The organism is Natronosalvus amylolyticus (assembly GCF_024298845.1).
In the GTDB taxonomy this organism is placed as follows: domain Archaea; phylum Halobacteriota; class Halobacteria; order Halobacteriales; family Natrialbaceae; genus Natronosalvus; species Natronosalvus amylolyticus.
This window is the reverse complement of the sequence record NZ_CP101160.1, coordinates 227998-343340: the sequence shown is the minus strand read 5'-3', so window position 1 is coordinate 343340 and position 115343 is coordinate 227998. Positions and strand designations below refer to the sequence as shown.

Annotated in this window: 83 protein-coding genes (1 of these 83 running past the window's edge); 42 read left to right on the top strand and 41 right to left on the bottom strand. The window is 57.8% G+C overall.

Translation table 11 applies throughout. The features are described from left to right. Nucleotides 1-50: 50 nt before the first annotated feature. Nucleotides 51-1097, top strand: a complete 1047-nt coding sequence (locus NLK60_RS19180; protein WP_254810889.1) for an NAD-dependent epimerase/dehydratase family protein — start codon at nt 51-53, stop codon at nt 1095-1097. 313 nt (nt 1098-1410) lie between these two features. Here the strand turns inward: NLK60_RS19180 and NLK60_RS19175 are convergent, their stop codons facing one another. Both NLK60_RS19175 and NLK60_RS19170 read right to left on the bottom strand, forming a co-directional pair. Beyond that, on the bottom strand, nt 1411-3105 hold the full coding sequence (locus NLK60_RS19175) for an amidohydrolase family protein (protein ID WP_254810888.1): 1695 nt from the start codon (nt 3103-3105) through the stop codon (nt 1411-1413). Between the two features lie 150 nt (nt 3106-3255). Next, nucleotides 3256-4728, bottom strand: a complete 1473-nt coding sequence (locus tag NLK60_RS19170; RefSeq protein ID WP_254810887.1) for an arylsulfatase — start codon at nt 4726-4728, stop codon at nt 3256-3258. A gap of 302 nt (nt 4729-5030) precedes the next feature. On the opposite strand from NLK60_RS19170, the gene NLK60_RS19165 reads away from it, so the two are divergent. Continuing rightward, nucleotides 5031-6488, top strand: a complete 1458-nt coding sequence (locus tag NLK60_RS19165; protein ID WP_254810886.1) for a right-handed parallel beta-helix repeat-containing protein — start codon at nt 5031-5033, stop codon at nt 6486-6488. 223 nt (nt 6489-6711) lie between these two features. Here NLK60_RS19165 and NLK60_RS19160 read toward each other — a convergent pair whose 3' ends face one another. The 5 genes from NLK60_RS19160 to NLK60_RS19140 all read right to left on the bottom strand — a co-directional run bounded on the left by NLK60_RS19160 (nt 6712) and on the right by NLK60_RS19140 (nt 10318). Next, the gene (locus tag NLK60_RS19160) at nt 6712-7533 is read right to left on the bottom strand and encodes an AAC(3) family N-acetyltransferase (RefSeq protein ID WP_254810885.1); all 822 of its coding nucleotides are present in this window, start codon (nt 7531-7533) and stop codon (nt 6712-6714) included. A gap of 15 nt (nt 7534-7548) precedes the next feature. Beyond that, nucleotides 7549-8004 (bottom strand): universal stress protein, encoded by a 456-nt coding sequence (locus NLK60_RS19155; protein ID WP_254810884.1) that lies wholly within the window; start codon nt 8002-8004, stop codon nt 7549-7551. A 118-nt stretch (nt 8005-8122) separates the two neighbouring features. Then, nucleotides 8123-8887, bottom strand: a complete 765-nt coding sequence (locus NLK60_RS19150) for a glutamine amidotransferase (RefSeq protein ID WP_254810883.1) — start codon at nt 8885-8887, stop codon at nt 8123-8125. 1 nt (nt 8888) lies between these two features. Beyond that, nucleotides 8889-9947: a zinc-dependent alcohol dehydrogenase gene (locus tag NLK60_RS19145; RefSeq protein ID WP_254810882.1), complete on the bottom strand. Its 1059-nt coding sequence runs from the start codon at nt 9945-9947 to the stop codon at nt 8889-8891. Next, a complete protein-coding gene (locus NLK60_RS19140) occupies nt 9944-10318 on the bottom strand; it encodes a RidA family protein (protein ID WP_254810881.1) in 375 nt (124 codons plus the stop codon). The genes NLK60_RS19145 and NLK60_RS19140 overlap by 4 nt, the downstream gene beginning before the upstream one ends. A 242-nt stretch (nt 10319-10560) precedes the next feature. Between NLK60_RS19140 and NLK60_RS19135 the strand changes: the two genes are divergently transcribed. From NLK60_RS19135 to NLK60_RS19115, 5 genes are all read left to right on the top strand, one after another. Further along, nucleotides 10561-11259 carry a PIG-L deacetylase family protein gene (locus NLK60_RS19135; protein WP_254810880.1) on the top strand — a complete coding sequence of 233 codons (699 nt, stop codon included), beginning with the start codon at nt 10561-10563 and terminating at the stop codon, nt 11257-11259. A 154-nt stretch (nt 11260-11413) separates the two neighbouring features. Beyond that, the gene (locus tag NLK60_RS19130; RefSeq protein ID WP_254810879.1) at nt 11414-12229 is read left to right on the top strand and encodes a hypothetical protein; all 816 of its coding nucleotides are present in this window, start codon (nt 11414-11416) and stop codon (nt 12227-12229) included. Nucleotides 12230-12378: 149 nt separating this feature from the next. After that, on the top strand, nt 12379-13902 hold the full coding sequence (locus tag NLK60_RS19125; protein ID WP_254810878.1) for a flippase: 1524 nt from the start codon (nt 12379-12381) through the stop codon (nt 13900-13902). 167 nt (nt 13903-14069) lie between these two features. Further along, nucleotides 14070-15047: a Gfo/Idh/MocA family protein gene (locus NLK60_RS19120; protein ID WP_254810877.1), complete on the top strand. Its 978-nt coding sequence runs from the start codon at nt 14070-14072 to the stop codon at nt 15045-15047. Continuing rightward, nucleotides 15044-16072: a Gfo/Idh/MocA family protein gene (locus tag NLK60_RS19115; protein WP_254810876.1), complete on the top strand. Its 1029-nt coding sequence runs from the start codon at nt 15044-15046 to the stop codon at nt 16070-16072. The genes NLK60_RS19120 and NLK60_RS19115 overlap by 4 nt, the downstream gene beginning before the upstream one ends. A 156-nt stretch (nt 16073-16228) precedes the next feature. On the opposite strand, the gene NLK60_RS19110 is transcribed toward NLK60_RS19115, so the two are convergent. After that, nucleotides 16229-17233, bottom strand: coding sequence for a zinc-binding dehydrogenase (locus NLK60_RS19110; protein WP_254810875.1), 1005 nt, complete (start codon nt 17231-17233; stop codon nt 16229-16231). An 84-nt stretch (nt 17234-17317) separates the two neighbouring features. Further along, nucleotides 17318-18571, bottom strand: coding sequence for a threonine ammonia-lyase (gene ilvA, locus NLK60_RS19105; protein WP_254810874.1), 1254 nt, complete (start codon nt 18569-18571; stop codon nt 17318-17320). A 206-nt stretch (nt 18572-18777) separates the two neighbouring features. Between ilvA and NLK60_RS19100 the strand changes: the two genes are divergently transcribed. After that, nucleotides 18778-19566: a sugar phosphate isomerase/epimerase family protein gene (locus tag NLK60_RS19100; protein ID WP_254810873.1), complete on the top strand. Its 789-nt coding sequence runs from the start codon at nt 18778-18780 to the stop codon at nt 19564-19566. Between the two features lie 65 nt (nt 19567-19631). Here the strand turns inward: NLK60_RS19100 and NLK60_RS19095 are convergent, their stop codons facing one another. After that, complete coding sequence (locus NLK60_RS19095) at nt 19632-20978, bottom strand: neutral/alkaline non-lysosomal ceramidase N-terminal domain-containing protein (RefSeq protein WP_254810872.1); 1347 nt, start codon at nt 20976-20978, stop codon at nt 19632-19634. 643 nt (nt 20979-21621) lie between these two features. On the opposite strand from NLK60_RS19095, the gene NLK60_RS19090 reads away from it, so the two are divergent. Beyond that, nucleotides 21622-23040 carry an amidohydrolase gene (locus tag NLK60_RS19090; protein WP_254810871.1) on the top strand — a complete coding sequence of 473 codons (1419 nt, stop codon included), beginning with the start codon at nt 21622-21624 and terminating at the stop codon, nt 23038-23040. A gap of 9 nt (nt 23041-23049) precedes the next feature. Here NLK60_RS19090 and NLK60_RS19085 read toward each other — a convergent pair whose 3' ends face one another. Together NLK60_RS19085 and NLK60_RS19080 are read right to left on the bottom strand one after the other, a co-directional pair. Next, entirely contained in the window at nt 23050-23268 is a 219-nt protein-coding gene (locus tag NLK60_RS19085) for a DUF8074 family membrane protein (RefSeq protein ID WP_254810870.1), read from the bottom strand. A 117-nt stretch (nt 23269-23385) separates the two neighbouring features. Next, on the bottom strand, nt 23386-24081 hold the full coding sequence (locus tag NLK60_RS19080) for an HpcH/HpaI aldolase family protein (RefSeq protein WP_254810869.1): 696 nt from the start codon (nt 24079-24081) through the stop codon (nt 23386-23388). A 188-nt stretch (nt 24082-24269) separates the two neighbouring features. On the opposite strand from NLK60_RS19080, the gene NLK60_RS19075 reads away from it, so the two are divergent. Then, nucleotides 24270-25394 carry a dipeptidase gene (locus tag NLK60_RS19075; protein ID WP_254810868.1) on the top strand — a complete coding sequence of 375 codons (1125 nt, stop codon included), beginning with the start codon at nt 24270-24272 and terminating at the stop codon, nt 25392-25394. Nucleotides 25395-25607: 213 nt separating this feature from the next. Here NLK60_RS19075 and NLK60_RS19070 read toward each other — a convergent pair whose 3' ends face one another. Next, on the bottom strand, nt 25608-27815 hold the full coding sequence (locus NLK60_RS19070) for an ABC transporter ATP-binding protein (protein ID WP_254810867.1): 2208 nt from the start codon (nt 27813-27815) through the stop codon (nt 25608-25610). A gap of 372 nt (nt 27816-28187) precedes the next feature. On the opposite strand from NLK60_RS19070, the gene NLK60_RS19065 reads away from it, so the two are divergent. The 3 genes from NLK60_RS19065 to NLK60_RS19055 all read left to right on the top strand — a co-directional run bounded on the left by NLK60_RS19065 (nt 28188) and on the right by NLK60_RS19055 (nt 31690). Next, entirely contained in the window at nt 28188-28331 is a 144-nt protein-coding gene (locus NLK60_RS19065) for a hypothetical protein (protein WP_254810866.1), read from the top strand. Nucleotides 28332-28410: 79 nt separating this feature from the next. Beyond that, the gene (locus NLK60_RS19060; RefSeq protein ID WP_254810865.1) at nt 28411-29460 is read left to right on the top strand and encodes a HEAT repeat domain-containing protein; all 1050 of its coding nucleotides are present in this window, start codon (nt 28411-28413) and stop codon (nt 29458-29460) included. A 292-nt stretch (nt 29461-29752) separates the two neighbouring features. After that, nucleotides 29753-31690: an ABC transporter substrate-binding protein gene (locus NLK60_RS19055; RefSeq protein WP_254810864.1), complete on the top strand. Its 1938-nt coding sequence runs from the start codon at nt 29753-29755 to the stop codon at nt 31688-31690. A gap of 467 nt (nt 31691-32157) precedes the next feature. Here NLK60_RS19055 and NLK60_RS19050 read toward each other — a convergent pair whose 3' ends face one another. Then, a complete protein-coding gene (locus NLK60_RS19050; protein ID WP_254810863.1) occupies nt 32158-32565 on the bottom strand; it encodes a cupredoxin domain-containing protein in 408 nt (135 codons plus the stop codon). A 314-nt stretch (nt 32566-32879) separates the two neighbouring features. Here NLK60_RS19050 and NLK60_RS19045 point away from each other — a divergent pair, with 314 nt between their 5' ends. Both NLK60_RS19045 and NLK60_RS19040 read left to right on the top strand, forming a co-directional pair. After that, nucleotides 32880-33788 carry an ABC transporter permease gene (locus tag NLK60_RS19045; RefSeq protein WP_311136953.1) on the top strand — a complete coding sequence of 303 codons (909 nt, stop codon included), beginning with the start codon at nt 32880-32882 and terminating at the stop codon, nt 33786-33788. 12 nt (nt 33789-33800) lie between these two features. Then, a complete protein-coding gene (locus tag NLK60_RS19040) occupies nt 33801-34814 on the top strand; it encodes an ABC transporter permease (RefSeq protein ID WP_254810861.1) in 1014 nt (337 codons plus the stop codon). A 610-nt stretch (nt 34815-35424) separates the two neighbouring features. Here the strand turns inward: NLK60_RS19040 and NLK60_RS19035 are convergent. The 5 genes from NLK60_RS19035 to NLK60_RS19015 form a co-directional block, all read right to left on the bottom strand. Continuing rightward, entirely contained in the window at nt 35425-35724 is a 300-nt protein-coding gene (locus NLK60_RS19035) for a hypothetical protein (RefSeq protein WP_254810860.1), read from the bottom strand. A 448-nt stretch (nt 35725-36172) separates the two neighbouring features. Then, nucleotides 36173-36820, bottom strand: coding sequence for a YIP1 family protein (locus NLK60_RS19030; protein WP_254810859.1), 648 nt, complete (start codon nt 36818-36820; stop codon nt 36173-36175). Between the two features lie 122 nt (nt 36821-36942). After that, nucleotides 36943-37479 (bottom strand): flavin reductase family protein, encoded by a 537-nt coding sequence (locus NLK60_RS19025; protein WP_254810858.1) that lies wholly within the window; start codon nt 37477-37479, stop codon nt 36943-36945. 153 nt (nt 37480-37632) lie between these two features. After that, entirely contained in the window at nt 37633-38844 is a 1212-nt protein-coding gene (locus NLK60_RS19020) for an aminotransferase class V-fold PLP-dependent enzyme (RefSeq protein WP_254810857.1), read from the bottom strand. Nucleotides 38845-39088: 244 nt separating this feature from the next. After that, nucleotides 39089-39859, bottom strand: a complete 771-nt coding sequence (locus NLK60_RS19015; RefSeq protein ID WP_254810856.1) for a sugar phosphate isomerase/epimerase family protein — start codon at nt 39857-39859, stop codon at nt 39089-39091. Nucleotides 39860-40214: 355 nt separating this feature from the next. On the opposite strand from NLK60_RS19015, the gene NLK60_RS19010 reads away from it, so the two are divergent. From NLK60_RS19010 to NLK60_RS18995, 4 genes are all read left to right on the top strand, one after another. Continuing rightward, nucleotides 40215-41201, top strand: a complete 987-nt coding sequence (locus tag NLK60_RS19010) for an LLM class flavin-dependent oxidoreductase (protein WP_254810855.1) — start codon at nt 40215-40217, stop codon at nt 41199-41201. Further along, on the top strand, nt 41198-42292 hold the full coding sequence (locus NLK60_RS19005) for a Gfo/Idh/MocA family protein (protein WP_254810854.1): 1095 nt from the start codon (nt 41198-41200) through the stop codon (nt 42290-42292). Before NLK60_RS19010 ends, NLK60_RS19005 begins: the two co-directional genes overlap by 4 nt. Next, the gene (locus NLK60_RS19000; RefSeq protein ID WP_254810853.1) at nt 42289-43842 is read left to right on the top strand and encodes a sulfatase; all 1554 of its coding nucleotides are present in this window, start codon (nt 42289-42291) and stop codon (nt 43840-43842) included. The genes NLK60_RS19005 and NLK60_RS19000 overlap by 4 nt, the downstream gene beginning before the upstream one ends. A gap of 233 nt (nt 43843-44075) precedes the next feature. After that, a complete protein-coding gene (locus NLK60_RS18995; protein ID WP_254810852.1) occupies nt 44076-44858 on the top strand; it encodes an IclR family transcriptional regulator in 783 nt (260 codons plus the stop codon). Nucleotides 44859-45118: 260 nt separating this feature from the next. Here NLK60_RS18995 and NLK60_RS18990 read toward each other — a convergent pair whose 3' ends face one another. Continuing rightward, nucleotides 45119-46138 (bottom strand): amidohydrolase family protein, encoded by a 1020-nt coding sequence (locus NLK60_RS18990; RefSeq protein WP_254810851.1) that lies wholly within the window; start codon nt 46136-46138, stop codon nt 45119-45121. Between the two features lie 249 nt (nt 46139-46387). Between NLK60_RS18990 and NLK60_RS18985 the strand changes: the two genes are divergently transcribed. The 4 genes from NLK60_RS18985 (at nt 46388) to NLK60_RS18970 (ending at nt 51377) form a co-directional block, all read left to right on the top strand. Then, nucleotides 46388-48112 (top strand): N,N-dimethylformamidase beta subunit family domain-containing protein, encoded by a 1725-nt coding sequence (locus NLK60_RS18985; protein ID WP_254810850.1) that lies wholly within the window; start codon nt 46388-46390, stop codon nt 48110-48112. Nucleotides 48113-48595: 483 nt separating this feature from the next. Next, nucleotides 48596-49333 carry a fumarylacetoacetate hydrolase family protein gene (locus NLK60_RS18980; protein WP_254810849.1) on the top strand — a complete coding sequence of 246 codons (738 nt, stop codon included), beginning with the start codon at nt 48596-48598 and terminating at the stop codon, nt 49331-49333. Nucleotides 49334-49451: 118 nt separating this feature from the next. Then, on the top strand, nt 49452-50114 hold the full coding sequence (locus NLK60_RS18975; protein ID WP_254810848.1) for a YdcF family protein: 663 nt from the start codon (nt 49452-49454) through the stop codon (nt 50112-50114). A 144-nt stretch (nt 50115-50258) separates the two neighbouring features. Continuing rightward, nucleotides 50259-51377 (top strand): aryl-sulfate sulfotransferase, encoded by a 1119-nt coding sequence (locus tag NLK60_RS18970; protein WP_254810847.1) that lies wholly within the window; start codon nt 50259-50261, stop codon nt 51375-51377. A gap of 257 nt (nt 51378-51634) precedes the next feature. Here NLK60_RS18970 and NLK60_RS18965 read toward each other — a convergent pair whose 3' ends face one another. Then, nucleotides 51635-52642 (bottom strand): amidohydrolase family protein, encoded by a 1008-nt coding sequence (locus NLK60_RS18965; RefSeq protein ID WP_254810846.1) that lies wholly within the window; start codon nt 52640-52642, stop codon nt 51635-51637. 304 nt (nt 52643-52946) lie between these two features. On the opposite strand from NLK60_RS18965, the gene NLK60_RS18960 reads away from it, so the two are divergent. Continuing rightward, entirely contained in the window at nt 52947-53975 is a 1029-nt protein-coding gene (locus NLK60_RS18960) for a zinc-dependent alcohol dehydrogenase (protein WP_254810845.1), read from the top strand. A 574-nt stretch (nt 53976-54549) separates the two neighbouring features. Next, the gene (locus tag NLK60_RS18955; RefSeq protein WP_254810844.1) at nt 54550-54846 is read left to right on the top strand and encodes an amphi-Trp domain-containing protein; all 297 of its coding nucleotides are present in this window, start codon (nt 54550-54552) and stop codon (nt 54844-54846) included. 1637 nt (nt 54847-56483) lie between these two features. On the opposite strand, the gene NLK60_RS18950 is transcribed toward NLK60_RS18955, so the two are convergent. After that, a complete protein-coding gene (locus NLK60_RS18950; protein WP_254810843.1) occupies nt 56484-58850 on the bottom strand; it encodes a methyl-accepting chemotaxis protein in 2367 nt (788 codons plus the stop codon). Nucleotides 58851-59115: 265 nt separating this feature from the next. Here NLK60_RS18950 and NLK60_RS18945 point away from each other — a divergent pair, with 265 nt between their 5' ends. Then, nucleotides 59116-60429: a DUF7405 family protein gene (locus NLK60_RS18945; protein WP_254810842.1), complete on the top strand. Its 1314-nt coding sequence runs from the start codon at nt 59116-59118 to the stop codon at nt 60427-60429. A 103-nt stretch (nt 60430-60532) separates the two neighbouring features. Here the strand turns inward: NLK60_RS18945 and NLK60_RS18940 are convergent, their stop codons facing one another. Both NLK60_RS18940 and NLK60_RS18935 read right to left on the bottom strand, forming a co-directional pair. Beyond that, nucleotides 60533-62209 (bottom strand): CRTAC1 family protein, encoded by a 1677-nt coding sequence (locus NLK60_RS18940; RefSeq protein WP_254810841.1) that lies wholly within the window; start codon nt 62207-62209, stop codon nt 60533-60535. Between the two features lie 125 nt (nt 62210-62334). Further along, nucleotides 62335-64725 (bottom strand): glycosyl hydrolase, encoded by a 2391-nt coding sequence (locus NLK60_RS18935; RefSeq protein ID WP_254810840.1) that lies wholly within the window; start codon nt 64723-64725, stop codon nt 62335-62337. Nucleotides 64726-64882: 157 nt separating this feature from the next. Between NLK60_RS18935 and NLK60_RS18930 the strand changes: the two genes are divergently transcribed. Further along, nucleotides 64883-65824 carry a HEAT repeat domain-containing protein gene (locus tag NLK60_RS18930; protein ID WP_254810839.1) on the top strand — a complete coding sequence of 314 codons (942 nt, stop codon included), beginning with the start codon at nt 64883-64885 and terminating at the stop codon, nt 65822-65824. A gap of 170 nt (nt 65825-65994) precedes the next feature. On the opposite strand, the gene NLK60_RS18925 is transcribed toward NLK60_RS18930, so the two are convergent. The 6 genes from NLK60_RS18925 to NLK60_RS18900 all read right to left on the bottom strand — a co-directional run bounded on the left by NLK60_RS18925 (nt 65995) and on the right by NLK60_RS18900 (nt 73308). Then, nucleotides 65995-67089, bottom strand: coding sequence for an ABC transporter ATP-binding protein (locus tag NLK60_RS18925; RefSeq protein WP_254810838.1), 1095 nt, complete (start codon nt 67087-67089; stop codon nt 65995-65997). Further along, complete coding sequence (locus tag NLK60_RS18920) at nt 67086-68162, bottom strand: ABC transporter ATP-binding protein (protein ID WP_254810837.1); 1077 nt, start codon at nt 68160-68162, stop codon at nt 67086-67088. The genes NLK60_RS18925 and NLK60_RS18920 overlap by 4 nt, the downstream gene beginning before the upstream one ends. Next, nucleotides 68159-69199, bottom strand: a complete 1041-nt coding sequence (locus NLK60_RS18915; protein ID WP_254810836.1) for an ABC transporter permease — start codon at nt 69197-69199, stop codon at nt 68159-68161. The genes NLK60_RS18920 and NLK60_RS18915 overlap by 4 nt, the downstream gene beginning before the upstream one ends. A gap of 88 nt (nt 69200-69287) precedes the next feature. Continuing rightward, nucleotides 69288-70319: an ABC transporter permease gene (locus tag NLK60_RS18910; RefSeq protein ID WP_254810835.1), complete on the bottom strand. Its 1032-nt coding sequence runs from the start codon at nt 70317-70319 to the stop codon at nt 69288-69290. 7 nt (nt 70320-70326) lie between these two features. Next, nucleotides 70327-72114, bottom strand: coding sequence for an ABC transporter substrate-binding protein (locus NLK60_RS18905; RefSeq protein WP_254810834.1), 1788 nt, complete (start codon nt 72112-72114; stop codon nt 70327-70329). Nucleotides 72115-72336: 222 nt separating this feature from the next. Beyond that, complete coding sequence (locus NLK60_RS18900; RefSeq protein ID WP_254810833.1) at nt 72337-73308, bottom strand: aldo/keto reductase; 972 nt, start codon at nt 73306-73308, stop codon at nt 72337-72339. 496 nt (nt 73309-73804) lie between these two features. Here NLK60_RS18900 and NLK60_RS18895 point away from each other — a divergent pair, with 496 nt between their 5' ends. Together NLK60_RS18895 and NLK60_RS18890 are read left to right on the top strand one after the other, a co-directional pair. Beyond that, the gene (locus tag NLK60_RS18895; RefSeq protein ID WP_254810832.1) at nt 73805-76732 is read left to right on the top strand and encodes a glycosyl hydrolase; all 2928 of its coding nucleotides are present in this window, start codon (nt 73805-73807) and stop codon (nt 76730-76732) included. A gap of 304 nt (nt 76733-77036) precedes the next feature. Next, complete coding sequence (locus tag NLK60_RS18890) at nt 77037-78116, top strand: TrmB family transcriptional regulator (RefSeq protein WP_254810831.1); 1080 nt, start codon at nt 77037-77039, stop codon at nt 78114-78116. Nucleotides 78117-78292: 176 nt separating this feature from the next. Here NLK60_RS18890 and NLK60_RS18885 read toward each other — a convergent pair whose 3' ends face one another. Both NLK60_RS18885 and NLK60_RS18880 read right to left on the bottom strand, forming a co-directional pair. Beyond that, nucleotides 78293-80494 (bottom strand): glycoside hydrolase family 3 N-terminal domain-containing protein, encoded by a 2202-nt coding sequence (locus NLK60_RS18885; protein ID WP_254810830.1) that lies wholly within the window; start codon nt 80492-80494, stop codon nt 78293-78295. Between the two features lie 2057 nt (nt 80495-82551). Next, nucleotides 82552-82842 (bottom strand): MarR family transcriptional regulator, encoded by a 291-nt coding sequence (locus tag NLK60_RS18880; protein ID WP_254810829.1) that lies wholly within the window; start codon nt 82840-82842, stop codon nt 82552-82554. Between the two features lie 135 nt (nt 82843-82977). Here NLK60_RS18880 and NLK60_RS18875 point away from each other — a divergent pair, with 135 nt between their 5' ends. Beyond that, the gene (locus NLK60_RS18875) at nt 82978-84330 is read left to right on the top strand and encodes a class-III pyridoxal-phosphate-dependent aminotransferase (RefSeq protein ID WP_254810828.1); all 1353 of its coding nucleotides are present in this window, start codon (nt 82978-82980) and stop codon (nt 84328-84330) included. A 284-nt stretch (nt 84331-84614) separates the two neighbouring features. On the opposite strand, the gene gdhB is transcribed toward NLK60_RS18875, so the two are convergent. The 3 genes from gdhB to NLK60_RS18860 form a co-directional block, all read right to left on the bottom strand. Continuing rightward, nucleotides 84615-85910 carry a glutamate dehydrogenase GdhB gene (gdhB, locus tag NLK60_RS18870; RefSeq protein WP_254810827.1) on the bottom strand — a complete coding sequence of 432 codons (1296 nt, stop codon included), beginning with the start codon at nt 85908-85910 and terminating at the stop codon, nt 84615-84617. 475 nt (nt 85911-86385) lie between these two features. Next, on the bottom strand, nt 86386-88809 hold the full coding sequence (locus NLK60_RS18865; RefSeq protein ID WP_254810826.1) for a methyl-accepting chemotaxis protein: 2424 nt from the start codon (nt 88807-88809) through the stop codon (nt 86386-86388). Between the two features lie 199 nt (nt 88810-89008). Beyond that, complete coding sequence (locus NLK60_RS18860; protein WP_254810825.1) at nt 89009-90028, bottom strand: agmatinase family protein; 1020 nt, start codon at nt 90026-90028, stop codon at nt 89009-89011. A gap of 198 nt (nt 90029-90226) precedes the next feature. Here NLK60_RS18860 and NLK60_RS18855 point away from each other — a divergent pair, with 198 nt between their 5' ends. The 3 genes from NLK60_RS18855 to NLK60_RS18845 all read left to right on the top strand — a co-directional run bounded on the left by NLK60_RS18855 (nt 90227) and on the right by NLK60_RS18845 (nt 95119). After that, entirely contained in the window at nt 90227-91573 is a 1347-nt protein-coding gene (locus NLK60_RS18855; protein WP_254810824.1) for a cyanophycinase, read from the top strand. Between the two features lie 28 nt (nt 91574-91601). Beyond that, nucleotides 91602-93125 (top strand): CARDB domain-containing protein, encoded by a 1524-nt coding sequence (locus NLK60_RS18850; RefSeq protein ID WP_254810823.1) that lies wholly within the window; start codon nt 91602-91604, stop codon nt 93123-93125. Nucleotides 93126-93445: 320 nt separating this feature from the next. Continuing rightward, a complete protein-coding gene (locus NLK60_RS18845; RefSeq protein WP_254810822.1) occupies nt 93446-95119 on the top strand; it encodes a cyanophycinase in 1674 nt (557 codons plus the stop codon). 66 nt (nt 95120-95185) lie between these two features. On the opposite strand, the gene NLK60_RS18840 is transcribed toward NLK60_RS18845, so the two are convergent. Next, on the bottom strand, nt 95186-96529 hold the full coding sequence (locus NLK60_RS18840) for a M28 family peptidase (RefSeq protein WP_254810821.1): 1344 nt from the start codon (nt 96527-96529) through the stop codon (nt 95186-95188). 145 nt (nt 96530-96674) lie between these two features. Between NLK60_RS18840 and NLK60_RS18835 the strand changes: the two genes are divergently transcribed. The 7 genes from NLK60_RS18835 (at nt 96675) to NLK60_RS18805 (ending at nt 106175) form a co-directional block, all read left to right on the top strand. Beyond that, nucleotides 96675-98417 carry an ABC transporter substrate-binding protein gene (locus NLK60_RS18835; RefSeq protein WP_254810820.1) on the top strand — a complete coding sequence of 581 codons (1743 nt, stop codon included), beginning with the start codon at nt 96675-96677 and terminating at the stop codon, nt 98415-98417. 121 nt (nt 98418-98538) lie between these two features. Beyond that, nucleotides 98539-99510: an ABC transporter permease gene (locus tag NLK60_RS18830; protein ID WP_254810819.1), complete on the top strand. Its 972-nt coding sequence runs from the start codon at nt 98539-98541 to the stop codon at nt 99508-99510. 35 nt (nt 99511-99545) lie between these two features. After that, complete coding sequence (locus tag NLK60_RS18825) at nt 99546-100457, top strand: ABC transporter permease (RefSeq protein ID WP_254810818.1); 912 nt, start codon at nt 99546-99548, stop codon at nt 100455-100457. After that, entirely contained in the window at nt 100454-101557 is a 1104-nt protein-coding gene (locus NLK60_RS18820; protein WP_254810817.1) for an ABC transporter ATP-binding protein, read from the top strand. Before NLK60_RS18825 ends, NLK60_RS18820 begins: the two co-directional genes overlap by 4 nt. Beyond that, complete coding sequence (locus NLK60_RS18815; RefSeq protein ID WP_254810816.1) at nt 101554-102927, top strand: ABC transporter ATP-binding protein; 1374 nt, start codon at nt 101554-101556, stop codon at nt 102925-102927. Before NLK60_RS18820 ends, NLK60_RS18815 begins: the two co-directional genes overlap by 4 nt. Continuing rightward, a complete protein-coding gene (locus NLK60_RS18810) occupies nt 102920-104065 on the top strand; it encodes a hypothetical protein (protein WP_254810815.1) in 1146 nt (381 codons plus the stop codon). The genes NLK60_RS18815 and NLK60_RS18810 overlap by 8 nt, the downstream gene beginning before the upstream one ends. Nucleotides 104066-104957: 892 nt before the next feature. Then, nucleotides 104958-106175, top strand: a complete 1218-nt coding sequence (locus tag NLK60_RS18805) for a CBS domain-containing protein (protein ID WP_254810814.1) — start codon at nt 104958-104960, stop codon at nt 106173-106175. A gap of 171 nt (nt 106176-106346) precedes the next feature. Here the strand turns inward: NLK60_RS18805 and NLK60_RS18800 are convergent, their stop codons facing one another. From NLK60_RS18800 to NLK60_RS18785, 4 genes are all read right to left on the bottom strand, one after another. After that, nucleotides 106347-107411, bottom strand: coding sequence for an outer membrane protein assembly factor BamB family protein (locus tag NLK60_RS18800; protein ID WP_254810813.1), 1065 nt, complete (start codon nt 107409-107411; stop codon nt 106347-106349). A 160-nt stretch (nt 107412-107571) separates the two neighbouring features. Continuing rightward, nucleotides 107572-109716 carry a catalase/peroxidase HPI gene (katG, locus tag NLK60_RS18795; protein WP_254810812.1) on the bottom strand — a complete coding sequence of 715 codons (2145 nt, stop codon included), beginning with the start codon at nt 109714-109716 and terminating at the stop codon, nt 107572-107574. A 92-nt stretch (nt 109717-109808) separates the two neighbouring features. Further along, a complete protein-coding gene (locus NLK60_RS18790; RefSeq protein WP_254810811.1) occupies nt 109809-111293 on the bottom strand; it encodes an AMP phosphorylase in 1485 nt (494 codons plus the stop codon). A 214-nt stretch (nt 111294-111507) separates the two neighbouring features. Beyond that, the gene (locus tag NLK60_RS18785; protein WP_254810810.1) at nt 111508-112131 is read right to left on the bottom strand and encodes a SagB/ThcOx family dehydrogenase; all 624 of its coding nucleotides are present in this window, start codon (nt 112129-112131) and stop codon (nt 111508-111510) included. Nucleotides 112132-112454: 323 nt separating this feature from the next. Here NLK60_RS18785 and NLK60_RS18780 point away from each other — a divergent pair, with 323 nt between their 5' ends. Together NLK60_RS18780 and NLK60_RS18775 are read left to right on the top strand one after the other, a co-directional pair. Continuing rightward, nucleotides 112455-113201: a universal stress protein gene (locus NLK60_RS18780; protein WP_254810809.1), complete on the top strand. Its 747-nt coding sequence runs from the start codon at nt 112455-112457 to the stop codon at nt 113199-113201. A gap of 138 nt (nt 113202-113339) precedes the next feature. Further along, nucleotides 113340-114752, top strand: coding sequence for a TIGR00341 family protein (locus NLK60_RS18775; RefSeq protein ID WP_254810808.1), 1413 nt, complete (start codon nt 113340-113342; stop codon nt 114750-114752). Between the two features lie 80 nt (nt 114753-114832). Here the strand turns inward: NLK60_RS18775 and NLK60_RS18770 are convergent, their stop codons facing one another. Next, a protein-coding gene (locus NLK60_RS18770; protein WP_254810807.1) for a type B DNA-directed DNA polymerase crosses the window boundary here: on the bottom strand, nt 114833-115343 show its 3' end. Its footprint extends 1655 nt past the window's final position; only the last 511 of its 2166 coding nucleotides appear in the window; the start codon falls outside the window, past its right edge — the gene reads right to left on this strand; its stop codon occupies nt 114833-114835.

The following is a 115343-nucleotide window of genomic DNA, read 5'->3' as shown; positions in this document are numbered from 1 at the left end:
TATTTTATCTGCGTAACTCTCGAGAAGAGTCGAATACTCACGAGTAAGCTATGAAAACGCAAAATGCGGTACCTGAAACGGTCTCGAGCGAAGAGCAACTGGAAGCCCTCCTGTCGGAGCCGTATCCCGAAGACGTCGAATTCGCGCGGCAACTCGAGGGTGACGTCATCGTTCTCGGCGCGGGCGGAAAGATGGGGCCTACCCTTATCAGACGAATGCTTCGAGCAACTGAGGAGGCAAACGCCGACACGGACGTGTACGCAGTATCTCGCTACAGCGAGGACGGCCTCGAGGAGAAACTCCAGTCATGGGGTGCAAAGACGATCAAGGCGGATCTCCTGGAGGAGGGCGCACTCGATTCTCTCCCGGACTGTGAGAACGTCATCTACCTGGTCGGGATGAAGTTCGGGTCGTCGGGCCAGGAACCGTTGACCTGGGCCATCAACGCCTACCTTCCGGGACGGGTAGCCAGCCGATACAGTGACTCGCGAATCTCCGCGTTGTCGACCGGGAACGTCTATCCCCCCGTCTCCCCGGAGACCGGTGGCTGCACGGAAACTGACGACGTTGGGCCGGTCGGCGAGTACGCCCAGTCGTGTCTCGGCCGCGAGCGGGTGTTCCAGCACTTTTCGAAGGCCAACGAGACGTCGACGTGCCTGCTCCGCTTGAACTATGCTGTCGAGGCGCGCTACGGAGTCCTGCTCGATCTTGCGAAGCGAGTCTATGCTGAAGAGCCGGTTCCACTGGATATGGGCTACGTCAACGTGATCTGGCAAGGGGATGCGAACTCAATTTGTTTCCGATCACTCGAGTTGGCCGACTCGCCGGCAGATATCCTGAACCTCACGGGGCCGAAAATCCTCTCCGTTCGTGACCTGGCCGAGCGGTTCGCCGAGGAGTTCGGCTGCGAGGTGACATTCCAGGGCGAAGAAAAGGAGACGGCGCTACTCAACGACGCGAGCCGATGTACCGAACGCTTTGGGGAGCCGAAAGTTCCGATTGACGAAATCGTCGAACTCGTCGCCTCGTGGGTCGAACAAGACGGAACCACCTGGGGGAAACCCACGAAATTCCACGTTCGAGACGGCGAGTTCTGACCAGATTGACGGAGCGATCGAACACGATGGTGAACCGCACACCGAGACCACCCGTCGACCGAAACGGAGTTACCCGCCTCGATCCCCCTCCAACTGTCGATCGGGTGTGCAATGACTCGCCGTGGCTACTAAAGAGCCCGACCCTCACCGACCTCGAGAACGTCTTCGGACAGGTACCGATACGATAGGCTGCATCCGAGGCGAGCCTCGAGTTCCGTCAGTTAGCGTTCGAGTCGGTCTGCGGAAGTTGGTAGGACGAGAGAACATTCAATCTCGAAGACGAGCTATCAATCGATCGAGACGGTTCCGGCGCTTACTCGAGCAACGAAAGAATGGTTCCGCTGGCAACCCGCTCGCGTTCCTCGTCTTCCACGGGGAGGTTCTCGGTGTATTTGTAGTGAGCGTCGAAGACCAGCAGTGGCATCTTCGGTCCGGTCACGAGGCGGTCGACGCCAATGGTTTCGACGATGTTTTCGCCCTGGTACGCAAAGTGCATGAATAGGTCATCGAGAACGAATACCGTCTCGCCCGAGCGGACCTGATTGTTCATCCGAACGCCGTTCGGGTAGGACTCGGTTGTCTCGCGCTTGACCCGCTCGGCGATTGCCCACCCATTGGCGATGATGACATCCGTCTCGGGGCTCTTCCTGAGCTGGGACACGATAGCGTCGCCGTGGCTTTCTCCCCAGTGTTTCGCATTTCCTTCGAAATCGCGGAGGTTCACACGCGGATGGCGGCCGCGTTGGTCCTCGAGTGTCGCGATGAACATTACGGGGACGTCAAGGTCGACGCACTTGTCCATGAGGGCTGTGACAGCTGGATCGTGGATATCATAATCGTGATATAAAGGTAACAACCGGACACCCTGCATCCCGAACTCCTCGACGCACTCCTCGAGATCGGCTTCCCAGCCGGGGTATGTCGGGTTGATCGTCGCGAACGGAATCAGTCGGTCACGGTGACCGGATTCCTCGAGCGCCTCGTGGAGTCTTCGATTCCCGGCGTGGACGTTGCGGTACATCGCGCTCTCGAGCGAGGAGACGACCGCCTTGTCCACTCCCTTGCGGTCCATCATCGAGACAAGGTCATCGGGCGTTGCGTCGACGTCACGGAATGCCCAGTTGCCGACGTAAGCGTTCGCGTCGACGATTGTTTCTTCCCGCGGTTTCGCCCGTTCCCGGAAATGTTCAACAGACCGCTCGATTCCATCTTCGAGTTCGGCTTCCGAGAGCTTGTTCGGCGTCGAGGTGGGAATCAAGCGTTCCATATTGTAGGCGATTTCTGCCTTCTCCTCGGGGTTTAATTCCGCTCCCTCCAACTTGCCGACGCCCGGGAGGAGCCACGTGTCCGTGCCGTAGACGAGTCGGTCGACGCCGAGTCGTTCGGCCGCCATCTCGAGCACGTCGGTTTCTGTATTGCTCCCGCTGGTGTCGAGGTAGACGTTGTCGTAGCTCTCGATGGTCTTGATTCGCTTTTCCCAGAACCCGCCGGCGCCGATGTGGCCCGAAATGAGGGTTAGTTCAGGGTATCGTTCGGCGAGCGCGGCGACGTCCTCGCTGTAGGCTTCAGTTTCGTCCCATCGGTGTTTGTCGTCGGAATGCCGTTCCATTACGTGGGCGATGATCGGGACGTCCATTTCGATGGCCGCCTCCACCAGCGGGAAGAATTCCGGATCCGCGATGTTGACCGGCGTTCCTATGAAGTGGTGTTTGAGGCCAATCAGGCCGTCTTCTTGCACGGCCCGCTTAAATTCCTCGACGGCTTCCTCACCGAGTCGCGGGTCGACCCGCGCCCAGCCATAGAAGATGTCCGGATGTTCCGCCTGGAATTTTGCGACGGTGCGATTCGCCTCGTAACACGCCTCGATAGTCTGCCCAACCTCTCCGATCAGACAGATACGGTCGACGCCCTGTTTAGCCATCTCTCCTCGAACCTGGTCTGCTCTATCGGCCCGCTTGTCAGGGGTGGTCGTGTCTTCGGTCCACAGGTGAAAGTGACTGTCTATCATCCCTACTCTCGGAAAGCAGCAGTCACGTAAAGGTATTCCGCACTTCTTCGTTTCTTCCGCCTTAATCATCGTATGCGGTCGGCTTCACCTGCGACACTCACTCGAGCGCCCCCTCATCGGTGAAGCGGTGACTGACTGTCGAATCCCGTCCTAACTGCTCGATTGACAGTCATCCGGGTCTCCGAGATCGTCCGGTCCGGTGCCGGTCGGGGATAGCTCGCCGTTTTCGACGAATCCCTCCGGTCGCCCCGAAAGGCGCTCGACCATCGTCTCTCGACCGCGCTCGAGGTCCGCTTCGTAGGCGCCGTCGTTCGTCAGGTCGCGTTCTTCTCCGGGGTCCTCCTCGAGGTCGAACAGGAGTTCGCTGCCAGTAACGGGATTCCAGACGTACTTGAACCGCCCGTCGATTAGATACTGCGTGCCATTCTCCGGATCGTAGCTCCCGGCGGCGTGCTCACCGTGATACCATTCGCGCCAGTCTTCGCGGCCGGGGTCGTCAACCAACTCGAGCAGGTTTCCTCCCTCGACGGTCTCCGGAACGTCGACACCGGCGACGTCGAGTAACGTCGGCATCACGTCTTCGAGGCCTACCGGTCGGCCGATGAGCTGTTTTCGCGGCAGTTCCATCGAATCGGGGAAGCGCATCAGGAGGGGTACACGGGCGGACCCTTCGTACGCGTAGGTCTTGCGCCACATGTGGTGGTCACCGAGCATCTCGCCGTGGTCTGAGAGGAAGATGATGAAGGTGTTATCGAGTTCGCCCATCATCATCAATTTATCCAATACCCGTTTTATTTGGTGGTCTATGTGGGTGATGAGGCCGTAGTAGGCTGCCCTCGCACGATGGACGATGGTCGGTGGGAGATCGGCGACCCAGGCATCGATTGCGGGATAGTCCGGTATTTTGTCGCCGTGTTCGTCGTCGACCCAGTCGCCCATGTACGGGTCAGGCGTTTCACGGTCGACGTACATATCCCAGTACACCTGTGGCGGGTCGAACGGCGTGTGCGGACGAACGTACGAGAGGTTGAGGAAGAACGGCCGCGTGTCGTCCCGTTGATCGAGGAACTCGAGGGCCCGCCAGGTGGTCCAGTTCGTGGGGTGGTGGTGTTCCTCGAGGTGCCACGGGCGTGGATCCCAGGCGTTTCGTCCGAGACCGTGGGACAGTTCATCGTACAGGCCGTCGCTCTCTTGCTCGAGCCAGCGCGTGTAATCGTCGTCAGGATGGGAAAACAGCGCCTCGTGTTGTTCCATGTCCTCGAAGCCGACGTGGTTGCGGATCGGAATCGAGTGAATCTTTCCGGTGAGTTTCGTCTGATAGCCCGCGTCTCGTAGCTCCTGGGGAAGCACGTGTTCGAACTCCCACGGCGTGGTAACCCAACCGGGGGCACCGTTGGTGAACGGTGTCTGTCCGGTGAGCAGTGACCGACGCGCAGGAATACACGAGGGGGAGGGGGTATATGCCCGAGTGAACATGGCCCCGTTCTGGATCAGGTTGTCGATATTGGGTGTGTGGACCAGCGGCCGGCCGTCCGAATCGCGCGGTGAATCGGGGTCTGCACCGATACAATCGCCGCGGTGCTGGTCGGTCATGATAAACAGGATGTTCGGTCGATTCGCCATACCTATGCCACTAACCCGGAGCATATAATTCTACGTACCGGCGGAGTGCCAGCGGTGAGTCGCGATGGAGCCTACGGAGGTTGCCGTCAATCAGTCGCGTGTGGCGAGTATATTGTCTGCAACACGTTGTGTGACGGTTGCGCTACCATCGGTCAGTGACGATAGCAGACTCTATTAGCAGTTGTCTCGATGACAAATACCTGGTTGGATATTTAAAAACTGCACATATGAAGCTATTTGTTGTCAACATAATTCAAATAGAGTTATTTACCGAATCTTCTATGTGGTAGGTGCTGACAGGCATGCCAGTAGACAACACTTCACGAAGCACGGTCTCGAGTGGTACAGACGGACAGATATCCCATGATGCGAGCCAGTCTATCGATCGTCGAACCTGCCTTCGATTGGCAGGTGCCGGACTCATAGCGGGTCTCGCAACCGGAGTTTCGGGCGTTAGTGCTACCGAAGACGAATACGACGTCGTGCTCGACGTCGTCGAAGACCTCGGTGCGGACAACACCGGGACGGAACCGATTAACGATATCCTGACAATCGTTGACGAACACGATTCGCTACGACTACTGTTCCCCGAAGGAGAGTATCTCCTCGAGAACGGACCAGGTGGTGATGGGTTCGCTCGTTGGGATTTCGGCGATGGTGACGAAGTCGGACGGGTCGGAAAACTGGCCCTCGAGGGACGAGGAGACGTTACCCTTACCCCGCCTGATGGCGGACGACACAATATTCTCACAATCTGGGGCCGAGAGGTATCCATCGAGAACTTCCGCATCGACCAGACGGCTCACGACACTTCGACTGGAATCACGGCGGTTGCTGAAGAAAACCTGTCACTGCGAAACCTCCACTTCGATGGCAAGGTGACGGGCGATTACGTCGAAATTGCACACCCCAGTGACCCAGCATACGATCCTGGTGCTGTTTTACCCGACCCATTTTGTGTCATCCCTGGTGTTCTCAACGAGGATGGAACAGGTGTCGTCGAGAACGTTCGGGCACCCGACGGGGTCGAATCACACAGTAGAAAGGGGGCTGCGTGGGTCAATCTCCTCCACGCGGGGGACCTGCTGTTCGATAACTGTGAGTTCTCGAACTTTTCGGACAACGCCATCTACGCCTCGGCGCCTGGGACGGGTGGAGCAATCCACGGCGACGGCCGCGTCCGCGTCGAAAACTGCCATTTCGAAAACAATAACGTCACCGCAATTCGGCTTGGAACCCCAGGTAGCTACGCGAAAAACTGCACCGTCATCACTGAGGCTGGCGAAATACCAGCAACGCCGTGGGGCGCGATCACGAGTCGAGCAGGCTGGGTCTGGTACGGCTTCGACGGCACCTACGAAAACATCGACGTCGTCCACGACCACCCCAACGGAGAGGGTATCCTCGAGCATCCGAGCAATGACGGCTCGCTCGAGGTCGTCAACAGCAGATTCGAACTCAATCGTGACGGTCGACACGCCGTCCGATACCTCCAGGGTGGCGACACACTCAGGCTCAACAACGTCCGTGTCTCCGGCGAGGCAGGGGTCGGCTCTGCACTGAACCTCGGAAACTGTGACGTCACTATAAACAACTTTTGTCTCACCCAGTCGGGTGCTGATCGAAACGGGATTAGCCTCCAGAACGCCAGCGGCAAAGTGAACAACCCGTCCATCGACGTCTCCGGCGAAGCGATCGTCATGGACGAAGAGAGCACCGTGACGGTACGAAACCTCTCCAAACGGAGGCGCTGTCGATAGAATACCAGTGGATCTCTGACTGACAAACTCGCTTATCGTGATTGTGTCCCCGAGCAGCTGTCCAATGTGTTCGAGGAGGGGCGCAATAACGGTCGAAACGGCAACTCGAGTCGAGCGCTGTACCGGGAAACCCGTCCTCGAAACTCGAGCCACGATCGTCAGAAGTGATCGAAAGCCATTGGACATCCTCCCGACAGATGAGTCGCGATAGGTGGTGGAATGTTTAATTGCTACTATCGACCGCGGAGAGCGCCTCGCGGGCTTCTGGGCACCACCAGCATCCTGGCTCGTCACACAGCAAGAAGCCAGGATCGGAGTCGAGAACGTCCAGTGCAACTTCGAGAAGCGCTGCACCCTCCCCTACCTGTGCCGGTGCCTGGCCGACACGACCACGGGTGAGAATGCCCGCCTCGTCCGCGACTGCCTCGAGCACCGGGAACCCCTTTCCACAACCGACCTTCGACGCGTGAACGGTTCCGATGTCTCCGCTCTCTTTTCGAACAAGTACTTCGTTCGTCCCGGTCTTGTACGGCAATTCTGCGAGCGCCTCCGCGACGTGGAGGGTCGAATTCCGTTCGTGACCGATACCGAGCAGGAGTACCTTTCCACCCCGCTGAGCGAGTCGATGGAGCGGACTGTCTCGACCCAGCGATTGATCGAGTTCGTGACCAGCCGTGAGCGCTTCGGCTGCCGGACCGAGAGCGGCAACCGAGTGCGTGGGGTGGTCGCTCCGGATAGAATTCGGTCGAGTCCGAAGCGTTTCGGTAACGGCACCGGTTTGGGATGGGGTTCCCTCGCGGTCGAAGGGCTCCTCGCGAACGACGAACGGAGTGAATGTCGGCACGACGACAGTACCTTCGACGCCAACCACCGTTTTCAAAGCGTCGACGACGGTGTCGGCACCGCCATCGACCCAACCGAGACTCGAGAGCGAACTGTGGACGACGAGTTCGTCGCCAGACTGGAGACCCAGGGCTCGCAGGTCCGCCACGAGGTCATCACCGGTGACTGTCGACTCCGCTGGTATAGTCTCGTCGTCGGTCATTTCACTCTCTCGTGGTTACGTCAGTTCCACGGTGACGCGACCGTCGAAGTTGAGCAACACGTCCTGTGTCGTATCCCCGAAAACCACCTTTCCGGTTGGTGACCGCTTACGTCCACTGATGAACACGTGGTCACAGTCGTACTCGGAGGCCGTTTCGAGTATCGCCTCCGCACGGTCCTCGTCGGAGACGGTCACCACCGATCGGTGGGAGACCTCCAGATCGTCGAAAACCTCTTCCACGAGCGAATCAGCTGCCCTGGCGGCCGATTTTCGAACGGTATCTTCGCTGTACTCTGTGTGTTCGACGTTGGCAATTGCCTCGAGCGTTTCCAGGTCGGATTCGACGTCTTCGGTCGATAACAGTGCCAACAATAGTAGTTCGGCATCGACGCCTGCAGCTAACTCGCCCGCCTCGCGCAGCAGGGCGCTTTCGGAATCTCCATCGTCAAGGACGATCAGTGCTCGTTCCATACCGATCCGTTTCGGGTCGTATCTTATAAACGTTCAGTTACTCGTTGTGCAGCGATCTCTAAAGTGAATTTCTGCGTGGCAGTTTCGGGAAATTTTGGCGATCCTTCCAGGCTGTGGATTACGCAACAACCTGTTCGATGATCGCTTCCCAGACGTCGGGCAAGCGCACCCACTCGAGGAACTCGAGCGGTGCCCAGTGTGGGGCACAGTCGGTTGCAAAGGCGAACGCCTGGCCGTTGCCGTGTTCGCCGACGACGAGGAGCGGGTCGTTTCCGACGGCGGCCCAGACATCGGCTTCCGACTTCGCTTCGAGTCGGTTGTACCCGAGTATCGAAGGCCATTCATCTGGAATGGACGTCGGGCCACCCGTTCGCAACGGTGCAATCCCTCCTGGGACCTCGATTCGATCGTCGTGGGAAGAAATGTGGACGGGAAGAACGTCCGCCAGCGCGGTATGGGCGTAGCGTGCCTGTCCGCCCACCCCAGCGAAGCTCATGTAGCCGCCGATCATACCGACTGCGCCCCCGTCGTGAACGTACGACTCGAGCAGCCGACACCGGTCCACATCGGTTTCGCCAGCAGCGACGCGTGGGGTGATCTGGAGCGTGTCTGCCCCGATGTCACTGAGTATAACGAGGTCGTACACGTCGAGGGCCTCTCGAGAGCGGGGAAATTCCGTTTCGGCGACGTGACACGGTTGAAAATCGACAGTGGCTCCTGCAGCCTCGAGTGCGGCGATCAGATGGTCGCCTGCTTCCTCGTAGGTCGAATCGGTGAGGACGTTCCGACCTTTGATCTCGAACGAAAGTGTCTGCCAGGACTCCCCAGCGAGCAACACCCGCGGACCGTCACCGTCGTCCGTTTCACGGTTCTCTGAAGCCATACTACGGACGCAGTACCGCTTTCACGACCCCGTCGCGACGTTCGCGAACGGTGTCCAGTGCTTCCTCATAGTCCTCGAGGGGGAACTCGTGGGTGACGACGCCCTCGGTCGTCAGGTCGCCGCGTCGGAAGAGTTCTATCACCTCTTCGACAGCGTGAGACGACGTCACGCCGCCGACTATCTCGAGTTCCTTCGCGACGATGTGGTCGGGGTCGATCTCTTTGTTCTCGCCGAACACGCCTGTTAGCACGATTTTCCCCTGCTTGGCCGCGCTCTGGAGACACGTTTCCAGCACGTCGCCCGCACCCGCGGCTTCGACGCAGACGTCGACGCCACGACCGTCGGTAAAGTCCATAATCGCTTCGACGGGATCTTCCTCGTAGACGTTGACCGTTCGTGTCGCGCCGAGTGCTTCACCAGCCTCGAGACGTTCGTCTCGCGTCCCAGTCAGGATGATGTCTTTGACACCCTGGGCGCGGAGCAGTTGGACGCCGTAGAGCCCGAGCGACCCGGGTCCGAGAACCGCTGCTGTATCGGTAAATGACGTTTGAATGCGCTGCATTGCGTGCAGCGTACAGCCAGCCGAATCGATCTGACTGGCCTGTACGTCGGAGACGTCGTCAGGGAGTGGTGTGAGCGTGTACGCAGGCCAGGCGGCGTACTTTCGGTAGCCGCCGTCGACGGTAAACCCGATCTCCTGTAAGTCGTCACACTGGTAGTATCGGCCGTCTCGACAGGCGCCACAGGTCCCACAATAAATGAAGCCGTGGAGTGCGACGCGTTGGCCGACCTCGAGGTCTTCGACGCCTTCACCGAGTTCGACGACTTCGCCGGCTACCTCGTGACCGAGAACGACCGGAAGGTCCATCCACGGCGGCCCCTCGCCGCCGATGAGACCGATATCGCTGCCACAGATGCCTATCGCCGTCACCCGGACCAGTGCTTCACCGGGTGCCGGTTCCGGGATTTCTTGTTCTTCGGTCCATACCGAGCCCGTGCCGTCCGTGATGATCGCTTGCTGGGGGCCCTCATCGCGGTCGGCTGTAACGTCGGTACTCATCGCGTCGCGATCACCTCTATCTCGACGCCGATGTCGATAGGGAGCGCCGCCACTTCGACCGCGCTACGGGCCGGAAACGGCTCGCTCATGTACTCCGCGTACACCTCGTTGATAGCAGCGTAGTTCGCCATGTCGGTCACGAACACGGTTGTTTTGACGATATCTTCGAGTGAACTATCGGCGGCCTCGAGGACGGCTTCGACGTTCTCGATCGTTCTGGCCGTCTGTTCTTTGATGTCTTGGCTAACGATGTCACCGGTTTGAGGGTCTACGGGACCCTGCCCGGAGACGAATATTCGGTCGCCGTCGATCATTCCCTGCGAGTACGGTCCGATCGCTGCTGGGGCATTGTCGGTGTGAATCTCTTCCATGGTGTTGTGTACGAAGTGTGTTTGACGTCCCTACGCATATGCTTTACCGTCGGTCCGTCACTGGAAGTGTTCGTCGGAGTGAACCCTATAGTAGCCAGTGAAAGTCATTGCACACCCTCTCGCAAGCTGGCGTCGCGGTCGGTGTGTAAATCGTTTCACTGGCTACTATAGAAATTACCTCGAGCGTTAGCTGGCCGAGTCGAGGGAGAAACGTTATGTTCCGGTCGGACGCACCATGGTGTATGCACGTCCTTGCCGTCGTTGCCCACCCCGACGATGCCGAAATTTTCTGTGGCGGAACGCTTGCCAAACACGCTGCACGCGGAGACGACGTTACTATCGCGTACATGACTCGAGGCGAGTTCGGCGGTTTCGACACGACACAAGACGAACTCGCGGCGACACGCGAGGAGGAAGCCCGCAATGCAGCAGCAGTGCTCGGTGCCGAGGTCACGTTCCTCGATTTCGAGGACGGACGTGTCGTCTACACCCTCGAGAACCGTCTCAAACTCGTCGATTGTATCCGCGAACAGGCACCCGACATCATCCTCACCCACTTCGCCGACGACATGCACCCGGACCATCGTGCAACCTCGCGACTGGTGACTGATGCGTACTATATGGTTTCGCTGCCGCTGCTCGAGCGCGAGCACCCACCGTGTGACCCGACGAACGTGTACTACTTCGGCAAACCGACATCGTCGTTCGAACCGACGGTCATCGTCGACGTCACCGATCACGAAGAAACGAAAGAACAGGCCGCCCTGGAACACGAATCGCAGGTCGCCTGGCTCGAGGAACACGGGGGTATCGACGCCGAGTTTACGGATTTCGTCGAGAGCATGCGAGCAACCGCACACGCCGTCGGCAGACAGGCCGGTGCCACGTACGCTGAAGGGTTTACCAGCCTGCACGATTCCTCGGTCGAGTATCTCGAGTGACGCCGCCCGAGAGAAACTCACCGCGGTTTTCAAGACCTGTTCCGCGGTGGGCCGGAAACCCTTCGAGATCGATTGCAGGTTTCCGTACCACTGTAATGGTCATTCACCCGAACGTTTATCATTACTGAGAGAATCTAGCGGCTCACCAGGACATATGACACGCCGTATACGAATCTGCGTTGTACTTGTCGCCGTCGTCCTTTTGAGTGGCTGTGGCGGACTTGTCGGGTCGGGAGACGACACTGACAGGGATCCCTACGGTGTCGATGGTCCAACGCCGGTAGAGACTGAAAACGGTTTACAGGGGATAACTGAGGAGACGGTAACGGACCGGTACGAGGTTCGGCAGGCGTACGTTGACTTCCTCGCAAATTACTCGTACACGCTCGAGCACACGCGAACGGAAATGCATCCGAACGGAACTACCGACAGAGAGCATTCGTTTACCGCGACCGTTGACGGAGACGGTACCGCGCACGCACACACCGACGGAATGGATGTGTGGGCAAACGAGACCACAATATATACTCGGATTGGTGGACCGGCTGACGAGAACTCGACGTATGAGCCCCAGTACTACAGTCAGCAACGGACGAAATACCATTTTACGGAACATCGAGTGCTGGAGCAGGGACTCACGGAGATGGAAAACATCACCGTCACGGCCACAACCGATGATGGCGTAACCCGGTACGTCCTCGAGTCAAACGAAACGCCACAGTACGGGTACGAAAACGGCTCGCTACGGATGGTCATTACCGAGCACGGCTACCTGGAATCCTATCGGTTCGAATACGAAACGGTAGACGGAACGACGGTCACCAGCGAATTATCGGTCGTTCTCGTTGACGACCCAGGGCTCCCGGATGACCCGCCAGCGTGGGTCGAGTCGGCGAGGGAATCGCTCGAGCATCGGACGACGATGTCACGCATCGGCTTCGATGCCAACCCGTTGTCCGCTCCTCGATAGACGGCCGCGAGTATCCCTCCTGAACGGTTCCGTGCTGATCGAATCCGTCGTGCTGATCGAATCCGTTCGTGCACGTCGATGCGGCGCCTTTCTCACAGATGGAAGTACGAATCTATATGTGTCTCCCACGGAATCGGGAACATACTTCGATGGAAACGGAAAAAGCGGATAGTACAACCGACGTGACAGTCGGTTCGCTACAGTCGATCTCGAGAGGTGCCTCGCTCTTTATTATCGGGAAAATCGTCCTCGACATGCTCGAATTACTGCTCAATTTTATTCTGACTCGAGCGCTCGGGACGAGTCTGTACGGTGTGTATGCCTACGCACAGACGCTCGTCGTCATCGCGCTCGTCTTTACGAACCTGGGTTCGACGGCGGCGTTGCTCAAGTTCGTCCCGCAGTACGAAAACGACAAGCCGAAACAGCGGTTCATGGTTGGGCTGGCGTACCTGACCTCGTTCGTCGCGAGCGTCACGATTGCAGCGCTGTTGTTTCTCTTTGCCCCGGTCGTCACCCGATATACACTGGGCGATCCGTTGCTTACTGATGTACTCAGACTGTTCGCCATTTTGCTCGTGTTCGACACGATGGCGGCCGTCGTCACCGGGACGTTTCGCAGCCTCGAGCGTCTGGAGTACTCGGTCTTCGTCAACCAGTTCGTGAAACCAGTGGTACGGCTTCTCGCCGTGGGGTTCGCGCTGGCGCTCGGACTTTCGTTTTACGGCCTGATGGCATCGCTCGTATTTGCGAGCGTCATCGTGGTTGCCGTCGCCGTCTACTTTTTTCTCACTCGATTCGCTCTCACACCGTCGGTGCGCCGTTCGAAAACCGACACGGGTGACGTCTTCGAGTATTACAATCTCTCGGTGCCGCTCGTTTTGAAAGACGCCGGTGGCATCCTTCGAAGTCGTGTAGACGTGTTGATGGTCGGTTTTTTCCTCTCTTCGACGGCCGTGGGCATCTACAACGTGACGCTCTTGCTTGCAGCGCTGTTGGCCCTCCCACTCGCCGGCGTGAATCAGTTATTTCCGCCCGTTGCCTCGCGTCTTTACTCGAAGGGTGACCGCGAGAATCTGAACACCATCTTTAGCGTGGTCACCCGCTGGGCGTTTACCGTATCGCTGTATCTCGCGCTGGTCGCGGTCCTCTACAGCAGGGAGATGTTGGGTCTTTTCGGTGAAGAGTTCACTGCAGGGGCGGCGGTGTTGGCCTTCTTCGTCGTCAGCCAGATACTCAACAATGCAGTTGGTCCCAGTGGCTACCTGTTGATGATCTCAGACCACCAGTACGTTCTGCTGGTGAACCAGTGGGTATTCGGCGTGTTGAACGTCGCGCTCAACTACTACTTTATCCTCGAGTTCGGCCTGGTTGGTGCCGCGTTTGCCACAGCGACAGTTAGTGCACTCAATAACATCGCCCGTCTGGTGGAAATCTGGTACCTCGAGGGGTTGTTCCCGTACACTCGAGCGTATCTCAAACCAATCTTTGCCGGCATTGGAACGGCCGCGGCGATGTACGGGGTTGGCTTCTATCTCTCCGGGACCGCGGTCGTTCTCCTGGGCGGCGTGATCGGCTTGGCAACCTACGTCGCGTTGCTCTACGTCCTCGGTGTGGAGCAGGAAGACCGGGCGTTTTTGGCGGCTTCGACACCATTAGTATCGGCTAAATAGTAATTAACTATTACTATACTACCAATTTCGGCGACGCGGTGGCCGACACGTTCGACTCGTGGCTTGCCGTTGCCAGCGCAATCTCTCAACGCTGGGCGTTGAACGTGGGCCACCGGACGAACCGCGCGGTCGGCACAGTTTTTACCCCGTCGGTCGATGTGTGACGTATGGTCAACATTGGCATCGTGGGTAGTGGTTTCATGGCCGAGACCCACGCCAACGCGTACCACAGCATCGACGGGGCGAACATCGTCGCGGTTGCCTCTCCGAGCACCGCAGACGAGTTTATCGAGCAACACCAACTCGAGGCCGACTCCTTTTCGACGGTCGACGATCTGATCGAAGAGGTCACGGTCGACGTGATCGACGTCTGTTCACCAACACCCACCCATCGACCCGTGGTAGAAACGGCTGCTGGGGCTGGTATTGACGTGTTTTGTGAAAAGCCGGTCGCTGGGACGCTCGAGGACGCACGGGCTATCGCCGACGCGGCTTCGGATGCGGACATAGCAGTGATGGTGGGACACGTGCTTCGATTCTTCCCGCAGTACGCACAGGCCCGCGGCGTCGTCGAAGACGGCGGTATCGGGGACCTTGGCGTCGCACGAGCCCGTCGACTCTCGGCGTTCCCCGATTGGGGCCATGGTAACTGGTACGCCGACCGGGACCGCAGCGGTGGGGTCTTGCTCGACCTCGCGATTCACGACCTCGATTTTCTCCGCTGGGTCGGTGGCGAGGTTGAACACGTGTTCGCCCGCCGTACGCGCTGGGACGAGGGCGAGCACGGGCACGTCACCCTTCGATTCGCCGACGGAGGTGTCGGATACGTCGAGGCCTCCTGGGGACTGCCAGCAGGACAGGAACTCACCCACTCGTTCGAACTCGCCGGCGACGACGGCTTGCTGGAGTTCGACGGTGAGCAACCGACAACGATGACGTTGACAGAGCAGGAAACGACCAGTTCAAGCCCACTCTCGGCCGGCGGATATCAGCGTGAACTCGAGGCCTTCGTCGAAAGCATCGAGGCAGGAACGGAACCACCAGTCACCGTCGAAGACGGAATCGAGACGCTTCGACTCTCGGTGGCGGCAAACCGCTCGGCTGAAGAGGGACGTCCAGTCGCGCTCGAGGAGGTGAAAGCATGACCGCAAAAGAGAGTGGGAACGTAGCGAACGCAGGATCAGATACCGTACGAATCGGTCTGCTGTCCACCGCCCACCTCCACGCCGGTGCGTATGCTGGTCAGTTAGCTGCTCTCGAGGGTGCCACGCTGGTTGGCGTCACAGACGAGGACGACACACGTGGCCGCGAGTTCGCTGCGAACCACGACGTTGACTTCCTCGACGCCGATTCGTTGCTCGAGCGGGCCGACGGCGTCATCATCTGCTCGACGAACGTCGACCACCACGGGTGGGCAACACGAGCCGCCGAAGCCGGCGTGCACGTCCTCTCGGAGAAACCACTCGCTTCCGACCCGGATGTGGCTCGAGAGATCGTCGATACCTGTACGGAAGCCGGGATACACCTTGGCGTCGCCATGCCACTGCGATTCAGCCTTCCGGTACTCGAAGCGAAAGACGCCCTCGAGAACGGAACCGTCGGTAACTTGCAGATGATCAGTGGGACGAACCGTGGGAAGATGCCGGGTAGCTGGTTCGTCGACCCCGATGCTTCCGGCGGCGGTGCAGTGATGGACCACACGGTTCATATCGTCGACCTGGTCCACTGGCTCACGGGCGAGCGCGTCTCCGAAGTCTACGCCGAAGTCGGGACGCGTTTTCACGACATTCCAGTTGACGACGTCAATCTCCTCTCGATGACGCTTACCGATGGCACCCAGTTTTCGCTGGATGGCTCCTGGAGCCGTCCGGACAGTTGGGACTTCTGGGGCGATGCGACCGTCAGCCTCGTTGGCACGGATGCAACCATCGACGTCGACTGCTTCGCTCAAAAGACCAAATTCACCGAGGGCGGTGAAGACGGTTCCGGCGTTCAGTCACTGTACTGGGGGGACGACCCCAACGGTGGACTTGTCGCGGATTTCGTCGAGGCCGTTCGGAACGACCGACAGCCGAAAATCACCGGCTCAGAGGGAGTGGATGCGGTCGCCGTCGTCGAGGCTGCCTACGAGTCAGCCGAACGCGGAGAACCCGTTACAGTCTCGTACTGAATTCGAACCACTCGGTGCGGTTTTCGTCGGTATCACGGTCTGCGTCCGATTCCTTCAACAGAGTGGTATAGTAGCCAGTGTACGTCATTGCACACCCTCTCGCAAGCGGGCGTCGCGGTCGGTGTGTAAACCGTTTCACTGTCTAGAATAGGGTGTCTACCACTCGAGGACGACGCCCATCGCTTTCGAACGGTCCTCGAGCAGTTCGTCGTACAGCCGTGGTGCTTCCTCGTAGGGTTCGGTGTGACTGACGAGCGATTCGACCTCGAGCGTGCCGTCGTTCACGAGGTCGAAGTAAATCTCCGCGTGTCGGTGCTGGGTCCAGGGAGTATCTGGCGTTGCGACGGACGGGTGTGAAGAGTTGTGTGCGCCGATGATGGTGTAACTCGGCAGGTTACAGTAATCGTGGAAGTCCATCGGCGTTTCGCCGCGTGGGCTGCTCAGGACGACGAAACGCCCCTGATCCCGCAGCACGTCGAACTCATTGATGATGACGTCCGGATTGCCCGTGAGTTCGAAAACGACGTCTGCCAGGCTGCCGCCGTTTGCGTTTCGAACGATTTCTTCGGCGTCCTCCTCGAGCGGGTTGACGCCGACGATACCGGGTTCATCGGGCAGGTACTCGAGTCTCGAATCGGCGACGTCGACGCCGATAACGGGGCGCGCACCGGCTGCATGACAGAGTCGCACGGCTAGCTGGCCGAGCAACCCGAGTCCGTACACGACGGCCGACTCGCCCCACGTGAGCTCACTTCGACGGATACCGTTGCTCACGATTTCGGCGATCGTAAAGAAGACTGCCTCGTCGTCGGTTACGCCATCGGGAATCGGTCGGCAGGCACTCGCGCCGGTACAGACGTAGCGTGCGTGGGAACCATACGTCGCAACGCGTTGTCCTTCCGTGACGGTTTCGACGTCATCGCCGACTTCGACGACGGTTCCGATATTGTTGTATCCGGGTGTGAACGGATACTCGATGTGCTGATCCCAGTCCGATCCAGGCGGCACGTCTCCAGAGAGAATCGTCAGTTCGGTTCCGGTACTCACGAGCGTCCGGTCCGAACGGATGAGTACCTGTTCGGGACCCGGGTCGGGAACGGGTCGGTCTTCGATCGTTGACGTCTCGACGTCGGTGAATACGGCAGTTGGATTGCTTGTCATGATGTCTGATAGTGGTTTGTGGGGGATTGGTTGGATGGTTTCGTTGTTCCAGATCCACATGGGCCTGGAACTACTCGAGTCGGATTAGTTCACGCGCTGTACTTCGTAGCCGGTTTCGGCGATAGCGTCGCGGATATGCATCTCGTGGCCGCGGCCACTCGTCTCGACGAGAAACTCGAGAAACGCTTCGCCAACGTCGAGTCGGTCGTCGGACCGAACGTGATCGACGGTTCGAATGTTGGCACTTTGGGCGGCGATGACGTTTGCCAGTTCTCCCATGACGCCGGGTTCGTCCTGGATACGGACCTCGAGACGGATGTGTTGGCTGCGAGACGTGAGTTCGTACGTCATCAGGGTGTCGAGCATCGTCATGTCGAGGTTCCCACCTGAGAGGAGGGCCACGACGGTTTCATCGTCGACGTCGACGTGGCCACCCAGAATCGCTGCGACCGGGGCAGCACCTGCTCCCTCAACGAGTTGTTTCGCTCGCTCGAGTAAGACGAGGATGCCGTGTGCCAGTTCTTCGTCGGTAACAGTGACGACCTCGTCGACGTGCGCCTCGATCAGGTCGAATGTAAGATTCGAGATACCGCCCGTAGCAATTCCATCGGCGATGGTCGACCCGTCGGTCGACTGTGGACGCCCCTTCTGGAGACTATCAGGGACGGTTGCCATGGATTCGGCTTGCACGCCAACCAGCCGAACGTCGGGGTTAGATTCGGCGACTGCGGCCCCGATGCCACCGATCAATCCGCCACCGCCAATCGGGGCGATGATGGTATCAACGTCGGGAACGTCCTCGAGGATTTCGAACCCGAGGGTTCCCTGCCCAGCGACGATGTCGGGGTCGTCGAAGGCGTGTACGAACTCAGACCCCGCTCGTTCCGAAAGCTCGCGTGCGTGAGCCACTGCTGCTGGAAAGTCGATACCTTCGAGGACTACTTCCGCCCCGTACCCTCGAGTAGCATCGACTTTCGCCTGTGGTGCGTTCTTTGGCATCACGATAGTTGCCGGCAGCCCGGTCTTCTGGGCGGCCAGTGCGACGCCCTGGGCGTGATTGCCCGCACTTGCAGCCACGACGCGTTCGACCTCGTCACGATCACGCAGTCGCTGTAGCTTGTTGTACGCGCCGCGGGTTTTGAACGAACCGGTCCGCTGTAAATGCTCCATCTTGAGTCGGACATCGCCGCCAACGAGACGGCTTATCGACCGACTGTTATCGATCGGCGTCCGCTGCACGATAGACCTGTCGTCGAGCCGTTTTCTGGCCTTCCGAACGTCCGTTGCGGTCACCAGTGGACCCTCATCGTCCCGTCCGGATGATGGTGACTCCGTCATGTAATCACCGATGCGTGAGGTTGGTTTCGGGTGGTTCGGTTGATGCGACGCGCATGTTTGTTCTCCACATGCACATGGTAAAACTGTTTTGTTCCCACCGATGTAAAACTCCAAATACCCCTGCCCGAACAACGCAGATGGAAGTTCATTGACGTTCGGGCGTAATGACTATATGCTATGTGACCGTTTGGTCACCGAGCAAGAGTATGGTACGAACCGCAATTCAGTTACAGACGCTGGAATCTCTCCCGGAGGGTCTCCAGGACACGATCGCTCGAGTCGGCGAGACTGCACTCGACGGTGTCGAATTTGCCGGAATAGAAGGCGCCACACCGGTCGAAATCGCCGACGCGCTCGATGACGCCGACCTCGAGCCGATCGGCGCGCACGTCCAACTCGACGCCCTCGAGCAGAAGTACGACGATATCATTGCGGCCTACGAGACCATCGGTTGTCGACGTCTGATCGAATCTGGGCGGCACGTCGAGTCGTTTACATCGGTCGAAGCGGTCGAAGCGTTTGTCGATCGGCTCGAAACAGTTGCCAATCGGTTGCAATCGGACGGGTTCGAACTCCTGTATCACAACGATATGATCGAATTCGATACGCTCGAAAACGAGGTCGCATTCAACGTGTTCACTGCCTCGCTGGATCAGTCGATTTCGCTCGAAATCGATACCGGCCTCGCGCAGTATGCTGGCGTCGATCCGCTTTCACTCCTCTCACAGCACGCTGGTCGAGTACCGCTCGTCCACCTCACCGATTCGGTTCCCGGTGGTGCCGCGACGCTCAACGTCGAACTTGGAGCTGGTGAGCTCGACGTGAACGGATGTGTAGAAACGGCCAGAAACTCGGACGTCGAATGGATCGTGTACGAACACAGCATGACGAGTGACCCGATTGACTCGCTCACTCACGCTGAAACGAGGCTGTCGTACCTCTGTCACGGTGCCGATGGAACTGGGCTGGCGCAGTCGGTGTCGACCACAGATTAGCTGTGAACGGTTGTCTAGGAGGATATGTGGCTCCCACAGCTCCAGGGTAAACCGACCCGGAACTGCTATCGCTCCGGTGCAACGAGACCCAGTGCTTTCTCCCGGAACTCGACGATCGCTTCCGGTGCGAGTTTCATCGTTCGAACCTCGTAGCCGATATTTTCGAGATCGGCGAGCGTCGGCAGGTAGCCGACGTAATCGTTGACGTATCCGGCCGGTATCAACGTCGTTACGTCAGCACGATCTTGTAACTCGAGGCCGTGGCGGACGAGCACCTCCCCAGGCATTCCAAGGATTCCGAGGTCACCGATCGTGACGTAGGGAAGCCGATTCGGGAGACAGGTGGCGTCCCATTCTGCGATAGCCAGCAACTCCTCGGCGTAGCGTTTGTCCCAGTTGACCTTCGCGTAGCCTGTTTCATCACCGTCGGCTTCGAGACGCTGGAGGGTTGATTCGAGGGATTCGATTCGCTTCTGGAGCACATCGACAGGAGGTGTTGCTTTGACCGGGAACGTAACGGTTGCCGAATCGATTCGAATCGGTGACCGCTCTATCTGCTGAGTGGGTCCTGATTCGGCATCCGCAAGTGCGCGAAGCGCAGCGTCACCAACCTGTGACCCAACGTGCTCCATGTACTCGTATACTTCAGCACCAGACCGAGATGTGCCCGCGTCTCGAGGATTGATATCGCCCGCTGCACCGTTGAGGTAGAGTACCTCGAGATCGGGATGCTCGTCTTCGATTCGCTTCCGTGCGTACCCGGGCCAGTCTGCTGATAGCAGTGTTTCTTCCCCGGTTGTACAGACCGGGTGACACGCAAATGAGTAGACGAGGGTTCGATCTCCGGGTCCGGTTTCGACGAGCAGTGCTGTCACATCGGGATCGATTGGTCCATCCGGCACACGGACGTTTCCACCGACGCCGCCCTCCGCACGCCTGTTCACCTGGACGTTCTCTTCGTGTGCGTGACCGATCCGCACGCTCGCCGTTTCGAGCTCCTCGTAGGCCTCGGTGATGGCGTCGACGAGCGACGCCTGTAGCTCCGTGAGATACGCAGAAACGTCGATTTCAGTACGTAACACTGGTGATGCATCGAGCGCCCGCGACGGGACGTACGGTCCCGCGTGAGTGTGTGTTGCCGCGAGGAGCAGTTCGTCGAGATGGAGACCGTTTCCTTCGAGCGACCGCCGTACGGCTCGAGTCAGTTCTCTCGAGACGTTGAGGACGTCGATAGAAACGATTGCGATAGTACTCGCTCCATCGTCCAGCACGAGCGCGGTGGCCGAGAGGGGATCATTTACACCCGTTGAAAGCCCGCTTCGTGCGCCGTAGCCGCTCATGGGGACTGGGCTCGACGGCGTGATATCCGTTGTGACACTGCAAGCCGAGATACGCGCTTCGTGTGGAGGCATTTACAGGGTCACCTCGGTGGAAGTGGCTTCCACCGGTTCGCCCGTGCCAGTGTGGCATTGGACGAGGCTCGAACGTGATCGCTCGCAAAATTGACGGTTGGGGACGGTTTTTGGATGGGATTGGTACAGAGAATTACATTGCTCGGGGCAAACTGCCGACGAAACTTCGAAAGCCCAGTTTCGAAACACGATCATAGTCGTACCTGGACTGTAATTGGCATAACTGTTTGTGCCGAGTGTCTCACCAACCGGTCGGTGTCCCTGGGGAAGCCGAACGATTACTGCAAGTCGGCTGTTTTCCCATAGTAAACTAAATTGGTGGATAAGTACGGTAAAAGATGGTGTAGGATACTCGGCGAGAAACCCATGAGTGAGACTGTGTTGCAGATGATTCTACTTACCATTACAAACCTATATTTGTAACAGAGTCCTCGGGGAGCGGAACGGAAAAAAGCAGTACGGTATGTGTTTTCCCCAGCTAAACAGCAATTTGTTACATGCTATCATGACACTATATCCGTTTTCTCTTAGTGAACCGTATCGTCCAGTGAGAGTTAGTCAGTGGTAGTCTACCAGAAATCCGTTCGAAACCGATGGTAATCCGTCTCAAACGTTTATACATCTCGCCGCTAAACACCCGGTCGTGACGTTTCACGAGGTTTTCGATGCGATAGAACGAGACCGACCGATACTCGAGCGAATGGCTCGAGAGATATGGGAATCACCGGAACTGGGGCTGCACGAAGAACGCTCTGCCGCACTATTACGAGAAGCGTTAGCCGACGAAGGATTCGACCTCGAGGTCGGCATCGGCGGTATGCCGACGGCGTTTATCGCGACGTACGGTGAGGGCGACGCGACCGTCGGTATCCTGGGGGAGTACGATGCACTCCCCGGCCTTTCACAACGCGTCTGTGCGGAGCGCGACCCGGTCGAGGAAGGCGAACCGGGACATGGCTGTGGTCACAATCTCTTCGGTGTGGCCGGTGTTGGCGCAGCCCTCGGTGTAAAACGGAAAATCGAGGATGGAGATCTGGAAGGGACGATCAAATTCTTCGGCTGTCCGGCCGAAGAAACACTCGTCGGCAAGGTGTTTATGGCTCGAGCGGGTGCCTTCGACGACCTCGATGCGGCGCTCACCTGGCATCCCGGAGACGTGAGTACACCACGGTTCGGTCGAACGCTCGCGATGGACTCTATACAGTTTTGCTACGATGGAATTGCAGCACACGCCAGCGTCAGCCCGGAATCGGGTCGAAGCGCGCTTGATGCCGTTTCGCTGCTCAACACCGGCGTCGAGTACGCCCGGGAGCACCTCCCCGACTCGACGCGCATCCACTACGTGATCACCGATGGCGGTGAAGCGCCGAACGTGGTCCCTTCGTCGGCGACCGTCTGGTACTACGTTCGGGCCCCGACCAGGGGTGAGGTCGAATTTGCCAGCGACTGGCTTGGCGATATCGCTGCCGGCGCAGCGCGCATGACGCGCACCGATCTCACTCGACGAGATGTGACCGGGTGCTGGGATTACCTCCCAAATCGGGTCATCACCGATGCCATCTGGGAGACGATGACCGAACTCGGTTCGATCGAATTCGCAGACGAGGACCTGGCGTTCGCCGAGGAGCTACAGGGGACGCTCGCTGAAACCCAACTCGAGACGACCCTCGAAGATGTCCCCGACGAACACGTCCGTGCGATGAGCCAGGACCCACTGTATGGCGTCCCAGTTCCAGCGCATGACGATAACTCGATTTCCGGCGGCTCGACCGACGTAGGCGACGTTAGCTGGATCGTCCCGACCGGACAGTTCCGAGCGGCGACCTGGCCAGTCGGTACCCCCGCTCATAGCTGGCAGGCGGTTGCTGCCAACGGAGATTTCGGTATCGAAGGGGGTATTTACGCAGCAAAAGTCCTCGCCGGGACCGCTATTTTGTTGCTCGACACTCCCTCGAGACTCGAGCTCGCCCAGTCGGCCTTTCGGGATTCGACTGGAGACCGCTCTTACGAGTCACCGGTGGATGAGGGTACAGAGCCACCGTTCGACATCACTGCGGGGTGAGTACACCTCTCACGTTTCTACCCCTTCCGTCTCCGAATCCAACTGACTGGACAGTCTTGAGACCATATAGAACTTGAAATACAGGGTCCAGAACAGGGCGAAGATAAGCATCGTCACAAACAATAGCGTTCGGTCCTGAATATCGAAGGCGAAGACCACGTATCCCCCACTCAGCACGACGCCGATATTGTAAACGAATATTGTCCAGTCGGTTAGCGTGAGTTGCATGGGTACGCCTTCTCACGGAGACGGTAAAACTTCGCTGGTTTGGAAGACGCGTGTACAGATTCAGGTTCCAGTGCCCGTCAGTCCACCGAAGCCTGGGGCATCAGCCCAACCGACAGATTATACGTCGTCGAGCAATTCGTCGAAGTAGTTCATCGTGATGGATGCATCTGAGCTGTGGATCAGATACGCTGCTCGATCGATGAACTGCTCGACGTGGGCTACTGCAGGGGCGAACGTTCCGACTGGGCAGTCGTTCGAGGCAGCCACCTCGAAGATCTCGTCGAGCGCTTCGTGGTGTGCCTCACTGTCGTAGGGGACACCGAGTGACCACGCAAGGTCGCCAGGCCCGATTGCGAGCGCCGTGACTTCTGGCATACTCGAGAGTTCGTCCACGAGATCCAGCCCAGCAGTGGTTTCGATCATCGGGAGCAAGGCGAGTTCCTCGTTGACGTAGTCGGCGTAACGGGGCTTGGGAACGGCACCGAATCGGGCGGCGCGAGAGTACGAGCCGAGGCTTCTCCCGTCTTTGTACCGCATGTGAGAACTCGCTTCGCGTACGGTTTCGACGTCTTCGACCATCGGAAGCATGATTCCACGTACGCCATTATCGAGAAGGTACGTGATCATGCTCGTGTCGTCTACTGGTGTTCGAACCACTACAGGGACGTCTTGCAGGTCTGCCGCACGGACGATTTCCTCGAGCCCTTCCATCAACGGCGAGCCGTGTTGGCGGTCCACCAGCAAGAAATCGAGATCGCTGTACCCGAGTGCTTCGGCAAGCACCGGCGACCCGCTTTTCAGATTGGTTCCCATGGCCGTCTTATCACTGTTCACTAGTTCGGCGAATGACTGTCTCGGTTCCATGCCAGGGAATGTATCACCCGGTACAAATAGTATCCGGTCGACTCGAGGCCAGCCGCGAACCAGACCCGATCAGCGAGAAACCTGCAACAGCTCGGGTAGAGAGAAACGTATAGGTAACTCGAGCGAGCGCACCGTATATGGACGATTCTGTATACGAGCAGTACGCTGACTCGATGGACGAGGGGCTTTTCGACCTGTCCACGGCCGAGGAACGTCGCGCCAAAACACTACACGAGGAAGCCATTGTAATCGACGGCTGTGTTCCAACGACTGCGTACCTCGATGATCCGACCTATCGAGATCACCTGCAGCGCGGTGGTGTGACCGCAGCAGCCATCACCGCGGCGAGCAGAGTCGCCTACCCGGAAGCAACACGCAAGGTAGAACGAATCCGAGGCCTGGTCGCCGAACACGACGATGCGTTCACGATGGCGGAATCTGCTGCCGATATCCGTGCCGCAAAACGTGCCGACAAAACGGCCATCTTGCTTGCGTTACAGGATACGATGCCGATAATTCCGATGGATCGAATGATTCTCGAGGGTGGACTGGAGTTCCTCCAGGCGTTCGACCGACTGGGCGTTCGAGTGATACAACTCACGTATAATTCGCTCAATTACGTCGGTGCTGGCTGCTGTGAGCGCGTCGACCCCGGACTTTCTAACTTTGGGCAAAATCTCGTGGAGGAACTCAACCGGCTTGGAATCGTGATCGACCTCTCACACTGTGGGGATCGAACGACGATGGAGGCAATCGAACACTCGGCTGAACCTGTCGTCTGTACCCACGCCGGCGCTCGAGCGTTGAGTAACCTCGAGCGAAACAAAACTGATGAGCAGATCGAAGCCATCGGGGCAGGGGGCGGCGTTGTCGGCGTTAGTGTCTTCCCGCCGACCGTGAAGTCACACCCGGACACCCACGAGGTCCAGGAGTCGACGATTCACGACGTTCTCGATCACGTCGACCACGTCGTCGACGTCGCTGGGGTTGATCACGTTGCGTTCGGGAGTGATATGAGTGACCAATCACTCGACCGCGGAACGACGCCTCCGTACGCTGCGTATCGCAACTTCAGGCCCGACTTCCCGGCCGTGTACGGTCGCGGCCCGATCGACCACTACGAACCGTTTCCACGCGGCCTCCACCGTCACACGAAACTCCCCAATCTCACCCGTGGACTGGTTACCCGGGGATACTCCGACGACGAAATCAGGAAGATACTCGGCGGAAACCTACTCCGCGTCTTCGAAACCGTTCGCTGAGTACCTTCCCAAAGGTCGACTGATGCGTGAAAACCGAACAACAGCAATCAGTTTCACTCATTCGTTCAGGTTTGGGAAGCCACTGAGTACCGAGTGAGTGGGTACTCGAAACGAGAGTTCGTATTCACCCTTCCCAACAGCCGGTAAACCGGTTCGGACGAACAGGCCAGCACGTTTTACGATTGTCGGTCAGATACGAAGAACAGTGAAAATTCAGTCGTCAGCCTCGGCTCCCGAAGCGGCGTCGTCTGCAGCCGTTTCTTCCGACCACGGCTCACTTTGCCAGTACTCGTGTGTGTCGTCTTCTCGGAAGCAGGCAACGTGTTGCTCGGGATTCACTTCGATGGCCTCCGGCGACGCTCGAGCACAGGCCTCACGGGCTTCCGGACAGCGCGTGTGGAACCGGCAACCCGATGGTGGGTCCTTTGGATCCGGAATGTCAATTTTTGTCATCGGCATCTCCCCTTCGTCGTTATCCGGAAGCAGGTCTGGCGTTGCCCACCGCAGCGCTTTCGTGTACGGGTGACGCGGATCTTCGATGATCTGTTTGGCCGGACCGATTTCGACGAGTTCACCCAGATACATGATACCGATGAGCCCGTCGGACTTCTCCGTCAGATACCGAGCGTTCGAGAGGTCGTGCGAGATGAAAATAAACGAGGTGTTGAACTGGTTTTGCAACTCGAGGAAGAGATCCATCATCTCGATACGCAGTGAGACGTCGAGCGCACTGATAGACTCATCAGCGAGAATAACGTCGGGGTTCATTAAGAGTGCACGGATTAATGCGACACGCTGTTTTTCTCCGCCCGAGAGTTGATGTGGAAAGCGGTTAGCATAGTCTTCAGGCGGGCTCATTCCGACGTGTTCGAGCATGCCCAGGATGCGTGCTCGCCGGTCTTCGTGGTTGAGTTCGCGCTGCCACTTTTTCAGTGGAATGTTCAGCAGGTGTTCAACTCGCTTGTTGGGATTGAGCGAACTCCCGGGGTCCTGGTGAATAATCTGTAAAGCTCGGCGGATGTTCCGCCACGCGATATCGATTTTTCCCGTTCCATCGTTAGCGTCCCAGATGTCTTGTCCTCGGTACTTGACGCTGCCACCGGTCGGTCGCTGGAGGCCGATAGCGGTTTTCCCGAAGGTCGTTTTTCCACATCCCGACTCGCCTATCAACGCGACGGATTCGTTTTCCGGAATCGTGAGCGAAATGCCGTCGACCGCTCGAACAGTTTGGGATTCACGCCAGAAATTGAAAAGTCCCTCGTTCATTCCGAAGTGAACTTCGAGGTCTTCGAGTTCCAAAACCGGTTCCTCGTCCGGATCGCGGCGTGGACGGACGTCCGAACTGATAGACGACACAGATGAGTCATCAGGATTTGAAATCTCCCGATTGAACGGTATCTCGTCTGCTGCATCTTGCCAGTGATAACACGCCGTCAGATGGCCAGGCCCGGAATCGTGGAAGTCTGGCGCAGTGGTTCGGCAATCCTCCGTTGCCAGCGAACAACGGGGATGGTACGAACAGCCCTCGGGCGTATCCACCGGGTCGGGGCTCGAGCCTTCGATCGCCGTCATCGTATTGACACTGGTCGAAAGGTTGGGCGTCGAATTCAACAACGCGCGAGTGTACGGATGTGAAGCACCGCTGAGAATGTCGTCTGTCGAGCCGACCTCGACGAACTCGAAGGCGTACATCACCGCAAGCCTGTCAGCCAGTTCAGCGACTAGCGGCAGGTCGTGCGTGATGAAGATAAGCGTGATTTCGTACTTTTCTTTGACCTCTTTGAGCAGTTTCAGGATTGACCGCTGCATGAGCAAGTCGAGCGCCGCCGTCGGTTCGTCCATCACGAGCACCTCGGGCTCGAGAACCATACTCAACGCAATTAGCGCCCGCTGTTTCATCCCACCACTCAGTTCGTGTGGATACGAATCGAGCACCCGGTCGGAGTCGAGATACAGGTCTGAGAGCAACTGGTGTGCTCGTTCCATTCCTTCATCGACGTCGAAACTGTGTGCCTGGAGCGTTTCGATGAAGTGCCCTTTGATTTTTAACGTTGGATTCCACGAGCTCATCGCACCCTGGAACACCATCGAAATCTCCTCCCACCGGAGCAACCGAAGCTCCTCAGACGAGAGGTTGAGAACGTCGACCGGCTCGCCATCTCTCGGGTGGTACGTAATCTCTCCCGAGAGTTCTCCCGGTGGAACCACCGCATCGAGCAATGCCGAAGCGAACATCGATTTCCCCGATCCGGACTCTCCGACAATGCCGAGAATTTCCTCCCGTTCGATATCCATACTGACCCCATCGAGTACACGCGAAACCCCTCGGTCCATACCGAACTGGACCGTTGTATCGCGCATTTCTACAATTGGATCGCCGCTATTCCGTGAACGGTCTGCTGTCGTATCTATAGTTGCCATTAATATCTCACTCGAGCTTGTTGGGTGGTAACGATGTGTATTGTGAAGAGCGAACTGATTATATATCTTTTGTATATTCGGCCGGGGACTGGTATCGTTGCAAACAGTGGTGTCGAAAAAGATTTACACAGGAGTACCCTATTTGTGTTCAATGGATGATCAGTATAGCCGGTTGGCACGCCTTGGATGTTCTCTCTGGAGTTGGCTACCGCCTATTCCCCAGCAACCTCCACTGAATCACTCCCCTGTTCGTTCAGATTCCAGCAGGGGGAAATGATGAAACGAACGGAACGAGGCAAGGCCGATAGCTTTCTAGAGGCACTTTGTCTCTTTCGACCGCTCATATTCATTCTGTTTGTTATCTCTTTTGTCATGTTTTTACTCAGCCTGATCTCACTGGCCGTCGTCGATGCAGGTTCGGAGTCATACGTGATCGTCCAGTTGAACCTGATCGGCCTAAGCGTGATGATTCTGGTTTCGGGAACCGTTCTCTACCTCTGTCGAAACCAGATGTAAGCGGTCGCGAGGCAAATTTCCGTCCTCGAATGCGCCGGTGGCATTATGTCCTACCGGCACGTTGACCAAGTATACTGCCATGACGAACGACGAGCAATTACCGCTCGACGAACTGCATCAACGGGCGCGGACCGATCCGGACAACGTGCCTATAGGACCCATTCTAAACGCGCTCGAGTCCGGAGACGATGCTGACCGAGACCGGGCTATGTCGATACTATACTTGATTTCGAAATCCACGCCCGAGCGGGTAACCGATACTGTACCGGTGATCTCTTCCCTTCTGGAGAGCGATCGCCCGACCGTGCGGACCAAAGCAGCGCTCGTTATGGAGAAGGTAGGGAGCGTTCGTCCGGACGCACTCACCCCCCATCTGGATGCCGTCCTCGACTGCCTGACAGACCGATCGGCGACCGTTCGACAAAGTGCTGCTGGCGTTGTCCGACAGATAGCCGCTGCCGACCCATCCGTCGTAACGATGGCGGTTCCGCAGTTACTCCCGCTACTAGATTCGGACATCGAGTCGACCACGGTCGATGCCGTTACCGTGATAGAAGCAATCGCCGAGGAGGAACCGAGTATGGCGATGACGGCGATTGAACCGCTACTTACCCTCATTGGGGATTCTGACGAGTCGCTCCCCGATATCACGTACGACCCCAACATGTCCGTCGAACGGTCCCTTCCAGCCGAGCAAATGCGAGGATACCAGACGTTGGTCGAGGACGCAGGGGAACGTTCGTCCAGCGTGCGTGCGAGAGAGGGGGCCGTGACGACGATAGCCAGGCTTGCCGACGCAGATCCAGAAAATACTACTGAACGGCTCGAGCCCCACCTCCCGCTGCTGTTCGCTCAACTGGACAATCCCAACCCCACTATACGGGCAGCAGTGGTGGGAATTGTAGCGAACGTTGCAGCGATCTCTCCGGCAGCGCTCGAGCCAATCGAAGCGGTTCTGATCGAGTTGTTAGATGATAGTTTCGCCGTCAGCGCCGGTGTCGTTTGGGCGTTGGCCCATATGGAGACTGATCGGTCCGACGCCGTACTCGAGGAACTGATCGCCGATCCGGAAACGGAAGTTCCCCTTCGAAGGACCGCCGAAACTGCCCTTCGAGATTTTGCCGAGTGATCTACCGGTGGGTCGTTCACTCGAGTTGTGCATTCCTGAGACGACCACGTGGGTGTCGGCCGACGTTCGATTTCGTCGATACCGTGCCAGTCCGCGTCCTATCTGAGTTCGGATCCAGGACGTAACTCGACGTCGGACTGGTCAGTCTGACCGGTTGCCGTCTGAGGCGAAAGAGTGCTGAATTGTTACCTCAAACAACCGCGGAGACGGCCACAAATAAACAATCAGATAGAACTTCCGTGTAAAGTACAGATAGTGATAAATAGGAGTACTTACATTGGAAGGGTGTAGCATGACTAGTGACAAGCGGACGCTTGAGATTAACAAGCACGGAGTGTCGCGAAGACAGCTCCTTGCGTTGACGACTGCTGGCATGGCAACTGGAATTGCCGGGTGCGCGAGCAGTCCAGATGATGGGAACGGGAACGGGAACGGGAACGGAAACGGAAACGGGAACGGAAATGGTGTCGACGACACCTCCGATCTTGGTCCCGAAGACCTGATGGATTCGACCGTTGACGTGATGGCCGGGACCACTCCTGAAGAAGTGAACATGAACCGGTTTGGGCTCAACACCGGATATCACTGGATCGTCAGGGAGTATCCTGCGCTCATCACCACCTCGATGGATGAACCCGAATGGATTATCTACGACGGTGAGGGGAGCTACTACGACGCGGATACGCTCACCTGGCACCACAAGGTCAAAGAAGACGAATACTTCTGGGCCGACGGGGACCCAATCACCGCCGAAGACTTCTACACCTGGTTCCAGGTGAACCAGCTACAGAATCCCCCAGATCAGCGCTGGGCTGAAGAAGTTAATCTCGTCAATGAGTGGGAGTGGGAAATAGTGGCAGACAGTCCCACCAACCCGCTGATTCAGGGCTGGGGGAACATCACCGAGCGGTTGGCGTTGAACAAGGGCTACGAACGTGAGTGGTTAGAACGACTCGAGGACGTCAGTACGGATTCCGAGCGCGAAGAAATTTCGGCTGACATCACGAACACTCGAATCACGATCCAGGACTTCATCGATAACGGTATGAGTTCATCCGTCTGGGCGCCAGTCGACTGGGACGAGAGGTCGGTGACGTTCGAGAAGAACGAACTTCACCCGTGGGCGGATAGCTTCGCTTACGACGAACTTGTCGCACACACCTGTGATGGGGCTGCCTGTGACCAGCTGATAGAGAACGATTTAATCGACATCGGAACGAACCGATTCCCGGAAGAGCTTCGGGGTGTGTCGCCGGATCACCTGCAGACGATCACCGAGAGTCGCGCGCTCGGGTCGCGAAATCTTTATTTCCGCTATCTGAACGATCATATGGCGAACCGATGGGTGCGCCGGGCAATGTTGACAGTCCTCGACCTGACGTTCCTCGTGGACTTCTGGCAGGGTGAAGGTGGCTTCATCAAACAAGACCAGAGTGGTATGGACGCGGCCGCTGAAGCTCGATTCCTCGGGCCGGACTTCGTCGACCAACTCTACGATTACCCAATCGAGGGTGACGAGGAACTCGCCGCCGAATTCATGCGCGAGGGCGGCTACGAACGTAACGGGGACGGTTTGTGGGAGAACGGCGACGGTGAAACCGTCGAATTCGACTTCGTCTCTCCAACCGGCAGCCTCTTTACGACGTTGGCCTCCGCGATCAACGACGTTTGGCAAGGATTCGGCCTCGAGCCCGATTACCTGACCAGAGACTTCGGCTACCTCGTTCCCAACCTGCAAGACGGAACAGGGGATATCGACGTTACTCTCTGGGCAACTGGCTGGGGCAGGGGCGACCCACGAGACTACTTCTCGCCGGTGAATCCCTTCTTCCTGCACCTCTACACGTTGGGTACCGACGATCACGAAGCCTGGCTCGACGAGGGCCTCGAGGTCTCGCCCAACAACGGTCGACCGATCGTCGTCGAAATTCCCGAAAATCCGGGCGATATCTATCTTGAGGGACCGACCAAGGAGGTCAATCTCATCGAGATGTGGGACGAGTTCGTCAACACGCAGGACGAAGAAGCCTCAATCGAGATCATCAAGGATTTCGCGACGTACTTCAACTACGACCTGCCACGTCCCGACCTCTTCCCGCAGGTCAACGCGCTGTGGGGCAACACGCGTGACTTCGCCTTCCCCGACGATCACCCCTTCTACCACGAAGTGCCAGACCGGACCCAGCATCTGGTTCACCGCTTCGGTGTGATGCAGGGTCGCGAACGGTAATCCACACAGCCGACCGCCAGGGTAAGCAATCAACCATCGTCACACAACTGGCGGGATACCAGTTTCGACACGCCGGAAGTGTTGTTCGTTTTTTGTTTAAATTACGCACCGATGTTCCGTCGCCGCTCAGCGATGGATCTCGATAGATCTGAAAACATTGGTGCTGGTCAGAGATTGCCCGGCCGACACGACTTGGGTTACAATATGGATAAAGAGGCGGTCTATACCAAGGAATTACCATCGATTGTAACCATGCAGCCGTACGTCTCGGACCGCCCCGCGTTCGTTTAGCAGCGTCGAGCGACGCTCGATCCGTAATTAGCCTCTTGGAAAACAAGATGGATCAAACCACTCACTCCCAGATGACGCTACCGTTCGAAATGTACGGCTTCATCGTCACCGTAAGCGAGTCGTGCTTTCTCCCAGATATTTGCGTAGGGTCTGTCGCCTCTTTTGTTGAGACGCGATCACTCACAGGGCAAACTCGAGCCTTCTTCGACGTGTCCGACACGGATTCGACCGCACATCGCGAACTGACCATGGGCTTGATCAGTGAAATCGTACAGTCCCTCCGCTTCGAACGTATGGGTGGCAGATTCCCCTGGCTCGAGTTCCGTCGAAAACGTCCATCCGGCCGAACCAGCATGAAACTGGAATGCATCTATCCGGTGTGAGGTGTCGCCGGTATTTTCCCAGGTGACGGTGCCATCGGTACCAACGTGTGAATGTAACGGTGAATAGGCCCCGTCATCGACTTCTACCGTGGCCGATTCTGGTAATTCCTCGAGGGTTTCCTCCTGGTCACTGTCTCCCATACACCCAGCAGTAAGGGTAAGCAATCCAGCTGCGGTGAAAACGTATTTTCTCCGGTGCATACCAGTGTGTCACAGGTAACCACTATTAATCTATTGCCTATTGGGACGGTGTGTACGGATTATCGGGGACTGTGAAAAGTGAAACGAGTGCCACGAGACGAGTTAGTCCGGACAAATTATCAGGCTGTTGTTGAATGTGTGTGATGACACCAAAACACATATAGAGGATGAACCGAATCGTATGGATAGTAATGAGGTACTTCGCGAAGCGTATAGGACAGGCTATCATAACGATATTCGCTGCAACCAGTCTGACGTTCGTTATGTACCGCCTCATGCCAGGCGGTCCGATCGACTCGTTGCGACAGGAATTCATGACTGGGGGCGGGGGCGACTTCGCCTCGGGTGGCGGCGGCAGGGACCCCGAAGAGGTCAATCGGCTTATCGAACTCCATACGGGTATTACGCCGGATGTACCATTACACATCGCATACTACCAATACATGCGCGATCTGTTGCTGTATCAGGATTTCGGCATCTCAATTTATTACGGAGAACCGGTGTTCGACATCCTGTTTCGGGCAATGCCCTGGTCGATCTTCGTTAGCGTCTACGGCCTTCTGCTTGGGTTCGCCGTAACGATTATTCTCGGGGCCGTAATGGCGTTCAAAGAAGGTGGGCGATTCGACAAAGTGATGACGGTCGTCATCATCGTACTCGACTCGATTCCTTACTACGTCGCCGCAATCGTTATGCTCGCGACGCTCGCGTTCGGTCTCGGTTGGTTCCCACACGGAGGGCGAGCGTACTCCGATTCAGTACCTGGGTTCAACGCCTATTTCATGCAGGGCGTTTTGCATCATGGAACGCTTCCGATCCTCTCCGGTATGGTCGTCGGATTCGGTTCAGGTGCCCTGGCTATGCGCGCGAACAGTATCCGGGTGATGGGGTCGGACTATCTCCGAGTCGCAGAATTACGCGGATTGAAAGATAGCCGAATCTCGATTCGTTACATCGGTCGGAACGCTGTCTTGCCCCTGTACACTGGATTCATGATCGGCCTCAGCAGCATTTTCAGCAGCGGCGTCATCATGGAGCGAATCTTCACGTATCCCGGGATCGGATGGTACACCTTCGACGCCTTGATGCGCCAGGATTACCCGCTGCTGATGGGGGCGTTTATTTTCTTCACCGTCATTACGGTGGCGTGTATCCTGATAGCCGACCTCACGTATGGGTTTATCGACCCAAGAGCTAGCGTGGAAAACAAAGAGAGCTACTAACGAGGATTATAAATGGCAACTTCAGACCCCAACGATAATCAGGCCGACGACATTGACGTGTTCAACATCGTCGCGGACAGCGATCCGTTGACGAGAAAAGAGCGACTCTTCCGATGGATTGATCTCAATATATTCACCCCGTACCGAATTATCCGGTCCGACTGGCGCGCGTCGTTCGGTATCGCCATGATCATCTTTCTGGTGTTCGTGGGGACCGTGGTCATCCGGTTCATTCCCTACCCGCGGGTAGGCGACTACCCCCGATACGCCCCGCCGTTCCAGAGTCTAGCATATCCGCTTGGAACCGATAACGGCGGTCGAGGGATTCTCGCACAACTCGTTCACGCGACGCCCGACATGCTCATCATCGCCTTCTCCGGAGCCGTCGTCGCGATGAGTATCGGTGTCGTTATTGGGACCGTCGCTGGTTACAAAGGCGGTTACTGGGACGAAGTCCTCATGGGAATCAGTGACGTCGTCATCTGTATCCCGGGTCTCCCACTGATCATCGTCATCGTCGCAATTTATCCGCCGACGAGTCCCTGGCTGGTCGGTTTCATCCTCGCGATAGACAACTGGCCGGGGCTCGCTCGAGCCTTGCGCTCACAGGTCCTGACGATACGTGAAGAGTCCTACATCGAAGCTGGACGGGCGATGGGACGGAACTCCGGAGAAATACTCTGGGATGACGTCATGCCTCAGCTCATGCCGTACATCACGATTCGATCGGCTGGGGCTGCCCGAGGTGTCATCTTCCAGTCCGTTGGCCTGTATTTCATCGGTGTGCTGCCCCAGGGCGGTCTCAACTGGGGCGTGATGATGAACGACGCGTACAACATCGGGTCGGCCGTCTCGAACCCTGGACTTTCCGGTCACTGGCTGTACGCGCCGATGTTCGTCCTGTTGCTCATGTCGATGGGCCTAATCCTCCTTTCTCAAGGACTCGACAGAATCTTCAACCCGCGTCTGCGGGCCCGCCACGAGAAGAAAGCCTCTGAGAAGGACGAGATAGAGGCCGATCTCTAGAGCTAAAAATCCGAACGCACGCGAAAGTCCCTCCGGTTTTTATTTACAATGACTCGCTTGACCCGATGATGTCTGACTGAGCGAGTGCCAACGGATAGTATCGAGTCACGATAGATTGCCCTTCAGAGGGATTTTTGTAACGGCTTACCGGTTAGCGATCACTCCGGTTCGTCGCCGACCGGTAAGAGACGATAACAAACCCGATGAAATTACTGCTACTGATTGTCTCGATGAGACACCGATGCTCCTTTCTTTCTGTTGCAAGAACGTATCCGCGATCGCTCTATATGCGGAGTATTTCCTCACCAGATTACTCCTCGAGTCGATACCGCTCAAATCGCTGGGCACTTGTACGGCATAGGCTTCGATTGGTTGGGACACACGATCACAAACCGAGCAGTTGTCGGCGAACTATAGTAGCCATTGAAACGATTTACACACTTATCGCGATGCCATCTTGCGAGAGAATGTGCAATGACTTTCAATTGCTACTATAGGTTGTACTCGAGGCCAGTTGGCCACATTTGTGGATGCAATCACTCACTGTCGAGGCACTCGTCGAACGTTATACGTCAACTCGAGCGCTTCGAACGAAGGCAAAAGGGCGTCGCTACGAACGGGTTTCTGACCGACTAACGTACCATAGCACGACAATGTAGCCAAACAGACCAAGGCCGATCGCGCTCAATCCGAACACGCCGATAACGCCTGCCATGACCCCATCCCACATTGCAATGGCAACCAGCGTGAGGACGACGCCGGTAGTGGTGAGGAGCAGCCAGAACGAATTGGCGATAAAAAGCAACCCCGCCACGATCGGCGCGCCAACTGTTGATTCGGCAAACCGAACACCGATCGATTTGTTCTCATCGTTCGCTGCGGGACTCTCGGAGTCTACGCTCGGATTCATTATCGATGTCAACGAGTAACGGGGCTAAATACGTTATGGATAACGAGCCAACGAGTCCAGCTCATTGGTTCATTCGTGTCGATGTCGACCGACACTTCAATTCAGTTCGGCTCTACGGCGTTGTGGATGTACACCAGTGGTATGGTAGCAATTGAAACGATTTAGAACCTAACGCGTTGCCGTCTTGCGTTAGGGTGTCCAATGACTTGCAATGGCTACTATAATTCATCCGGAAATAGCCTCATAGGGTATGTTGTCGCCTCTTATCGGTCAGCGACAGACCCGGACCGGCAGTGACCGGTAATCAGTTACAATCCTCCCTATCAGAACGCTCGATTTCCTCGAGGACAGCGCATGGTTCGTGACGAATCATACGGTCTCAGTGCGCCACTGAAATCATTTCAGTCACTGTAGATGGTCTTCTGGCTAATCAAAACGGTTTTGGGCGTTACAGGTAGAACGGGGCGGCAATCCAGAGAAGGCATAGCGTCGTCGGAATTGCTGAAATAATGAGTGCTGTTGACGTGGCTATTTCTACGTTGTCGAAATGACTGAGTTCTTTAACAGCAATCGTCCACAGGTACCCCGCGTAGAGGACGGCAGCAACTGCAAGGAGTGTCGCGACGAGGAAGACCGGGTCGTTGTTGGCCGTTTCGAGATACGTTCCATACTGTTCCCACTCGTAGCTTAGATGGGAGAAGAGACCGAGTTCTGGGGCCGCTGTACCCTGTATCGCGTAGAGACGGCCAGCGCTCTGTATGAGACCAGCCACGAGGAGCGGATAGAGTCCCCACCCGACCAGTCGGAACAGTTCACCGATTAGCAACCCCCTTGATAGGATACGAGAGACCATCGCCATCAGTATCGTTGAAGTGAGCCAGATGCCGAAGGGAACGGCAAGGCTGAGTGCAACGTGCAGAATTATCACCTCATACAGGTCAATTGCGGTATCTCCGAGCTGGTAGTACGCGCCGACATGCGTCAGTGCGAAAGCGATACCGATTGCGACCACGAGCATCGACTGGGTTCTGGTGCCGCGGTATTTCGTCTGCTCTTTGAAAAAATACCGAGGCTGTGTCACCAAGCGTGCGAGCATTATACCAGTGTGTCCCATTGTACCATTGTAGCTGTTACGGTTTTGGCGATGTAAAAATCGATTCAATCCGGGACCTCGATTGATCGGGATTGTTGTCATCTACTCGAGGATGCCGAAGGTACCTACCGTGTCCACCGATCCATCTCGAGCAGTTCGGAAAGCGTCTTGAACCGTTCGGGACCGTCCCCCCACGTTCGACCGAGGTTCTTTACCCGCTCGTCGTGCGTCTCCGAGACGTGGGCGGCAACCACTTCACCCGCAAAAACGGTGTGGTCTCCGGTCTCAAAGGCCGTATCGGAAACGCATTCGAAACAGGCAGCCGCATCCTCGAGTAACGGCGTCGAAATTTTTGCTGGCTCACAGAGCGCCATTTCCCTCGCGTCCACTTTGTCGACATCGGCCCCCGAATTCGAGCCACAGTAGACGATATCTGTTTTCTGCGCCGCGCTCGGAAAGGCGACCACGTAGTCCTCGGCCTTCTCGAGTAGCTCGTGTGTGTACCGGGGGAACCCAACACTTACGGCGATCATCAGTGGGTCGTTGGACGTAAACATACTCCAGCCAGCCGGCATCACGTTCGGATTGCCGTCGTCGTCAGGAGCGACGATGAAAACGACCGATTCCGGAAACTTTCGTTCGAGAGCCTCTCCAAACTGCACTCGTTTCACAGTATCACCATTGTCTGAACCTGCTGACAACACCCTTCTCGTGAGCCCAGATAATCGTATCGGTCGTGGAATTCGTTTTCCAAAGGTCGTCACAACAGACCGACCTCCCTCGAGGGGCATTCGAACGGTAATCTGTTCCCTCGTTCAGTCGAGATACGACCGAACGCGTTCGACGACGTAATCGGCCTCATCGTCGGTCAGACACATAGGGTTCACCGTGAACGCTGACTCGTGTAGGTGGTCCGGCCCGACAAACACGCGCGGGTCTTCTCGGCGCAACTCGCCAACGAGCGCCGTTGCATCGATTCCAGCAACCTCTGGATCGACTCGAACAAATACTTCCGGGGCTACCGCTGTTTTCTCGCCCTCCGTAACCGTGATAGAGAGGCCCGGTTCGGCTCTCAAAGCGCTCGCCATGGACTCGGTTCGCTCTGTCCATTCAGTAACGTTCGCATCGTGATCTTCCTCGACGAACAGTTGTAGCGCGCGGATGAGTCCGGCCAGTTCTTCCTTGCCCACTTTGAGCGGGCGTCCGATTCCCTGTCGCGGAACGCCTGCGAATCGGTCGAGGTCGATAAGGTCCGCTGGCGGTTCCCAGACGGATTCCGCAACGTGCATGTCGAGGTGTTGCATGGCAGCCGATTCGATCAGTTCCTGTTTGCCGGCGAGAATACCAGACGATTGTGGCCCGCGAATAGCCTTTCCGCCACTGAAAACGACGAGGTCTGCCCCTTCGTCGATGAAGCGCTCGAGGTTTCGTTTTGGTGGGAGTTCCGCGGCCGCGTCCACGATGACTGGTACGTCGTGTTTGTGGGCGACGTCGACGACGTCAGAAAGTTCCGGCTGCGAGTACGATTTCTGCATGTACATGACGGCCGCCGTCTTGTCTGTGATTGCTCCCTCGATTTCCCACAACTCCGTGTTCACCGAACCCGTTCCGAGATGATTGTCGTTGTTACCGACGTCAACGATGTGCGCACCGGCGAGTCGAAGGGCGTGATCGTAGCCATTCCGGTGGGTACGTGGCATAATCACCTCGTTGCGTGCGTCTTCCGCGTGCGGCAACTCGTCCATCACGGTGAGGTCGGTACCGGCGATGCACGCGGCCGTCCCGAGCGTCAGGCATGCTGCCGCACCGCTCGCAACGTATCCGGCCTCCGATCCGGTGACTTCCGAAATGAGTTCGCTCGCTCGAGCTTGTAGATCCGAAATGCGGACAAATGATTCGGAGGCGCTCACCATCGCCTCGACAGCTTCCGGCCGAATGAGGCTCCCCCCGATTCGCGTTTTGGTACTCGCGGCGTTGACCACGGTTGGAACGTCCAGTTCGTCGTAAATTGACTCGTCGTCAGACATGTGAGTTGATCACAGTGGTGCTATATCTCGGCTAATGAATAAGTAATTCGATATACGTACTTCATCCGAACTGTTTTCGTCGGCTCGAGCAGTTCTGCGGCTCTATAGCAGCCATTGAGCCGCTATCGTAGTCATCGAAAGGCATTGTCCGCCTTATCGAAAAAACGGATCGCGATCGGTGTGGACTTCGTTTCAATAGCTACTATCGCTAGCCAGAACCCACCTGGAATTCGAAGCTGCTCCGTTAGTTCAGCAGGCTCTCGAGGTACGCAACGTCTCGTCGAAGTGCCGTCTCGAACGCCATTTCGTCGGTGACGAACTCGATCTCGACACAACCGTCGAATCCGCCCGCCTCGAATACCTCGAGAACGGCTGGAAGGTCGAAATGGGCCTCCTCGAGGAGACAACGATGCTCCCAGCTCAGACCGGCTTCCGGAACGGCCTGTACGTGTACGTTGTTCGAAAGCGGTGCCAGGTCGTGGGCTTCCGCCAGTATCTCGTCCGCTGGAAGGCCAAACAGTGGCTGCCAATTGAGTCGACAGGTATCTCGGTCGACGGCTTCGATGAGCCGTCGCGCGCCGTCGCCATCGTTCGTGAGGGTCCCCTCGTGTTTCTCGATGGTGACCTCGAGGTTGTAGGCCGCTGCTCGGTCGGTAAGGTCGATCAGATCGGCGACGACCTGGTCCCAGTGTTCGTCCGTCCGATCCTGGTACTCCTGCGTTCCGGCCCACACCCGGATCATGGACGCCCCAAGTCGGTCGGCCGTCTGGAGGGCGGACTCGACTTCCGTCTCGTACTCCGGTGTCCCGGGACGAAGGTACGACCCGTATACGGCAATGTTTAGCGAGCGTGCCGTGGCGGCATCTCGAATGTCTCGACAGGTAGCAGGTGAGCCATCGCCAACGTGGTCTCTCCCCCAGATTTCGATCGCTCTACAGCCGACAGAGGCGGCGGTGTCGATCACGTCTTCGATAGCCGACTCTCCGTCGGCTATCGAGCAGAGGCCGATTTGCATTCTAGCAACCTCCCGCGTGTCCCGCAGGTCGCGGCGAACATTCGCTCGAGACGGGGGAAGGCGTTCCCAGACATCGTACTGACTGAAAGCTCACAACACCGTTGTTAGCAGTTTTTCCCTGCTTATCCATATCTCAGAGGAGGTGAGCGGTCACTTAATTCTACTGCCGTCTTGGCTCCCACCAACTATTCGATTACCCAACGTGTTGGTCGCTTTCCACCCCGTAAAATTATTACCTATCGCCCCCTCGAGTCGGATGAATGCCCATTCGTACCACGACTAACCATGGTGTTTCGACACCAACAGGTAGCGAAATCTACGCCCGCACCAGGGATGTGCTCGAGGTGACCCAATCGTGAAATTTGGCGTCTTTCTAAACCAGTACTACACGCCCGAGGACGACTTCGAAGTCACGGACCTTCTCGAACAGGCAGCTTTGATGGAATCGGTCGGATTCGACTCGGCAGCGGTGGGTGAACGTCACGTCCACGAGGAGGGCGTGGTCGAACCCATCACGGCGCTCGCCGCAATCGCCTCCCAGACCGAACGACTGGAACTGGCGACGATGGCCGTATTGCCAGCGTTGTACAACCCGATTCATCTCGCCGAGAAGGTTGCCATGATCGATCGACTCTCTACTGGCCGAATGCGCTTCGGTGCTGCAATCGGCTACCGGGAACGTGAACTGACTCCGTTCGGCGTTTCGATGGACGATCGCGTGCCGATGTTCATGGAATCGCTCTCGCTGCTCAAACGCCTCTGGTCCAAAGAGAGCGTGAGTCACGACGGCGACCACTGGCAGTTCGACGATGTCTTCATCAGCCCCCGTCCAGAAGACCGAATGCCGATCTGGATCGGCGGGCATGCAGATATCGCGATCAAACGGGCCGCCTATCGGGGCGACGCCTGGATCGCCAGCGCTTCTTCGACGACCGAAGACCTCGAGCGACAGATCGGCGTGTACGAAGAGTCACTCGAGGAGTTCGGAATGGACCGGGCGGAGAACGACGTGATTTTGATGCGAGATTGCTTCGTGGCCGATTCCTACGAGGAAGCCCGTGACACCATCGAACCGCACCTGCTCAAACTGTACCAGATGTACGCACGGTGGGGACAGACGTACATGGACGAACACGAGGTTGAAGTCGATTACGACGAACTGGCCGAGAAGTTCGTGCTCGGATCACCCGATGCGTGTATCGAGAAACTGCGCACCTACGAGGACCTCGGCGTCGATCACGTCGTATTGCGCGTGCAGTTCCCCGGACAGCCACAGGACACCACGCTCCGGTGTCTCGAGCGAATAGGCGAAGAAATTATCCCAGAGTTGAGCGACGCATGAGTGAACCTACAGTCGGCTATATCGGACTGAACCACCACCACACCGAACCCTACCTCGAGAGCATCGACGAACTCCCACTGACGATTACCGCGGTATGTGAGCCGGACCCTGCGTTCGACCTCGAGGAGGGGATCGATATCGGTAGCGACGACGTTTCGATGTACCGCGATCCGGAAACACTGCTTGACGACGAATCACCGGATATCGTCTGGATCACGCTCTCGAATAGGGACACGCCAGCCGTTATCGAAGCTGCGGTGAAACGCGGTATCGACGTCTATACAGAGAAACCGGCAGCCCGCACGGCCAAGGACCTCCTGCCGCTACTCGACACCGTTGAAAACGAGTCTGCTACCGTGTGCGTATCATACACCTGGCGCGGCCATCCAGCTTCACAGGAACTACAGTCGCGTGCAGCAACCGATTTCTTCGGTGACCTTCGTGCTGTCGATGCCCGTTTCCTCGCTTCCCAGTTGGCGTACCGGGACGACGACCACTATCTCTTCGATAGCGCGGCGAGTCGTGGCGGTATCGTCCAGTGGCTCGGCATCCACTGGATCGATCTGTTGCCGTGGATTCTCGAGGACCCGATAGCCCGTGTCAACGCAAGTCTCACCTACGAGACACCAACGGTTGACGTAGAGGACGGGGCAGCGTTGCAGTTCGAACTAGCTTCGGGAGCGATTGGCACGTTACAGTGTGGGTACTACCTGCGCGAAGGTCGATACGATACCGAACTCTCGATCACGGGAGTCGATGGTCGCGTTTCGTGGGATCCGATGGGTGACTACTTCGGGTTCGAAGACGAGACGACCGTCGAATTCGAGTCGACTCGAGAGGAGTACTCGAGCACCCCTCGGCGCTATCTCACGTACGACTACGCACCCATTCCAGGGTACGGCGGGGGCTACGGTCTCGACTTCATGAAACAGTTCCTCGACGCCCGAGATAGTAACGATGTACAGGTGCCAGCCGATCTGCGCGATGCCGTGACGGTTCTGGAGGTGCTGGATGCGGTGTACGAGTCACAGAAAACCGGCAACTGGGTCGACGTTGAAGGCAGTACCAGAAAAACAGAAATGACGTTATGAGGATACTCGTTCTCGATATCGATTCGCTACGACCGGACCACCTGGGCTGTTACGGCTACGAACGCGACACGTCCCCGACGATCGATACCCTCGCCGAAGAGGGGATGCGGTTCGACCGATGTTACGCGTCCGATACACCGTGTCTGCCGAGCCGAACGGCGCTCGCAACCTGTCGGATGGGGATCAACACTGGCGTCGTCACTCACCACGGCGAAGGACAGCGCTACAACGAACCGGGCGAGGGTCACGACCCCGACGCCAATCGAGTGCCAGCGTTTCGTCACCTCGCTGAAAACGGCATCTATACGGCATCAGTGAGCCAGTTCTCACAGCGCCATCTCGCTTATCACTTCAGTGCCAATTTTCAGGAGTCGATCATGCCGACAGCAACTGCGGGCGGTCCCGCGGTCGAAGACTGTTCGGAGGTCACACCAGTAGCCAAATCGTGGCTCGACCAGCACGCTACAGACGATGATTGGCTCTTGCACGTCAACTACTGGGACGTTCACCATCCGTATCTCGGGATCGAGAACTTCGTCGACCCGGTGCGCGAATCAGGTCCCACACCAGCATGGCCCGACCAGGAAACTATCGACGGCCAACAGGAGATGACCGGCATCAGAACGGCGGATCTGTGGCCGAGTGCATCGCAGTATAGACCGGGTTGGGAGGAGTTCTACGAATACAAAATGCCCGATTCGGTGGACAGCACCGCGGACGTTGACCAGTTCGTCGACGGCTACGACGCCAGTATCCGACGCGTCGATGCTGAGGTCGAAAAACTGCTCGCCTGTCTCGAGCGCCACGGCGTTCGAGAAGAGACGGCCGTCGTCATCACCGCCGACCACGGTGAAGCCTTCGGTGAACACGGTATTTACGCCGAACATGCGTTTCCACACCCCGCTTGCCAGCAGGTACCGATGATCGTCTCATGGCCCGGTGTGACCGACGCTGCGGCCGGTACCGGAACGAACGCTCAGGTATACCAGTTCGATCTACTCCCTACCGTCTGTGAACTCGCTGGAATCGATATCCCGACAGACTGGGATGCCGAACCGTTTACCCCCGCACTCGAGGGTGACGAGTTCTCCGGTCGCGACGTTATCGTCGCCGGCCACGGCATCTACACGTACGGTCGTGCCGTCTACCAGGACGAGTGGATGTACGTTCGTCTCATCCATCCGGGAGTTTTCTCCTATCCAGGTCTCTACAACGATCCAGGACTACCGAACGACGGGCTGGAACTGTTACACAACCTCGATGACGACCCCAATCAGACGAAGAATCTCGTCGAATCGAGGCCCGAGAAAACGGCCGAAATGCGGGCACTCCTCGACCGATGGATCGTCACACACCTTACCGATGAATGGCACAGCCAGCAACCGGTCGAGGCACGAGGAATGGACCCACTTGCGCGCACTGCCTCGCAAGGTCCGTATCTGTACGCGAACCCGGACGAACTGCTGAAACTGTATCAGGAACACGGTCGGTCGGACACACAAATCGAGGCACTTACCCGCACGATGGATGCGTTTCCTCGAGAGCGGTGACCAATAAAGCAGTCTCGTCGTGTCCGATTTCGATATTTTCACAGTGTTCGTGGCTTCCCAAACCTGTACTCGTGCGTGAAACCGATTGCGGGTGTCCGGTTTTATCCAACTGCCGACGATTGGGCGGGTAGTAGTGTAGCGATAAACCGATAAACCGGAATTGACCCGTTGGTACGGAACGATCGTTTACCACACCTGAACATTTAAGTGCCATGAGTACCCATACCAATTAAATGTCCTCGTCCATCGATCCGTCAAATGGAAAAAAGCGGATCCAGGCGGTGCAGACAACGCTCGAGATTCTCGATGCGTTACGAGCACACGGTGACGCTGGAGTCACGGAGATTTCGAAGGAAATAGGGGTAACGAAAGGGACGGTCTACAACCACCTGGCAACGCTCGAGGAGAACGATTACGTGTACAAAGACGCAAACGACAGATATCACCTGGGATTACGGTTCATCGACGTTGCCCACCACGCGAAATCCCGCATTCCGATCCTGGAACTGGCTCGAACGGAAGTAGACAAACTCGCCGAAAAGAGCGGCGAGATGGCCCTATTCACCGTCGAAGAACACGGAATGGGTGTTTGCCTCTACGTGGCCTATGGTGAACAGGCCGTCCAGACCCCCCTGTACGTCGGTCATCGCAGCGAACTCCACCATACTGCGGTGGGGAAAGCAATTCTTGCCCACCTCGCAGACGAACGCGTCGCGGAGATTATCGATACTCGAGGTCTCACGGAAATTACTGAACACACGATCACACAGAAGCAGGCACTCCTCGAGCAACTCGAGGAGGTCAGAAAGCGGGGTATAGCGTTCAACAATCAGGAGACGATACACGGATTGGTTGGGGTTGGAGCACCGATTAAGAATCAACACGGAAGCGTTTTGGGTGCATTGAGTATCATCGGTCCCTCGAGTCGAATGGACGAAGACAGACTCCAGCGCGAACTGCCGGACATGATCATGCGAGGCGTCAACGTTATCGAGATCAACTCGACTTCGCTGTGAATTCGACTTTTTCGTCGGTTCGTGTTTCCCCTGCTGGCGTGTCCAGTTACCAGCGCCTTTGAGAAGGAGCGAAGACGGTGCCCGGACTGGTGATGGGGGGCTGATGAAACGCCGTACGTGACTATAGCAGTCAATGAGACACCCCATATGTAGACTCGAGACGGCTACCATCGACAAAATCATCACGTTTACCTCTGCCAAACGAACTGTGGTAGCACATGGCTCGGTCACAGAGTAGTCATCCGAAAAACTGCTGCGGACTACAGCTTCAGGTGTTTTCTGGCGTTTTCGAAATAGAACTTCTCGAGCACGTCTCGAGGCAGGTCGATCGCATCGACCGTCCAGTCACCCTGAATCGGCGTAGGATGTGCAATTTCTGCTTCGTCGGTCTCGAAGTAGTGCCAGTGGGCGTCGTAGAATTCTTCGACGTCCTCGTCCGTGGGATCGAATCCCTGTGGCGAACCGAGCATGACCGACTCCCTTACACCGAGGTCGGTACCGAAGAGAATCCGGTCCTGGAACTCGAGGAAGATGTCCCGGACGCGCTCTGGGTCGTGACGCCCCATCTCGCCGAGTCGCGCCGAAACATCGATGATATAGTTCGGGTTGTCCCGCATAACGTCCGCGACGTATTCGACCTCTTCTGCGGCGCAGCCGAAGTGAACGCCGAGGAACTTCGTCTCGGGATGCCGAGAGATGACTTTTTCGAGTTGTCGGATCAGTTCCCACCAGCCGTAGGGGTGTTTCTCTCGGTCTCCCCACCACCAGTCGGGATTCTCCGACAGTTCCTCGTACCGTTCGTTCTCGGGAGTAAGTGGCCTGAAGAACGCCTTCGGATCGGCTATGTGGAACGCGACGACGACATCGAGGTCGGCTGCCTTTTCGAAAATCGGCGCGAGCCGCTCGTCATCGACGGGAACGATATCGCCGTCAGGGTCGGTGTACACCATCCCCATCCGCTTGTGAATCTTGAACCCGACGGCCCCGGCTTCGACGGCTTCTTCCATTCGCTCGAGTTCGCGTTCGATCCATCCGTCCTCGCCTAGATCCTCGAAGTTGATTCCGCTGAACGCTGCAAACCTGTCGGGATACTCCGAAAACCCCTCGATGAGTGTTTCGAAGCTCTCGCCGGTATGCGCTGAAATGTCGACCATCATCTCGAGGCCGTTCTGATCCATAAATCGAACGGCGTCGTCCAGATAGTCGACACCGATATGCGTGTGCATATCGATAACTGGATTCTCCCGTCGCCACGCGGCGTGATTCGTCTCGATAGTCATGCGCTGTGCCCTCCCAAACGCGACAGACCGTGCAGTATTGGGGCTATTCCGTGGTGGTCACTGGTAATCGCTTCAGTCGTAGCTGGCATTCCCATGTGGGAAGATAACAATGGGCGGGTAACTTATACGTTTCTGTTGTGGGGGAGAGACAGAGACGTGGGAGAACTCGTTCGTCACCATACTCACGCAGTCAATGAATTCAGGGCTATCGTAATGAGAGTTAAGTCATCTCCGGCTAATCACTCTGTAATGAGTGAGGAACGCGATAGCGAGGAGAAACAACCCCAGAATAGCGATAGGAAAGAGGGGAATAGTAATTCCTACACGCACCTGCCGTCTCTTGAGGGCGCCAACCGCTGGAGTCGCCGGGGCTGGCTCAAAGCTGGTCTGGGAGGGGTCGTCGCGACGAGCGGTTGTCTCTCGATATCAGATGATTCACAGACTGGGGGCGATAGTGACGATGGCGAATCCGATTCCACCGGACAGCCCTCGGAGGATGATGAGCTCGATGACGAGTCAGACGAGTCGGAAACCGACGAACGCTCAATCGCTATTGAGAACGAGCGAGCGGGACACGACGGCTGGCAACCACAACAATCACCGAGCGAGCGGCCCGCCGCTGTGGCCCATCAAATAGAGGGGTACACTTCTTCGACGAGCGTCGAGCCGGGTGGCACCCTCGAGTTTGCAGTGAGCACCGATTCCGAGTGGCGATATCGTATCGACCTTTACCGTCTCGGGTGGTACGACGGTGCGGGAGGTCGACTCGTCACAACCCTCCAGGCATCCGACGATGGAACCAACGGGCAGCGACAGCCGGTACCGGACCCCGACCCCGATACCGGTCGGGTGGCCTGTGACTGGGAGTATACCGATATACTGGAAGTTCCCGAAGACTGGCTGAGTGGCCTCTACGTAGCCCGATTCGTGCTGTTGAACGGACCGGTCGAGGGGACGTCCACGGCACATCCGTTCGTCGTTCGGCCACATCCCGACAGAGACGCAACGGGGCTGGTTCAGCTTCCGCTGGCAACGGCACAGGCGTATAACGGCTGGGGCGGTAAGAGCCTGTACGACCACACGAGCAATGGCACCCCCGCAAACGAGGTGTCACACGACCGACCGTACGTCAACGAGATAACCTTTCATCTCGGGTATGCAGTCCACTTGTTGCGCTTTCTCGAGCGGGAGGGATACGACGTTGCCTATGCCTGTGATTACGACGTCCACCGAGCTCCAGACGTACTCGAGGCGTACGACGCCGTCATCAGCGCAGGTCACGACGAATACTGGAGCCGAGAACAGCGACTGGCCTTCGAAAGGGCCCGTGACAACGGCGTCAGTCTCGGCTTTTTCGGGTCCAACATCGCCTACTGGCAGATTAGATACGACGAGGAGGGGCGATCGTACGTCTGTTACAAAGAGACGGTCGAAGACGATCCGATACAGGACGAACGTCGGACCGGCCTGTTCCGAGATGTCGGGCTTCCAGAGTGTGAACTACAGGGAGTAATGGGCTGGGGTGCAGGTCTCTACAATTTCCCTGACTACGAGGTGACGGTCGAAGCTATGGACCATCCGTGGATGGCCAACACCGGTTTCGAGGCAGGCGATACCATCGAGGCCGTAGTCGGGCCCGAGTGGGATTGGATTCGAGACGACTGTCCTCTGGCTGGCGAACCAACGAACTTCTTCCACCACGAAGCGGGAAGTAGCGACCTCGACATTCACAAACCGGCAGATGCCGACGCCGTGGCGTACACTGCCCCTTCAGGAGCGACTGTCTTTAGTGCAGGGACACTCGCGTACACACGGGCGATCGATCCCGATCCAGATTGGGACATTTCGTGGCCGTACGTCAGGGTCAAAGCGTATGCTCCCACTATCGCGACACCGGATGAACGACTCCAACAATTTACGCTGAATATGCTCGACGAGTTTTTCCATGGGGGCAATCCTTCTTTCGAACCGTGAGCCGTAACACGGAAGCCATCGGAACCCCGGTAGTATATACTCCCGGGATGGTTCATTCACCGGTGTCTTGGACGACTGGGCAGTGATATGTGTACGTCCCACTCACGGATAATTGTCTGTTGAGTGTGTGATGGCCAGTAGTATACCGCGAACGAGCAATCGTTTTCCCATGGTAAACTCATCATACATGAGATGGTGGGTAAAATCGCATTCCAGACATTGGACAGCGAAGGAATGCACCGAGTCAGGAACGCGAAAGTCGACGCAGTGGCAGGCTCACCATTACATCAATATGACTGTAACACCATTTTCCAGATGTTTCCCCCAGGTAAACGGCTCCTGTACGTTGTTCACATGGGGCGGTGTACGTCGATCACACATCAGTACGGCCGTTGTTTGAGCTGGAGGAAAAGACCGAGCAGGCGAAATGACACGCAGCAAACCGAAAAGATAGTATAGCGGCTCAACGATGGTCAAGTGACGATGCACATAGTACGATTTAGGGATCCGTCCGGCTACGTCCGGTCCGGCGAATTGACCGACTCCGGTATCGAATCTGGAAACACGGTGTACGATCAGGAGTCGATCACACTGTTGCCACCGAGTGAGCCGACGAAGATCATCTGTCAAGCGGGTGGATACATGGACCACCGAGAGGAGTCTGGAATGGACGACATCCCAGAGCGTCCCGAACTCTTCTTGAAGACGCCGAACTGCGTCGTCGGACACGGTGACGCCATCGAACTCCCTCCCGGGCGAGACGTGGTTCACTTCGAAGCCGAATTCGGTATCATCATCGGTGAGCAGTGTCGCGATGTCTCCGAATCTGAAGCCATGGATGTCGTCGCCGGCTTTACCTGCCTCAACGACGTCTCGAACCGCGACGATCAGGAAGAAGAGCGCAACTGGGTTCGAGGGAAAGCCTTCGACGCATCACTTCCAATGGGTCCAGTCCTTGCCACACCTGATGAGGTCCCTTTGGATGCAACACTCGAGCTCCGATTGAACGGTGAAACCAAGCAGGAAACGACACGCGAACATATGATATTCTCCGTCCCCGAACTCGTATCGGAAGTCTCCGAACTGATTACGCTTGAACCGGGCGACGTCATCGCTAGTGGAACGCCGTTCGGCCCCGATTCACTGGCCGAGGGCGATGTCGTCGAAGTGGAATTCGACGGTGTCGGTATCCTGGAAAACCACGTGACGACACGGGAATAACACCGTCGAAAACGAGGTTTCTTTCTCGAGCATCGGCCGCTGATTGCCCGCTTATGAGAACGGCATGTTGGCTGTAACTACCCGACAGGTTTATTCTACCGGTAGCGAATTCTCTCCCATGGTTATCGTCACCCTCGGGTGCCGAACACGGACTCCACGTGAGGTGACACATCTCCGTGGCCGAGTTGACGTGAGCGTCGAAACGTTCCGAGAGAGCGATGCTACGTCGCTCCTCTTTACGGGTGGCTTCACCAATCCGGCCGCACGCCAAGCGGAGTGTGTGATAATGAAACAGTACGCTGTTGATGCAGGCGTCGGTCCTGACCGGATTATCCTCGAGAACCGAGCGCTCGACACTATCGGAAACGGGTACTTCAGCCGCCTACTCGTCGATAACCTCCCCCGAACGACCGACCGAGTGACGCTCGTCACATCCGACTATCACCTCGAACGTGCCACGTACATTTTCGAACAATGTTACGGACCAGATTACGACATCGTCCCGGTTGCCTACAGTGGGACACCGCTCGAGGCGACCCGCCATGAGACTCGAAGTCTTCGACAGGCGAGGGCATTCTTCGACGGAATTGCGTCAGGGGATATCGAATCGATCGGTGAGCGACTGATCGAGAAGCATGACTATTACGATGACGCTCGACCTTGTTCGTCCCCAATCGAAGCGCATGACGTGTCGAGTATCGACCGTACGTACCCCTTCGAGAGCGTAGAATTATATACCACAGACGTGAGGGACGAGTATGGTTGTCAAACCTCACAGTAATGACGAGGACCAGCGGGCACTGGCTACGCTACTATACCGTCGGACAGAGGCTTTACTAGACTGTCGCCTGGAGCGTCCTTCAGCGAAACTATCAACCGTTCTGTCCGAGGGTATAACCCTCGAGAGCCCACTCGGAGAAGCACCATGACTGAGGAACTCCGATACCACGACCCGAAGCGGGCGTCGGATGGACTGACGTTGATCTCGTACATTTACAAAGAACCCGACGATCCGGTCCACATTTATCTGGTTGACATGGACGGAACGGTAATCCACCAGTGGACGGTCGAAACGGCCCTGCAGTCCTACGCAAAACTCCTCCCGGATGGGAACCTGATCTATCCGACCCGCGATCGGACCAATATACAGGAGGCAGGGATTCGCGAACTCGACCCCGAGAGCAACGTCGTCTGGTCGTACCACTGCCGAATCGATCACGACATGCAGCTGGTGGGCGTACATGATCACAGCGCCCCCGATATTCCAGACGGGCACATGCTGTTACATACTCTCGACGATCACATGGTTCCGGAAATTGCGCCCGAACTCGTACGCAACCCCTACATTGTCGAGATCGATCGTGCGAAGGACCTCCACTGGGAGTGGCGCGGCGAGGACCACTTCGACGAACTTCGTGAACAACTGTCGAGCGAAGACTGGGAATTCGTCAGGAATCGTATCGACACCAGATACGGATTCGACTGGGCACACAACAACACGCTTCAGGTCATCCCAGACAACGAAACCTACCGGAAAGAACTCGGGGGTGACGGTCCGGTTCGATTCGAACCCGGAAACATCGTCTTTTCGTATCGGAGCGTGGACGTCATCGGCGTCATCGATTATCCGAGCGGCGAAATCGTCTGGGCCTGGGGCCCCAGCGAACTGGATGGCCAGCACCTGCCGCACATGCTCGAGAACGGTAACCTGTTGGTCTTCGACAACGGCACCGAACGCGGCTGGTCGCGCGTGATCGAAGTTGACCCGCTTACTGAGGAGATCGTCTGGGAGTACCGTGGTTCGCCAAAGGAGGATTTCTACAGTCCGGCGATATCAGGCGCACAGCGGCTTCCAAACGGGAACACGCTAGTTTGCTCGGGAAATCAGCAGTGGCTATTCGAGATCACGCCTGCGGGTGATCTCGTTTGGGAGTACGAAGAACCACTCCGAGAACAGAATCGGGGAAGCGATATGATCTACCGATGCCAACGCTACTCGCGCGAGTACTGTCAACCGCTTCTCGACCGGATTTCACACGAGTGAGACGGAATCGATAACCGGCCTCGACCCGCCCCGTTTCTACGACCCCATCGTCTCGAGCGTCTCGTTTCTACGACCCGGACTGCCTCGAGTGACCGCTCATACCTGAGAACGTCTCACAGGGACTGTTGTGACAATTTACCGCAGAGCGCTCGCTACGGGTTTGACCCTCGGCGATACGTGACTACAACTATCCCTATCAAGTTACCCACGACTGGTATCATTCTGAATTCTCGAGCAGCAGTATCGTCGGCCGGTACTTACAGCCCGAGATACCGTTCAGCGTTGGTCACGTAGAACTTCTCGAGGACGTCGCGAGGCAGGTCGATCGCATCGACCGTCCAGTCGCCGACCCACGGAGTGGGGTGGTCGATATCTACGTCATCAGTTTCGAAGTACTGCCAGTGGGCGTCGTAAAACGTCTCGACGTCTTCGTCTGTCGGTTCGAACCCTTGTGGCACACCGAGCATGATCGGTTCGCGAACTGCCAGATCCGTCCCGAAGAGAATTCGATCCTGGAATTCGAGGAAGATATCTCGAACCATGTCCGCCCGCTGTGCCCCAAACCACGGAAGACGAGCAGAAACGTCGATGATGTAGTTTGGATTCTCTCGCATGACGTCAGCGACGTAACCGACTTCTTCTGCAGCACAGCCGAAATGGACGCCCAGAAACGTCGTCCCGGGATGGCGTTCAATTACCCGCTCGAGTTGTCGAATCAGTGCCCACCACTGATACGGATATTGGTCGCGGTCACCCCACCACCACCCCTGTTCGACCCATTGCTCGTCTACCTCGTCGAGCGGTTCGAAAAACGATTTCGGATCGGCGATGTGAAATGCAATGACCGTATCGAGCGCTTCCGCTTTATCGAACAACGGCGAGAGACGTTCGTCGTCCACGGGAATTAGTTCGCCATCTGCGTCACGGTACTCCATTCCGAGTGCCTTGTGAATCTTGAACCCGACGGCCCCGGCATCGACGTAGCGCTCCATTCGCTCGAGTTCTCGATCGATCCAGCCCGATTCACCGAAACCGTCGAAGTCGAATCCACCGAACGCGCCAAACCGGTCCGGATATGGCTCGATAGCCCCCATGAGATCGTCGAACCTGTCGTCTGTATTGGGTGTGATATCGACTAGCTTTGTGATTCCGTTCTGGTCCATATACTCGAGCGCCTCCTCGAGATAATCGACGCCAAGATGCGTGTGCATGTCGATGACACCGTTTTCGGCACGCCATTTAGCGTGATTCGTCTCGATTGTCATCGCCACGGCCTCCGGTAACCGGTTTGGGACTGACGAACTGTTTGGAACTGTACGTCTCGTGAGTGCTGTCGCCACTGGTAGCTTCGCTTGTCGAAGTCCATGTCTGCCATGTGAACCGCTGTCGTAATGAATTCATAGGGTCCGTGTGTGTCACAACGCCCTCCTCATTGAGATGCACGGGGTCTGTAGTAACGATTGCCGGCATACGGTCTGACTCACACATTGATACGTACGTTTAATAGGGCCCCGTGCGAGTTACTCACAGGGACAAGCCGACGTCCACCATGCACACATGAAAGATACAATGAAAGCTGTGGTCCAAACAGGACCATCATCACTTCGAGTAGACACGCTTGAACGACCACAAATCGATGCCGATCAGGTTTTGATACGGGTGGGATCGACCGGTGTTTGCGGAAGCGACGTCCACGCCTATCTTTACGAGGGCGGTTACGAGTGGGTGGAACTGCCACGGATTATGGGTCACGAATACGCTGGAGAGATCGTGGAAACAGGGTCCGCTGTCACCGACTTTGCTGAGGGTGATCGTGTTGTTGAGAATCCTACTCGCACGTGCGGCACGTGTTTTCAGTGCCTGAACGAACAATCCAACGTCTGTCAGAACTTCTCAGTGAAGGGAATGCACAGAGATGGGTCCTATGCCGAGTATACAGTCGCCAACCCAGACAAACTGCACACGATTCCTGAGAGCGTTCCCATGGAGCACGCCGCCATTACGGAACCACTCAGCGTCGCTGCTCGAGCCGTCCTTTCCCGATCCACGGTCACTCCCGGAGATACCGTACTCGTCGAGGGACCCGGTCCGATCGGTGCACTCGTGGCCGCAATCGCCGATTCGATTGGCGGCCGGGTTCTTGTCTCCGGGTTGTCACAGGATGAACAGTATCGACTCCCGTTACTCGAGGACCTGGGCATCGAGACGGCCGTTAGCGGGGAAACACTCGATTCGAAGACACAGGAGATAACAGACGGCATCGGCTTTGACGTCGTCTTCGATACCACTGGTCATCACTCCGGTGTTGAATTGGCGGTAGAAATCGTCCGAAAAGGTGGGCAGATCGTGGTCGTTGGTCTCCCCGGTAGCGCCAGTGAGATACCCATGTCAACGATCGTCCGGGGCGAGGTCGACATCAAAACCTCGTACGGGTCGAAATGGGCCAACTTCGAGCAAGCACTCAGCCTCATGTCGGAAAACACCATCCGCCCGGACGGAATTATCGATGACAGGTATTCACTTTCGGACCCGGCGGCGGCGTTTACGGCATTTCTGGATTCAAAGACGTGCAAGCCAGTGTTTACCTTCGATGAATAGCACGTATTGTCGAAATAATGGGTAGTTTCCTCGAGGAGCGCTGATTTATCTCGTGTAGTTGTTGGTTGTGCTGATACGGTAGCGCTTGAGGAAGTGCCGACTACAGTGAAACGACAGTTATTTCGATTGCATGAAGCGCAACAAAACTCGTGCTTCCGGGGAGTCTTCGTCGGCTTCAGCTGAAAACCACATTAGCCTGGAGAACAGTGTGACAGCGAACGATGCGACGTATCGGTTTTGTTCGCGCAGCCGAGCAGTGTTACTGGTAGAGCAGCGGCTTTCGTCTCGATCCAATACGGGTGCCATGGCAGGTGGATCAGAGCCGATTGACGCTCACTCGAGTTTGAACATCCACTCCCCGTCCGCCGTGGCTTTGCCATCCATTTTCCGACTACTCGAACGGTCTCGAGCCATCGTTAGCACTTCCCTCAGTGATACAGACGCCTTGTGAATTCGTTCTGGGCACCACACTTCTGTTACACGCTCTGACGAAGCTCTGGAAGTGGCCACTGCTTTCCGATCTGGATTTCCATACAGCCCAGTCTATTTTATCGATGGCCGTGGTAAGCCGGTTATGGTCGATGAGGACCACGATAACGAAGCGGAATCGATGAACCATGAGACTGAACACGAAGGAGAGCGGGTGATGAGTCGGGCGGACGGCGCGGCGATCTTGCGTGAAGTCGCTGCCGGTGTTGAAGAGGGGACGATCCATATCGAGGGAGAGAACGGGTTCACGGTGGCGGTTCCGGAGCACTTCGAACTAGAAGTCGAGTACGAGGCCACCGACGACGAGGCCGAGCTGGAAGTCGAACTCGAGTGGCCGATGGAAGACGGCGAACCGGTGTCGGCGGATGACGAACACGGCTAACCACCCGTTTGCTTTCACATACGGTGGCAGCTGTCGCTCGAGCTAACGGTAGTATGACACGGGGGAATGCACTCAACAGAGGTCGGTGATCGGTAAGTTCACCTCGACGTCAGACACGCTTATTTACACAACCTATAATGTTAGTATAATACTAATTAATAATAAAAATGCTATTTTTGTTGGTCAGCTATCTTGCCTAATTACTACACTACTATTTGTCTGCAAGGTATTGTTGTCACCCTGGTATTTAAACGGGACGACAATAATACAGCTACAGGATTACTGTATCGGTTAACTGAGATACAGTTGCTTGTCGATGCTGTGATTAATGGTACTGATTCCGTATCTGTGGTTTCCGTCTGTTGGTTGAACGCTACGATTATCTCGATCACGTCGACCGGATCCCGTTCGATACGTGGTTTTACACTGAAAACCTGTGTTGACTCCCTTCCACAACTCGTGGATGAAATGTTGGTCTAACGCCAGGTCTGAATTGTGTGTCCTACACACAATTATAATGCCAATATACAAAACAATCACCATACAAACATGCATAGGGTGGAAATATAATTCTACTGCTTGATAATTAGATTATAATTGAAAATACACGAAATATATTGGCCGCCTTTTTGGAACCAACTCGAAAATTATTCATACGGCAGATTGCAATTTTTCCGGTGGTCGCTATTCCGTGTTGGCTATCACTGGGAAGAGACTACGACCAACCGTATCAAAAAATATTTTTTACCAGCTAAAGAATCAATCCTCATGGCACTGCCTCAGTACCGGCGTCAGCGATCACAGGTAGCAGTCGGTGACTCGAGGCGTCACCGGTCGCGCCCGTTACAGGGGCGCCGAACCCTTTGCACGGGCGTTATTCGACATCCAATGCTCCCGTGGGACATTAGCATCGGGAGTCGGAAGAATTCGATACCGCAACCGGGCCTCGGAGGATTGATAACGGTAGAGTTTGCAGAATATGGCGTGAGTCTCCGAACAAATCGGCCCGACACAGGGGTCCGATGACTGTGGAAGGATCATCTTCCGATCAGTGTCGCTTTAGGGAGTTCATTTGTCGATACGCTCCTATCCTCTATCTATTGTTACTTATCGTGACGGTCCTATTTTTCCTTAACCTCGTGGCCATGCTAATCGACACGCAACCGGCGGATGCGTTCATCATCTCTATCATGAATTTCGCCTTGCTAGGCACTACAGCGACTGGAATCCTCTTGATCCTCTGGTATTGTCAGCGAGATTGAGGACGGCCGATGTCCCGTGTTTTACAAGCGTAAAGGAGAATGCCCGGAGTCGACCTCGAGGCACTCTGCCATGAAATCTGCAGATAGCGTCGACGCAGTAGAGAGCCGTGCTCCGAATCGGAATGAAGGTCCGAAGCGAAATTTCGAAATCGACTCGTCTGAGATCATGATCCAGGGATCGAGGGGCGTACTCCTCGTGTGGGTTGGACACTCTGGTCTAGTACCCTCCCAAACGTCGACTCATGGGTGAAATCGAATCGCACCGCCTGATTTCACCCACCAGTTTAGGTTTGGGAAGCCACTAGGACTCCGTCAAGCGTCGATGTGTGGAGCTAACCTCATCGTCCGGCTCACACATGCAGCCGTGACGAACCACTAGTCTGGATGCACGTCGTTAGCGTAACCGTCCTCGGCTTTGGGGGCGGAGTCCAGGTCAACAAAGTCGAACGTACCGGTTTCCATGCTGCTCTCACTGTCGGCGTCAGTGTCGAATTCGTCGAGCACCTCGGAGAGATGTGCCGCTTGGCCGGAGAGATCGGAGGCAGAACCCGACACTTCGGTGAGTGCGGCGGTCTGTTCTTCGGCAGCGGAGGCGACGCTCTCGGCTTCGGCAGTGGTCTCCTCGGAGACGGAGGCAGCCTCGTCGACCATCGCGACGACCTCCTGCGTGGAGGCGGCCTGCTGTTCGGTGGCAGCGGAAATTTCCTGGATGCCGGAGTTGGTTTCGGCTGCGTACTGAGCTATCACCTCTAGCGCCTCGACGGCCTCCTTTACTCGGCTGCTGGCGTTTTGGAGGCGCTGACTAGTAGCTTCGACCTCTGTGGCCGAGTCGTCAGTCTGCTCACGAATCGATCCGAGCCGTTGTTCGATTTTGTCGGCGGCCTGTTTGGCGTCGGTGGACAGTTCCTTGACTTCCTGAGCGACGACGCCGAAGCCGCCGTCCTCGTTCGAAGCGGAGCGAGAGGCCTCGATGTTTGCGTTGAGTGCGAGCATGTTGGTCTGGCCAGCAATTTCCTGGATTTGTTCGACAAGTTCGTCGATCTGGGCGACCTCTTCTTCGAGGGCATGCATCTCCTCGAGAGCTGATCCGGCCTCAGTTTCGGTCTCTCGCATACTCTGGATGGCGTCCTGTGCGGCCTGTCGGCCCTTGCGACCGGTTTCGGCCGTTCGTTCGGCGATATCGGCGACCTCGTTCGAGGAGGCAGCAATTTGTTGGGTAGTTGTAGATAGATTCGACATCTCTGAGTCGACCTTACCCAAGGCTTCGTGCTGACGCTTGGCACCTCCGGAAATCTCTTGGACAGATTCGGCGACCTGCTCGGAAGCCGTCCGAACCTCCTCGGAAGAGGCGGTGACCTGTTCGGATGCGGTGGCGACCGCAGTGGCAAAGGCGTTAACTTGCTCGACAGTCTGCTCGATCTGGGCGAGCATCGCGTTGAATTCGTCGGCAATCTCGACCATGGCCTCGTTTCTCGTACTGGCATCCATGCGAGCAGTGAGATCACCCTCGGCGGCGCGTCGCATGACGATGCTGTAGTCATCCGCAGTTTTCTCGAGTTCCTGGTTGATATGCTGGATGCGCTGGCGCTCGGCATCTGCTTCGTCGCGGGCCTTGCGCGCATCGTCGATCTGCTCCCGTAAGGAAATGCGCATGCTGTCGAAGGCTCCGTAGAGTCGGCCGATCTCGTCGGTTCGACCGCTCTCGAGGTCGACCTCGAGGTCACCCGCCTCCATCGACCGGGCCTTGGTCTGGAGACGACGGATCGGCGTCACCGTCTGGCGGCCGAGGACAATGCCCATGATGCCGAGCGTGAGGAAACCGGTCGCGATGATCGACAGGACGCTCAGTCCGGCAGTGTCACGAACTTCGAAGGCATCGCTGGCGGGCACATTCGTCACCGCGACCCAATCACCGGTTCGGTCGCCGGCGCCGACTGGGGTGTACGCCCGGAGCATACCGTCGTGTCGTGTGAACTGAACCTCGCGATCCGCAGCGGCGCTTTGGATAGCTTCGAGCTGACGGTCGTCGTCGATGGCACCCCCTTCGGTGGCGTCCAGCTCGTCGTCCTCGGCGCGCAGGACGTACTCTCCGTTCGTGTCGATGATCTCGGTGAACTGAGACTCACCGCCCTGGTGTAGTTGGCCGATTCGGACGTCGATCGATCCCTCGAAAACGACCACGCGGTCGTTCCCTGCCTGGGTAACGAATGCAACGACGGCACGGTCGGGGTTACCGCTCGATCGGTACGTTCCGGGTGACATCCACACGTTGTCGCCGTGGGCTTCCTGGAAAACGCTCTCGTTTGCCCACGGGTCGTCAATGTCATCGATATGCGTTCCCTCGGGGTTACGATCTCCCTCGGTGGAGCTAGCGATCACTTCACCCGAATCGATCTCAACGACGTAGAGCGACGCGGCATCGTCGAGTCGGGCAGGACGTTCGTAGGCGAACTGGGCCTCGATCTGTGGTGTGTCTCCCTGTTGGATCTCCTGGCGCTCGCTCAATAAATGAGCTTGAGAGGACATTTTACTGGTCCACTCGTCGAGTGAATCTGCCTGCATCACGGACATCGAGTGGAGTTCGTCCTCGACGTCCTGCTCGAGAGTCTCGTTTACGTCTACGTAGCCGACCCCGCCGACGAGGCCGATGGCAATCAACACGAAGAGTATCGATACGACGAACTTCGCAGCGTATCGCCGCTTGATAAACGACGGGACGAGTGATGAAGAGATGGAACTCATGTATGACAACTTACTCGCTGGCGAATAAGTAATTATAGTAGCACATATTAAATATATCGGCTGAGGGAATATCCAGGCCGCACGAACGGGCCTCGAGCGGAAACTCGATAAATTTGCTTTATCCTGTGGTACTCTCAGCGGAGCTGCACATGATCGCCCTTCCCGTGCCCTCCGGTCGTTGACGGAAAGACTGACTATGGCGAGTCCGCGATGGCCTCAAATGCTGAACCCCAAAGTTTTCTTTCCTGACTTCCAACACGTGGCTATGTCACTGGAACCGAATCGAGCAGTCCCAAGACGAGAGTTTGTCCGAAGTGCCGTCGCAATCGGCGGCGCGAGTGCGCTCTCGGCGTGTCTGGACGCAGAGACCGACGAAGATGTCGCCGATCCGGGAGAGCCGAAGTTTCCCCAGGGGCGTGAAGATCTCTCGGCGCTACCCGAGCGCCAGCACGCCTGGAACGATTTTATGGTCCGCGAACCGAGCGGGGATACAATCTTGCCACAGCAGCAGCTGCTATTGTTCGTCGAGTACACCGGGTCCATCCCCCCAACCGATGACGAGCGTGCCGCTGTCGAGGACACACTCCGGTCGGTCGAACGCGCCTACCAGCGAGGAACGGGTGGAACTGCGGGTGCCACGTTTTTGGAGGGATTGCTCTTCCTCATCGGATATGCTCCAGGATACTTTGATCGATTCGATGCGGACCTTCCGCCCGGCATCGACCTACCGAATCCAGCGACCGTCATCAAGCGGCTCGAAGAGGATGCTACTCCCGAGTCCGCCGATGCGGTCATCGTGCTGAACAGCGATTACGGCTCCGTCCTGCTCGGGGTCGAAGAGGCGCTATTCGACGATGTCGATCGCCTCAACGGCGTTACGGTGAAAGGGGACTTCTCGAGCGTGTTCGAGAAGGTCGAACGCCGACCCGCCGTCGTCGGCCGAGGAAACCCGGCCAAGGAACTCGACCACGACGCCATCGACGAAGATGCCCCGATGTCGATGGGCTATAAGTCCGGATTCGATGACTCGAACCCCGAAGAGAGCCGGGTTACCTGGGACGACGGCCCATTCTCCGGCGGCACGACCTTGCTGGCATCTCGACTCGGCATCGACCTCGACAGCTGGTACGAGTTCGACGAGGAGACGCGTGTCGGGCAGATGTTTACGATGGACCACACGCCGGAGGATATCGGCCGGACCGGAGAAGCACTCGGTGCCGACAGCGGCATCACCGAAGAGAGCGTCGAGAACCTCGAGAAGCACGCCCGCGAGCACGGATGCGTCGGCCATTCGGCGAAGGCTGCTCGAGCTCGCGACGACGATTTCGAGCCGCTAATTCTTCGCCGGTCGGAGGGGAATATCTCGGACCCTGCCCACGACGCTGGTATGAACTTCACCTCGCTCCAGTCCGGCATCGAGGATTTTATCGAGACACGAAATGCGATGGACGACTTCGCCGACGTCGAGGCACACAAGAGCGGAATCGTCGACTTCCTCACGACCGAGCGTCGAGGCACGTACCTCGTTCCACCCCGATCTCTGCGGGCACTTCCATCACCACGTCCGGATGAGCAGTGAGTTCGTCGAAATCGATTCCGAATCAGTTTCTCCGTTATTTCACTCCCGCCCGCTTTGACGTACCCGCCTACAGGATTCTGTGACTGGTCGCTGTCGGAGGCTGTTACGGTTCGTATTCAATGCTCTCTTCGATTCCATCGGGAGTCAGGAGAATTCGTTGGCCCGTCTCGATGTCCTCGAGGGTGCGTTCGGTACCGTCGGGCCAGACTACTCGGAGTTCGTCCACGGTCTCGGCGTCGCCAGTCCCGACGTGGAGCACGCGCGAGTCCTGTGACTGGTAGTCCGCGCGGACGTTGTGGAACCGGTGTAGGGTTTCGCCGTCGACGGTGGCGGTAACCTCGGCGCCGATAGTAGTGTGGCCAAGTGTCTCGGCTCCACCGACGACGACCTGGAGGCTGTTGCCCTGGTCGGCGTCATTTCGGTAGAGGCGGTACCGGTCGTCGTAGGTCGCAATAGCCACGTCGAGAGCCCCGTCAATCTGGTAGTCCAACCGGACGACACCCCGGTCGTCGGTGAGCTCGAGGCCGGACGCTGAGGCGTCCTGTCTGTAGAACTCGCCCCCGTGTTGTACCCAGACCATCGGTAACGCGTAGACCGGGTTCTCCCTATCGAAGTAGACGACGTCCTGGGTCCCATGGAACGCGTCGAGTTGGCCGTCGCTGTCGAGGTCCGCCAGCACGACGGCCCAGCCCCAACCCCCCTCGGCGATGCCGCGGTCGTCTCCCATGTCGGTGAATCCCCCATCGCGGTAGGCGAGGAGGTTGTTACCGTGCATTCGCTTGCCCAATCGGTTGTCGAAAAACTGCTCAATGAGCATGCGCTGGTGATCGTCGAGTTCGTCGAGCCGATCGCGCGGGAAGTAAATGTTGGTGACGAAAATCTCCGGCTGGCCGTCGCCGGTTACGTCCCCGATCGCAGAGGACATGCCGTTTCGGTCGGTCGACTCGCCGAGGTACTCGCGAGTGAACGTTCCGTCGCCCTGGTTGCGATAGACGGTGTCATTGTAGTAGTCGTTGGCGACGTGGATGTCGGGGTTGCCGTCGCCGGTGAGGTCCGCGAACGTTGCGGCCATGCTCCAGTGGGCGCCTGCCTCAGCGGGACCGATTCCGGCGTCGTCATCCCGTTCGAAGGAACCACAGCTTCCCCGATAGAGGGCATTGGGATTCCCGTTGTCCTCCTCGAAGGCCCCAGAAGTCCAGGCCTTTGGGGTAGTTCGGGTCCAATCACCGTAGTCGGCGACGAAGACGTCCGGACAGCCGTCCCCATCAGCGTCGGCGGCGGTGGCCGCGACGGGAACCCCGAAGGCGTCGTCGAAACCGACGTCTCGCTCGACGAACTCACCGCCCTCGTTCTCGAGGAAGACCGGAGTGTCGCCACGGCGCAAAAGCAGAAGGTCTTCCCACCCATCGTTGTCGTGATCGAGCCAGAGTGCGCCCTGGACGCGTCCGTCGATGTCGGGAATCGCGTCGGTCCGCTCGAATCCATCGCCCGTGTTCCGAAAGAGGACGGGACCGTCGTCCACGTCGTCGCCGATGGCCAGGAGGTCCTCGCGAAGGTTATTGGTGTAGTCGGCGACGTAGAGCCCGTCGTTGCCGTTGCCTGCGTCGAGCTCCGTCGATTCGTACTCGAGGCCGACATCTGTCGCGACTTCGGTGAACGATAGCTCCGTTTCGGTCGGGGTGTCGTCCCCCGTATCACCGATATCGAACGGTCCCGCGACGACGTAGCCAGCGCTCACCACGAGAAGGACGAACAGTCCCAGCACTACCGCTTTGTGCATTTACCTATAAGACTTGCTAGGAGTAAATAAGTGTATTGCTGCCGATTGGGGGGTAACGGGCCCGAAGTTCCCATAGGATACCACAGTAGCTGTCACTGGTGTTCACGTACGTTTGTCTCAGAGTATTACTCCTGCGTGGTACCCATTTCTCCCGGTCCGACGGTGACCGTCGTTCCGTCCGAGAATGAGACAGTCGTCTCCTCCTCGCCAGGGTTGTATGCGGCGTACGTTCTCCCGTCGTCATCACTAAAGACGGCGGCCAGTGGTGTATCTGTGCTAATTGTTGGATCGGGTGAACCAATCTGTTGAAACGTGGCGAGCCAGTGGTAGGTGTGTGCTCGAGAGTCGCCAAACTCCGGATCGTACGCGTCGCCGTCGGCGTCGAACTGCGCAATCGCGTCGTCCGGATCCGAGAACGCGCGGTACTTCCACACCAGGTCTTCCCAGTAGGAGAAGCTGCCGTCGGTGGCGTCTTCGACGGTCCGATAGTTGGCGTCGGCATACGACGTATTGAGGCCGAGATACAGGGAGTGTCCGCCGAGAGGCACCCAGTTGATTCCGTGGACTGCTTCGGGGTGGTCGGTCCACCACGTTGTGTACGCGACTCCGCTATCCCAAACCATCGTCGCCTGGTCGAACTGCCACTCGTCCAACACCGGAAGTGAGTCGCCGTCCTCGTCGAACCAGTACTCGCGGGCACCGTTTACCTCTCGAGTGTACAGGAAGACGCCGAGATCTCGAAGTTGCTCGTTGTCCGTGTACTCGCCCCACTGGATGATCGCTGCGTAGGCGTTGATCGCCTCGGAACTCGACTCCTGATTGTTCCCGAAAACGCCACCAGATGGACCGCCCGCCCACGAGTGACCGCTGTAGGGATCGTACGTGCGCAGGAACGGGAAGCTGTCGTCGTCACGATCGGGGTTGGCGAAGTCGCGGATCAACAGGTCCACCATCCCGCCCCACTCTGATTCGCTAGCCCAGTCGGGGTCGTTGCGGGCAATCTCGGCTGCTCCCCGGACGAAGTAGCCGTAGTGGAAGTGGTGGTCGTTCAGGTACTCGGTTGCCCCGTGGAGGGCGGGGTAGGCGATGAGCGTTCCCCACAACTCGTTGTAGTAAAATACACGAGATTGGTCGAGTTGGCCGTCGCCGTCGGTCGCCTGGAACCAGTCTTCGAGGCGCTCTCGCATCGAGTCGAGGATTCGTTGGGCCTGCTCCTCGTCACCGAGTTGCTGGGCGATACCGACGAGGTCGCTCGCACGATTGAAGTTCTTCCCCGTCCAGTACGCGCCGTCTCCGTCGCCTTCGAGTCCGGGTCGCATAATCTTTCCCCTCGTTGCTTCGGAGAGGTACGAAGCGAGGCGGTCTCGGTCGTATCCACCGACAGCCGGCAGGTGGGGGAGGATCCCGTGATACGTGTGCGTGACGTGGTACGAACTCGCCTCGATCGTTTCCATCGTCCCTCGCGGCGATTCGTACGTGTACCCGAGCGTCTGTTCGTCGGTGTACTTGTACTGGTGTGGAAACATACCGGCAATCGTCCCCGACGCTTCGCCTTCCATCGCTTCGGTCTCGAAGTGGTAGGTGGTATGGACCTCGCTCGTCGTGTCGTCGTACTCCCACTCGAGTCGTGTATCCACGACGTGTGCGTGAGCGTACGCACCGAAGGTTTCGAGGGCTTCGTCACCCTCCTCTGGCAACAATGCAACTGTGAGGTACTCGCCGTCGCCGAGCGACGAGGAGAACGTTTCGTCTCCATCGAACGACCACTCCGCGTCGGAGGGAGCGTACAGTCCGTAGTGGGTGTCGCCGACACTGAGGCCGATGGTCGAGTGAGCGTCTGCCCACACGGAGGGGGTCGCGTCCGTCTGATCGAAGGTAACGGTAACGGGGTCACCGTCTGCGCGCAGATACGCGTATGGTGAGCCTCGAACCAGCGTCACGTCGATTCGACCGCTCGAACTCTCCATCGCAAACGAGACCGACCAGTCCGTCCAGTCAGTCACCACGGACTCGTCGAACGTCGCTCCCTCGAGGCCGACGGTCGCTGCGAGTTCGATTGGACGTGTTGCGAAATTCGGTCCAGCCGGACCACTCCCAGCTTCCCATTCGCCCTGGCCACCGAACACGAACCCTCGCGGGCCAGTCGTACTCACGAGCGGGTGGCTCCAGATGTAAGCGTCGCTGTCGAGCAGGTGACCCTCCCACATGAGCGCTCCCCACCAGTTGTTCGTCGGGAGGGGGTCGCCTCGACGCTCCTCGGCGACGTAGACTTCCGTCGGCGGTTCCTGTCCGATAGCAGGTTTGGTGCTTCGGTAACTGGCATTTCCCACCGTGACGATATCTTCGATGTTCTCTCCATCGTCTGTGGGCTCATCTTCGGTCGTCTCATCGTCCGTCGATTCGTTCCCGGCCGGTTCATCGTCCGTCGTATCACTGCTGGAACAACCGGCGATTGCGGTCGTTACACCCGTTGTGCCGACCGACAGGACAGTGCGACGGCTGTAGTCTTTCCCCATAGACAAACTGTTTTGTTCGCCGACACTATAAGTTGTTCGAAGCAACCATATTTCGCGAAATTACAGACGACCCGGAGTCACTCGCCTCGAACCGCCTGTAGATTCCTGTGACGGGGTGAACCGGGGGATATTTGTTCTCGAAGAACAATGGCCTGATATGTCCAAGATGTCTCACCCAGTCAGGGACCTCTTTGAACAGTCCAAGGAGAACCCGGGGGCCATCGACCTCGAGGAAGTTGTCGAGTACCTCGATCACGAAGATTGGGGACAGGTTCGAGAGTGGGCACTCCAAACGATCACCCACGTATCGGCGGCTGACCCGGATCGCCTCGAGACCGTTATCGAGGACGTTCGACCACATCTCGAAGACGAGTTCCTCGTGGCACAGAACACGGCCGCATTACTGTTCGCCAGACAGGCTCGCCACGATCCCGAGCCTGTTCGAGAGTCCGTCCCTGAGCTGCTCGAGTTGCTGGATCAGGACCCGCCGATTTTGCGCTTTCGGGCGGCCGGCGCACTCGCTCCGTTGCTGGCCGATCACGTTGACGTCTTCGTCCCCCACACGGATCGACTCGTCGAGGTGCTCGTGGATTCTCCCACCGTCACGCTGGTTCCCGACGAGGGGGAACTCGAGGAGCTCGAGGACGAGACTGTGGAGCTGCTCCAGGAGCTCGCAAACGACCGAGAGGAACAGTACGAACGCGATCGCAAACGCTCTCAGGGTGTTCGTGAATTCGCCGCCAACGCCATCGTCGAGGTCGCCGAGATAGAACCCGACCAAATCGCCCCCCACGTTCGAGTACTCGCCACCACGATCAACGACGACCGACCCATCGTCCGAACCGCACTACTCGATACGATGGCCATCATCGCTCAGGACGACCCCGAGGCAGTTCAGCCGGCGATCGAGGCCATTCGAGCGCGACTGAACGACGAGGTGGATTACGTTCGGGCCCACGCTGTTCGGGCGCTCGGCTACGGCGAGGCCACTGAGGCCATCGAGGACCTCCGCGAGCTGGCTGACCAGGACGTCGACGAAAACCTCCGCGGACTGGCTGCAGATACGGCAGATTGGCTCGCCGACAGTCTCGAGGAGTAGCGCCGAGCGCACAGCAGTGGCGACCGTACGTAAACGTGATAATGTGTTCGAATACAGTCGCAGAATAATGTGACGAATACCCCGATTGTGGGGATCGCTGTTTACTTCCCAACCCTGCACAGGAGAACCGAACCGATGGGGTCGGCTCACACGTCGAGTTTGGAAGGGTACTAGTCGTCGGCTGCTTTGAACAGTTCGGCGTCGGTGTCCTCGAGCTGTTGACTCGACCAGTACTCGTGGGTGTCGTCCTCTCGGAAGCACTGAACGGTGTGCAGCTCATCGTGAGTGTACTCGGGTGGGATCTCCTTCGTACAGGTTTCACGGGCCTCCGGACACCGCGTGTGGAACCGACATCCAGACGGCGGGTTCTTCGGATCCGGAATGTCGATCTTGCGAACAGGCGGTTTCCCGCTACCGCTTCCGGGATTTAGGTCCGGTGTCGCCCACCGCAAGACCTTCGTGTAGGGGTGCTGAGGATCGTTGATTATCTGCTCGGCAGGACCGATCTCGACGAGCTGGCCGAGATACATCACCCCGATTCGCCCCCCGGCGTGGGCGGCGAAATAACGGGCGTTCGAGAGGTCGTGAGAGATGAACAGGAACGAAGTGTCGTAGCGCTTCTGGAGATCGAGCATCAGATCCATCATCTCGACGCGTAGCGAGACGTCAAGCGCGCTGATCGCCTCGTCGGCGAGGATCAGATCGGGATCCATCAACAGCGCACGCACGAGCGCGACACGTTGTTTCTCCCCGCCGGAAAGCTGGTGGGGATACCGTCCGGCGTAGTCTTCCGGTGGTGACATGCCCACCTCCTCGAGCATCGACAGTACCTCTCGACGGCGGTCGCCGGCGCTCATCTGGCTCTGCCAGCGCTTCAGTGGTACCTCGAGGATCTTCATCACCCGACGATTCGGATTCAGTGAGGATCCGGGGTCCTGATGGATGATCTGCAGGGATCGCCGGATGTCGCCGAAGGGTATTTCAACGTCACCCCGGCCGTCCCGTGCGTTCCAGATGTCCTGGCCGCGGTAAGAGACGCTGCCGCCTGTGGGGCGCTGGAGCCCGATAGCGGTCTTGCCGAGTGTCGTCTTTCCACAGCCGGATTCGCCGACCAGTGCGACGACGTCCTGCTCGAAGACATCGAGCGAGACCCCGTCGACAGCGCGAACCACGTCGGGTTCGCTCCGGAAGTCGAACAGTCCAGTGCTCTCCTCGAAGTGAACCTCGACGTCCTCCATACTGAGGAGTGGCTCTTTGCTATTCATGGCTCATCCTCCTGGACGACCGCCTGCTCGTGTGTCAACGGGATCGCCTCCACCGCGTCGTCACAGTGGAAGCATGCGGCCACGTGATCTTCTGTTATCTGCTGGTACTTGGGATCTGCCTCAACGCACCGATTATTCGCTACCGAACACCGCGGGTGGTATGAACAGCCCTTCGGCACGTTCACTGGGTCAGGTGCCGACCCTTCGATAGGGCGCATCTCAGAGAGCGGCGCATCGAGGTTCGGCGTCGCGTTGAGCAGCGACCGCGTGTACGGGTGACCCGCATTCTGCAGTATCTCGTTGGTCGGTCCTTGCTCGATCAGTTCGAAGGCGTACATCACCGCCATTCGGTCCGAGAGCTCGGCGACCAGCGGCAGATCGTGCGTGATGAACACCATCGTGAGATCGTATTTTTCTTTGAGCGACTCGAGCAGGGCGAGAATCGATCGCTGCATCAGCAGATCCAGCGCAGCGGTCGGCTCGTCCATTACGAGCACGTCGGGCTCGAGCAGAACCGACAGCGCGATCAGTGCGCGCTGGCGCATTCCGCCGGAGAGTTCGTGTGGGTACGAGTCCATCACGCGCTCGGATTCGAGATACAGATCCGAGAGGATCTGGTGTCCTCGCTCCATGCCTTCCTCGATGTCGAAGTCGTGGGCATCTAAGGTCTCCTCGAAGTGCCCACGGACGGACATCGTGGGGTTGAACGAGGTCATTGCGCCCTGGAAGACCATCGAGATGCTTTCCCAGCGCAGCTTTCTGAGTTCCTCGTCCCTGAGAGAGAGGACATCGATGGGCTCGCCGTTCTCGGGATAGTATGTGACCGATCCAGAGAGGATGCCCGGATCGACGACGGCATCGAGAATTGCCGAGGCGAGCATCGACTTGCCGCTGCCACTCTCACCGACGATCCCGAGGATCTCGCCGCGCTCGACTGTGAGGTTTACGTTGTCGAGGACGCGGGAGACGCCGCGGTCCATCTCAAAGACGACTTCGGCGTCTCGGATCTCGAGAATCGGATCAGATACGTCTTGCAGTTCGGTTTCCGAAGTGAATGTGTCGTTCAAACTCATTTTACAGGCCCCTGGATCGTATTTTCGTCCTCCGCTTCACTCATCGTTGTTCCCTCGTGGCGCGTTCGGACTCGCGGGTTGAACAGCCTATCAGTCCCCTGTGAGAACAGGATGAACCCGAACGAGACGATGACGACAGGCGCCATCGGTACCAGGAGCAGGTACATCCGACCTGGCACCTCGAAGGCGCCCATGACGGCGTATGCCATGTTCATCATCACTCCCCAGTTACCGATCCCATCGTACGAGAGCACGCCCAGGAAGTACAACGCGACACTTGCGTAGATCACTCCTCGTGCGGCGAATGTGAAGTTGATCATGATGTACGGCATCAGATTTGGCAGGATATCCTTCCGCAGGATCCCCGACGTGCCGACACCCATCGTCCGCGAAGCCTCGACGTAGGAGTGCTCCCGGAGCGACAGGACCTGGGAGTGAATCGACCGTGCGAGGCCGGCCCACGCGTTGATGGAGAGAATAATCCCGAGCAAGAACGGATTCGTCGTATCGATAAGCGCGACGATTACGATCACCAGCGGCAACCCGGGAATCGTCATCGCGATATCGGTGAGGGTCATCAGTACCGTCTCGGTGTTTCCTCGCTTGTACCCGGCGGTGGTTCCGATGACGGTAGCAACCACCGTCACGAACACCCCTGCCGCGATGACCATCTGTATCATCTGGGGGGTCGCCCAGAAGATCCCCGAAAGCAGATCCCGCCCCATCATGTCAGTTCCCAGTGGGTACTCCCACGACTCGAAGGGGCGGAGGAAGCGTTCCGGTGCCTGCTGGGCCCGGGGCTCACCGAGTTGCCAGGGAATTCCAACCGCGGCGAGTGCGCCGTTGAACCACTCGTAGCCGTGTCTGTGTAACGACGTGACGGCACCCATGAGGAAAAACAGGGAGATGATGATCATCCCTATCTTTGTCCGCCAGTCCGACCACGCGATCTTCGTCGGTTGAACGATCGACTCGTCGACCACTTCTGCGAACTGCTGGGTCCGGGTGACCTCGGTCACCTCTGTGTCGTCGAACATACGGGCCGTTTGCCCGCCGTCCGAGAGAAGCCTTGAGGTGTACTCCGAGTCTTGACCGTCACTCGTCTCGTCGAACGCAGTATCGTCCTCAGTACGCTTCACCTTCATCACCCGTTTTAATGCGTGGATCCAGTTTCCCGTAGGTCAGATCTCCAAACCAGATTGCAACCACCATTGCTGCTGTGAGGACGATAAACGTCCCCATCATCAGTGGCATGTCGTTGGCTTCGATGGCCTCGAGCATCCAGTAACCAACCCCATGGTAATTGAACAGTTGTTCCAGAATCACGGCTCCACCGAACATGGTTCCGATGGAGATGATGAGCCAGGTGTAAAGCGGGAGGACGGCGTTGCGACCCACGTATCGCAGAGCGATTCGTCGATCAGGAAGTCCTCGGAGCCTCGCGACTCGGACGTAGTCCTCTCCAAGCGTCTGGATGCTGTTCCCACGCATCGCCAGTGCGGTCAAGCCATAGCCCGTGACGATGAACGAGAGTGCCGGAAGGAGTGCGTGCCTGAACGCACCCGAGACGAATTCGAACGTCAGACCGACTGCGACGCCGTCCGGAAGCCGGTTTCGGGCTGGGATCATTTCGAGGATCAGGAAATCGCTGAACCCGATGTACTTGATGAACACTACTGCTGCGACGTAGTAGGGAATCGACGCCGCAACGATCGCCAGCGCTGAGTTCGAGTAGTCGAAAGCCGACTGCTCACGGTAAGCCATAATCGCTCCGAGCGCCAGGGCGAGGGCGAACATGCCGAACGTCGCCAGTGACATCACCCAGATCGTCCACGGCAGCGCTCCGGCGATGATCGCGGAAACCTCTTCGCCGGATCGAACTCCGTACGTCGTCCCCAGATCCCCTTGCATGATGCTCATCATGTACTGGACGTAGGCCTCTGTTATCGAGGCGTCCGGGTCGATCATCAACATATCCTGGACCTGGCGACGGAGCATGTCGCGGTTTTGGGCGAGATTCGGGTTTTGCTGAATCAGCTCCGCGACCACGATGTCCTCCGCGCTCCAGGGCAGCATTCGAATCATCACGAACGACAGCGTAACCACTGCCCACAGCGTGAAAAGCGCCTGTCCTGCCCGTTTGAGATGCCAGTTCATGAAGCGCCTACCGTCCCGTACACTTCATTAGACCCGGAGTGTCTGCACCTGAAAGCGAGTCCTCAGTCCGCGGGAGCTGGTACATTGGCCAGAACACCCGCATCCGTGGGTTATCCTCGACCTCGTTCGGGAACTCCCAGGACTCGCGGTCGATGAAGTGCTGCTCGTATTTCTCCATGACGACCAGCATCGGCAGATCCTCGTTGACGAGTCGGGTGAGCCTTTCGACGAGTTCCTGAATCTCGTCCTCGTCCTGGCTAGATGCGAGTTTTGGCACCTCCTCGGAGAGGTCTATTTCCTCGCCCTCGAACTCAACCGTGTCGGGATAGTTGAACCACGAACCCGGCGGATGCTCCCTGTTGAGGAGTTTGTGTCGAAGCGCGAAGAAGGGGATGAACGCGTCGGTTCCCCAGTTGTGAGGGTAACAGAGGAGTTCGAAGTCGCCGCTCCCCATGAGCCCCCAGTACGCGCCCCCGAGCGTGTTCAGGGTCGCCTCGAAACCGGCCTGAGAGAGATTGTCGACAAGGGTGCTGGCACCGATGACCCAGTCGGACCAGCCCGCAGGGACGATGACCTCTGCAGGAACGTCGGCAGCTTCGACACCTGCCTCCTCAAGCAGTTCGGCAGCACGCTCGGGATCGTGGTTGTACTGGTTGTACTCCTCGACGTAGTCCTCGCCCAGCCACCCCTCGTTGACGGCCTCGGGGAGCCCGGTGTAGGCGGGATGGTGTACCTTGGTGTCCGGGCCCACGTTCTGGATGACGGTTTCGCGGTCGAACGAATGGGCGATGGCCTGGCGAACCTCTCGCTGGCCCAGCGGACCCTCGTCGTGGTTTGGTGTCAGACCCATCCCGAACGCGCCGGGGATCTGTATCTGCTCGAGGGAGTCGGGGAACTGTCCAAGGACCCCGGGGCCGGCAAACAGGCTGATGATGCCGTCGAGCTCCTGTTCGATGAACGACTGATGGGCAGCCTGGTTGCTCCCTCGGTTTCGCATCCGGTAGCCGCCCCAGTTGTAGTTGTCAGCGTGAGGGTGTCCTTCTTCACGTGGTGTGAGTTGGTGATACGCGTCCGAGACGTCGTCGAGCTCGAAGGGCCCGCTCGGAATCGGCTCGTCGACGTCGATGTCGACCGCCGCGACGTCGTCGTTTTCGGCCGCTTCCTCGAACTGAGCAGGCGGGTTGTTCGCGTAGTTCCCGAGGATGGCTTGCTGGATGATATCCGGGTTCGCACCATCGGGATAGCGGAACGTGAGTTCGTAGTCGCCCGTTACCTCGACCTCTTCGACGAAGTCGAAGGCTGCTGCCTCTCGTTCCTCGAGGATAGTCCACTGTACCATGAGGCTCTCGGCGTCGAGGGGAGTACCGTCGCCCCACTCGATGTCATCGCGCAGTTGGATCGTCCCCTCTGTCCCGCCGAAGTCCCAGTCCTCGGCGAGTGCGGGAACCCACTCGTCTTCGACGGTGTCATAGAGCGCGTAGGGCTCGTAGACGAGTTCGAGCTTCGAGGATGTTCCGTCTGGAGCGTACGGATTGTACGTAAATCCTTCGACGGGATTCCCGACTTCACACATCTCGAAGTACACGTCGGGGTAATCCTCGTTGATGGCTCCGTTTACACCGGTATCCCCGTTGGTGTCCCCATTACCGTCGTCCTGATCACCGGGACTATCATCGTCATCGTCGCCTCCCATACAGCCGGCGACTGCAGCAGCTCCGGTGGCACCTGTGAGCGTTACGAAAGTCCGTCTGGAGAGTACATCACTGTAATCTCTCTGTGAGTGGCTGTTAGCCATACGAATACTGATTCATTATCCAACCCACATAAGTATTTCCTATATGGCAGTTCTAGTCAACGATAATTTAATTCAGGGGGTGCCATCAAAATCGCGAATCCACACAAATCAGGGCAATCCCTCCTTCTATACCTGGCGGATACCCAAGACACCAGGCTTCTCATGCGACCGTCCGGTCCCGCTCGAAACGAATCCTCGCCGTATACGGCGAAGAAAATGTCGTTACCGCAGATCCCACTCGTCAAACCCGTACGATTCGATGGCGTCTAGCCGCTCGCGCTCGGCATCGGTGAAGTCGATCGCGGCCGCCTCGAGGTTGGTCTCCAGCTGCTCGACCGTTGAGCAGCCGATGATCGGCACGGTACGCTGGTCGCGAGCGAGCATCCACGCCAGCGCAATGGCGTTGCCGTCGACGCCCTTGCGCTCGGCGAGCTCCTCAATCACCTCCATTTTCAGACGATTCTCCGACCGGACGTACCCATCGGGGATCGGGCGGTCGTCGCGACCATATGCGCCCTGCAGCGTCGGCGAGTACGGTATCAGAGTGAGGTCGTGTTGGTTACTGTAGTCGACCAGTTCATCGGTGGCCGGGAGCTGTCCGCCGAAGCCGGCGTCGCGGTCGGGAATAAGGTAGGAGAAGCGAGGCTGGACGCACTCGAATCGGGGCCACCCGCGATCTGCGGCGATGCGGTTGGCTCGTGCCACCCGCCAGGCGGGGAAGTTCGATGCGGCCAGATGACGAACCTTTCCCGCCTCCACCACGTCGGCGAACGCCTCCATGTATGCGATCTGGGGCGTGTCGGGATCGTCGACATGGGCGTACAGCAGATCAATCGTCTCGATCCCGAGGCGATCGAGGCTCTCGTCGACCGACCGCCGGATCAGATCGGGGTCGAGACTACGCTCCTCGAGATGTGGCGGATTGAACCCAACTTTCGTCGCAACCGTCACGTTCTCGCGCACGCCACGCTCTTCGATCCACTCGCCCAGGAAGTACTCGCTCTCGGGCTCGTCGTAGCCATCGAGCCACGTCGGGTAGTTGTTGGCGGAGTCGAAAAAGCGCCCACCCGTCTCGTAGTACGTGTCGAGAATATCGGTGGATGTCTCGGCGTCGATCGTGCTGCCGAAGTAGATCGTCCCCAGCGCCAGTTCGCTGACTGATTCACCTGTCTGTCCTAGCGGGGTCGTCTCCATATGGGGACGAAAACGGCCCACGTCAAAAGGTTGATGATTTTGTTCAATTTAGCGATAAGATTCAATTATAGAGAAAGCGCGCCGTCGAACGCCGGTTGATGATCCATAATTCATTGATTCTTTCACAGCCGATGATTTTACCAGTCTGCGCCAGGGCGGGCAGGGATATGGAGGGTGCCTCGAGCGTCCTGGTCGGTCAGGGTTTGTTTTGATAATATATGAGTGATCGCTCGAGACGTCTCACTCAGTGGATTCAACGGCTGAACGTAGTTTTTAGGGCTACACAGACACCACAATTTACATTCACCAAAAAATTAATTATCGGTGCTGGGTAAGCTAGCTTGTGTCACGCCACTAGTTGACGAGCGAACGGACATAGCCACGGCCAATACGTATCGAGATCCGATACTATCCCGTCGCGTCGTGAGAGGTGTCTAACCGCGTGAATGGAGACGCCTATCAAGTCAATGAACGCGTGATAACACAGAGCAAACATATGACACGAAATGATGATAGTTGCGGCAGTTTCGACCTTTCACGTCGAACGTTCGTCGCGGCGACTGCACTGACGGGCGGCCTCGGTGGAACGATTTCGACCACTGCTTCGGCCTCGGATCACGACATCGTTCAGGTAGGAAGTGGTAGTTACACGACGACGCTTCCCGATGGAATGGACGAACCACCGGAATCGATATCCGTTACGTCGAGCGTCGAGGGCCCTATCGACTCGAACGACTGGTGGAGTAGCCTCCTTTGGGAGGACTTCTCAGAGAACCTGTTCGTCCATCCACTGTACGTCGACGCGTCCGAAGACGGACTCGACGTGGGCTTCCCGACGGAGTGGACCTTCAGCCGTGAGGGTAGGCTCGACCACGTCACCGCGATGATGGAATTACAAACCGATCTCACCATCGGTCATACGGGCGGAACCTTTGACGATTCGCAGGTCGATGGGTGGGGTGACTGGTCGGTGAGTACCGTCTGGGGAGCCGATACGTCGTCGACGCTCCGAGTAACGATGGCACAGGGATCACCGTTCCTCTACTGTGAGTACGAGGGCGGTGGCGCCGAGTTATCGTTCCCGAGCACACCCGACGTCCACGACGAGGGGAACGTCCTCCGGATCCAGAGCAACGGTAACGTCTACGGCGTCTTCGCCCCCGAAGGTGCCACGTGGAACGGCATCGGCTCCGACACATTAACGTCCGACCTCGATGGCGAAGAATACCTATCGGTGGCACTCCTGCCCGACGACTCCGATGACGCCCTGTCGACGTACGCCGACTACGCGTACAACCGGATCGTCGATACACGCATCGACTGGGTCTACGACAAACACGAAGCGACGGTCGAATCGACCTTCTCTTTCGAGACCGTCGATCGCCCCGAGAGCGGTTCTGACGGCGTGTTAACGACGCTGTATCCCCACCAGTGGAAGTATAGCGACGCCTCGACCGAGGCCTGGAGTTACACCACCCAGCGTGGCGAACAGCGCGTGTACACGGGTTCGTCCTTCTCCGTCACCTACGAGTACCGCGGCATGCTACCGTACCTGCCTGACGTAGGGGACTACGATCAAGACGAACTCGAGGGGTACGTTCAGGAAGTAGCTGACGAGGACGAGTTGATTCGCCCTGGACCGGAGGATCCGGGAGACGACACGTACTGGACCGGGAAGAACTTCGAACGTCTCGTCCAGTTGCTCCCGATAGCTGAGGCTGTAGGGGCGACTGACGCCCGCGACCGATTCGAGAACGCGATGCGCGACGAACTCGAGATCTGGCTCGACGCAACCGTTTCTGGCGATACGGACTCGCCGGACGTGTTCTACTACAACGACAACTGGCGCTCGCTTTTGGGCTACCACGATAGCCACGGATCCGCAGATAACCTCAACGACCACCACTTCCACTACGGCTACTACGTGAAGGGGGCTGCGGCGATCGCACGGACGGATCCCGACTGGGCAGACTCCGACAACTGGGGTGGCATGATCGAGCAATTGATCCGGGACTATGCTGGCTACGACCGGTCGGACGACAAGTATCCGTTCCTCAGGAACCACGATCCCTACGCTGGTCACTCCTGGGCAAGCGGAAACGCACTGTTCGAAGAGGGGAACAACCAGGAGTCGTCCTCGGAGTCGCTGAACGCCTACGCCGCGATGATCGAGTGGGGCGAGTACACTGGCAACACCGAACTCAGGGACGCAGGCATCTTCCTCTACACTACGGAGCTTCACGCCGTACAGGAGTACTGGTTCGATATTGACGGGGACAGTCACCCTCCGGAGTGGGACCACGACTATTCATCAAACGTCTGGGGTAACGGTTACTGGTACAAGACCTGGTGGACGCTCGACATCGAGGCAATCCACGGGATCAACTTCATGCCACTCGACGGCTATTCGCATCACCTCGGCTGGGACGACGAGCACGCCGAGGCGAACTACCAGGAAATCGTCGAGAACCGTGGCGGCGACGACTTCGATTACTATCCCGACCTCATGTGGATGTTTCGGGCGTTCTCGGACAGCCAAGATGCTCTCGCCCTATGGGAGGCGGATAAGGACGATTACGACGTCGAGTTCGGCATGTCCCGAGCCCAGACATACTATTGGCTCACCGCGCTCGACGCGACCGGTTCGCCGGAACCGTCGATCACGGCCGATCACTCGTTGTACACCGTATTCAGCACCGACGATGGGGCGCTGACCTACGCAGCGTACAACCCGGGTGATTCTTCCATAACCGTCTCCTTCTCCGACGGAACGTCCCTTGACGTCCCCGCGAACTCGATGGCGACGACGACCGACTCAGACGGCGATAACGGTGGCGGCGACGAGGAACCAGCAGCGCCCACGAATCTGCACTCGCCGTCGAACACCGACACGACGGTCGACCTCGAGTGGGATCACGACGGTGCGAACACCGCCCACTACAACGTGTACGTCGACGGTTCGAGGTACGGCGAATCGGCAAATACCTCGGAGACGGTGAGCGGGCTCGATCCCGACACCGGCTACGAGTTCACTGTTACGGCCGAGTCCGATGACGGAATCGAGTCCGACCCGAGTAACACCATCTCGGTGACGACCGACGCGGACGACGGCGACATGGGCGATTCGGCACCGAGCATCGACCAGTTCGACGTTTCGGACACGAGTTCCGGTCCGTGGACGCGATTCAACGTCGAGTGGGCCGTCTCCGATCCGGATGGCGATCTGGATCTCGTCGAGATCGAAATGATCGACGATAGCGGTACCGTGGTGGACTCGACGTCGACGGCGGTGAGTGGAGACAGCGCCTCAGGGGAGGACTCCGTTCGCGAACGAAACGGCGGAGGTGAATACGAACTCGAGCTCACCGTCACGGACGAAGCTGGAAATAGCGCTACCGAGACGAAGACCGTGGCCGTTGCCTGATACGGTTTACTGTGGTCTCTTCCCGGTAATTGCCGACTCGGTATTTCCAATCACTGACAACAGTCACAGTAACCGTATGAAGACCACTTTCTTGTCGTGGTTCACGAGGGTATTCCGATCAACGTGTACTGGTCAGGAAAACGGTCGAGATCGATCCTTCCCGGAAAAGTATCGTATTATCGCTGGCGTCAACGGTGCAGAATCTGGATTCGCGAGGATATCAACCGTTCACTCCAAACCAGGTACAGATACCACCGACATGTGAGCAGTTGGTCTTATTATAGATGCCCCGTAACACGAGCGCATGGAGCGAGACACGATCCAAACGGCGCTGGAATACGCGGGCCTGACGACCTACCAGGCTGACGCGTATCTGACGCTACTGGAGATGGGCCAGTCCCCGGCCATCGAGGTTGGGCGGAACTGCTCGGTACCGGTCTCGCAGATCTACGACGTGCTCCGGAGCCTCGAGGAGGCGGGCCACGTCGAAACGATGGAACAGGAGAAGCTCTACGTCCGTCCACGCGAGCCGGACGAACTGCTCGAGGACCTCACTGACAGGGGGGAGCTCCTACAGGACGCCGCGGAGGACATCGAAACCCGGTATCAGCAGCCTGCACGGATGGATTATCGAATCAGCGTCGCCACCCACATGGAGACCGCCGTCAAGCAAGCCACCGAACTTATCGACGAAGCGGAGACCTTCGTCGAGGTTTCGGCGAGTGCCGATCGGTTGGCGAGCATGCGGGAGGCGCTGGAGGCCGCTCGAGAAAGAGGCGTTATTGTACGGGCGGGAGTGTATGTAGATGGAGCCACCGATTCGAAGGAGGAATTCGATCCCGAGGGCGCCGTATCCGAATTGCGTGCGATTACGATTCCGGGGCCATTTCTGGTCGTTATCGACCGCAACCGCACATTCTTCGCGCCGGAGGGTCGGTTCGACGACAGCTACGGCGTTTTGATCCGGGACCGTTTCCTCCCGTTAATCTTTCACTGGTACTTCCAGACCTCCCAGTGGGATCTCTACGATCCGATTTATATCGACGCTCCAGCTCAAGCGAGGTACGTTAGCATCGAGGAATTCGTCCGCGACACCTGGCCACTCTATCGTGATGGCTACGTCCTCGAGGTCGATATTCAGGGTGTGGAGACGGAAACCGACGTCGAGCGAACAATCTCGGGGACAGTCACGGGAATGCAGTATCCTGGAGTGGAACGGCAGAATTGTGCGCTGACACTGATGGACGTGGCCACCTACGTCACAGTCATCGTCGATACCGGAGACGAGTTCGTTACCGTGGGAGGCTGGGGTGCCGTTTTTGAGGATATAGAGGCCCATCGAATCGACCTCGTCGGAATCGACGTCGAGGGGGAAATCGTCTGATGAGACGTTCTGAGGACCGACGGCTACAAACGCATAATATCGATCGGGACGGAACCGGGAGACAAGGGTAATCTCGAGGGATTTGCGTCCACAAACGGATCGGTTACTGGCTCGACGAACCCGGTACGGAGCATCGACGAGAGTGAGGGTCAGGCTATCAACGGAACCGGTCGGACTTAATCGAGGATCTGTACACTCGTCGAGTGCTCACCACAGGATAGTTCGACAGTACCGGGTTCAACCCGGGAGTCGCCATCGGGGCCGACGACCGCGAAACGGTCGGCAGACAGCTGTAAACGGACGGTACGCTCTTCGCCGGGATCGACGTGGACACGGTCGAACCCGACAAGTTCGCGAACCGGTGTTACGACTGAACTGTAGGGCCGGCTGGCGAAGATGTCGATCGGTTTGGCACCAGCGCGAGTCCCGCGGTTCGCGAGGGTGACTTCGACACTAACGGTCTCGTCGGCGGCGAGTCGTTCGGGAGTCGCCGACAGGTTGCAGTACTCGAACTCGGTGTACGAAAGCCCGTGGCCGAAGGGCCAGAGTGGATCGTAGGTTTCACCGTGTTCCTTTCGCCCGATCGGGTAGGGGTGCGAGAGGTGATTGTGGCGCGTGGGCAAGTGACCGGTCGACCGAGGTACGGAAATCGGTAACGCACCGGAGGGATTGACCAGTCCGAACAGTGTCTCAGCGACGGCGAGACCACCCTGTGCCCCCGGATAGTAGGCGTAGGCGATTGCTGGCACGGTCTCGGCGATCCGGGGCAGCGGCGTCGGGCGCCCCGAAATGACTACGACTGCAGTCGGTGTGTCTGTGGCAGCGACGGCCTCGACGAGGTCCCGTTGTGGGGCTGGAAGCCCGAGTTGTGTTCGGTTTGGGAACGATTCGGGCGGCCCAGCGACGTCCTCGGGTCCGAACTCGTGGAGGTACCAGTTCTCTCCGACGACGACGATCGCGGCGTCTGCGTCGGCCGCTGCGTCGACGGCCGCGTCGACGTCACCGGGTTCGCTGATCCCCGCACCAGGCTCGAAAGTCACTTTTGTATCCGCCGCTACGACGGATTCCACACCCTCGAGGACCGTAATTCCCGAGAGATCGTCGGTGTTCTTGCAGCTCCAACCCCCGACCTGATGATCGAGTCGATCCCCGTTCGGTCCGGTGACGAGTACCTCCCCGATGTCGGGTTCGAACGGGAGCACGCCATCGTTCTGCACGAGGGTAATCGAGGACCGGGACGCCTCGAGAGAGAGTTTTTCGTGGTCGTCGGCTCCGACGATCGTCCGGGTTTCCGAGACGTCAACGTATGGTTTTTCGAACAATCCGAGATTCGCTTTCAGCGAGAGTACCCGACGGACGGCGTCGTCGAGCAGCGACTCGTCGACGGTGCCGTCCTCGACGAGCGCCTCGAGGTATTCGACGTGTTTCTCCTCGCCTAGAGAGTGAACGTCTACTCCAGCTACTAAGGATTGCCCGACGGCGTCCTCCATCGACTCGGCCGTCCCGTGATTCTCGTGGAGCATCCCGATCCCGTTCCAGTCGGATGCTACGTAGCCTTCGAAGCCCAGTTCCTCTCGAAGCACCTTCCGCAAGAAGAACTCGGAGCCGTGGGATGGGACGCTATTGATCGAATTGTAACATGGCATGATCCCATCGACTCCAGCATCTATCGCTGCCTCGAACGGCGGAAGGAAATCACGGTAGATCGATGACATCGAGCGATCAACCGGCGCTGTGTCCTCTCCCTGTTCGGGTTCACCGTAGGCCGGAAAATGCTTGGCGACGACCCCGACATCGGGATCGGCATCGTGAACTCCGTGGGCTTTGGCCGCGGCGAGTTCACCACAGAGACGGGGGGAAGCGCCGAAGGTCTCGAATGTTCGGCCCCAGCGTGGATCTCGAGCGACATCGCAGGTCGGTCCGTAGGTGATCGCGGCCCCGGTCGCTGCTACTTCCCGCGCGGTAACCGTACCGACTCTTTCGACCAGTTGCCGATCTCGGGTGGCCGCCATGCCGAGGTTATGCGGGAACACTGTTCCACCCGCCACGTACGCGTGTCCGTGAACCGCATCGACGGGGATGGCGATCGGGATCCCAAGGCGGGTCTCCTCGATCGCAATCCGTTGGAGTTCGTTGGCGAATCGCGCGGACTCCACTGGGTCCGTATAGGCGGCAGCACCGTAGCCGAACGGTGTTGCGAACCCCAGGCCATACTCAGAGACCAGCTTCCGAGCTTCCTCCGGTGTTCGCTGTTCGTCGAGTTCGCCGACGTACGTGCCGGCGAGCTGTGCAGCTTTCTCGCGGACGGTCATTCGTTCGAGCAGCGTTTCGATGGTCTGTGATGCGTCGGTCGTCGCTTCGAAATTTTCAAATGACATGTTGACTTCGATGTTGTAGCATACCCGTGTGTGGACTGCGCTCGATCAAACGCGTCACAGTAGACGCGATCGAGAGCGAATCCGAATGCGGGCGTTCTCGACGCCTGAGGCGGCTACGGGTCCTTTGCCGGGGCACTATCGATGAATTTCCGTAGTGCACTCGTGATTCGTTTCGGTGGAACTACCCGCTTGGTTCAGGCTTGGCAGCTAAAGAGATGGAGAGTTCATGCATAAAACTAACTTAATATGAATTACACTAGCCGAAGCTGTTTCTTACGAACTGACCAGAAGCATCCACGGCAACAGGTTGTTAGCCAATAACATACATAATGAAATAGAACAGTATAGTAAAATAATACATTGGGGAAAATCGAGGGGCTGGAAGCGGATAGTATTTCGAAAAGGAGTTTGTATCTAGGAACAAGATAATCTTCAACACAATCTACTGATCTGGTAGAAGACTTAAAGAGAAAATCCACGGATAACGCACATTGACAAGCTAACTAGTCGCTGTCTTTCGATTTAAAATCCATCTTGGTTAATGTATCATTCTAAAACTATTGACAGCTACAGATAATACGCTTAGCGTCTCATACTACCCAATTTCCGGTCGATTGGTGCGCCGTCGAGACTGCACAACAGAACGACATACCTCGCGGCGTGATTCCAGAGCGTACTGCCAAGCACGTTCCCTCTTCGAGAGAAATTACACCCATAAGTCTGTAAAGTTGTGGGTTTCATCCTCACCGCAATACGCAATTCGTATACCGGCAGTGTAATCAATAGCTTCGAGACGATCGATAACCAGTAGGCTACGAGGGATATGGTGGCACGTTAATTGTAGTCCCTACCTTCGAATTTTCAAACAGTAATAATTGAAACGATCTCCATACCCAACGGCGAGATCTCTGTGAACCGGTGGAGTATATGTCTGCAGTGGCTACTAGAGTGGCCAGTGAAACGATTCACACACCTATCACGACGCCGTCTTGCGATAGGATGTGCAATGACTTTCACTGGCTACTATTACGTCCTCACTGTCACCACGAGACAAATAACACTGGTACTGGCATGATACGTTATACACACAGACGCATTCCATTGAGAGCACTGACCACCCGAGGATTGAGGCGGGACAGCAAAGTAACTTCGGCTGGTGTTTGCATAGTCCAAACGCATCGTGAACGCCCTCTTGCATAGTAGAACAGAAAGACACACTAATGGACGAGCTTGCAGAGGCGGTAATAGGTAATCAAGAGCAATCGAACTCACCTTTCTGCGTCAAATCATGAGGGTAACCGCGGTTGTACCGATCATGCCGTATGTAAGAGGCCACTGAGACCCGAGAACGCAAACTAACAGACGCTTTCAATACATCCAGTGTGACCCTCTTGTACTACTATCTCTTCAATACGCCGAGAACGGATCGAACGAGCTGTTTTCTCACACAATATAGTAGCCAGTGAAACGATTTACACACCTAACGCGACATCCTCTTACGAAAGGATGTGCAATGACTTTCATTGGCTACTATAGAATTGGGAAATGAGTTGTACCGATGATACGAAGACGGTGGATTACCGAATTCCTGGGCTCTTTTATCGGGGTACACGACACCAAGGTGACCACCAAATTTACATTTGCTATGTTCAAATACCTTCTCCGGCAATAATTATGATTGAAGAGGAATATACGAGGTCTAACGATTGTAAAAATCAGGTCTAAATCGTATTACCAACGAAGGATACCGTATAGTACACCCGTAGCGTGACACAATACACATCTGACGACCGTTTCGAGTGGGAGTCCGATACAACAGCACTGAAAAAAGGCGAGTGTGCATCATTGAATTCCAACAAACTGCCTGGTAGTCCTCCAGAGACACCCATTTGCATATCTCATCATTCCACATCTTTACGGAACAAATAGGATTTGGACATTCCAAATGTAACTCGTGCTTTTATATAGCCGAACCATCCCAACACTGCCTCAACAGTCGCTATCTTGCTTGTGGTTTCGTCCTCACTGCGGTGACGAGTCCGTAGGAACTGTTGTCGTTATGGTCCGCACTCCGAACGAAGTGAATAAATTCGTTTGCGAGCATCAACAACACTCGAGCGCGATTGCACGAGCGAGTGCTCCTCGAGTTTATCGAGCGCGTGGTGGACCGTCCGACGAGGCAATAGCGTTTCTTCGACGAGTTCAGTCTGTGTCATTTCAGTGTTTTGACCGAGAATGATGGCGACGAGCTTTGCACTCGGCGGTTGCTCTCGAAGGCGTTCTCGAACGTTCGAGTCGGTCGGTGGCCATACCAGTGTCTGGTCGCTATCGCTCGCTGCGGCGGGCATATACGTTCACCATGAGCGACTAATTATATATATCTATGGACCTGGCCGCGTCACGTTCCTTCGTTCTACAACCCGATTCGTGCAGTCACCGCACGAACCTCTATGCTTATGCCTCCGTATTCCTGTTTTCGTCTCATGGACCGCGATTCCGTTACGCCAGACGTATCCACGATTCCAGCCGACCGCGCAGAGCGCTGGGTTACACACCATCACGAATTTGCCGCACCAAGCACCTACGTCTACGAGTTCGTCTGGGACGTCACCGAAGACGCCATCGGCCCGTTCTGTACCGACGTCGACGGCAACGTATTGTTGGACTTTACCAGCCACGTTGCAGCCGCTCCACTGGGCTACAACAACCCAACGATTCGGGAGCGAATGGACGCCTACGATCTCCCCGAACCGTCCAAAATCGCCGGCCAGGATTTCTACGCCAGCGGTGGCGGTACGGCAGACGATACGGACTTCCCAGGTCCCACGCAGTTGATGGACCGGCTCACCGATGCGACGAGTCACTACGACATGGACACCGTCTTTCTGTCGAACACAGGCGCCGAAGCCGTCGAAAATGCGATTAAAATCTGTTACACCAACGGTGGCCACCGAGGAGTGACGTTCGACGGTGGTTTCCACGGTCGAACGCTCGGTGCGCTCTCGTTGAACCGATCGAAAGCCGTTCACCGACGGGGCTTCCCCGAAATCCCGGGTATCGTGAGCGTTCCGTACTGTACCTGCACCGACGAGTGTACCTGTGGCTGGGAAACCGACGGGCCAGGCGGTAACGTACTCGCCGATAGACTCCATCCAGAGCGTGGTGACCTGCCCGCCGACGAAGTCTCGTACATCATCCTCGAGCCAGTTCAAGGAGAAGGCGGTTTCAGAGCGCCCTCTCCTTCGTTCGCCACAGATATCGAGAGAATTCGACGCGAACACGATATCTACGTTATTAGCGACGAAATCCAGGCCGGCGTCGGTCGGACCGGCGAGCTCTGGGGTATCGACCACACGCCCATCGAACCCGATGTGATCACCTGTGCGAAGGGGCTTCGTGTCGGTGCGACCGTGGCCAACGAGGACGTTTTCCCCGAACAGGAAGGCCGTCTCTCCTCGACCTGGGGAGCAGGCGACTTGCTCTCTTCACTCCAGGGAACGCTAACCCTCGAGATCATCGAAAAAGAAAACCTGCTTTCCAACGCCACCGATCGGGGCCGACACCTGATCGAAGCCCTCGAGGACGCCACCTTGCCTGGGAGCGTGGACGTCCGCGGACGAGGATTGATGGTCGCCGTCGAATTCGATACCAAAGCTCGCCGTGAAGCGATCGTGCAGGCCGCACTCGAGCGCGGACTCTTGTTGCTCGGTTGTGGTTACAAGACGATCCGCTTCCTCCCACCACTCGACGTGACTGCACGCGAGATCGACCTCGCAGTCTCCCTGTTCGAAGAAGCGACTCGAGGGGTCGAAAGCCCGATGCAAACTGCAGACTGACCCTTTCGAGGGTCGTATCGTGAGCAAATTACACAACTAATTTCGGTCCGAGTCTGGTGATTTTGATGGCTGAATCGTTGCGTGAACGCCGGTTGGACCAATTTCGCTCGTCAACAACCCCGACCTCAAGGGTCGGGGTTCTCGTCCTGCACCGCCTATAGACGGGACTGGAGAGCAACTGAGTATTGGCCACCCGGACAGTACCGACTGGTTGGAGCAAGCAAAAATCAGGACCGGTCAGGGAGTTCCGAGGAACCGTTTTGTCTGCGAATGGAGTAGCGACATCAGGGCCACAGGCCGCGGAGATCTTTTGCCTCAGCCACTCTCGAGAGCGCAACGACGTAGGTAGCGTCCCGCCAGGTCAATTGCCGTTCGTCACGCTCGCGAGCGACCTGTTCCCAGGCCTCGACCATCTCGTCTTCGAGTGTCTCACGGACGCGCTCGAGCGGCCACGACCGCCGATTGATGTGCTGGAGCCATTCGAAGTAACTGACGGTAACGCCGCCCGCGTTGGCGAGGATGTCGGGAATCACGGGGAGATCTCGCTGGTCGAAAATTTCGGCCGCTCCGGTCGTCGTCGGCCCGTTAGCCCCTTCGACGATAAGGGAGGCGGACACGTCAGCGGCGTTCTCTCGAGTGAGCACGTTCCCGACGGCGGCCGGAATCAACACGTCGACGTCGAGCTCGAGCAGTTCTGCGTTCGGCATGATTTCTCCGCCATCGTACGCTGTAACCGCTCCAGGTTGCTCATCGTAGGTCGGGATGTCCATCGTCTGGAGTCCAGACGGATCGTAGATGGCACCGTTGACGTCGCTGACGGCTACGATGGTAGCGCCCCAGGAGTCGAGGAGGCGAGCGGCATTGGCACCGACACTACCGTAGCCCTGAACGGCCACCGAAAGCTCATCCATCGGCATGTCGTAGTATGCCGCTGCCTCTCGAGCGATGATAGCCACGCCACGGCCAGGCGCTTCCTCCCGGCCCGGACAGCCACCGATTGCGGTGGGTTTCCCGGTGACGACGCCAGGAATCGTCTCGCCTTCTTGCATGCTGCAGGCGTCCATCAACCAGGCCATCGTCTGTTCGTCCGTGCCCATATCGGGTGCCGGAATATCTTTCGTCGGACCGATTGCACCCTGCAACGATTCGGCAAAGCGTCTGGTGAGGCGTTCGCGTTCTTTCTCAGTCAATTCGTCCGGGTCGACGACGATGCCGCCTTTGGCACCACCAAACGGCAGATCCATCACCGCACACTTCCAGGTCATCCACATCGAGAGAGCAATGCACTCGTCTTCGGTAACGCCTTGTGCGTAACGTATACCGCCCTTGTAAGGCCCACGGACGTCATCGTGTTGCGCACGATATCCCGTGAACACCTCGGTCTGTCCGTCATCCCGTTCGACTGGCAGACTGACGCGATACACCGTCGTCGGATGTTTGAGCCGTTCGACCATCCCCTGGTCGACGTCGAGCAGTTCAGCGGCTCGCTCGAGTTGATCGACGGCCATTTCGACCGGCGAGTGAGTATTGCTCGATTCGCTATTCGTCGATTCCGTCGTTTCTGGTGGGGTTGTTGTCATCTCAATCAGCAGGGTACTGTTCGACCCAGTCACACTGGGTGCAGTGAAAGCGGCTCTCCGTCGGTTTTCCCGAGCCGCCACAAAGCGGGCATCGTTCACGTGCGTCTCGAGCCATCATGCTCGCACACCCATGTATCGGGGGGCGCTCCGTTTTCGCGACTTTACATTCGATCGTCTCATCACGTCAGTGTGGACGTGCAAGGAGTAAGATGCTAGTGGTCCGTGCAATGGTGGCACGGAGAACCGTATCCGCAAGAACGAACCACCTTCTGGAACCATCCTCACTCGTTCCCAGCGTAAGCGAAGCGAGTGAAGGCTTGTAGGAACTACCCGCAGCGGACGGGTGGTTCAGGTCACCTGTTATCAACACCGGCTCATGGGGATTATCGTAGCCAGCCGGCGGTTTCGAAGGACGGCTGTCGACGCTGTGCCTCGGTTCTTCGTCGGTACCGATGAACGCCGACGATAATCCCTATCAGACGGTGTCTGATTCGGTCGAATCGCCGTTCGTTGGTTCCGCAAATTCGAAAACCTCGTCCGTGTCTGACTCGTCACTGGGTGCTTTCGGGGCCAACTCATCGTTCGAACGTTGGCTCTCCCCCTCGAAGTCGGTATCCGTCTCGAACCGATCGAGTGCACTCGAGAGTTCGCTCGCCTGCGTCGTCAGTTCACTCGCACTCCCCGAAACTTCCGTCAGGGCAGTCGTTTGTTCTTCGGCGGCCGCCGCAACGTTTTCGCTTTCCGCGGTGGTTTCTTGAGAAATCGTTGCCACCTCCTCGACCATCGCGACGACCTCCTGCGTCGAGGCGGCTTGCTGTTGGCTCGCTGCCGAGATTTCCTGCACGCCGGTGTTCGTCTCCGCCGCATAGCCGGCGATTTCCTCGAGCGCGTCTGCAGCCTGGCGAACCGAATCGGTGTGCTCGGTCACGCGCTGGCTGGTTAGCTGAACTTCGGACGCCGTGTGTTCGGTCTGCTCGTGAATACGCTCGAGTCGCGCCTCGATGTCTTCGGCTGCGTCTTTGGTCTCCGCAGCGAGTTCTTTGACCTCACTGGCAACGACCGAAAAGCCCGCATCATCGGCATCCGACCTCGAAGCCTCGATATTGGCGTTGAGCGCGAGCATATTGGTTTGTTCTGCGACCTGGGTGATGAACTCCGTGAGCTCGTCGATCTGTGCCATCTCCGCCTCGAGGGCTTCGATGGCGTCGACGGCGTCTGCCGACTCGTCTTCGATTTCGTTCATCCCGTCGATAGCAACCTGTGCGGCTTCTCGCCCGCGTTCTCCTGCATCCGCCGTTCGCTCAGCGATATCGGCCACCTGATTCGAGGAGGCTGCGATCTGTTCGGTCGTCGTCGAGAGACTACTCATCTCCGCGGTAACCGACTGCAATCGGTCGTTCTGGCGGTCCGCCCCGTCGGATATCTCTTGCACTGATTCGGTGACTTGCTCGCTCGCCGAGCGAACCTCTTCGCTCGAGGCCGTCACCTGCTCGCTGGCCGTCGCAACCTCTTCGGCGAAGGTCTTGACCGCCGCCGTCGTCGACTCGAGGTCGCTCACCATCGCGTTGAACTCGGTTGCAATCGCGCACATCGCTTCGTTCTCGCTGTCGACGTCCATTCGAGCCGTGAGATCACCATCAGCACACGCTTGCATCACCTCACTGTACTCGTCTGCTTTTGCCTCGAGGTGTCGGTTCATCGACTCGGTTTGCTCTCGTGCGATTTCTGCCTCATCACGAGCGTTTTCGGCAACCTGAATCTGGGTGCGAAGCTGAGATTGCATCGAGTCGAACCCATCGTACAACTGCCCGATGTTGTCGACTCGAGGGCTGTCGAACTCCACGTCGAGATCTCCATCTTCCATCTGTTTTGCCTTCGCGGTCAGTCGATCGATTGCCGTTGCCGTGTTCCGACCGAGGACCATACCACCGATGGCGATGACGAACACGCCGAACCCCGTCGCATATAGGCCGTACTGGGTGACTGCCTCTACGAAGCCGTAGGCCTCGGCTGTCGGTGTATGCACTACCACTACCCAGTCAGTGTGTTCCGATTGTGCGTAGCCGACAACGTATGGCGATGAGGGATACGAATATCCCGGCAAAGCGAGTGCGCCGGATGGGTCGGCATCGAGTTGACTCGATCCCCGATCACCGGTGTTGGCAGCCTCGAGCGTCGACGCAGGTTCGTACGCCGCGTGGAAAGCGTCCGATTCGTCGAAACCGACGTCATCCATCACCACTCGGCCGCTATCGTCGACGGCGAACGTGAGCTGTGTGTCGGTCCCTGCGCTCTCGAATTGATTCGCGTAACTAGAGAGGGTGGCCGTGTAGATGATGACGCGATCGGGTTGGTCACCGACGAGTTGCACGAACGCCAGTACCGGTTCGTCGGATTCACCAGTCGTGTCGATGTAGCTGTCCGAAAGGTGTACCTGGTCGGCGTCGAGATCAGATCGTATCCAGTCTCCCCCCTCCGGAACGTTGAGAGCAGCGAGTTCGGTCCCAACGGTTTCTTCGTTCGTACTCGCCGTCACTTCGTTCCGATTGAGATCCACGTAATGGACGTGATGTGTCCCTTCCGGAAGCTCATCGTGCCAGTTTTGTAGATATCGATCTATCGCTTCGTTGTCGCGGTCTTGGACGACGGCCGACTGAGAGATCATCCGCGTCGTCCACTCGTTGCGTTCGATCCAGGCATCGAGTTTTTCGGCTTCCTGCTGAGCGCCTGTCGCCGCCTCCTCGTTCGCGTTCTCGGTAACCTCGCTTTCGATTTGTGCCGTTCCCGCGATACCGACGAGCCCGATTGCGAGGCCAATTACCAACAGTACGATACCAAATTTGAGCGCGTAGCTACGCCGAATCGCTTTCGGCACCAGCTTTCGAAACGTACCAACCATGCTCACTGTCTGGGAGCGTGATGGTTAAATAATTTATCCCGGCTCGAGGAAGAAAATAGGGGGACGGAGCGCTCGAGGCGGGAACGAAACGGGCCCCGAAGTCGTGCCGTGATCGGTTCAGTTCGCAGCCGATGTGACCGTTCCCTCGTTACTCGGACCGCCATTTGCGTTGGTCCCGGTTCGGTATCCAACAGCGTGGTTAGACCGTAAAACGACGCTCGAGCAGCGTTACCAGCAAGAACGCGCCAAACTGCGCGGTTCGCCCAGTGGGATCGAACGAGGGTGCGACTTCCATCAAGTCGGCGCCGCCGACGGCGTCGTACTCGCCGAGGATTTGCATCGTCTCGAGTGCCTGGGCAGCCGTGAGTCCGTCGGGGCACGGCGTTCCGGTACCCGGGGCCACCGACGGGTCGATGGAATCGATGTCGAAGGTGACGTACACTGCGTCGGTGTCTTCAGCGGCGGCCTCGACGGCGTCGCGAACGACCGGTCCGATACCCCGTTCGTGGACGTCAGCCATCGTAAACAGGTTCAGTCCCGTTTCCTCGACGAATTCCATGAATCCGGGCCGTTCGTAGCCACGAATTCCGACCTGGCTGATGTGCTCGTAGTCGGAGTAGGTCGATTCTGCGATGTGTCGGGTACACGCGCCGTGATAGTGCGAATCGAAGAGGTCACTCTCCCCTGTCGTGTCAGTATGTGCGTCTATCTGGACCAGACCAACGGTATCGTGCTCCGCGCCCTGGGCAAATCCGCAAAACGCCGGGTACGTACACGAGTGGTCGCCCCCGAGCAACAGTGGAAACGCTTGGTCGGAGACGGTCGCCAGATGCGCTTCAATCGCTTCACGGGTCGTGGCCTCGTCGGCGGGAAACACCGGGATATCCCCACAGTCGACGGTGGTGAGTTTGTCGTAGTCGGCGACTTCGCCGGTATACATGTTCGTCAGTCCGCCTTTGAAACTCGACAGATACCCCCACCAGCTACTCGCTTCTCTGATCGCTTCGGGTCCGTAGCGAGCGCCCGGTCGATTGCTCACTTTGTGATCGTACGGCACGCCGAGAACACCGACGTCTGCTTCCTCGAGTGCATCGACAGGTCGATACTCACCTTTGAGAAATGTATTCAGTCCCGCATATGGGAGTTCGAGGGACGAACCAGCCGTCTGTGCCCGGAACTGGGCAGCATTGGTTGCTGGGGGAAGATGACTTCCAGACATCATCGTATGTGCACGGTCCAGTGGTAATAATTCTTCCCCTATACGTACCAGTCGAAGAAATCGGCAACAACCGCACAGACCACTCGAGTTTATTTCTCACCTTTCATGTACCTCTATTGTATACTCATGACACGGTATGAGCTACCAGACGTCGACAGGCGAACCTTCGTGAAAACAACCGGGGCAGGAGCTATCGGTATGGCCAGCCTTTCCACGTCGAGTACTGCCGATGAGGGGGCACAGACGACGAGCGAAGACGATTCGAACGGCGGAATAACGCCGCCGCCGGGCCCGGTCGTTCCGGTCGGCGGTGGCTTCGAACCGGAGAACGAGGCCCTCTACGTCGAGCTGCTCGAACTCGTCGGTAACGAGCCGACCGTTGCGATCGTCCCGACGGCAAACAGCGACCCCGAACGGAGCATCGAAGTGATGTCCATCGATTTCCTCGAATACGGCGAACAGCTGTACGGGGAGGGTGCAGTCACGATAGAGGAGATCGAAGTGGCACCTGCAGGCCCGGACGAATGGGCGGGCAACGAAGACGATCCGGACGTCGCCGCGCAAATAGAAAACGCAGACCTCGTCTGGTTCTCCGGCGGGAATCAACTTCGTATCACGGAGACGTTCTTCGACGAGGATGGCGAGGAGGTCGCCGTCGCAACCGCGATTCGTGAACACGTCGAAAACGGTGGCGCCGTCGCCGGCTCGAGTGCAGGCGCGGCAATCATGACCGACCCGATGATCGGCGCCGGTCAGAGCACAGGGTCGCTGCTCGATGGCGTCAGTTACGAAGATACGTACTACGACGACGATGACAACCGCGTGTATCTCACACGGGGGCTTGGCTATCTCGGTCACGGTATCGCAGACCAGCACTTTTACGAACGCGGTCGATTCGGACGGCTCCTTCGTGCCCTGTGGCATGAAGGTGAAGACCTTGGCTACGGCGTTGGTGAGAACACGGGCCTGATATTCGAGGCTGACGAACCACGAGCACGTGTGTCCGGAGAAAACGGTGTAATGGTCATCGACCTTTCGGAGGCCCAGGCGGTAGAAAACGACAGTGAGGCACTCGAACTCGAAGACGTTCGAGTTCATCACCTCTCAGACGGTGACGTGTTCGATTACGACAGTCGAACGGTCGATCCGAACGATACAGACAAATTCGACGTTACGGACAATCCGTTTTACACGACCAATCAGGACTCCTGGGACGTGTTCGGCTCGCCACAGGCTGTCAAAGACCTCGTCACCGAGGAACTCGCGGTCAACGAGCAAGAAACCGTTCGCGGGACGGCCATCTCCGTCGAATCAACAGGGGAGTACGAACGACGAACCGAAGTACGACTCCTGTTTTCACAGGACGAGCGTACCGAGGGGTGGGAAGGCGAGTACGAAGTACAGGAGATGGACTGGCGGTACACGGCAATCGACGTCCATCTCGACGTTGAAATTGGAACATTCGCCCTGATCGACGATCACATCGACACGGAAACACTTCGAGACGTGATCTCTGCCTGGCAAACCGGGGAGCCCCTGAGCTAATGGCTCGCAGCCGAACCTACACTCAGTCATGATCCACCAACGAGCCCAATTGAACGGGCAACGAACAATCGTATTGGCAGCGATCGTCGTCCTCACCGTTGCTGCCCTCTCGATGGCGATTGCTGGCACAGCCGCGAACCCCGACACCCAGACCCCGTCGATAACATTGGCAACGGAAGCGACGCAAGTGGCCGACGCTGAGCGAACCATTGCCGATCAGACGCTCGAGCCGGGCGATTCGACGACAGTAACTGTAACAATCGAGACAGATTCCACGACGGACCCGGCACTCATCGAATCGATCGATACCGGGTTTGCCACCATAGAGGCCCTCGAAGCGACGCCCGACACAACGACAGCGGCCATCAAGGACGATCACGAAGCGCTCGTCGCCGTCTGGGAAGAGACTGATAGCGTGACCGCAACCTATACGGTCAGCGTCGACGACGACGTCGAACCGGGTACTACCTATGGGATTACCGGTGACGTAGAAACAGCTGCCGGGAGCGTCCCAGTGGCCGGCGACACGACGATAACTGTCGTCGAAACCGATCGGTCGATAGCGAAACCAGAACTCGAACCCGGAGAATCAACCAAAATCACGGTTACTGCGGCTACCGAGGCAGATTCCTCCGTGGCACTGCTCGAAACCGTACACTCGGATGTCACTGATCTCGAAGTAACCAGCGCCGAGCCACTCCCCACTATCCAGGCGGTGAAAGATGACAACCAGGCCGTCGTCGCAGTCTGGGAAACGGCAACCGAGGTCGACCTGACCTACGAGGTGATGGTCGCTGAGTCAGCGACGCCTGGCTCGACGGTTACCATCGACGGTACACTCGAGACCGAGCATGGAACGATGCCAGCCGCTGGACCGATGACGATAACCGTCATCGAACCAACAGCCGATGATGACGAGGACGACGAAGACGAAAAGGACCCACCGTATGTACCCAGTCCGTCACCCGATCCTGCGACGTTCGAACTGAGCGTGTCACCGTCTACAATGACACTGGATCCTGGTGAAACACAAGCGGTCGAGGCCGAGGTGACTAACGTCGGCGAAGCATCGGGAACGGCAACGCTTGCGCTGGTGCTCGAGGAGGATCGGAGCGGGGAGCGAGCGGTAGAACTCGACGGTGGCGAGTCCAGATCGGTTTCGTTCACGCTACAGGCACCTGACGAACCCGGTACGTACGCGTATCACGTGCTGGTCGACGATGAGCAGCATACGGGTACACTCCAGGTCGAAGCCGACGAGACGGCGGACGATAGCGATGACGACTCTGTAGAAACCGATGATGGTGTTGACAGCGATGACTCAGGCGACGAGGATGCGGACCCACCCTCCGATGAGGATGCAACAGATCCGGGGTATGATGACTCCGCTACAGACGATTCGATCGATTCGGATGCGGGAGACGAAGCCGATGACGTGACGACTGACCAGGGCCCGACTGAGAGTACCGATGATACCATTCCAGGATTCGGTATCGTCGTTGCCCTGATCGCCCTCGGTATCGTCCCAATGGGATTACGCAGTCGAAATTAAACGTACTCGAAAAACCAGCCAACGTGTCGGCACCATAGAAACGGGACAAGTTAATCCGGATCTAGATATGTTTTTTCTGTGAAATTAGAGTAACCAGACGCGCTATCAATAAAAAGACGATAGATAATCAAGGACGAAAACCGGCTTTCTATACGCTCTCCAGGGCATTCATCTGGAAGTACGCTTCTTCAATCAAGGAGTCTGGAATAATTCTTTATAATCCAACCCGGTTCGTATTGGGATCGAAACATTTGTTGTATACCAAACAAAAATTATAAATTATAGCCGATTACTGTTTTTTGTAGGGTAGTTCCCTCGATATGGAATCACATAACAATCCGCAGTCGAAACGGAAGCGACAGCGAACGATCAGCCGACGACACCTCATCCGTGTCACCGGTGCCGGACTGCTCGGCGCGACACTCGGTGTCTCACCTGTCGGTGCTCGAGTGGACGGGGATGGTGTGTTGATGCCGATCGGTGGCGGTTTCGAACCCGAAAACGAACGGCTCCATCAGGAAATTATCGACCTCGGTGGCGGCGAAGACTCGATATCCCTTGCCATCATGCCGACGGCGAGCGGGACGCCAACGACGAGTGCTGAAGCCTACCGAGATGATTTCGTCGAGTACGGCGTACCCGAAGCGCAAATCGAAATCATCGAGGTCGCGACCGAGGACGACCCGAACACCGACGAAGACGAGTCGACCTGGATCGAAAACGCAGACGACGAAGACTGGGCGGACACCGTTCGTGAGGCGAACGTGATCCTGTTCACGGGCGGCAATCAGTTGCGCATCACCGAAGCGCTCAAAAAGGACGACGGCAGTCTGACTGCAGTGGCGCAGGCGATTCAGGACGTGTACGATGACGGTGGTGCGATCACTGGCTCGAGTGCAGGCGCGGCGATCATGTCCGATCCGATGATCGGTGCGGGTCAGAGTTTCGGAGCGTTGAAAGACGGGGTCAGTTACGAGGATACGTACTTTGACGACAATGACAATCGGGTGTTCCTCACCGACGGGTTCGAGTTCCTCGACGAGGGACTCTGTGACCAGCACTTCATGGCTCGCGGGCGGTTCGGTCGCCTCTTGCGGGCCATGTGGCACGAAGACCCCAACGCCGGAATCGAACGCAACGAGATTGGGTACGGAGTCGGAGAGAATACGGGGTTCATTTTCGATCCGAGCGATAACACCGCTCGTGTCTCAGGCGAGTACGGTGTCACCATCATCGACCTCTCGGAAGCGTACGAGGTCGATACTGGAAGCGACGCCCTTCATCTCGAGGACATCATCGTCCACTTCCTGACTCACGGCGACGTCTTCCATTACGACGACGGGACAGTCACGCACGCAGATGAGAAAGATTGGAACTGCATAGAGGACCCATACTACAGCGGTAACAGCGACTCAAGTGACCTTTTCGCCGATAACGAAATCCGTGATTTGATGACCGAAGAACTCGTCGACAACACCGAGTCCTCCGTTGGCGGGACGGCAAGCGTCCAAGGTCGTGATCTCGAGATGGAGCTCTGGCAAGACGAGGACACGCGAGGTTGGTGGGGTCGAAGCTATCCCGAGGACGACCGCGGTCGGTACATGGTGTCGAACGTTCGTGCGGCAGTCTGGCCGGACGACCGAGATCACGACGATAACGGCGATGACGACGATAACGGCGATGATGACGATGGCGATGACAACGGAGATACGACGGAACCCACAATCGACCAGTTCGATGTGCGTCGTCGTTCGTCTGGCCCCTGGTCGCGAGCCACCGTTGATTGGGCCGTGAGCGACGATGATGGGAACCTCGAGTCTGTGACGACTGAGTTGCTAGCGAACGGAACGGTTCTCGATTACGAAACGACCTCGGTGAGTGGCTCGAGTGCGAGCGGCGAGCACGAGCCCCGAACTCGAGATGATCCGGACACCGTTCGTCTGTCGGTTATCGACGAAGCTGGGAACGAAACCACCGACAGCAAATCCTACTAGGGTCCAGAAAAGATATCGCGAGAGATCGGTTGTACGAGGAACGAAGACGATAGGGTGAGCGACACCCTATCCGTCGAACGGCCACTCTCCCGACGCCTTCATTCCTTCGGCTTCACCGGACTCGAGCAAGCCCGTTTTAATCGTCTCCTCTGACGCTGGTTCGAGCGAATCCACATCCGCGCCCAGTTCGAAGGCGATGTTCGCGGCGCAAATGGCGATATCACGAACGTCTCGCATATCGAGTTTCTCGAGCGTGTCGCCGTGGGTATGCCCCCACCCCCGGCCCGAATCGTCGGTCACCGAACGCAGTTGGGCACCGGGGACGCCTTGTTCCACGAACGGCCAGTGGTCGCTGTGGGGTGAGAACTCGTCGCGAACATCGATCGGACGCTCCAGATCGCTTGCAGTCGTATCAGCGGCCGCAGCTATCGGTTCGAATCCGTGGGTGATGACCGCCAGATTCCGCGATTGACCAGCACTGTCGATGTTGAGAACGCCCGCAATGTTCTCCACGTCAGTGGTTGCTGCGTAGTGACGCGAGCCGAGTAACCCCACTTCTTCGGCACCGAAGACGAGCAGGCGGACACGCGTCTCGAGGTGCGGTTCGACAGCTGCCAGCAGACGGCCGACTTCGGCGACGAGGGCGCAGCCAGCACCGTTGTCCTGCGCACCAGTCGCGATGTCGTGCGCATCGAGGTGTGCCGTGATCAGGAGTTCTCGCTCGGTGTCAGGGCCGAGCACGCCCGTCACGTTTCTCGACTCGGCGGAACCCGTTTCACAGTCGACGGTGAGTGTCGCTTCGGTGTCTTCGCGTGCGCAGTAGCGCTCGAGTTGGGCACCGACCTCTTTCGAGACGCCGACACCTGGGATGGCCGCTGGACCGTCGAGTTCGTTGATGCTTCCAGTCGGCGGAAGACAGCCCTCGACGTGATTTCGGAAGACGAATCCGGCCGCACCAGCCTCGACCGCGTAGCCGTACTTTTCGATTCGGTGTCGCCACCGGTCGGCCGTCGATGGGCTCGCACTCGAGACCAGTGCGATGTTGCCTTCGAGCGTATCGTCCTCGAAGTCCTCGGGCATACCGTAGCCGACGTCGACAAGGCGACCGGAAACGGTTCCCGCAGGCGTCCCCGGCAGCGCCAGAATCTCGTGTTGGTGTTCGTACTCCGGCTGGCGAGTGGCGACCGAGAGGGACGAGGACCCTCGCCACCAGCCTGGAATTTCGAACGATTCTGTCTGCACGTCGCGACAGCCAATCTTCGAAAAGGTTTCGGCAAGCGTTCGGGCGGCTTCCAGCTCACCCGACCAGCCGGCCATTCGTGGTGAACACTCGACGAGTGCCTCGAGGACTGTCGCTGGGTGGTCGGTGGTGTAGGCGTCGCCGATAACGGCATCTGGTAGGGTCGGCATTGGTGCCCGGTTTTTCTGCGGGCTAAATGACCGTTTCGGCTCATCGGCCCCAGTAAGCGTCCCACAAATACGATCATTTGGCCATGCCTGCCACTGTATAAAGGTTTAAGTGTAATTATCATAAAGGAGCATGCGTTACTCACACATGGCGACAGATAACGATGTGAACCGACGGCAGTTCCTGCGAGCATCCGGTGCGGGGGCCGCAGTGGGTGCAACGATGTTGGCTGGTTGTATGGGCGGGGACGATAGTGACGATGGAAACGGTGGCAACGGCGGCGACGACGACATCACCGTCAGCGACGACGACCAGACCACGTCCGAAGCCGATGATATCGAACGTGGCGGAACGCTCGTGGTCGGTCTCAGTCAGGACCCGCGGACGTTGAATCCACACCTGGGAGACGACTCCGGGACCTCGGCGATCGCAGACCAGATCGCGAACCGACTCGTGCGTACTGACCAGACTGGTGAGATTATCCCGGACCTCGCCAGTGACTGGGAGGTCAACGACGAACTCACTGAATACACGTTCCAGTTGCACGAAGGCGTCCAGTTCCACGGCGACTACGGCGAGGCAGACGCCGAAGCGGTCGTCGACAACTTCCACAAAATCATTCTGGACGAAGAGTACGGCGCGTTCGCCGCCTCCGATTACGAGGGGACGCTGTTTACGGTCGACGACGACGGAAACATCCAGGACCATCCGGAAGACACGATTTACGCCAGCGGTGACTACGAAGTCACCTTCGACATGCTCGAGGCTGACGCCTCGTTCCTCTTCGCCCTGGCCGATTATCGCTCGAGCATCCTGCCCGTCGACGCTATAGAAGAACACGGCGACGACTTCGGCTCGACCAGCGTTGGTACCTGGGCGACGGGTGCCTTCCAGTTCGTCGAGGGCCAGGACAACAGTCACTACGAACTCGAGGCGAACCCCGACTATTTCAAAGAGACCGACGCAGGACAGCTCCCGTATCTCGACGGCGTTCGCTACGAGATTATCGTCGAATCCAGCGTCCGCAACACGCAGGTCCAGACCGGCGAAATCCACCTCGACCACCAGGTGACGGCCTCGGACGTGGAGGGACTGCAGGACGCTGACGATGTCGAAGTCCGGACCCGTGCGGGCACCGACCAGTCGAACCTCTACGTCAACACGCGGAACTTCGAGCCGTTCACCGACGTTCGCGTTCGGCAGGCACTGTCTCATGCAGTCAATCGGGAGGCAATCGCCGAAGTGCAGTGGGACGGCCTCGCTGAACCCGCGTACAACATCTTCCCCGAATGGCACTGGGCCTACGACGACGACGCCGTCACTCGCTACGAACACGACGTCGAACGCGCTCAGGAACTACTCGATGAAGCCGGCCACAGTGATCTCGAGTTCACCGCGCGCGTAACCAACGAATCGCAGTTTACCGACCACGCGACGATTCTCCAGCAGAACCTCGCACAGGCTGGAATCGACATGAACATCGAAACCATGGAGAAGTGGACGGCCTGGGGGCCGTTCCTGCCTGACTCGTGGGACAACGACCCGGTCGGGCCACCGGAAGACGACCACGCGCTCGTCGAATCCATCGGCTACGGGTTCGACGCCGATATGTACGCGTACCTCACCTACTACACGGGCGAGTTCTTCAACTCCTCGTTCTACAGCGACGAACAGGTCGACGAGTGGCTCGACGAAACCCGGCGTGTGGCCGATCAGGAGCGACGCGAGGAACTCTACTCGAACGTGCAAGAACAGGTTACCGCGGAGATTCCACAGATTTACACTATCTGGCAAAACCGCACGCACGCCATTCGAGAGGAGGTCAACGACTACATCCTTCGACCGAACGGGATGCCCGCGTTCGAGGAGATCTGGCTCACGCAGGAATAACGTCTCCACCACACACTCGAGGGTCAGCGACGATTGACCCGGTGGCGAATCTGCTTCGCAAGAGTGAAGACCCATTACGGGCACATTTTAACATATCAAACAAACGTGACAGAATACACATATGGGATTAGGTAATTACGTACTCAAACGACTCCTCCTGTTGATTCCGGTGCTTTTGGGAGTGTCCGTCATCGTTTTTCTGTTGATGAAAATCACGCCGGGTGATCCGGTGACGACACTCTTGCCACCGGAAGCACGCTCGCCGGAGAACATCCGTCGACTGGAACAACGCCTCGGCGTCGGCGATCCAATTTACATCCAGTACCTGAACTGGCTCGAGAACGCGATTCAGGGAGATCTGGGACAATCGTACAGCACCCGTGAACCAGTGGTACGGATGATCGCCATTTCGATCTGGCCGACGGTCCAGTTGGCAATCGTCGCATTGGCCGTCGCGACACTCATCGCGATTCCGATGGGTGTCCTCGGTGCCGTGTACAAAGACACCTGGGTCGACCACATCGGGCGCGTGTTCGCGTTCCTCGGGATCAGCATGCCGTCGTTCTGGCTTGGCATCATGGTGATACTTATATTTTCGCTGTTCTGGCGTGGCTGGTTCGGCTTCCAGTTAATTCCCTCTGGCGGGTACGCGGGCCCCTCTGACGGGTTCGTCACCTGGATGCGACACGTCCTCCCGCCGGGAATCACGCTCGGCGTCGGATACGCTGCGCTTACCGCCAGGCTCACTCGCTCGTCGATGGTCGAAGTCCTCAACGAGGAGTTCGTCGAAACCGCTCGAGCGAAGGGGGTCAAAGAAAAGTCAGTCATCATGATCCACACGTTCCGTAACTCGCTTATTCCCGTCGTCACCGTGATGGGGCTACAAATCGGATTTCTGATGAATGGCGCCATCGTCGTTGAGCAGGTGTTCCAGTGGCCCGGAATCGGACTGTTGCTCTACGACGCCGTTATTTCAACTGACATTCCATTACTGCAAGGAGTCGTATTATTCGTCGCTGTCGTGTTCGTCATTTCGAACCTCGTCGTCGACGTACTGTATGCGTATCTAGACCCACGAATCAAATATGAGTAAAGAGATACTAAACGAGACCAAGGGGGTGTTCACTCGTGTCGAGTGAAACGAAGGTTTACGAACAGCCCTCCATCGGGGAACGGCTCTACCAGCGGTGGGACTGGGCAACGTCCGTATACGGGCGGCTCGACCTATCAGCTAAGGTGTCGTTCTGGATCGTCCTGGCGCTAGTCGTTATCGCGATTCTCGCACCCGAGATTGCGCCGTACGAACCGGCACAGGAACACTACGATCGGTCACTGGTCGGTCCATCACTCCAGCATCCGTTAGGAACCGACCTCACGGGCCGAGACATCCTCTCGCGGATGATTTACGGGGCCCGAATCTCACTGTTCGTTGGCATCTCTGCCGTCACCATCGCGATGGCGATCGGTATCCCCATCGGTTCGATCGCTGGCTACGTCGGCGGCTGGACTGACGAAGTCCTCATGCGTGCGATGGACATCCTGATTTCGTTCCCGGCACTCGTCATCGCACTCGCACTGGTTGGCACCCTCGGGGCGAGTTTACAGAACGTTATTCTCGTTATCGGAGTGGTGTACTCACCACAGTATGCCCGACTCATACGCGGAGAGGTACTCTCTGTCAAAGAAGAGGAGTACGTGGAGGCAGCCAGAAACACCGGGCTCAGTAACACCAAAATCGTCACCAAGCACGTTATTCCGAACTCGATGGCACCGGTGCTCGTGCAGGCCACGTTCCACGTCGCGACTGCGATTCTGTTCGAGGCTTCGCTCTCGTTCCTGGGCCTCGGTATTCAGCCACCCACAGCAACCTGGGGGGTTATGATTGCCGACGGACGGAACTACCTGCCCAGTGAGTGGTGGATTTCGACGTTCCCCGGTATCGCCATCATGATCGTCGTGCTCGCGTTCAACCTGCTTGGCGACGGGCTACGAGACGAGTTCGACCCACGTGACGAGACGCAAGGAGGGCCAAATACATGAGCAGCGAGAACAACGATCAGCCAATGACGAACCGGACCAGGACGGACGCAGTCTCCAGAGCCGATACGGGCAAACACGGCCGATACAGCACGCCACCCGAGGAAGGAGAGACGTCGTTGTTTGCCGACCCGGACGAGCCACTGCTCGCGGTTCGAGACATGCGAACGTACTTCGATACCGACGAGGGGACGGTCAAAGCGTCCGACGGCGTCTCTTTCGATATTCAACCCGGAGAGATCGTCGGCCTCGTCGGTGAATCCGGCTGTGGCAAAAGCGTCACCAGTCGGTCGCTAATGCGGTTGATCCAGTCACCAGGGTACAATCCCAGTGGCGAACTCAACTTCGACGGTCTCGATCTGATGGATCTTTCGAAAGAAGAGATCCGACAGGTTCGGGGCAACCGCATCTCGATGATCTTTCAGGAACCGATGTCCGCCCTGAACCCGGTGTTCGACATCGGCTGGCAGGTGGGTGAACCGCTTCGTGTCCACGAGGGGCTGAAGAAGAAAGCCGCCCGTGAGGAGGCAGTCGAACTGATGCGCAAAGTTGGGATTCCGAGTCCCGAAGAGCGCGTCGACGACTACCCACACCAGTTCTCCGGCGGAATGCGCCAGCGTGCGATGATCTCGATGGCGCTCGCGTGTAAGCCAGAGCTGTTGATCGCCGACGAACCGACGACGTCGCTCGACGTGACGATCGAGGCACAGATTCTGGAACTGATCCAGGAACTCAACGAAGCACAGGATATGGCCGTCCTGATCGTAACGCACGACCTCGGTGTCGTCGCCGAAACCTGTGATAAAGTCGCCGTCATGTACGCCGGGCGCATCGTCGAGTACGCCGACGTCGAGACGATCTTTGCCGACCCGCGCCATCCATATACCAAAGGGTTGCTCAACTGCATCCCGGATCCCCGAAGCGACGACCAGGACCTCTCACCCATCGAAGGACAGGTCCCGGATCTCGCCGATCCACCAGAAGGGTGTAACTTCGCCGATCGGTGCCCGTATGCGACGCCGGAGTGTGAGACGACAGACCCACGCCTCCGCGAAGTAGACGACGACCACCTCAGTGCCTGTATCTGGGAGGACCCACAATGAGCCGCGATGCACTCTTCGAACTCGAGAACGTCAGCAAGCACTTCATCGATAACGATACGCTGTTGAACAAACTGCACCCCAACCGGAGCCACACGAGCGTCAGGGCAGTCGACGGGGTGAGTTTAACCGTCCACGATGGTGAAATCCTCGGTCTGGTCGGTGAATCAGGCTGTGGGAAGAGCACGCTCTCCCGTGTCGCCTTGCGCTTGCTCGAGCCCACCGGCGGAGACGTCTACTACAAAGACGAAAATATCACCGAACTGGGCAGCCGACAGCTAACGGAGTTCCGGAGTGAGGCGCAGATGATCTTCCAGGATCCGTTCGCCTCGCTGAACCCACGGTACACCGTCGCAAAGACGCTTACAGAGCCGATGAAGGTACACGGCATCGGAGATTCGAAGGCAGAGCGCCGTGCAAAGGCGGCAGACCTCATCGAACGCGTCGGTTTGAGTGCGCAGTTCCTGGATCGGAGCCCACACGAGTTCTCCGGCGGCCAGCGCCAACGGATTTCGATCGGTCGCGCACTGGCCGTCGAACCCCAGCTGGTCATTGCAGACGAACCGGTGTCAGCGCTCGACGTGAGCGTGCAGGCACAGATCCTGAACCTGCTCGACGGACTCCAGGAGGAGATGGGGCTCTCGATGTTGTTCATCTCTCACGACCTGAGTGTCGTCCGTCGAATTTGTGATCGGGTCGCCGTCATGTACCTTGGAGAAATCGTCGAGGTAGCACCGACGAGAGAGCTCTTCAGAAACCCGAAACACCCATACACGCAGGCGCTTCTCTCGAGTGTGCCGATTCCGGACCCGACGGTCGAACGGGAGGCGATCAAGCTCGTCGGCGACGTGCCGACGCCCATCGATCCGCCCAGTGGCTGTCGGTTCCACCCGCGCTGTCCGAAGGTGATTCCGCCGGACGACTGGTCCGGGACACACGGCGCTTGGCGGGCGCTCTTGCAGTTCAAAACACGACTCAAAGACGAGGAGGTCGAACCGAAAGCCGTCCGCGAACAGCTCGAGGCCAAACAGGACTCAGTGAGCGACGAGGACGTCGCAGACGCCATCTATCGCGAAAATATCCTCGAAAGCGAAGTAGCCGATGCCGACAGCAAGTTACCCGAAGACGTCGACACCGCCGTTACCGACGCGATCGATGCCCTGCTCCAGGGCGATCGAAAGCGAGCCGTCGGTCAACTCGAGGCCTACGAGAGCGTCTGTGAAACGCAGGAACCGGCTGAAGTCGAGCGATCGGCAACCGCACGAGTAGCCTGCCATCTCGAGGACGACCAGGTGACTGTTCCGACTGCGGGAACTCCTGGGACGGCCAAAGACGATGTAGCTGTGGGGACGGCCAGTGAGAGTCATGACTGATCCAGCACACGACGGCGGCGAATCCGAATCGCCAGCAAACGACGGCACTGAGCGGGAACCTGGCGTCGCCGATAGCGTGTATCCCCTATTGTTCCGCGGCCTCGAGGCCGTCGTCGGCCTCGGCGATGGCGAGACGTTCGCCGACGACGAGTCGAAGCAGGCACTCGAGGACGTTTACACCGGCGCCGTTGCTCCAGATCGACGATCGGCGTTCGAAGACGCACTGGCTACCGAGACGAATCCGGACCTCGTTCGGACAGTACTGGAGACCGTCCAAACGGCGCTCGAAGCCCAGGAGTCGACCATCACGCTCGATCACCGAACGGTCCTCTCCTTGCCGACTCGAGAAGCCCGTCTTTACTCTCTGCTGACCAATCCGACGCGAGACACGTCAGACGGTGTCGAAGCCCTTGTAACCGGCCGCGTTCTGGCAGCCATCGAACGTGGCCTCGAGGATGCACTCCATGGCGAGTACGAGTCGGCCGCAGCCCACTTCGAGGCGGCCCGTGAGGCCACGGTTGGGATGCCCACTTCGGACCCGGACGTCGACGACGCCGTGGTTTCCAGGGTGCTCGCCGCATGGGCGCACTTCCATCGCGGGGAGTCAGACCGCGCACTCGAGCGCGTCGCCGGTGCGTTACAGTACGACGAAGATGCCTGGTCGCCGCGAATTATCGGCGTCGCAGCGAACCATCCGGAAAGCCAGGGCTTCCTCGAGGGACGACTCGGCGTTCGACTGTGCGTTCGGCACACGATCGAACAGCCATCGGGTTCCACAGTCGACGAAGCGTTCGGCTGTGTGCGAACTGAAGACGGGACCCTCGGCCTCGATGAACGGAGGGTCTCTTCACTGGAGTCGGACGAGAACGCCGAAGACCGCCAGACTCCACCGCTCCACGGCCGCGACGACGTCGACTGGATTGCCCTCGAGAATCCGTGCACTGCTCCCGAAGTGACGAGTGACGCCATCGTTCGGCTTCGCCTGCAGGGTAGCGCTACCGACTTCCCGACCGTCCACGGCTACTACGTCGGCTTCGGCATCGTCGACTTCGAACAACGAGCGGTGACGGACATCATCGAAATGTTGCTCAGTGGCCCGGTGACGACCACGGTCGACGAGCGCCTCGAGATTGCCTGAGCGGACCCTTTTTGATTCCAGCGGCACTGGCCGAGTCTGTCCCGACCGACGGGGATGCACGTAGTCACAAATTTGTCAGAGCTAAATATATGTTTGTAATAGTACCTGAAAGGGGTTCGAGTGGTATGAACACAGCGGCTGAACAGGGCTGAAGCAGTCAGCCTTGTAGTGGAGTCGAAGATGCGCCGGTCTCGTAGCTATGCCTCCAGTGAGAGGGAGTCTGGCAGCCGAGGTCGCTCGAGGAGACTGGACAGAGGTACAGAGTGAAATGATACAACTGTGTGAATGGTGGCTATTCGATGGTTCAAATGGTGACTATTCAAGTGCAGATAGACCTATTTCGCCAAAAACCGCCGTGTACCACGTTTCCCCTGAGAACGACACAAGAGGAACTGACTGAGTAGTACTCGAATTTGGATGCGAGATCGACACGGTGGTAGCTGATCGTAACGTCTATCGCCTCATCTGTGAGGTTACCTATTCAAACAATCAGGTATGATGAGATATCTACCAATATGCTGACTACTATAGTATTGTCGCATCCTCGATTGAGTAGCCGATGGCCGACACCACTCTAAAATAACTACTCACATGATATGCTTTCTATACCAAATTACTATTTAACTCATATTTACTGTGTCTATTTAGTGATGGTCATGGTTGAACGGCCCACCGAATCACTAGTACCTCCCAAACGACGACCGATGCGTGAAATCGGTGACTGATATCAGATTTCACTCATCCGTTCAGATTTGGCAGGCTACTATATCCCCGTCAAACGGGAATCACCGCAAGCATAACCAGGGTTGCCAGCGTACGTTTACCTGCAAAACACGACTGTTATCCCCAATCCGATAGTATCGCCCCAGACCGACAGCGAAACCCCAGACCCATGGATATTGCCGACATCGTTTCGAAAGACTACGTCGAATTCACTCCTGAAACGCCCGTCTCGAAACTGGTCGGGACGTTCACCGACGCCGACGTCAAAGGCGTCGTCATCTACGGTGACGAGTACGAAGGCGTCATCACCAGACGGCAACTCGCCACCTCACACCGCCAGCCTGACGAAAAGCTCAGCTCCCTCGTCTGGCACGTCCCCCGGCTCACACCGAACCAGGACATCAGAAACGTCGCCCAGCTCATGATCGATAGCGACTCGCAACTACTCCCCGTCTTCGAAGGGGAGCAGTTTCTCGGCGTCGTCACCGTCGATGGTATCCTCGAGAAAGTCGAACCCTTCCTCGACGCGGCAACCGTCGCGGAAGCCCACTCGGCAGACCTCGTATCCGTTGCCCCCTCGACCACGCTCGGGAAAGCCCTCAAAACGCTCCGGGAACACCGCATCACCCACCTCCCGGTCGTGGAAAACGACACGGCCGCGGGCATCCTGAGTCTCTACGACGTCACAGACCTGGTCGTCCGTTCCGAGGTACAGAGCCAGGGCGGCGACGCCGGCGGCACCGACCCCTTCGGCGGGGAGATATCCTCGAGTACCGCTCGAGCACGTCGTGGTGGCTACGGCGCACGGGAGGGTGAATCCGCACGAATGCTCGAGCTTCCGGTCCGGGACGTGATGGTATCGCCCGTCCGGACCATCGAGCCGGCCGCCACGCTCGATGACGCCGTCGACGAGATGTTCGCTATCGACGCCTCCTCGCTGATCGTGACCGACGACGGCTCGCCACACGGGATTCTCACGAAGACAGACGTCCTCGGGTCGCTCACCTGGGAGGCCGGTGGCAACCGTGGGGTCCAGGTGTACGGCACGGACCTGATCGACGACATCACCTACGACGATATCGTCGCGATGGTCGACAAGTTCGACGACCGAGACCACGGGATGTCCGTCCTCGACGCGAAGGTCCATCTCCAGGAACACAAGGAGACCCGACGCGGCCGACCCCTGCTGCTCGCACGCGTCCGGTTGCATACGGACAACGGTCAGTACATCGCCTCGGGCGAAGGCTACGGCGCTCGCCAGGCGATTAACGAGGCTCGAGATATACTCGAGCGCCAGATCCGCGACGAGAAGACCTACGGCCGCACCAAGAAGCCACCGGGTGAGGCGTTCTGGGAGAAACGCTTTGGCTGGTTGCTCGAGGAGTGAGACGGTCGGTTGAGGCTGTTTTATTTTTTGACAAACGAAGGGTGTCCAATGCGAACTGACTCGACGGGACACATCATTTCCCAAGGGTTTTCACGGACTCCACAAGGGGTTTCACGGGCCACATCGCGAGGGGGCGTTTACACAGATTGCTTTTGCTTGATGTCACTGCACTCAAACTGATACCGCGTAGAGATGATCATCATTGCTTCCAAAATAGAGCGTCCCATCTACGAGCGTCGGTGAATCGTGCACTGTTCCACCTGTTTCGAACATCCATCTCTGGTCACCTGATTCGATGTCCAGTGCGTATATGCCGGCTGCGGTGGATCCTCCAGCCCCGATATAGAGTGTGTCGTCTGTGATTACTGGTGACGAATTTAAAATCGTGCCACCAGTTTCGAACCGCCAGTTCTCGTCACCTGTTTCGGCGTCAATCGCGTAGACGTTCCCATCAGCACTTCCAATATAGACACTCCCATCAACCACAGTGGGAGAAGACTGGACACGGTCACCCGTCTCGAACGACCATTCTCGTCTCCCATCATGTCGGTTTAGTGCATACAGATGCGAATCGTAACTCCCGATGTAGAGGGTGTCAGCCCACTGTTCGATCTCGCTATTTACGGAGTTACCGGTAGCATAACTCCATTCCTGTTGTCCGGTTTCAGTACGAACAGCATACACCCTCCCGTCGTTGGAACCAAAGTACAGCAGTTCCTCGCCGAGGACTACCCTCGAAAGGATGTCATCCTGTGGCGGTTCAAACCGCCATTCCGGTTCACCAATATTCTGGGTAAGTGCAAAGAGTGTCTTGCTACAACCGCTGCCAATAAAAACCGTATCGTCATCGACTGTCGGCGTTGCACCGACGTATCCTCCAGTGTCAAATGCCCACTCTTTCTCACCGTCTTCACTGGTGATTGCGTAGATGTGACCATCCCAACTACCAACGTAAACGTGTTCCTGTACGACTGTTGGAGACCCAGCGACGCTTTCGTTTGTCTTGAATTGCCACGCTTCGTTGCCGGAGTCCATGTCAACTGCATACACTGACCCGTCTCGACTTCCAGTATAGACGAGTTCCCCATCCACCGCAGGAACTGACGTAACAATATCGCCCGTTTCAAACTTCCACTGCAGACGATTCTCGCCACTGGTGAACCCGACCCCTTGACACCCGCTTACGATTGTGAATCCGCCAGCACCGAGACCAGCGAGGAATGTACGGCGGTTCATACCGCCAACTTTGCGACAGATCGACATATAGTTCCCGAACACTCAAATGCGGGTTTTACCTATCGACGTTTGAGAGAGTACGCAGAATCGAAAATACGGAGAACTGTAGGACTGTACGTCGACACGGCCCGGTCACTGCCTCGAAAGGGGCCTCTCGTGATTACTCGAGGTCGAAGCGGTCGAGTTGCATGACCTTGCTCCAGGCGTCTACGAAGTCGTGGACGAATTGCTCCTCACCGTCGCTGGCACCGTAGACTTCCGCGATGGCTCGAAGTCGGGAGTTCGAACCGAAGACGAGATCGACGCGAGAGCCGGTGTACTCGACTTCGTCGGTTTCGCGGTTGCGCAGTTCGAAGACCTCCTCGTCACCGTCAGCCGCTTCCCACTCGTATTGCATGTCGAGGACGGTCTCGAAGAAGTCGTTGTTCAGCGTTTCGGGTTCGTCGGTGAAGACACCGAGGTCGGAGCCTTGGTAGTTTGCATCCAGTGCGCGCATACCGCCGACGAGAACCGTCGTTTCCGGCGCCGACAGCGAGAGGAGATCGGCTTTATCGACCAGCAACTCCTCAGCCGTGCGGTCCATGACGTCACCTTCGGTGTAGTAGTTACGGAAGCCGTCGGCGTCCGGCTCGAGCCACTCGAAGGACTCGACGTCGGTCTGTTCCGGCGTCGCGTCGGTGCGGCCCGGTTCGAACGGCACCTCCACGTCGTAGCCGGCATCTTTGGCAGCCTGCTCGATGGCTGCAGCGCCACCCAACACGATCAGGTCAGCCATCGAGACGCGAACGTCGTCGGAGCGCGAGCCGTTGAAGTCTTCCTGGATCGTCTCGAGGGTTTCGAGGACGAGTGCCAGCTCTTCGGGTTCGTTGACCTCCCAGCTCTTCTGTGGTTCGAGACGCAGACGGGCACCGTTTGCGCCACCGCGTTTGTCGCTGTCACGGTAGGTGGATGCCGACGCCCAGGCGGTTTTGACCAATTGGGAGACCGACAGGTCCGACTCGAGAATCGCCGTCTTGAGTTCGGAGATTTCACCCTCGCCGATCAGTTCGTGGTCGACCTCCGGGATGGGATCTTGCCACAGGAACTCCTCTTCTGGGACCTCGGGGCCGAGGAACCGGTCCGACGGACCAAGGTCACGGTGGATCAGCTTGTACCAGGCTTTCGCGAACGCTTCCTCGAGTTCCTCCGGGTTCTCGTAGAAGCGCTTCGAAATCTCACGATAGTCGGGGTCCGCTTTGAGCGCGATGTCCGTCGTGAGCATCATCGGCGTCTGGCTGCCCTCTGGATCGTGGGCGGCCGGCGCGGACTCCTGTGCCTCCTCGTCGACCGGCGTCCACTGGTAGGCACCGGCGGGGCTCTCGTCGAGTTCCCACTCGTACTCGAACAGGTTCGAGAGGAAGTCGTGGTTCCACTCGATTGGTGACTGGGTCCACGGGCCCTCGAGACCGCTGGTGATCGTATCGTCACCCTTGCCCGTGCCGTACTCGTTCTCCCAGCCCAGGCCCTGCATATCGATCGGTGCCTCTTCCGGATCCGGACCGAGATTGTCGTCGGGCGCAGCGCCGTGAACTTTTCCGAACTCGTGGCCGCCAGCGATGAGTGCGACCGTCTCCTCGTCGTTCATCGCCATCCGCTTGAACGACTGGCGGATGTACTTTGCCGACTCTTCCGGATCGGGGTCGCCACCAGGTCCTTCAGGGTTTACGTAAATGAGTCCCATGTGGTCGGCGGCGAGGTCGCCCTCGAGGTTTCCTTCCTCGTCGTGGCGCTCGTCGCCCATCATCTCCTCTTCTGGCCCCCAGTCGACGCCCTTGTCGGGTTCGAAGTCATCTTCGCGTCCGCCGGCGAAGCCGTAGGTTTCGAAGCCCATCGATTCCAGCGCGACGTTCCCCGAGAGAACCAGCAGGTCGGCCCACGAGAGTTTGCGTCCGTACTTCTGTTTGACCGGCCAGAGTACGCGGCGGGCCTTGTCGAGATTGACGTTGTCCGGCCAGGCGTTAAGCGGGGCAAAGCGCTGTCGGCCACCGGATGCGCCGCCACGCCCGTCGCTGGTTCGATAGGTCCCCGCGCTGTGCCAGGCCATTCGGATGATCAGCGGGCCGTAGTGGCCATAGTCGGCCGGCCACCAGTCCTGTGACGTCCGCAGTGCCTCCTCGATGTCTGCTTTCACCTCGTCGTAGTCGAGTGATTCGAACGCTTCGGCGTAATCGAACTCCTCGCCCATCGGATCGACGGGACGATCGTTCTGGTCGAGAGGTTCGAGGTTCAGCTTGTTTGGCCACCAGTCTTGGTTGGATCCAGCCATACCCGAGCGTTATCCTCTTCGCCTATTAAAATTGTCTACTTTGGAAACGACTTCTTTTCTATTTAGAAATATATCTTTTTCAAACAAGAACCTCATCGTCGCTCCACGAGTGCGTCTGCCCTGCTTCGTACCCGAATTGGTTCGAGGCGGTCGGCCAGTGATTTTGCCTCCTCGAGTTTGGTCGACGTTTCGGCGTGGATCGTATACAGTGGCTCCTCGAGATTGATCTCCGCTCCCACCGCTTGATGAATGACGAGGCCGGCGCGAGCGTCCAGCGGTGCACCGGCACGACGAGCCAGATCACAGAGCTGTCGGTTGTCGACTCGCGTCGCGATACCTGCCCTCGATGCACGGACAGTGGCCGACTCCGTCCCGGGTTCGAGATCACTCGATTCGACCGAGGGATCGCCGTTCTGTGCCGTAATGATCCGACGGAACCGCTCGAGTGCGCGGCCTGACTCGAGGATGTCGGCTGCGGAGGCGTCGACGCCACAATGTTCGAGCAGCATATCGGCGAGTCGGACCGATTTAACTCGTAGGGACTCCGGAGCGCTCTCGGCGCCTTCGAGAACCGCGAGCACGTCTCGAGCCTCGAGGACGGGGCCGACACCGCGGCCGACCGGGTCCGTTCCGTGGGTGATCGCGCAGGCGATGTCCATCTCGAGGTGGGTACCAACGCGTTTAAAATCGTCAGCCAGTTCTCGTGCCGCCACGAGACTCTCGACTTTCGCTCCCTCGCCATAGGGGATATCGATGACGACGTGACTCGAGCCAGCACCACGTTTTTTCGAGAGAACCGACGCGATGAGTTGTCCGGCCGGGTCGATCGAAAGCGGATACTCGGCTCGAATAATCTCGTCGTCGACGGGAGAGAGGTCGACGCCGCCACCCCAGACGAGACAACCGTTCGTCTCGTCGACGATCGCTTCGATGTCGGCCATCGCGAACTCGACGTCACAGAAGACGTCCATGACGTCAGCGGTGCCGGCTGGCGACGTGACCGCTCGCGACGACGTTTTCGGCATCGTCAGCCCGGCTTCGGCAACGATGGCCACGAGAATCGGTGTGACACAGTTACCCGCCACACCACCGATCGAGTGTTTGTCCGCAACGACGGGACTGTCCCATCGCAGTTGCTGTCCAACCTCGCTCATCGCCTCCGTCAGGTGCTTGGTTTCCTCGAGTGAGAGTCCGTTCGTGTAGACAGCCGAGACGTAGGCGCTGAGTTCGATATCTGACAATCGATTTTCGTGGATATCGGTGACGATTGCCTCGAGTTCGTGTGCCTCGAGTTCGATATCGTCCAGTTTCTTTCGCACGTATCGGACCGACTGTGGCGTGCCGGCGAGCGTGACCTTGACTCCGCCACGAACGTGGTGGAGTGGCTCGGTAACGCCGACGATTCCCGGATTGACCAGTTCGTCCGTCCGTTTCACGATTCCCGTCATTGTCCCCTCGTCGTGGTCGATTCGGACCCGATCGAGTGGGTGAGCCCCCAGTTCGTCCGCATCGTCCGAGTGGAGCAATACGAGTGGCCGACTCGTCCCGATATCGATCGTCGCGGCTTCGAGTTGCATTCGAACGGAACGAACACGCCCTGTCGTCAAAACGGTGTTGGGGGAGTTCGATACGGCTCCTGTTGTTCCTCACCGGTGATTGCTATCTCGAGTCCGCAATATGTCTCCTCGAAGAACGCAATACTGGCAAACAGGAACGCGTGACTATATGACGGCGAGGGAAGTCTCCCGAGACGCTCGGCAACGATTTCAAGGACCGGTTCAACGATTCGCATCAGGCGTTTGCTGGGGGATATCCAACCGGGATCAGGTATACCGCCTCGAGTGGGTCCGGGAGCGACAGCGCATCTGTTAGGTCGACATCGGAAAATGCCCCCACGGGGCAGCTATTCAGTCCACGTGACGCACAGAGGAGATGGACGTTCTCGGCGGCGTGACCCGCTTCCATGTGCACGTACCGCTCGCCGTGTTCCGGATACTGTCGTCGTGTTCGGTCGTAGTCAGCAGCCAGAGCGATTGAAACCGGTGCGTCGTTGACCACCGCCTGCCCCAGTGCTGCCGCGGTGAGTTCGTCGTGAACTGCGGTTTCGAGGACCCCCTCGAGTCCGTGTTCTCTTGGCTCGTACCGGTACACGCCCGGCTTCAGCTCTTCGCTACCGCCCGGGGAGACCACGAGGAACGCAACCAGCGGATACGTCGCCCCGGCGCTCGGCGCAGCCCGCATTTCGATGCCATCTCTCGTGTGAGTCGTTCCCTGTGCGGCCCAGAGGATCTGCGAAACGTCCTCGAGTCCGACCGGTTTCGAGGAAAACGACCGACGACTTTCTCTGGTCGCGATTGCTCGCTCGACGCTCGTCGATCCATCTGTTTCAGGTTCCGGGAGTGCTATCGTCGCCATACCGGGTATACGAGCGGGGCCAAAAAATACACCCAGTACGACGAGGCCAGAAGAGGACGCTTACAGCACTCTTTCACGCCACGCCTGTCCTGTCACAGTTTGCATCCACACGCACCAATCCGCCCCCACAAAACTCGCTTCAGTACCCTCCCAACCGTCGACCCGGGAGTGTAATCGAACACATCCGCATGATTTCTCACAAGTGCAGGATTGGGAAGTAACTCAGTACCCCGTCCAATCTTGACGGTAGCCAACGCTTACCCCCAAAGTATAATTGCTGTCGTCGGTGTACTGCCGCTACCAGCTATCATGGACGGTACACAATGAGTGAACGTCACGATCACCGAATCCTCGTCCCCATTGATGTCCTTGGCGCTGCGTCAATCCCGACGACGGTAATCGACGCGCTCGCCTCGATACCGGTCGTCCTGCTCGGGTATCACGAGATTCCCGACCAAACGTCACCCCAGCAGGCACAGTCGGCCCACGAAGAACGGGCACGGGCAGAACTGGAGGAGCGCCGTGAGGCGTTCGAAAGCGCCGGTTGTGCCGTTAGTACGCGCCTCGTGTTCACTCACGACCGGTTCAAAACGTTCGAACGCGTCGCCCTCGAGACCGCCTGCGATTCGGTCCTGCTACCGAATCCCGCGCCGGTTCTCGAGACGATGCTCGTCGCCATCCGTGGTGACGTCAACGTCGAGCACGTTGCCCAACTGGTCGCAACGGTTCTCACCGACACCGACATCGACGTCACGCTCTATCACGTCGCATCGAGTGAATCAGGACGCAAGCGAGGGGAAACCGCGCTCGAGGTTGGAGCCTCGGTTCTCGAGGCGCACGGGATCGAACGGGATCGAATCCACACAACCGTCGTCGATGGCAAGCCAACCGACGCTATCCTCGAGGCGGCAACAGACCACGACCTGCTCGTCGTCGGCGAAAGCAGACCCTCTATACGGCGAATGATTTTCCGGGACCGAGCCGAACGGATCGCCAGGCGGTCGGTCGATCCAGTCATCATCGTTCGTGGCGAGTATCTGGAAACGGACGAGCCAGCTACCGACGAATAGGCCCTGGCCAGCACGAAACGTCCGTCAACGACCCCTCCATCCACTCTGTGGGCTCCGACGGTGCCAGCAACAGGATGGGGCGGACCCATCCGTTCGCCGCCCCCATACATTTACTCTCAGACGTGGGCGGACAACTACATGCGTTATCTCGAAATCGCGGTACCCAAAGGTGCTCGAGGCCCCGTGTTGGACATCCTCGAAGACGAGGGGATCGATTACGTCGTTAGCGACGAGACGAGCGGTCGGGGCTATACCGCCGTCGTTCGTTTTCCGCTGCCGACACGAGCCGTCGAGCACGTCCTCGACCGCCTGAACCGCGCCGGAGTCAGCGATGAAGCACGCGTCGTCGTGGTCGACGCTGAGACCGTCATCTCCCAGCAGTTCGAGGACCTGCTCGAGCAGTACAGTCAGGGTGGCACGAAAGGCGCACAAACCTCGAGGCAGGTACTCCGGACGAAAGCCGACGAACTCACCCCGGTGTTCTCAATCTACGTGACGATGTTGCTCATCAGTGCTGTCGTCGCCACCGTCGGATTGCTCGCAGATTCGCCAGCAGTCGTCGTCGGATCGATGGTCATCGCACCGTTGATCGGCCCCGCGCTCGCGGCGAACGTCGGCATCGTCACCGGTGACGACGACCTCAAGAGAACCGGATTTGTCTATCAGGCAAGCGGCCTCATGATCGTCGTCGCCGCCTCGATCGGCCTCGCCACGCTGGGTCGACTGGCTGGCCTCGAGCCAGGGGGCGTCGATATCGTGGTCGTCGCTGAACTGCAAGAACGGGTCTCCCCAAATCTGCTCTCGCTGGCGGTCGCGCTGGGTGCCGGTGTCGCCGGCATACTGAGTCTAACGCGTGGCTTTTCGGAAGCTATCGTCGGTGTGATGATCGCTGCCGCACTCATTCCACCCGCCGCCGCAGTCGGAATCACGGTCGCCTGGGGTATGTACGGGGCCGCGATGGGTGCAGCGATCCTCGTCGCCGTCAACGTCCTTTCGATCAACCTCGCCGCACTCGCCACCCTCTGGGTCACGGGGTACCGACCACAGGGGCTGTTCGACGTCTCGCCGACCCGCAAGCAAACGTACACATACGCGGCTATCTTTGGGGTCGGACTGGTCATCCTCGCTGCGCCGCTTGCGAGCATCACCGTCCTCGATTTTCAGACGACCCAACTTTCCTCGAGTGCAAACGAAGAGATCGACTCGGCACTCGAGGAAGCCGAATACGAGACCCTCGAGGTCGAATCTGTCGAGGTACGACTCGACGACGACTATCCAATTCGGTCGGTCGATCGGATCGTCGTCACCGCCTCCGGCGATGATCCGGGACAGATACCCGAGTTGACCGACCGCATCCACGACGCGATCACAGACCACACCGACGAAGGGGTCGTCCTCGAGGTCCGGTTCATTATCGCGACCGAGCGGGGTGACGACGTGGATGACGACCTCGAGTATCGGTCACGGACAGTTACGACTGGTAGCCACACCAGTTCTCGTGTGCTCGACACCCCTGCCCAGTGCCACCGTGCGGTGTCGGGCAGCACGTGACAGCCCATCGCCCGCCGGTCCGGTCACGAGGGGGCGTTCGAGTGGGTCAGCGAGTTACAAACTCCTATGGGCGGATTTCGTTACCCCCAGTCCGTGATACCGACTACTCGTGTGCCGGCGAGCTCTCGTCGAATGTCGTTTCGGTCCCAACCGAGAGGGGAAAGGACGCTCTCGACCGCCCGAACGAGTAGCGTCTCGTAGTATGACGGGTCGTACGACTCGGTCTCCTCGTGGACGAGAGCGACACGATCCCGCGAGGATTTCTCGTCATCGACGACCACGTACTCGATATCCTGCCCGGGATGGACCGTGAGTCCCTGCTCGCGGGCACGCTCGAGGGCGGCGACGTTTCGCGTCGACTGGCTGTAGTTCTCGAGCGGTTTCGAGACGCGATTTCGCTCGACGAGTTGGCTCGCGTCCACCCGCCCGGCGTACAACCGGCCGATTTCACGCTCGACCCGATCGACGACGGCTTCCGGTGACCGGGTTTCGTCCAGGATCGCGAGACACTCGCGCTGGACGGTCTCGACGAACGGTGGTGTCGAGCGCTGGCGGGCTTCGATACCCCGAAGTTTGTACTCGTCCGTGCCC

What these genes read in the sequence shown, in the direction of transcription:
- NLK60_RS19015 (WP_254810856.1), bottom strand. Translation starts at nt 39,859, where the DNA reads ATGCAAATCGGCCTCTGCTCGATAGCCGACGGAGAGTCGGCTATCGAA.
- NLK60_RS18915 (WP_254810836.1), bottom strand. Translation starts at nt 69,199, where the DNA reads ATGTTCGACGACACAGAGGTGACCGAGGTCACCCGGACCCAGCAGTTC.
- NLK60_RS19065 (WP_254810866.1), top strand. Translation starts at nt 28,188, where the DNA reads ATGTTTTTACTCAGCCTGATCTCACTGGCCGTCGTCGATGCAGGTTCG.
- NLK60_RS18895 (WP_254810832.1), top strand. Translation starts at nt 73,805, where the DNA reads ATGACACGAAATGATGATAGTTGCGGCAGTTTCGACCTTTCACGTCGA.
- NLK60_RS18910 (WP_254810835.1), bottom strand. Translation starts at nt 70,319, where the DNA reads ATGAACTGGCATCTCAAACGGGCAGGACAGGCGCTTTTCACGCTGTGG.
- NLK60_RS19110 (WP_254810875.1), bottom strand. Translation starts at nt 17,233, where the DNA reads ATGACAAGCAATCCAACTGCCGTATTCACCGACGTCGAGACGTCAACG.
- gdhB (WP_254810827.1), bottom strand. Translation starts at nt 85,910, where the DNA reads ATGACAACAACCCCACCAGAAACGACGGAATCGACGAATAGCGAATCG.
- NLK60_RS18935 (WP_254810840.1), bottom strand. Translation starts at nt 64,725, where the DNA reads ATGGGGAAAGACTACAGCCGTCGCACTGTCCTGTCGGTCGGCACAACG.
- NLK60_RS18890 (WP_254810831.1), top strand. Translation starts at nt 77,037, where the DNA reads ATGGAGCGAGACACGATCCAAACGGCGCTGGAATACGCGGGCCTGACG.
- NLK60_RS19115 (WP_254810876.1), top strand. Translation starts at nt 15,044, where the DNA reads ATGACCGCAAAAGAGAGTGGGAACGTAGCGAACGCAGGATCAGATACC.
- katG (WP_254810812.1), bottom strand. Translation starts at nt 109,716, where the DNA reads ATGGCTGGATCCAACCAAGACTGGTGGCCAAACAAGCTGAACCTCGAA.
- NLK60_RS18950 (WP_254810843.1), bottom strand. Translation starts at nt 58,850, where the DNA reads ATGAGTTCCATCTCTTCATCACTCGTCCCGTCGTTTATCAAGCGGCGA.
- NLK60_RS19035 (WP_254810860.1), bottom strand. Translation starts at nt 35,724, where the DNA reads ATGAATCCGAGCGTAGACTCCGAGAGTCCCGCAGCGAACGATGAGAAC.
- NLK60_RS18790 (WP_254810811.1), bottom strand. Translation starts at nt 111,293, where the DNA reads ATGCAACTCGAAGCCGCGACGATCGATATCGGGACGAGTCGGCCACTC.
- NLK60_RS19060 (WP_254810865.1), top strand. Translation starts at nt 28,411, where the DNA reads ATGACGAACGACGAGCAATTACCGCTCGACGAACTGCATCAACGGGCG.
- NLK60_RS18995 (WP_254810852.1), top strand. Translation starts at nt 44,076, where the DNA reads ATGTCCTCGTCCATCGATCCGTCAAATGGAAAAAAGCGGATCCAGGCG.
- NLK60_RS18970 (WP_254810847.1), top strand. Translation starts at nt 50,259, where the DNA reads ATGACTGAGGAACTCCGATACCACGACCCGAAGCGGGCGTCGGATGGA.
- NLK60_RS19165 (WP_254810886.1), top strand. Translation starts at nt 5,031, where the DNA reads ATGCCAGTAGACAACACTTCACGAAGCACGGTCTCGAGTGGTACAGAC.
- NLK60_RS18840 (WP_254810821.1), bottom strand. Translation starts at nt 96,529, where the DNA reads ATGCCGACCCTACCAGATGCCGTTATCGGCGACGCCTACACCACCGAC.
- NLK60_RS19080 (WP_254810869.1), bottom strand. Translation starts at nt 24,081, where the DNA reads ATGGGAACCAATCTGAAAAGCGGGTCGCCGGTGCTTGCCGAAGCACTC.
- NLK60_RS19040 (WP_254810861.1), top strand. Translation starts at nt 33,801, where the DNA reads ATGGCAACTTCAGACCCCAACGATAATCAGGCCGACGACATTGACGTG.
- NLK60_RS18875 (WP_254810828.1), top strand. Translation starts at nt 82,978, where the DNA reads ATGGACCGCGATTCCGTTACGCCAGACGTATCCACGATTCCAGCCGAC.
- NLK60_RS19030 (WP_254810859.1), bottom strand. Translation starts at nt 36,820, where the DNA reads ATGCTCGCACGCTTGGTGACACAGCCTCGGTATTTTTTCAAAGAGCAG.
- NLK60_RS19120 (WP_254810877.1), top strand. Translation starts at nt 14,070, where the DNA reads ATGGTCAACATTGGCATCGTGGGTAGTGGTTTCATGGCCGAGACCCAC.
- NLK60_RS18960 (WP_254810845.1), top strand. Translation starts at nt 52,947, where the DNA reads ATGAAAGCTGTGGTCCAAACAGGACCATCATCACTTCGAGTAGACACG.
- NLK60_RS19005 (WP_254810854.1), top strand. Translation starts at nt 41,198, where the DNA reads ATGAGTGAACCTACAGTCGGCTATATCGGACTGAACCACCACCACACC.
- NLK60_RS19045 (WP_311136953.1), top strand. Translation starts at nt 32,880, where the DNA reads ATGACTGGGGGCGGGGGCGACTTCGCCTCGGGTGGCGGCGGCAGGGAC.
- NLK60_RS19170 (WP_254810887.1), bottom strand. Translation starts at nt 4,728, where the DNA reads ATGGCGAATCGACCGAACATCCTGTTTATCATGACCGACCAGCACCGC.
- NLK60_RS19135 (WP_254810880.1), top strand. Translation starts at nt 10,561, where the DNA reads ATGCACGTCCTTGCCGTCGTTGCCCACCCCGACGATGCCGAAATTTTC.
- NLK60_RS18830 (WP_254810819.1), top strand. Translation starts at nt 98,539, where the DNA reads ATGGGATTAGGTAATTACGTACTCAAACGACTCCTCCTGTTGATTCCG.
- NLK60_RS19125 (WP_254810878.1), top strand. Translation starts at nt 12,379, where the DNA reads ATGGAAACGGAAAAAGCGGATAGTACAACCGACGTGACAGTCGGTTCG.
- NLK60_RS18805 (WP_254810814.1), top strand. Translation starts at nt 104,958, where the DNA reads ATGGATATTGCCGACATCGTTTCGAAAGACTACGTCGAATTCACTCCT.
- NLK60_RS19070 (WP_254810867.1), bottom strand. Translation starts at nt 27,815, where the DNA reads ATGGCAACTATAGATACGACAGCAGACCGTTCACGGAATAGCGGCGAT.
- NLK60_RS19150 (WP_254810883.1), bottom strand. Translation starts at nt 8,887, where the DNA reads ATGGCTTCAGAGAACCGTGAAACGGACGACGGTGACGGTCCGCGGGTG.
- NLK60_RS18810 (WP_254810815.1), top strand. Translation starts at nt 102,920, where the DNA reads ATGACTGATCCAGCACACGACGGCGGCGAATCCGAATCGCCAGCAAAC.
- NLK60_RS18880 (WP_254810829.1), bottom strand. Translation starts at nt 82,842, where the DNA reads ATGCCCGCCGCAGCGAGCGATAGCGACCAGACACTGGTATGGCCACCG.
- NLK60_RS18845 (WP_254810822.1), top strand. Translation starts at nt 93,446, where the DNA reads ATGGAATCACATAACAATCCGCAGTCGAAACGGAAGCGACAGCGAACG.
- NLK60_RS18885 (WP_254810830.1), bottom strand. Translation starts at nt 80,494, where the DNA reads ATGTCATTTGAAAATTTCGAAGCGACGACCGACGCATCACAGACCATC.
- NLK60_RS19085 (WP_254810870.1), bottom strand. Translation starts at nt 23,268, where the DNA reads ATGCAACTCACGCTAACCGACTGGACAATATTCGTTTACAATATCGGC.
- NLK60_RS19145 (WP_254810882.1), bottom strand. Translation starts at nt 9,947, where the DNA reads ATGAGTACCGACGTTACAGCCGACCGCGATGAGGGCCCCCAGCAAGCG.
- NLK60_RS18980 (WP_254810849.1), top strand. Translation starts at nt 48,596, where the DNA reads ATGCACATAGTACGATTTAGGGATCCGTCCGGCTACGTCCGGTCCGGC.
- NLK60_RS18900 (WP_254810833.1), bottom strand. Translation starts at nt 73,308, where the DNA reads ATGGAGACGACCCCGCTAGGACAGACAGGTGAATCAGTCAGCGAACTG.
- NLK60_RS18925 (WP_254810838.1), bottom strand. Translation starts at nt 67,089, where the DNA reads ATGAATAGCAAAGAGCCACTCCTCAGTATGGAGGACGTCGAGGTTCAC.
- NLK60_RS18990 (WP_254810851.1), bottom strand. Translation starts at nt 46,138, where the DNA reads ATGACTATCGAGACGAATCACGCCGCGTGGCGACGGGAGAATCCAGTT.
- NLK60_RS18835 (WP_254810820.1), top strand. Translation starts at nt 96,675, where the DNA reads ATGGCGACAGATAACGATGTGAACCGACGGCAGTTCCTGCGAGCATCC.
- NLK60_RS18945 (WP_254810842.1), top strand. Translation starts at nt 59,116, where the DNA reads ATGTCACTGGAACCGAATCGAGCAGTCCCAAGACGAGAGTTTGTCCGA.
- NLK60_RS19050 (WP_254810863.1), bottom strand. Translation starts at nt 32,565, where the DNA reads ATGCACCGGAGAAAATACGTTTTCACCGCAGCTGGATTGCTTACCCTT.
- NLK60_RS19055 (WP_254810864.1), top strand. Translation starts at nt 29,753, where the DNA reads ATGACTAGTGACAAGCGGACGCTTGAGATTAACAAGCACGGAGTGTCG.
- NLK60_RS18920 (WP_254810837.1), bottom strand. Translation starts at nt 68,162, where the DNA reads ATGAGTTTGAACGACACATTCACTTCGGAAACCGAACTGCAAGACGTA.
- NLK60_RS18905 (WP_254810834.1), bottom strand. Translation starts at nt 72,114, where the DNA reads ATGGCTAACAGCCACTCACAGAGAGATTACAGTGATGTACTCTCCAGA.
- NLK60_RS19130 (WP_254810879.1), top strand. Translation starts at nt 11,414, where the DNA reads ATGACACGCCGTATACGAATCTGCGTTGTACTTGTCGCCGTCGTCCTT.
- NLK60_RS19095 (WP_254810872.1), bottom strand. Translation starts at nt 20,978, where the DNA reads ATGCCTCCACACGAAGCGCGTATCTCGGCTTGCAGTGTCACAACGGAT.
- NLK60_RS18780 (WP_254810809.1), top strand. Translation starts at nt 112,455, where the DNA reads ATGAGTGAACGTCACGATCACCGAATCCTCGTCCCCATTGATGTCCTT.
- NLK60_RS19075 (WP_254810868.1), top strand. Translation starts at nt 24,270, where the DNA reads ATGGACGATTCTGTATACGAGCAGTACGCTGACTCGATGGACGAGGGG.
- NLK60_RS18965 (WP_254810846.1), bottom strand. Translation starts at nt 52,642, where the DNA reads ATGACAATCGAGACGAATCACGCTAAATGGCGTGCCGAAAACGGTGTC.
- NLK60_RS19180 (WP_254810889.1), top strand. Translation starts at nt 51, where the DNA reads ATGAAAACGCAAAATGCGGTACCTGAAACGGTCTCGAGCGAAGAGCAA.
- NLK60_RS19140 (WP_254810881.1), bottom strand. Translation starts at nt 10,318, where the DNA reads ATGGAAGAGATTCACACCGACAATGCCCCAGCAGCGATCGGACCGTAC.
- NLK60_RS18850 (WP_254810823.1), top strand. Translation starts at nt 91,602, where the DNA reads ATGATCCACCAACGAGCCCAATTGAACGGGCAACGAACAATCGTATTG.
- NLK60_RS18865 (WP_254810826.1), bottom strand. Translation starts at nt 88,809, where the DNA reads ATGGTTGGTACGTTTCGAAAGCTGGTGCCGAAAGCGATTCGGCGTAGC.
- NLK60_RS19100 (WP_254810873.1), top strand. Translation starts at nt 18,778, where the DNA reads ATGGTACGAACCGCAATTCAGTTACAGACGCTGGAATCTCTCCCGGAG.
- NLK60_RS19160 (WP_254810885.1), bottom strand. Translation starts at nt 7,533, where the DNA reads ATGACCGACGACGAGACTATACCAGCGGAGTCGACAGTCACCGGTGAT.
- NLK60_RS18785 (WP_254810810.1), bottom strand. Translation starts at nt 112,131, where the DNA reads ATGGCGACGATAGCACTCCCGGAACCTGAAACAGATGGATCGACGAGC.
- NLK60_RS19000 (WP_254810853.1), top strand. Translation starts at nt 42,289, where the DNA reads ATGAGGATACTCGTTCTCGATATCGATTCGCTACGACCGGACCACCTG.
- NLK60_RS18855 (WP_254810824.1), top strand. Translation starts at nt 90,227, where the DNA reads ATGGCCAGCCTTTCCACGTCGAGTACTGCCGATGAGGGGGCACAGACG.
- NLK60_RS18820 (WP_254810817.1), top strand. Translation starts at nt 100,454, where the DNA reads ATGAGCAGCGAGAACAACGATCAGCCAATGACGAACCGGACCAGGACG.
- NLK60_RS19155 (WP_254810884.1), bottom strand. Translation starts at nt 8,004, where the DNA reads ATGGAACGAGCACTGATCGTCCTTGACGATGGAGATTCCGAAAGCGCC.
- ilvA (WP_254810874.1), bottom strand. Translation starts at nt 18,571, where the DNA reads ATGACGGAGTCACCATCATCCGGACGGGACGATGAGGGTCCACTGGTG.
- NLK60_RS19175 (WP_254810888.1), bottom strand. Translation starts at nt 3,105, where the DNA reads ATGATAGACAGTCACTTTCACCTGTGGACCGAAGACACGACCACCCCT.
- NLK60_RS18775 (WP_254810808.1), top strand. Translation starts at nt 113,340, where the DNA reads ATGCGTTATCTCGAAATCGCGGTACCCAAAGGTGCTCGAGGCCCCGTG.
- NLK60_RS18940 (WP_254810841.1), bottom strand. Translation starts at nt 62,209, where the DNA reads ATGCACAAAGCGGTAGTGCTGGGACTGTTCGTCCTTCTCGTGGTGAGC.
- NLK60_RS18800 (WP_254810813.1), bottom strand. Translation starts at nt 107,411, where the DNA reads ATGAACCGCCGTACATTCCTCGCTGGTCTCGGTGCTGGCGGATTCACA.
- NLK60_RS18815 (WP_254810816.1), top strand. Translation starts at nt 101,554, where the DNA reads ATGAGCCGCGATGCACTCTTCGAACTCGAGAACGTCAGCAAGCACTTC.
- NLK60_RS18985 (WP_254810850.1), top strand. Translation starts at nt 46,388, where the DNA reads ATGAGTGAGGAACGCGATAGCGAGGAGAAACAACCCCAGAATAGCGAT.
- NLK60_RS18975 (WP_254810848.1), top strand. Translation starts at nt 49,452, where the DNA reads ATGGTTATCGTCACCCTCGGGTGCCGAACACGGACTCCACGTGAGGTG.
- NLK60_RS18930 (WP_254810839.1), top strand. Translation starts at nt 64,883, where the DNA reads ATGTCCAAGATGTCTCACCCAGTCAGGGACCTCTTTGAACAGTCCAAG.
- NLK60_RS18860 (WP_254810825.1), bottom strand. Translation starts at nt 90,028, where the DNA reads ATGTCTGGAAGTCATCTTCCCCCAGCAACCAATGCTGCCCAGTTCCGG.
- NLK60_RS18955 (WP_254810844.1), top strand. Translation starts at nt 54,550, where the DNA reads ATGGTCGATGAGGACCACGATAACGAAGCGGAATCGATGAACCATGAG.
- NLK60_RS19020 (WP_254810857.1), bottom strand. Translation starts at nt 38,844, where the DNA reads ATGTCTGACGACGAGTCAATTTACGACGAACTGGACGTTCCAACCGTG.